This window comes from Anaerococcus sp. AH8042_DFU013_CI05, assembly GCF_047936775.1.
Classification (GTDB): Bacteria; Bacillota; Clostridia; order Tissierellales; family Peptoniphilaceae; genus Anaerococcus.
The window spans coordinates 1,108,015-1,223,357 of sequence record NZ_CP175954.1 but is presented as its reverse complement, the minus strand read 5'-3'; the positions used below and the strand labels follow the sequence as shown (position 1 = coordinate 1,223,357).

Here is a 115,343-nt window from a genome sequence, read left to right as displayed (position 1 = left end):
ACTGTTATTATAGCAACTCATGATATGCAGTTAGTATCCCAATGGGCAGACAGGGTGATTGTCTTACATGATGGTCAAGTAATAGCAGATGAATCAAAGGATAAGATCTTTGATAATGACTATGTCAAAAATACAATTTCTATCAGAGCTCCAGAAATATTTGACCTAGCCCAAGGCATTAATCCCAACACTTATGTTTATACAGTTGAAGACTTTTTAAATAATATAGATGAAAGCACAGGGATGAGTATATGATGAAAACTAGAAAATTAGATAATGTAATTGATAGCTTGCAAGATAAATTTTCTATAGATTATTTTAGAAACCAGGTTCTAAAAAATGCATATGGCAACGATGATACCCCTATAGCAAAATTAGATCCAAGGATTTTAATACTTTGGTATTTGTTTTTGGGTATTGTACCTTGGTTTTCCAACAATCTAATCTTTTTAGCATCTTGTTTTATACTAGTGGCCATCACTACAATGCTTGCCAAAGTAGCAGGCCTAGTATTATTTGTATTTTTACTAGGAGTTTTGGGGCAAACAGGATATATGCTAATTGCTGTATTAATTTTTGGTGGAAACCTATCTTCAGTCGGACCCTTATTAATTTTAACTCTTAAGGTTGCAACTGTGTCATTAGCATCAGTTACAGTTTTTTCAGGTATGGATCCGGATAATCTATCCAATGGCCTAATGTGGTTTGGAATTCCAGAACAGTTCACTTTTTCAATATCCTACGCCTATAGAATTTTGCCAATTTTGATGACAGAATTTCAAAATGTTTTGCTGTCTTTTAGGCTTAGGAGCAAGGCTCCATCCAAAGAAGGGTTTAAAGGAAAGATAAAATATATTTGGTATAGGATAAAAATTATTATGAACTCATTTTATCCACTAATATTAAACACAGCAAAAAAGACAAGAACAACAGTTGAAGCCTTGGAAATTAAGGGCTACAGATACGCAGCGAACAATAAAGAAGTTAAGAAGTTAAAACTAAAATCCTTGAAAGTAACTTATGATGATTTGATTTTCTTGTTAATATCATTCATTTGGATAATGGTTACTGTTTTAATTTCAGCAATGTTGAAAGGAAACTAATATGAATATTGATTTTCATACTCATGGTAAGCTTGCAAAAGGCTTCCCTTTTGATGAAAAATATCCTATTTGGATGTTTGAAGAATGTAAAAATACAGCTTTAGATGCAATTTGTTTGACAGAGCATTTTAATACCACCTCTTTTGAAGAATTCTATAACTTTGTATACGAGAATTCTGAAAAAGACGGAGACTGCCTTATTTTTAATGGACTAAAGATTTTCCCAGGCATGGAAGTAGATATACTGGAAAGAGCACATATACTTGTATTGGGAAAGTTTGCAGATATTATGGAAATAAATCGTAAATTAGAAAAAAATAAGGAAAAAACAACATTTCTTAACTTCGATAATTTGATGAACCTCCTAGATGATTATGATGTAATGATAGGCGCGGCTCATCCATTTAGATCAAATGGGGCCATACCAAAATTAAGTAAAGAACAACTAGTAAATTTTGATTTCATAGACCTAAATGGGAAAGACACTGCTCTTCAAGGTGAAAAAAATATAGAAATTATAAAAGAATTCGCATCTAGTATATCAAAACCAATATTAGCTGGATCTGATACTCATCAGGCTTTACAATACGCAAGTGTCTATAATCAATTTGAAAATGATATAAATACTTTTTCAGCTTTAAAAGAAGAAATTAAAAATAATAGATATCAAATCATAATTTCTGATACAATAGAAGAGAAAGTAAAATCAGCCACACTTCTAAAGAAAGCTTTAAAAAAAATCAATGCTCTAGGTGGAGACTACTTAGAAATACTTATGGCTAGCAAATAGGATCTTATATGAAAATAATAAATCAATCAGATGACTTAAAGTTGACTAAATCAGAAATTAAAATATTAGAATTTATTGAAACAAATCACGATGAGTTTCTATTTATGTCCATAATGGAACTAGCCCAAAAGCTAGGTGTTTCTGAGGCTACAATTTCGAGATTTGTTAGAAAGATTGGCGCAGATGATTTCAAAAGTTTTAAAAGCTTAATTTTAGACAAATCAAACTTCATGGCCGCCGAAAAGGTGAAAACAACATTAGATACATCTGAAGATTTACAATTGGATTCATATTTAAAAAGACAAATTGAAAATATAAACAAAACCCTAGATCATATTGATAAAAACGAGTTTCAAAATGCATGTGAATTGATTGCCAGACAAAGCAAAATATATGTCTATGCAAAGCATGCTAGTAAATCAATAGCATCATTGATTTATACAAGACTCAATCGAATTGGAATAGATGTTGAAATATTGCCTTCAGGTGGAACAGAGCTAGTAGAGTACTTATCAAAAATAAATAAAGATGATATCGTAATAGTGTTTTCTTTCTCAAAATCATCAACAGAATCTAAAATTATATTAGATTATAAAAAAGAAGCTAAATATAAGGTAATCCTATTTACAAGCAGGCTATATCATGATGAGGCAGACTCAGGAGATATCAACCTTTTTGCCTACAGGGGACAAAGAAACGAATATCATTCATTAACAAGCCCAATTGCCTTAGTTGATGCGATGATTGTAAAAGTTACAGAATTAAGGGGCAAAGAATCTTTGGATAGTCTTGAAAAAATTAAAGAATTAAAAACTAGGTATCAGGGTTATAAATAAAATTATTAAAATTTAATACTAAAAGTTAAATTGTATTAAGTTTTTTATTTTTGAAGGATAAGTTTTGGAGTTATTTTTTATTTGAAATTTAATTTTGAGATTTCTGATAAATAAATTCTTTTAATTCTACGAATTAATGGTATAATACAAAATAACGATTGAAACGGAGGTAAATTTACATTGATTTTATAAGCAATATGGAAATTTTGATACTACTTTTTAGCCTATTTAGGCTGTTTTAGTATGCCATATTGTGAATAAGATCTGTATGTTTATCTTAGGAGAGGTCTATTCACTTTTGTGAGTAGGCCTTTTTTATATTTTATTTTTGATATGGCATACATCCTTAAGGAGGATATATGCTTACTATGAAAGATTTAACTATTAATTTAAGAGATGATGATAGAATTGTTTTAAAAGATTTTGACTTTGTTTTAAATGATGGAGACAAGGTGGGGCTAATAGGTGAGGAAGGCAATGGCAAGTCTTTACTTTTGAAGGCCATTGTAAATAGAAAAGAGATTGAGAGTTACTGTGATGTAAGCGGTGATATTTATAAGAATAATGATATAATCGCTTATTTACCCCAATCTTTAGAAGAAAAATATTATAACTATACTACTAATGAGTATTTTTATGAAAGAGTTGATTTAAATTTACTAGACTATAATAACTTGTATAAGTATATAAGTGAGTTTGACTTACCGGAGGATATCTTATCAGATAACATAAAAATGAAAAATCTATCTGGTGGAGAAAAAATAAAGTTTATGCTCCTTATAGAAATTTTAAAAAATCCCACTATATTTCTCTTTGATGAACCTAGTAATGACCTTGATTATGATTCCTTAATCTGGCTTGAAAATTTTATGAAGAAATTGGATATTCCTTTAATATTTGTATCTCACGATAGAAAATTACTTTCAAATGTAGCTAATAGGATAATACATCTGGAGCAGATAAAAAGAAGAACTGAAGCAAAACACACTATTTCTAATAATTCCTATGAGGATTATGTCAAAAAAAGAGAAAATTTTATAGATACGGAGATAAATAAAGCTAATAAAGATAGGGAAGAGTTTGATAAAAAATTAGACAGATACAAGAAAGTTCATGATTCTGTTGAGCATAGCCTAAGATCTACAAAAAACGATGTGGAAGGTAGGTTGCTTAAAGAAAAAATGCACACGGTAAAATCTATAGGAAGGCGTCTGGAAAAAGAAGAAGCAAATCTTACAGAAAATCCTGATTATGAAGAAGCGATTGATATATTTTTTGATGATGATATAAAAGTGGCTAATGGTAAGCAAATATTAGATTTTAAACTCGGTGAATTAAAAGCTGGCGATAAAATATTAGCTAAAAATATAGAGCTTAAGGTAATTGGTCCTGAGAAAATATGTATAGTAGGTAAAAATGGTGCAGGAAAAAGCACTTTATTAAAAAAGATAAAAAGTGAATGTCAAGAATTAAACCTAAAAATAGGCTATATGCCCCAATCTTACTCTGATTTTGAAAAAGGTGATATAAATGCTATAGAATATTTAGCTGATTCTTTTGCGAAAGATGACCAAACCAAAGCTTCCAATCTTTTAGGAAGTCTAAACTTTAAAAGAGAAGAGATGTTTAGAAATATAGCTGATTTATCAGGAGGACAAAAGGCAAAACTATTTTTTGCAAAGATGAATCTGGATAAGGCAGAAGTTTTAATCCTAGATGAACCAACCCGAAACCTATCCCCACTATCTAAACCTGAGATAATATCAGCTCTTAAAAATTACAAAGGAGTATTAATTACAGTTTCTCACGATAGGGAATTTATAGACCAAGTTTTTGATAAGGTGTATGAGTTGGATAATCAAGTCTTAAATATAAAAACTAGAATATAAAAATATATAAAAATTCCCACACCAAAAGGATGTGGGAAAATTTTATATATTTATATAATCAGTAAACACAGGAGTCATGCCTATAGATTCTAAATCTTCTACTACATCATTTGTTGTTCTGATATCATCTATTTCAAATTGACTACCGCCGCTGTGTTGGTTGTTTTTTGATCTATGGCCTATGGATGTGTCTACTGATGCTGAGACTTTTGTTGCTGCGTATTTTACTGCTAGATTTCTAAAGTCTCTTGATTCTCTAGTGGATAGGGTGATGGATGCGTATGGTAAAAATATCCTGATTGCTAGCATGATTTGGAAAAATTCCCTATCTTCTACTAGATTTTTAAAGATTAAACTTTCATCTGCACCATGGGTTGGTCTTATTCTAGGCAGGGATATGGCTATTTCTGCTTCTGGATATTTTTTTTGAACTAGGCTTGCGTGGATTCCTAGTTTAAAAGCTTCTTCTATTGGATCTCCTAGTCCAAATAAGGTTCCGAAACCTACTCCTCGCATGCCTCCCATCATTGCTCTTTCTTGAGTATCTATTCTATAATTAAATGATCTTTTATGTCCTGCTGGGTGGTAAAAATCGTATGTTTCTTTATTGTATGATTCTTGAAAAACTGTTACAAAGTCTGCTCCAGCTTCTCTCAATTTTTCATAATCACTTACATTTGTAGGATATATTTCTATACCTATTACTTTAAAATATTTTTTTGCTATTTCACAAGCCTTTGCTATATAATCGATTGATGAAAATTTTGTGCTTTCTCCAGTAAGGATTAGCACATCTTCTATACCTGTTGCAGCAAGGGCTGCCATTTCTGCTTCTATTTCATCAAAGTCGAGTTTAGCTCTTTTTATATCACTTTGGGCCCTAAAACCACAATATTTGCAAGAGTTTTCGCAGTAGTTTGCTATATAAAGAGGGGAGAAGAGGGTTACATTGTTACCAAAGTATCTCATTCTTTTTTGAAGTGCCTTTTCTCCCATAGTTTCTAAAAATATACCGTCTTTGTCGTTTAATATATTATAGAAATCTTGGTAGGATAGGTTATCTTTGTCTAAAGATGACTTTATATCAGCATTTGTAACTTTAAAATTTTTAACTTCTTCATATATAGTATCGATTTCTTCCTTTATATCTGAATCGATTATATCCATTCCTGGAAAATATTCTTCTACATTTTTTATATTCATATTAATCAAAAAAATCCCTTAATGGACTTGATGGATCTGCTCCAGAGTCTAGTACACGTCCTGGTTTTGAAAGATATGCAAGTCTACCGCCTTGTATGCCTAATTTAAAGGCTTCTGCCATCATTGTTATATCTCCAGCACTTGCTATACCAGTATTTGCCATAATTGCAGCAGCTCCCATTTCCATTGCTTCGGCTGCTTGTGATGGAGTACCTATTCCAGCATCAACAATAATTGGTAGGTCGATTTCATCTATAATTATTTTTATAAAATCTTTTGTAGCAAGTCCCTTATTTGATCCGATAGGACTAGCAAGTGGCATTATTGATGCTGCACCGGCATCCCTTAGGTCACGAGCATAGTTTAAGTCTGGATACATATATGGTAATACTACAAATCCTTCTTTTGCTAAAATTTCAGTAGCTTTTAATGTTTCTTCATTATCTGGCAGTAAATATTTACTATCTCTCATGATTTCAATTTTTACAAAATCACCACAACCCATTTCGCGGGCAAGTCTTGCAATTCTGATAGCTTCGTCTGCATTACGCGCTCCTGATGTATTTGGAATGATTGTAACATCTTTTGGTATGTAATTTAATATATTTGCCACTTCTTTTGTGTTTGCTCTTCTTAATGCTACTGTTATCATTTGAGCTTCTGCACTTTTTATGGCAGCATCGATTAGTTCTGGGGAATATTTCCCGCTTCCTAGTATAAATCTTGATGTAAATTTCTTACCACCAAGCTCTAAGTAGTCTTTATTTTCCATTATAATCTCCTGTTAGAATTTTTATAGCTGTTAAGGCCTCAAGATTTGCTATGATTCCTACATAGGCAAGGTATAATCCTTGATCTGGATTTGAAGTAAAATCACCTATCAAAGTAACATTATCTATTTGCTTTATTTTTATATCGCTAAGCTCACCTAGACCCGATAACCCTGTACCTGTGATAAGATATTTATCTTTTCTGCCTACAAAGTAGTCAAATAGCATAGTTTTTGATTTCTTATTATCAAAGGCTTCTATAAATATATCTGTATTATCAACTATAGTGTTCATATTTTCATTTGTTAGATAGATATTTTGGTTGTGGCACTTTACATAGGGAAGAGTGGACTTAATTTTCTTTTTAGTTAAAAGAGCCTTATCTCCTCCTAGCTCATCAATGGTAAAATTTTGACGATTTAGATTAGAATATTCTATAGTATCAAAATCATAAAGGTAAAGCTCGCCCACACCAGCGCGGGCTAGGGTCATAGCAATATTTGACCCTAAACCACCACATCCTAGAACAGAAACCTTAGCATTTTTTAGCTTTTCGTTTACTTTTGGATCTTGTCTTTTTAAAACTTTTTCTCTAATATCATCCATTTTAACCTCCTCCAACAAATGAAAATACCTCGACTTTTGCTTTATCTTGTAAAAGAAAGTCTTTAAAGTTTTCTCTTTTTACTAACTTTTCGTCAACTTCTACAGCTACAAAGTCTGGGTTAAAGTTAGCACGCTCTAGCAAATCATATAGACTTTCATTTTCTAGAAAATCAAAGCTTTTAGAGTTTACTCTTATCATTTTTCACCTCCTCATCAAAAAAGCGCGAAGGAAATACCATACCCGTGGTGGTATGCCCCTTCGCGCTTAGTGCACTCTCAACTTTAAAAAATATTTAATTGTCTAAGAGACTTAAAAATTTATAAAATAAAAAAGACTCTACTGAGAGAGTCTTAAAACTTAGCTTAATAGTTAGCTTTCTTTCGTCGGTATTAGCCGCATCAAGTTTTAAGGGTTGACCAAAGTCTCTCAGCTATGAAGCACCCCTAGCTTCACCTACATTATAGGACATAGTTATAAAAATTGCAAGGATATTTTATATTTTTATGAAAGAAATATTATAAAATCAATATTTTAAATGTAGTATAATACATTTTAAGATATATAAAGAAGATTTATATGCGATTTTGGCATGAAGATTTAAAGAAAAATTTAACACAAAAGGAAATTGAAAATTGATGGGAAGATTAAAAATTTATAGAAATAAAATGATTTTGATATTTATATCTATATTTTTATTAACTAGCTGTGAAGGAGAAAAGAAAGAAACTCCAGATGTAGTAAATTTAGAAGAGAAAGAAGGCAAAGGACCGAGTTTAGAAGAGTTACAAAAATTCCTTTTTGAAAAGCTAAATGGCCAACAGCTTATAAGAAATTATGGTGAAGATACTGGCTGGACAGATCTAGAATTTACTGAGGATGGAAACTTCACTGGATCATATCTTGGTAAGATAGAAAATGATGGATTTGATGCAGGCTTTAGTGAATATGCTTGGAACTGGTATAGGGCAGAGGAAATCCATACATCTGACTTTAAGGGAAAATTTACTATAGTTGACCAGATAAATGATAATGTTTATAAGATGCATCTTAATGATTTTGAAATCACTTCAGATTATGGTCGCTATGATGATATCTATTTTAATGTAGATTTTGCTCTGGGTATAAAACCTGATGCGGATTACTATTTATATATCCCAGGTACACCAGCTTCTTTACTGCCTAATGAAGATAGTAGGCTTGATAATAATTATAAAAAAGAAGATATGGCAGAAGATAAGACCCAAGGATTTATAATTTGGAATAAGTATGAGGATGAGGTATTTAATCAGTTGGCTCTTTAAAGATAAAAAATAGAATTTAAATAAAAATCTAAAAATATTAATGTTACCCTGCGCAAAGGCATAGACTTTGAGCCGAAGAGGATTGTGATACTGCTAATTTCTAACTGGAGTTAATATTAATTTATGAGATCCTTCGACACGTTCGCTATGCTTACTTGCTCAGGATGACAGTTCGTGGGTTGAATTTTTAGTTGGCTTTTGTGGTTTGTGTAATGGCTGCGATTGGGGATGTTCTATTTAAGATAGATGTCTCAGCTGCGCTCGAGATGACAATGAGTTAATATAGACGCAGGTCTTTTTACTTGATTTAGAATTATTGAGCTTGAACGATTGGTATCTTAATAAATTACTATTACCTTATTGTCATTTCGACTGGAGCGTAGCGGAATGGAGAAATCTTTTTTAAAGGCTTGATTTCATCAAACGGCAGTTTGTTAGTCATTTTTATTATTTTAGTTAATACTAAGCTAGGAGATCCTTCGGCGCGTTCGTTTGTCTCTCTTGCTAAGAATGACAGACTTTGTTTTTTAAAAACTAATAAATAAAAGGCCCGCATATTGCGGACCTTTTTAAATCATATTTTCTTTTTTAAAATTCTCATTGCCCATAGGACTGCTATTATTGTAACTCCAACATCTCCAAATATTGCTGCCCACATACTTGCATATCCTAGTAGTCCTGCTATTAGGATTCCTATTTTGACAGCCATTATGAAAATCACGTTTTGCCTTACTGTCCTGTTGGTAAGGTCTGAGATTTTCATTAGCTTGCTCATCTGGCTAAACTCTCCGTTGACTACGAGTATATCGGATGATTCTATAGCAAGGTCAGATGCTGTTTCTCCCATTGATATACCAACATCTGCATTGGTAAGGACTGGGGCGTCGTTAATACCATCTCCTACAAAGACTGTAGGAATTCCTTTATCTTGGTAGCCTTTCATAATTTCTAGCTTCTGGTCTGGCATTACTTCTGCAAAGTAGTCATCTAGGCCAAGTTCTTTGGCTGTTTCTTCTACTGCTTTTTTGCCATCGCCTGATACTACAGCTATATTTTCAAAATGGTTGTGAAGATCTTCTATAGTTTCAAATGATTGGTCTTTGATTTCATCTTCGATTATTACTTTTGCAGCAAGCTTGTCATCTATAGATACATAGATTGCCCTGTCATTTTCTTCTCCATCATAGCCAATAAATCTAGCAGAACCTATCTTGATTAGGTCGCCATCCTTGCTAGTAGCTCTTACACCAAGGCCCTTTTCATTGATCACTTCTTCAAACAAATCATGTTTTTCATCACGGTCTAGACTTTTTACTATCCCTTTTGCGATAGGATGGGTACTCATTAGCTCGATATTGTATATATAATCGAGGATTTTTTCCCTATCATGGTCAGTAAAATATTCTATATCTTTTACTTTGAAATTCCCTGTAGTGAGGGTTCCGGTTTTGTCGGATAATAGGACTTTGGCATTCTTTAGTCCTTCAAAATACTGGCTTCCTTTTATAAGGATGCCATTTTCACTAGCTAGGCCAAGGCCTGACATAAAGCTTAGTGGGACTGATAGTACTAGGGCACATGGGCATGATATTACTAAAAATGTAGCTGCCAAGAATATAGACTCATACCAATCTCCTCCAAAAAATAGGGGAGGGATGATAGCTACTATAAGCGCAATAGCTACAACAATTGGGGTATAGATTCTGGCAAATCTTGTTACCATTTTTTCACTTTGAGATTTACTTTCTGCGGAATCCTCTATAATCTCCATAATCTTTGCTGCAACAGAATCATCAAATTCTTTCTTAGCTTCCATTTTGATAATCCCTTCAGTAAGAAGAGATGAAGATATAATCTCAGACCCTACTTCGGCTTCTACTGGCATGGATTCTCCAGTAACAGAGGATGTATCAAGTAGACCATGGCCTTCTATAACGACACCATCCACACCAATTTTCTCACCATCACGAACCAGGAGGATATCTCCTACTTCTACATCATCTAGGTCGATTTCTGTAGTAGAACCATCTGGGTTTACCTTATTGGCCACATCAGGCACTAAGTCTAGGAGTCCTTCTATGTTTTGGCGGGACTTATGGCTTGCTATATTTTCAAATAAATCACCAAAATTATAAAAAAGTATTACAGCAATTGCTTCTATATATTGGCCCAAGAGAAAGCCTGCAATTGATGCTATAGACAAAAGGAAGTTCTCATCCATGGCCTGGCCACGGATGATTCCCTTAAATCCTTTTATCAAAACATTCCATGCGGATAGCAAGTAGGCTAATAAAAACCCACCCACAATCCATATATTTTCACCTATAGTATTCCTTAATACTGCTAATATAGCAGTAAAAATACCTATAGCTATAAGTTTACTAAGCTCCTTTTTGTGAGCATCTGTCATAGACTCAAACATATCCTACCTCACTAAGACAGTCCCTGGCTCAAGCTTATCAGCAAGTCTATTAGCTTCATCAAAGATTTGATCTTCATTTGCACCATCTTCTAAATCCATTTTTAGTTTCAAAGTTAGGAATGATAGGTTAGCATCATTCACTCCATCTATTTTTTTAACAGCCTCTTCAATCTTTGCTGCACAATTTGGGCATAGGTCATCGCTTTTTACTTTGTATTTTACTTTCATTATATTCTCCTATTCATTAATATGTTCTAGTCCTGTCTTAAAAATTGTCTTTATATGATCATCGGCAAGTGAATAATATATAGACTTGCCATCTCGTTCTGATTTTACTAAGTTGCTATCCTTTAGATACTTAAGCTGGTGGCTAATAGCTGATTGGCTCATATCAAGAGCCTCTGCTATGACTCCTACACTTATAGGTCCATTAAAAAGCTTATGGAGGATCCTAAGTCTAGTAGAATCTGCAAAAACCTTAAAAAGGTCCGAAAGCTCCATTATATCCTCAAGTCTCGCACTTTTTATCGATTCATCCATGTTACCTCCTTACTAAATTTGAACATGTGTTCATATGAGCATTATATCATATATACACATTAAGTCAACTTAAAAAAGCCTAGCTAAGCTAGGCTATATTTCTTACATTTCAATAATTTGTCCAATATTTTTATTACTTGCTTCTTCTAAGATTTTTTGTCCAACAACTAGGTCTAAAACTGCTGATCCAGTTGTTTCAAAAAAAGTAATTTCATCAGTATTTTCACGGCCAGAAACTTTTCCTAAAAGTTTTTCTCCAAGCTCACCTGTAATATCTTCATCAGCGTTAAAAGTACCATTTTTAATTGGCTTTATAAAGTCTCCAGATTCACTTACTGCACCATCAAAGGTATCCACGTATATTTTATTTGCATGACTTATAATATATTCTGGGATTTCGCTCATATCAGGAGTATAGGAACCAACTCCATTTATATGGCAGCCTTTTTTTACTTTTGTGCCATCAAAAACAGGGTCCTTAGCGGTAGTTACTGTAGTAATTATATCTGCATTTTCTATTGCCTGGTCAGCAGAATCTACAGCCTTTATCTCAAAATCAAAACTATTTTCTAGTTTTTCCTTCATGTGCTTAGCAAAATCTTCTGCACGGTCTTTTGATAAATCAAAAACCCTTACTTCTTTTATATCACGTACGTTTAGTATTGCTTCTAGCTGAGTTTCCGCTTGTCCGCCTGTTCCAAAAAGAGCAAATATTTTGCTATCTTTATTTGCTAGCTCATCAGTAGCTGCTCCCGCTATGGCTCCGGTACGTAAACGAGTTAGATAGGTTCCATCTATTAGAGAATTTACCTCTCCTGTTTCGTTATTTAGGGTAACCATAGTTGCCGGAACAGAAGTTAGATTTTTGGCGATATTATCTGGATAAACTGAAACTATTTTAACACCCAAGGCATTTTCACTTGGCACATAGCCATACATATATAAAGATTGGCCATTGTGATCAGCAACATCTAAATTTGCACGTAGGGGTATATCAGCCCCGCCATTTGAATAAGCTTTTAAAGCATCTTTTGTAGCTTCAATAGCAGCCTTCATATCCATTACTTTTTTTATATCAGTTTCATTTAAAACACGAATTTGCATAAAAACTCCTTTCATAGAATTTGTATTATTTTGCCTTAATTATATAAAAATATTTTGTCAAAAACAATTTATTTTGAAAAATCGGGGTAAAAAAAGAACAAAAGGAGACTTGATATGGCTAATAAATTATTGGAAGTGAATAACTTAGAATCTTGGTATGAAACTGATAAAAATATTTTAGATGGCTGTAGTTTTTCTATCGAAGAAAATGAAATAGTTGCCCTTGTTGGTAGCAATGGTTCTGGAAAAACTACTTTGATAAAAACTATTACCGACATCCATCCTAAATTTGATGCAAATAGAATAAATTTCCGTGGAAATAACATTGATTTTTCAAATGAAGATTTTAAACTAAATCGAATTGCAGTTTTTTCTGAAGACAATAGTTTTAAATATTGGACTTTTCATGAGTACAATGAATTTTTGCATAAGGTTTACAATAGGGAAATTGATAAAGAATATCAAAATTATATGATAGAAAATTTTAATTTTACCCAGTACATAAATAAACCTGTAAAAGAACTTTCCATGGGTAATAAAAAGAAATTTTTTATAATTGCAGCCCTAGGCCTAAAACTGCCTTTGGTAATCTTAGATGAGCCAGTGGATGGCCTAGATTTTGAAGGATCAGTTTTTCTTTATAGAATTATGCATGAATACAAAAAATACGGGTCAATTTTTATGGCGAGTCATATTTTAGAATCCATTACAGAATCTTGCGATACATATGTTTTGTTAGATCACGGCAAATTGTCAGAAAAAACTACCGTTGATAGTGATCTAACATCTGAAAAAATTCTACAAACTTTTAAGGAGTAGGCTATGACAAAAGTTTTTTTAAAGGATATGCTCGATAGAAGAACAATCTTAAAATATTTTGTAGGCTTTGTTTTAATATATACAGGGATGGATTTTTTAATCAACAAAGACCCAAATCTACTAAGTATTAATTTTGACTTAAGATTAGTACTTTTTGTATGTCTTGCCCTGTTTACCACTATATTTTATTTTGCAAAAACCTATACCAGCACTGAAAATACCTTGATGTATTATCAGTTGCCAGTAAAACGCAAAGATGTTAATCTTTCATTTGTACTAAGTTTAATAATAGATTCGATAATTAGAAAATTTTTGCCACTTGCAGTTATAGCTTATGTTTTAAAGGCACCAGCCGAATTTTATCCCATAATTTTACTTATGCTGCCAATTATTTGTATGCTTGGATCCTTACCTAGTAGTAGCAATATTAGAGGGGATAAGAAATTAATTGTATGTTTGCTTTTGCTTGCCTCAATAGCCTTGATTTTGTTTTTATTTTATAAAACTAATTTAAGTATAGGAATTAAAACTTTAATATCAATACTGGCTATTTTTATATTAGTGATAATACTTAGTAAAATTTATTTAAATCAGGCTATATTTTCCCAACAAGAGATGGGATCTAGTAGGAAATTTAAGCTTTCTAATTATTTCTTAAAATTTATCCTAGCTGAGAATGTATATTTGATAAACACGGTGGGTATTATTTTAATGATAATATTTGTTTCGCTAATGATGCCAGGAGCAATTAAAATCCCACTTGCCCTAGCAATCGCAACGGTAAATACCCCTTTGCTTACGATTTTTTCAACGGATCAGGGGATTGCTACATACAAAAAAATGCTACCAAAGTCAAATAAATCCTTGGATAAGGATTATATAAAAATCTTATTTATATACTTTGCCTTGGTTCATTTAATAATTTTATTAGCAAATCTAGGTCAATTGTCAGCAAAACTTGTCATAAGCCTGATTGCTTTTACTATTTTTGATACACTTGTGGCATATTTTATGGAAAATAAATATCCGATAGTAGGCAAAAAAACCACAATGGCGGTCTGGAAGTCGCCTAGAAAATATATATTGGGTGCAGTTGTTTTTGTCTTGGCTTTTATAGTCTTTGTAATGATTTAAGGAGAAAATAATGAATAGAAAAGTTTTAAGAATTATCATAGGATTAATATGGATTGTTGTTGCAATTCTTTCTTACACAAGAAATGAGATACCTTTTACAATTATCAGTGCAATTGTAGGTATTGTATTTTTAGTATTTGCCTTTAAGACGGATGAAACTAACAACACTCGTAATAATTATTAGCTTAAAAAATCTCCCCCTGTGAACTGACCCCTTAAAGTTGGACCTAATCAACTTAAGGAGGTCAGTTTTTTATGGCAAAATATAGAACAGAATTCAAATATAAACTAGTTAAAAGATATTTAGAAGGTGACGAAAGTTATGAATCTTTAGCTAAATCATTCAATATTCCTGATAAATATCAACTAAGAGTATGGGTGAACGCATATCAAACACTAGGTTATGAAGGATTAAAAAGATCTAGAAATAAGAAGGATTACTCTACAGAATATAAATTAAAAGTAGTAAAGTTGTATTTAACAAGTGAAATGTCCTATCTAGACCTAGCCAATAATTTAAATATATCAAATCCATCTATGATATGTACATGGGTTGGCAAATATAGAAAATATGGGATTAAGGGACTGGAAGCTAAAAAACGAGGAAGGCCTTCAAGTATGACTAAAGAAGATAAAAAGGTTAGTAAATCAACAGATAAACAATATACTCAAGAAGAAAAAGATAGAATCAAAGAACTTGAAGATCAAGTATATTGGCTACAAATGGAAGTAGATTTCTTAAAAAAAAAGAGGGAATTCAGACAAAGGGACAAACTCAAAAAGAAGAAATAGCTAGGATAATACACGAACTTAGAGAAACATACAAATTGAAAGATTTACTAAATAAATTAAACTTTCCAAAATCAACATATATGTATTGGCAAAAAAGATTCGGTAGAACTAACAAAGATGCTGATTTAGAAGAAAAAATATTAAATATTAGAGCTAATCATAAAAACTATGGATATCGTAGAATATATGGACATTTAAGAAATCAAGGAATACTAATAAACAAAAAGAAAGTACAAAGATTAGTCCAAAAACTAAAACTACAAGTTACAAGCTTTGGAAGAAAATCTAAGTATTCATCATACAAAGGGCATATAGGAAAGTTATCAGACAACCTAATAAATCGTAATTTTAAATCAGACCTAGCTCATCAAAAGATAACAACAGATACATCAGAATTTAAATATTACGCCACTGATGATAAAGGTAATACTAGAATAGGTAAACTGTACTTAAATGCATTTCTAGATATGTATAATAGTGAGATAATATCATATTCCATAAGTAAAAGGCCAACAATAAAAGCAATCTTAACCCCACTAGAAGAAGCCATCAACATAACAAGTGACTGCAAAGAAAGAAGAATAATTCATTCAGATCAAGGATGGGGATACCAGATAAATCAGTACACAAAAAGACTTAAAGAATATGGAATAACTCAAAGTATGTCAAGGAAAGGTAATTGCTTAGATAATGCTCCAATGGAAAACTTCTTTGGAATACTAAAACAAGAAATGTATTATGGTCAAACTTACAAATCCTATGAACAACTAAAACAATCCATAGAAATGTATATCGAATACTATAATGAAGAAAGAATAAAAGAGAAATTAGGATACTTATCACCGGTAGAATATAGAAGAAGGAATGCTGCTTAAAAAATAGATTTTCCCCTAGGGGAAAGTACAAACAAAAACATCAGACACAGATATAAATCTATGCCTGATGTTAAGTCCAACTTTTTGGGGTCACCTTACTGGGGGGATTTTTTTATTTCGGGTATAATTTTATTAAATAAAATTAAGAAAGGAATTATTATGGAAACAGGAAAAATTGCAAAAATTATAGGAATCATTGCTATGCTATTCTCAGTATATATGTTTTTTGACAGCAGAGGAGGCAAGGGCTTTTTCGTACTATTAATCGGTGTAGCTATTTACGCATTTGGTAAAAAATCAGAAAACGACACAAACTACGTGCCTAGATAATTTTAAAAAATGAAATCTCCCGTAATTGGGAGGTTTTTTGTACATATTTTAATTGGGGAAATTGTTATGAGAAAAAATAAAATAGAAAGTATAATTGGCCTGGCTTTACTAATTTTATCCGTATTTATGTTCTTTAATAAAAGAGGTGGCTTAGGATTTTTTGTATTTCTTATAGGGCTTGGACTTTATATTTATAGTAGACGTGGCACTGATTATAAATCAATGTAATAAATAAAAAAGGACCTTTAAAGGTCCTTAAATTTTTATAATTATTTGTGAATGATGTCTCCAGTTTCAGCATCTAGTTCAACATCATCGCCATCTTCCACATCTATTTCATATACTAATTTTCCATCATCATTGTGGTCAATTTCGTATGATTTTACGTATCCTTTGTTGTTTTCTAAGGCTTTTTCCATTGCTTCTTTTGGAGAGATGATTTTTTCAAAATCGATTGCTACATCATCGTCTGAATCATCATTATCATGGTCATTTTCTTCTTCTTGGGCTAATACTTCTCCACTTTCAGCATCGATACTTGCTTCATATTCTTTGTTTTCTTTGAATCCTTCTATGTCGTAAGTGTATTTTCCGTCATCTTCGTCAAGCTCAACAGAAGAAATTTCTATGCTATCATCATCGAAAGCTTCTTTGAATTTTGCTACTGCATCATCAAGGCTTATTGCAAATTCTTTTTCCTCAATACCTGTTTTTAGGTCATCGATTTTTTCTTCTACATTTTCTTTTGTTTTATCAACCTCTTCTGTTACTGCTGCTTCTGTGTTGTTTGCAGCATCTTTTGCGTCTTCTTTAGCTTGTTGAGCATTCTCTCCACCACAAGCTGTTAGTACAGTTGCTAGTGCGATAGCTGATGCTCCTAATTTTAAGTTTTTAAATTTCATAATACCCTCCTTAATGAAATTGTTTTATTAATATACCCGTTTAATTTATTTAAACAACATCTTTAAAATACGAGCTATATTTATAATTAAATTTTAATATTTTAAAACAGTAGATAAATTAAAGAAAATTGTATTCTAAATACTTAATCCTGGATTCAATTGAATTTCCACCTAAAAATAGTATATTTTATGAGGAAGAGACATTAAAATAAAGGTCAGAGTTAGTCAAAAAAACTGGCCTATCATATATACATTTTTAAAGGCAAAATTAAATTTTAGCCTTTTTATTTAAGAAAGGATAAATCTTTGCAAAAATTTAAAATAAATTCTGATTATAAACCAAGGGGTGATCAGCCAGAGGCTATCAAAACCCTTGCAAATGGTTTAGAACAGGGCAAAAAACATCAAATCCTCCGTGGTGTTACAGGATCTGGTAAGACTTTCACCATGGCAAATATAATAGAAGAAGTCCAAAGGCCAACCTTGGTTTTAGCTCACAATAAAACCTTGGCCTATCAACTTTTTACAGAATTTAAAGAATTTTTCCCAGATAATGCTGTGGAGTATTTCGTTTCTTACTATGATTACTACCAACCAGAAGCATATGTGGCAGCAACTGATACTTATATTGCAAAAGACTCATCAATCAATGATGAGATTGATAAGATGCGCCACTCAGCAACTATGGCACTTTTTGAACGCCGCGATGTAATAATTGTAGCATCAGTTTCTTGTATTTATGGTTTGGGAGATCCGATAGATTATAAGGAACTTGTAGTTTCACTAAGACCTGGTCAAGAAATTGCTCCAGAAGAAGTTATGAGAAAACTTATCGATGTTCAATATGTGAGAAATGATATTGACTTTGATAGGGGTACTTTTAGAAAACGTGGAGACATCCTTGATGTATTTCCAGCAGGTTTTGACCAAAAGGCAATTCGTTTTGAGTTTTTTGGAGATGAAATCGAAGAAATATCTGAATTTGATTCTCTAACTGGTAAAGTAACTGCAAAATTATCCCACGCCTACATTTACCCTGCCAGCCACTATGCAACTACTAGTGAAAAAACAGAACGTGCTATTGTGACTATCGAGCAGGAACTAGAAGAACAGTTAAAATATTTTAACGAAAATAATAAATTATTAGAAGCCCAAAGGCTAGAACAAAGAACCAGATATGATATAGAAATGCTAAAAGAAATTGGTTTTTGTTCAGGCATTGAAAATTACTCTAGACATCTAAGTCAAAGGCCAGCGGGCAGTAGACCATACACATTAATCGATTATTTCCCAAAAGATTTTGTAATAATGGTCGATGAATCCCACGTGTCAATCCCTCAAGTTGGGGGTATGTATGAAGGAGACAGGGCTCGTAAACAAAACCTAGTTGATTATGGTTTTAGGTTGCCATCAGCCCTTGATAATAGACCATTAAAATTTAATGAGTTTGAGTCCTTAGTAAATCAAGCCATTTACGTTTCAGCAACTCCAGGCCCATATGAGATGGATAAGACTGGTGGAGAATTGGTTGAACAAATTATCCGTCCAACAGGACTACTTGATCCAATAGTTGAGGTCAGACCAACAGAAAATCAAATAGATGACTTGATTGAAGAAATCTATAAGACAACAAAAAAAGGCGACAGGGCCTTGGTTACAACCTTGACAAAAAAAATGGCCGAGGACTTAACTACTTATCTTACAGAAAATGGCATCAAGGTAAAATATCTGCACTCAGATATAAAAACGATAGAGCGATCTGAAATTATCCGTGAATTGCGTTTGGGAGAATTTGACGTCTTAGTCGGCATCAACCTTTTAAGAGAAGGTCTTGATATACCAGAGGTAAGTCTAATTGCAATCCTTGATGCTGATAAGGAAGGATTTTTACGTTCAGAAACATCCCTTATCCAAACCATCGGCCGTGCAGCTAGAAATAGCGAGGGTCATGTAATCATGTATGGGGATAATATTACAAAATCGATGAAAAAAGCCATGGATGAAACAGCCCGCCGCCGTGACATACAAATGAAATTTAATGAAGACCATAACATTACCCCACAAACTATTAGAAAAAATATTGGGGAAATGATTCAAGTTACAAAGGCAGCTGAAGAAGCTGAAATAGAAGAATTTAATAGAGAAGATATAGATACAATAATAATTAATCTTGAAAGTCAGATGTATAAGGCCGCAGAAGAGCTTGACTTTGAACGAGCTGCAAACATCCGAGATCAGATTAAACATATGAAAGAAAATTTCGTAGGAGCATAATTTGACTGAACACGACATAGTTATAAAAGGTGCCCGCACCAACAATTTAAAAAATGTCGACATCACCCTGCCACGTGATGAAATGATAGTTTTTACAGGGCTTTCCGGATCAGGAAAGTCCACTTTAGCCTTTGACACTATTTATGCAGAAGGGCAAAGGCGCTATGTAGAAAGTCTATCATCATATGCCAGACAATTTTTGGGCAATGTCGACAAACCAGATGTTGATAGTATAGAGGGACTTTCTCCTTCTATATCAATCGACCAAAAAACCACAAATAGAAATCCAAGATCTACGGTAGCAACAGTCACTGAGATTTACGATTACTATAGACTTTTATATGCAAGAATTGGAGATGCTTATTGTCCAGTCTGTGGCAAAAAAATCGAAGCCCAATCTATCGACCAAATGGTGGATAAAATCCTAGAATTACCTGAAAAAACAAGAATCCAAATCCTTGCCCCAATGATACGCGGCAAAAAAGGTCAACACAAAAAAGCCCTAGAAAACATCCAAAAACAAGGTTTTGTAAGGGTTGTAATAGATGGCGAACGCCACGACTTGGAAGAAGATATAGAGCTTTCAAAAACTAAAAAACACGACATTTCAATCATTGTAGATAGGATTGTCATAAAAGAAGGCATAGAATCAAGATTAACTGATTCCCTAGAAACAGCTCTAGGCCTTGCAGATGGAATAATTTTGATAGATGTAATTGATAGCGAGCCTTTCATGCTAAGTAGTAAACTTGCTTGCCCAGATGGCCACGTTTCACTTCCTGAAATTACACCAAATATGTTTTCATTTAACGCGCCACTTGGTATGTGCCCTGATTGTAATGGGCTTGGTTTTCATTTACAAATTGACCCAGAACTTGTAATTCCAGATTTAAATTTATCCATTAACCAGGATGCGGTAGATGCTTATAGTGGCTCTGCTAAAGATTCTTACTATTATGAAACCATCCGTGCCATAGCAGATCATTATGATTTTTCCTATGATGAACCTATAAAAAATGCACCAAAAGAAATGGTTGATGATATACTTTATGGAACAAATTATGACTTATCTTTTGTATTTGACTCAAGATTTTCTGGGAGAAAAAGATACAAGGGCAAATTTGAAGGAGCAGTTACTAACCTTGCTGACAGGTATGAGAGAACAAATTCTGAAACCCAAAGAAAAAGATTTAGAGAATTTATGGGTGAGGAAGAATGTAAAACCTGCCATGGTGACAGGCTAAAACCAGAAGTTTTATCAATCAAGGTTGATGATACAAATATAGCTGATCTTACAAAATTATCAGTAGAAAATTCTGTAAAATTCTTTAAGGACTTAGAATTATCAGAAATGAAAGCGAATATTGCAGAGCTTATTATAAGAGAAATAGAATCCCGCCTTAAATTTTTATATGATGTAGGTCTTGGATATTTAACACTAAGCCGTTCCGCATCAACCTTATCCGGGGGAGAAAGTCAACGTATCCGTCTTGCAACACAAATAGGTTCAGGACTTGTTGGAGTTTGCTATGTATTAGATGAGCCATCAATAGGTCTTCACCAAAGGGATAATGACAAATTGATAACTTCTCTTAGAAATCTAACAGATATTGGAAATACATTAATAGTTGTAGAACACGATGAAGATACCATCCGTGAAGCAGATTTTATAGTGGATATTGGTCCAAAAGCAGGTGTTAATGGTGGTAAGGTAGTTGCAAAGGGATCTGTTGATGATATTATAAAATCAAAAGAATCCATAACCGGAGATTATCTGTCAGGTAGAAAATATATCCCAATCCCAGCTGAGCGCAGAATTAGCGATAAATTTATCGAAATAAAGGGAGCTAGTGAAAATAACTTAAAAAATGTAGATGTAAAAATCCCGATAGGTGTTCTTACATCAGTAACGGGGGTATCAGGATCTGGTAAATCGTCACTAGTAAATGAGATCTTATACAAATCTGTAACTAAAAAATTAAATAAAACCAAGGTCCGTCCAGGAAAACACGACGAAATCCTAGGCCTAGACCAAATCGATAAGGTAATAGCCATTGATCAATCGCCAATAGGTCGTACACCTCGTTCAAACCCTGCAACTTACACAAAAGTTTTTGATAATATCCGTGATGTTTTTGCAATGACAAATGAAGCAAAGATGAAAGGATATACAAAGGGAAGATTTTCCTTTAACGTAAAGGGTGGTCGTTGTGAAGCTTGTAAGGGTGATGGGACTATAAAAGTTGATATGATGTTCTTACCTGATGTTTATGTCCCATGTGAAGTTTGTCATGGTAAACGCTACAACAGAGAAACTCTGGAGGTAAAATATAAGGGTAAGGATATATCAGAAGTTTTAGATATGACAGTGGAAGAAGGCATAGAATTTTTTGCAAACCACCCTCCAATTGTTAGAAAACTTCAAACCTTATATGATGTAGGACTTGGATATATAAAAATTGGCCAACCATCCACAGAATTATCTGGTGGGGAAGCCCAAAGGGTAAAACTTGCCACAGAGCTTGCAAAAGTAGGAACTGGCCAAACACTTTATATACTAGATGAACCAACAACAGGTCTTCATATGGCAGATGTGCATAAACTAATCGATGTTTTAAACAGACTAGTCGATCAAAACAACACAGTAGTTGTAATTGAGCACAACCTAGATGTGATAAAAGTTTCTGATTACCTAATAGATCTTGGCCCTGAAGGTGGAGATGGCGGTGGTACTCTAGTAGGCTGCGGCACTCCAGAAGAGATAGCAAAAAATAAAAAGTCTTATACAGGTAAGTATTTAAAGAAAATTTTAAGTGAAAATAAAAATTAGGAGCAAAAAATGAGTTTAGAAGAAAAAAGAGATAACAAGGTAGATACAAACAAAAACGGCAGACCAGTTAGTTTTTCAACTGGCGATGGCAATGATTTTGTAATCGACCTACCAGGATCTATTCCTGGGGAGGAAAATACAAATACAAATGATATGAATGATCAAGAAATTGAAGATTTAATTACTGAAATTGATTCCAACAATGCTGAAATCGAAGACCTGCTGCACGATATGGGGGTAAAAGATATCAATAAACTTCTTGAAGGAGATCTTTCTGACTTAGATCTTGAATAAATATTAACTGGTACAAATTAGTGCCAGTTTTTTTATATCTATTTTTTATAGTTTATTATTTTATAAATATATAAAATAATTCTAAAATGTGATATAATCTATTTGACTATAAAAATAGAAAGGAATTCCTATGATTGAGATTAAAAATGTATCAAAATCCTTTGGAAGCCTTAAAGCACTAGATGATGTTTCATTTAAGGTTGATAAAGGCGATGTTTTTGGTGTGATCGGTCAAAACGGTGCAGGAAAGTCGACACTATTTAGATCGATAATGAACTTTTTTGATGATTACGAAGGATCCATTACATATGAGGGAAGACCTATAAAGAGTGTTCCACTTGAAAAAATTGGATTCTTGCCTGAAGAAAGATCACTTTCACCAAAAAAAACTATTGAAGAAGAAATCAGGTACTTTGCAAAATTAAACCAAATGAACCGCATCCCAGATGAGGAGTTAAAAAGATGGTTTGATAGGTTCGAAATAAAGGGAAAACTAACTGACAAAATCAAATCCCTATCAAAGGGTAACCAGCAAAAAGTCCAACTATTGGCAGCTATTATCTATAAACCAGAATTTGTAATCCTAGATGAGCCACTTTCTGGACTTGACCCTTACAATATCAGACTTTTAGAAGACATCATCAAGGAGCTAAATGAGATGGGCATGACAATATTATTTTCATCTCATAACATGGAAAATGTGGAAGCCCTTTGTAATAAACTTGTGATGATTAAAAATGGGAAAATTGTCCTAAATGGTACACCAACAGAGATTAGAAATACCTTCCCAAGAGAGAAAGTTATTGTAGAAACTGATAAAGATTTACTTCCACTAATCGATGGAAAAGTGAAATCTTATACAAAATCTGGAGATCTATGGAATATTTATTTAAATGATCCAGAAGATAGCAGAGCTATTTATGAAGACATAAATAAAAATATTGGCTTTGTATCACAATTTAGCCAAGCTGCTCCAAACCTAAACGAAATCTTTGCAAAGGTGGTGGAAAGTCATGAGTAGAATAAAAATTGTAATGCAGGAAACCCTAAAAAATCACCTGAAATCTGGTACATTTTGGGCTATGATCTTACTGCCAGTTGTATTTGGAGTTATAAGTGGTCTTGCTGGCTACTTTGCTGCAGCACCTGAAGATAGCCATATGGGTATTGTTGCTAGTGAAGATTTAAAAACTTATTTTGATGATGATAAATATAAATTTGTAAACGAAGATGAGCTTGAAACATTGGTTGAAGAAAAGGAAATTTCTTCATATGCCAAAGTCAGGGAAGAAAATGGCCAGATAATTGCTGACTTTAATGAAGCTGATGCCTCTATGATAGAAATCCTAAAATTTCAAGAAATAGTAAATAATATCCAAAATCAATTAAATAGTAAAAATGCTGGCTTAGATCAAAATCAGGCACAAATCCTAGCAAAAACACCTCTAATTAACCAAATAACAGATGAAAAATCTGAAAATAAATTTATAGGCCAAGCCATATACTTTGTATTAATATTCTTAATGTACATGGTCTTAATGAGCTTTGTAAACCTAGTACTCGCTGAGATTGCCACAGAAAAAGGTACAAAGATGATTGAATTTATATTTTCATCTGTAAAACCTGGTGATTATTTTGCAGGCAAGATGCTGGGTAACTTTATTGCAGTATTTGTACAAATTTTCACCTATGTAATATTTGCCATAATAGGATACTTTATTGCAAAATCCAAGGGTCTTTTTGATAACCTAGATTTAAACTTTGCATTGACATCCGAATCATACGCAATGATTGCAGAAATAGTATTACTATTCATATTAGGAATATTTATTTTCCTAGTAATAGCAGGTATGCTAGGTTCCTTTGCTACAAAAGTAGAAGATGCAGGTAAAATGGGAACACCACTTATTTTAGTAACAGTAATACTATTTTTCCTTGCTATCAATCTCCAAAAAAGAGGGGATATTATGCTAACACAAGTCCTAAGCTATATACCACTAGCATCAACATTCTTTATGCCACTAAGGCTTTTAAATGGTTATGCAAGCCTAACAGAAGGGCTGATTTCAATAATTATCCTTATAGTAACTATATTCTTAGTTTATAGATTTGGAGAAAGAGTTTATAAGAGAAATATCCTAAACTATTCTACCGATAACTGGGTAACTAGAAGATTCAAAAAATAAATTTAAATGTAAAAGGGACGAGCGTATGCTCATCCCTTTTTATTATGCCTAGTCAAGTACCATAGCGATTATAACTTGCAAAAAGCTAGCAATTACAAATATTATCCAGCTAGCTTCCCAATTTCCAGTCCAAAAGCTGTATATAAAGAAAACACCAATGGCTGTTATCCAAAGCACACCTGATATCTTACCAATCTTTCCTTCTTTTTTCTGGATTTTTGGATCCCTATATTTTAATATATCCCTATATGATGAATATTTTATCATACTATATCCCATAAGGCTTGCGCCTATAGCAGTAAGTATCAAAAATAAATAGACAGGAATATTGTTTGTTACCCCTGCATTTATCGCTAATACATAAACTGCTGGGGATAGGATAAATATTGCGATTGCTAGGATTATATTTCTTTTAAGAATTGGTTGATATTGATCTAAATTTTTCTTAATAATCCCTTCAACTCCATAAGAAAAATTGTAAGGTTCTTTTTCTATAAACTCAAACTTGCTAGCACCAAAGCCAGAATTTATAAATAGCCCTACTGCTAAAGCAATCAGTGCCAAAAATATAATAACACCTAAACTTTCATTAATATTATCTAGGGTCATATAAGCTATAGGTGAAATTATGACAAGAATGGTTGCAAGGGATATAAGCCTAGCTATTTTTTCATATGCACCGTAATATTGATTGAGTAAATCTAGATCTACGAGCTTAGAAGTATCTTCTACCTTTTCGTCTACTATTATTTGCTCCATACCCAAATTATCATCTAGTAAAAAGTCTGTACTTACAGAAAATATTTGAGATAATTTAACTACCTTATCCAAGTCAGGCATAGCCATAGAGCTTTCCCATTTTGAAACTGATTGTCTACTTACACCAACAAGATTTGCCAAATCTTCTTGAGTCATTCCTTCTTTTTTTCTTAAACTTATAATTTTATCGGCCAGTATCATAGGTCCTCCTTTTATTTTTCTAAGTTCATTTTATAAAAATTTGCCTTAACATACCAGCAATTCGCTTTGGAAATTTGTCAACTGCCGGTTGCATTCGCATAAAATAGCGATTTTCATTTTAAAATAATTACCTTACTTTATTTATATCCCAAAGGTAAATTTTTCAAAAATATTGTATAATAGGTAAAAGGAGGGGTAATGATGAGAAAGTTTTTTTATATTATATTGATGATTTTATTGTCATCTTGTGGTCAAAAAGAATTAGAGCCGGCAAAAAAAATAGAGACTCTAGCCCCTTTAGAGATTAGTGAAAATGATTATGATACATTTTCTATAAATGGCATATCATATAGCTTACCTGCAAACTATACTGACTTTGAAAAAAATGGTATAAGCCTAAATGAAGACGAGTTTTACTATCAAAAAATTAGCAAAAATGGTCAAGCTATGGCAAATCTTAAAGGAAAGGCAAATGACTTGGGTGCCACCTTTAAAAACACTAGTTCCAAAGCCATGGATATTAAAGATTCTACAATAATAGAGCTTTACATAAATAATAATGATAAAAATAAAGATTTTTCTATAAATGGATTAAGATGGGGTGATTCCTACCAAAATGCAGTTAATTCCCTAAAGGATGTTCGTACGGAAGAAGCTAATATGAATAATGAAAAAACTTTAAATTATTATACCGACAAAAACTATGTTTCTTTGTATTTTAAAGAAGATAAACTAAGCTCAGCAGCCATATTTTCCAAAAGTTTTATGAGAGATGAGTCATATAGCAATGGAGAATTTGTAATATTTGGTCAAACAGTAATGTTTCCCCTTACTGTAAGAGATTTAGAAGATTTGCTAAATTCAAATATAAATATAGATCAAAATTATGATACGATAGGTCCAGGTGAGGTTATATCCCTTAGGATATATTCTCCATTATTTGAAAATAATGAACAAAATCCTAACGCTTATGGTGTAGATTTTGATATAAAAAATACAAGTCATAAGCCAATTTCTATAAAAGATGCTCAAATAATAAGCTTAACGTCGGAGAATAGTTCTGACCTATCAGTAGGAAATATTTATGTAGGCGCAAGCATTGATGAGCTAAAGAAAATGGATAAGAAAAATCAAAATCCGCGCAGATTAAATATTGAAGGCAAGATTGAGGATAATCTTATGAAATTTGTATTTAATGCAAAAAATGATACAGATTATATATTTCACACAGATGAAGAAGCTATAAAGCACATTAAAATTGTAAACAAAAAGGAGCAATAATGAATTTTACACAGGTAGAGTTATCAGATAAAAAATACTTAAATTTCATTTTCTTAAAAGCATCAGTAGGTGGAGAGCCTGTAACTCTTATGTTTGACACAAAAGGTAATAGTCTTTTGAAAAAATCAATTGCTGATAAAATTGACATTACTTATATAGATAGCAAGCCAATTGATGAAAAACGAGGCTGGAGAAGGGCTAGGGTAAATCTTAGACTCGGAGGTCTTGAAATAGGATCAGCTCCAATTATTGTAGCAAATGATGATTCCTTTGACCTGCCAAAAGACCCATCAGGTAATGAATATCCAGCTGACTTTATCCTAGGTTGGAATATTATTTCTCAATTGTGCTTTAGGGGAGATTTAAAAACCAATGATTTTCAGGTCCAAGTGGATGATTTTAGGGAAAATTCTAGTAAGGAATCTGATAATTTACCGATAATATATGTAGAATTTGAAGGAGAAAAAATCCTTGCGGGTCTAGATACCTCAAAGCCAATCACAACAGTTAGCCAAGATGTTTTTGATAAGATAATGAAAAATAAAGATGCAGCAAGCACAATAGAAATACTAGGCCTAGGCAATGAAAATTTGACCTATGAAACAAAGTTAACTTTTAAGATTGATGAAGATACTATAAGTCTGCCAAGTGCTAGCCTTAACCCAAATTTAGACGAGGGGGATGTAAAAATAGTATTTGGTGCAGATTTACTTCAAAACACAACATGGGCTATGTATTGTCCTATGAGATATATGAGAGCAAAGCAACTTTAGATTAGGGAGATTTATTCTCTCTATTTTTATTGGTCTAAATTTGATATTTTAAAACTATTAAGTCCGCAAATTTGAAGAGTCGAGTAGGCGAGGCTCCTAGCCCTAACCCCATCTCCGATTACTTATATAAAAAAATCGGGAAAGTCCTCCATATTTTTCTATATATAAGTAGAGCTTAGATAAAATTTGTCTTGTGGAAAATAATTAATTAGAAGTTATAATATACATATAAAAGCAAAGGAGTATTTATGAGAAAATTATTAGTTATCCAATCCGACTTTGGTTTGGGTGATGGGGCGGTTTCTGCTATGCATGGGGTGGCAAACATTGTCGATCCTACTATAAAAGTAGATGATCTTACTCATGACATCAAGCCATATAATATTTTTGAAGCATCCTATAGACTCATCCAAACTATTAGATATTGGCCAGAAAATACTGTTTTTGTATCAGTTGTGGATCCTGGCGTAGGATCTGATAGAAAAAGTATTGCTGTAAAAACTTCCACTGGCCATTTTGTTGTAACACCTGATAATGGAACGATTTCTCATATAAAAAAATATATTGGTATAGAGTCTGCAAAAATAATTGATGAAAATAATAATCGTCTGCCTTTCTCTGAAAAAAGTCACACTTTTCACGGAAGAGATGTATATTCATACAATGGGGCAAAGATTGCATCTGATATTTCATATTATGAAACACTAAAAGATTATGATGTAAATAAGATAGAAACTTTAGAAATCCAAGAGGCCTATGTAGAAAATGGTACAATCCATGGAACAGTTGATATTCTAGACATACGTTTTGGTTCCCTATGGACAAATATCCCCCAAGAAATGCTTGAGGAAAATGGATTTAATACTGGGGATACTATAAAAATTAAAATTTATTATAAAGATACAAAAAAATATGAAAACCAAATCATTTACGGACACAGCTTCTCAGATGTAAAACAAGGTGAAGTTATAGCTTATATAAATTCCCTTATAAATCTTGGAATTGCAATCAATCAAAGCAATTTTTCAGAAACTTATCAAATCGGTACTGGGTCATCATGGACTATTGAAGTAGAAAAGATTAATTAGGAGTAATAATGAATAAAAATCAATCAACCACAACTAAAATTGTAGCAGTAGGTATTGGCGCTGCAGTATTTTTTATCCTAGGCCGTTTTCTATCCATACCTATTGGAATACCAAACACTTCCCTTGAAACAACCTATCCATTTTTAGCATTAATGAGCGCTCTTTTTGGGCCAGTAGTTGGTGGACTAATAGGACTAATTGGACATGGAGTAAAAGATTTATTAACTTATGGCCTTTGGATTAGCTGGGTTATATCATCAGGTATCACAGGATTTGGATATGGATTAGCTGCAAAAAGAATAAATATTAGCAACGGCGTTTTTGAAAAAACTGATATTATCAAATTTAACATCGGACAATTTTTAACAAATATAGTTGCTTGGGCAGTAGTAGCTCCAGTTCTAGATATCCTTATTTATTCAGAACCAGCAAATAAAGTTTTTGTACAAGGAATTGTAGCAGCTCTTACAAACTCATTATCTGTGGCAATCCTAGGTACACTTTTAATCATTGCCTACACAAAAACACAAACAGCAGAAAATTCTTTAAGAAGAGATTAAATTGGAAAATAATAAACAAATCAAATTTGAAAACTTTACATTTAAATACAAATCCCAGCAAGAACCAACTTTAAAAAATATTAATTTTGAAGCTAAAAAAGGCGAAAAAATTGTTATCATTGGCCCAAGCGGGTCTGGCAAATCAACTCTAGCCAAGGCCATAAATAGCGAAATCCCAAATACTTTTGATGGAGACATTACTGGGAAAGTGAGCATACTAGATAAAGATATCAGAAATTCTTCGATTTTTGATATCTCTCTTTTAGTTGGAACAGTTTTGCAGGATACAGACGGGCAATTCGTGGGTCTGACTGTCGCAGAGGATATAGCATTTTCTCTAGAAAATGATAATGTAGACCAATACTTGATGAAAGATACAGTTTCAAAATGGGCTGACAGACTTGAAATTTCAAATCTTTTGGCACATAAACCAAATCAAATCTCAGGTGGTCAAAAACAACGTGTGTCACTAGCTGGAGTGCTAGTATCAGATACGCCAATTTTGTTACTTGATGAACCACTTGCAAACCTAGATCCTGCAAGTGGCTTGGCTACGATGAAGTTAATCGATGAGCTAAATCAAAAGTATAATTATACGATTATCGTCATAGAGCATAGACTAGAAGAAGCCCTAAACCTAAATCCAGACCGTATATTGGTAGTAGATGAGGGTCAAGTTTTGATAGATAGCAGTCCATCTGAAATTTTAAAATCTGATATTTTAGAAAAAATAGGGGTCAGAAAGCCTCTTTATATTAATGCCTTAGAATATGCTGGTATTGGATTATCAAATATCGAACACTTAGGATCCTTTGAAAATACGTACTTAAAACAAAATGAACTGTCCTTAGTAAAAGATTGGGTTGATAATATTGAAATTACAAATGAAGATAGAAAAAATAATCCGATCCTTACAGCAAAAGAATTGTCATTTGCCTATGATAAAAATAATCAAATTCTCCATGACGTCAATTTTTCAATCAATAAGGGAGAAGTAGTTAGCATAGTCGGCCCAAACGGGGCTGGCAAATCAACTTTAGCCAAGCTTCTTTGTGGATTTTTAAGATCGACTAGTGGACAAATTATTTTAAATAACAGAGATACAGCAAACTTATCAATAAAAGAAATTGCAGAAAAAATCGGCTACGTTTTGCAAAATCCAAATGCCATGATTTCAAAAACAAATATTAAAGAAGAAGTAGGATTTGGTTTAAAATTACGCGGTGCAAGTGATGAGGAAATAGAGAAAAAAACCGAGAAAGTTCTCAAAATATGTGGTCTATACCCCTTTAGAAATTGGCCAATAAATGCCCTTTCCTATGGGCAAAAACGTAGGGTAACTATTGCATCTATCTTAATCTTAAATCCAGAAATAATTATCCTAGATGAACCAACGGCAGGCCAAGATTATAGGCATTATACAGAAATTATGGAATTTATTCAAAAACTAAACCAGGAATATAAGCTTACAATCTTAATGATTTCCCATGATATGCACTTAATCCAAGAATATACACAAAGGACAATGGTTTTTGCCGATGGTACACTTTTGGCGGATACGAGTCCAAAGGAGCTATTTTCTAATGTTGAACTTTTAAAACATTCTTCACTAGCAGAAACTTCACTTTCAAAACTTGCAAGAAGCATTGATTATGACCCAGAAGAATTTATAGAGAAATTTATTAGCTATGAAAGGGGTAAACTATGAGTGAGAAAATCTTAGGTTACATAGAAAATGATACCATCATTCATAGGCTATCTGGAACTACAAAACTGATTTGTTTTCTCATGCTTTCTATCATTGTGATGACAAGCTATGATACAAGATTTTTACTTTTTGTGACAATCTTTTCTCTAATTTTATTTAAGTTAGCAGAAATTCCGTGGGATGCGGTTAGTTTTGTGGTCAAGTTTGTTCTGGTTTTTGCAATCCTAAATTTGCTTGCAATCTACATTTTTGAGCCAGAATATGGTGTAAATCTATACAATAGCAGAACTATCATTAGAGACGGATGGGGCAGGTATTCTCTAACAAAAGAACAGCTTTTTTATGAACTAAATGTAGCTATAAAATATTTTTCAACCATACCACTTGCATTAATATTCATTTTCACCACTAGTCCAAGCGAATTTGCATCAAGTCTAAATAAAATTGGTGTGTCTTATAAGATAAGCTATGCAGTTGCCTTGGCTCTTAGATATATACCAGACATACAAGAGTCATACAATGACATAAAACTAGCAAGCCAAGCTAGGGGGATAGAGATGAGTAAAAAAGCAAGCTTGATAGATAGGATAAAATCATCGTCAAATATTGTATGGCCTTTAATCTTTGATAGCCTAAACCGTATAGAAACCATTAGCCAAGCCATGGAACTTAGACGTTTTGGCAAAGAAAATTCAAGAACATGGTACTCATATAGGCCCTTTAGAAAAATAGATATATTTGCTATTGTGGTTTGTGCTTTGATTACAATGCTTGGCATATGCTTATTCTTTGTTAATGGAGGTAGGTTTTACAATCCCTTTGTCCATTAATGGTGAATTGATAAAACATTTACCAGAAATTAAAGGATTTTGAAACTCTGCAAAATATCTCTGGTCAAGTTTACAAACAAATAAATTTACTTTTATGCGGCGGTTTACGTCGCATTTTTTATAAATCATAAATTTCTCTTAAATTTTTGTTAAAAATATGTAAAATTCCTTAATTTTGTCGATTAAAAGTTCAGATATTAGGTATAATTGTAATAGAAAGACTTAAGGAGAACTTCTATGAAAAAAATATTCACTATTCTCTTATCGCTTATTATTTTGACCTCTTGTGGGGCAAATTCTGAGACTCCTAGCAATGCTGATTTTCAAAGCTCTTATAAAAGTGGAGAGCCTCTTCGTATAGTAGCAGGTTCAGAAAATAAGGAACTTGAGCCTATTATAGAGGAATATGCAAAGGCAAATAAGCAAAATATTGAGATTGACTATCTGGGATCTCTTGATATTATGAGGCTGATTGGCACAGAAGATATTACATATGATGCAGTTTGGCCAGCTTCCTCTATTTGGCTAAATTTGGGAGATACTAATCACATATTAAAATATGCAGAAACTACTTCCCAGTCTCCAGTTGTTTTTGGTATCAAAAAATCTTTAGCCCAAGACCTTGGTTTTATGGATAGAGATGTCGAAACTTCTGAGATTATAGACGCTATAAAATCTGGTAAACTCAAATTTACTATGACTTCAGCCACCCAATCAAACTCTGGGGCTAGTGCCTATCTAGGATTTCTAAATTCTCTAGCAAAAGAAAAAGAGGGCCTAACTAGCGAGGACCTAGCAGATGAAAACCTCAAAGAGCAAATCACCTCACTTTTATCAGGTGTGGAGCGTTCATCAGGGTCATCAAACTGGCTTGTGGACTTGTTTTTAAATGGTGATTATGATGCCATGGTCAACTACGAGCAACTAATTATTGCAACCAACCAAAAGCTAGAAGAAGAAGGCAAGGAGCCTTTGTACCTAGTTTATCCAACTGACGGCCTATCTATTTCTGATTCGCCATTAGCCTATGTTGACAAGGGTGATAGCCAAAAAGAAGAGGCCTTTAAAAAATTCCAAAATTATTTACTTAGCGATGAGGCCCAAATCAAGATTGAACAAACAGGCAAAAGATCAGCCTTTGGTACAGTACGCGAGACCAATAGAGCTGTCTATAAATCAGACTGGGGTATTGATTTGGATAAGACTTTAAGTCCTGTTAGACTTCCAAAAGCAGATGTTATTATGGAAGCCCTAAATATGTACCAAACTGAGTTTAAAAAACCAGCTTTTACAATCTATGTCCTAGATTATTCAGGATCTATGCATGATAATAACGGCTACACTCAAATGCTTGAAGCTATGAATCAAGTTTTGGTCCCTGAAAATGCAAAAGCCAACCTACTTTTAGGAACTGACAAAGACTACACAGTACTCATACCGTTTTCTGAAGAAATATTAGGCACAATTACAGCTGATGGCAATGGCGAGGATCTTAACAAAGTATATGAAGACCTTAAGGATAATTATGCGCCGGAGACATCAACTTATATGTATGAGGCTATAATAAAAGCAGTTAACATATTAAATGATAACAAAGCAAAACTTGATAATTACAGCCCAGCCATAGTTGTTTTATCGGATGGTAGACCAAATGGAGCCGCAACTTTCGATGACCTAGAAGCAGCCTACTCAGATTTAGATTACGATGTGCCAATATTTTCAATAATGTTTGGAGATGCTGAACAAAGCGATTTGGAAGAAATTGCAAATATGTCAAGGGCAAGAGTCTTTGACGGGAGGACAGATATGATTAAGGCCTTCCAAAATGTTAAAGGATACAATTAATGAATGACAGTAGAAGGGACTTTAGGGCACTTCTTGCAGCGCTAATAACTTTTTTTGGCCTACTAATTGGCGCAAAATGGCACTTTCTTATATCAGCCATTTTGGCCCTGGGGGTATATGCTGGAGTATATTTGATTAGCAAACCAAAGCTAATGATAGGCAATACCGATATCGAGGCCTTAGAAAATGCCGAAGAAATTAAAGCAATCTACCAAAAGCTACAAATAGACCAGAAAAAATTAAAAGAATCTGCAGCAAGCATTAAAGATACCAATATTAAAACAAAGGCAAACGAGCTTGCAAAAATAACCAATGATATAGAGTTTTACCTAGAAAACAATCCTAGAGAAATTAGCAAATCACGCCATTTTCTTGACTATTATCTAGGTACAGCGTGTGAAATAGTGGATAATTATAACGACTTAGATAGGGCAAATGTTAGTGCTGATAAATTTAATGATATCAAGGAAAAAACTAGCGAATCGCTAGACTTACTTATAAAAATATTTGTCAGCCAGAGGGATGCCTATCACAAGGATAAAATCAACAAACTTGAGGTAGAAACAGACTTATTAGAGCAAACTATCAAACTTGGAGGAGACATCAGATGAAAGAGAAAAAATGGGGATTATTAATACTTATTTTAGTAATAGTTGGTGCAGGCGGCTATATGTACTATCAAAGTCAGACTCCAAATGAAGTTGCTATAACGGGATTTATAGGTGGTGAGAAAATCCCAATGGTTGAAAATGAACAATTTAAGCAAAAGGCCAAAAAATCTTATGGCCTAAATATGGACTACAGAAAAGAAGGATCACTTGCCATGGCAAGTGTTGATACTAGTGATAAGGACTATTTGTGGCCATCTAGCCAATTAGCCTTAGAGCTTTTTAGGAAAAATGGCGGCAAGGACTTGCAAAATGAGATAGTATTTAACACCCCAATAGTCCTATATTCTAGAAAAATAGTAGTAGATGCCCTCATAGATCAAGGAGTAGTCCATGAAGAAAATGGCGTACACTTTGTCGATATGACAAAACTTGCAGGCCTTATGAAAGATAAAAAAACTTGGTCAGATATTGGCCTATACCAACTTTATGGGCCAATACTAGTAGATACCACAGATCCAAATGAGTCAAACTCAGGAAATATGTTCCTAGGACTTTTAGCAAATGCCCTAAATGATAACCAACCTGTTACAAGATCAAGTATTGATAATGTAAAAGAGGACATAAAACGCATTTACAATCAAATTGGCTATATGCAAACATCATCCATAGATATGTTTAACCAATTTCTCCGCCAAGGAGTGGGATCATTTCCAATCATAGCAGGCTACGAATCTCAATTATTAGAATTTTCTAAACAAGAGCCTGATATGTATGAGCAAATCAGAGATGACATCATAATCCTTTACCCAGAGCCAACAGTATGGTCATCCCATGTATATATTGCTCTCACTGAGACGGGAAAAGTAGGACTAAATGCCCTAATGGACAAAGATATCCAAGCACTCGCCTGGAAAGATCACGGATTTAGGACAATAGTATCAGGAACAGAAAACCCAGACGAATTTAATGTAAACGGAATGGCAGACCAAGTAACCAAAATAATGCAAATGCCAAATATAGATGTGATGTTAGAATTAATGGACGCAATAAAATAATTATTAAATTCCTTTATGTTTAAAAAAAGAATTCGCAAAGCGAACTTCTACTAATCTAATGCTCCACGCAGTGGCGGTGGGAGATAAAAGTCCATTGATTTTGGACTTTTATCCCGAAAACTTAACGTGGGAGCGTGAAGAAGTTTCGTAGAAACGTGTTTTCGTAGAAATGGGTTTAGGGGGTTTGGGGGAAAGGGAATAAGGGGTCTCCGCTACCCCTATGCCCTATCCTCCGAGTTCAATGAAAACATATATTGAAAGAAAATAGAGTTTAAAAATACGACAATACAATAATAAGGAGATATTACTATGCCAGATTATTCGCTAGACAACCTTATGGACAGCAAAGGGGCTGCCACAGATATAAGCCTTGATAAAAAGGAAATTGCAGAAGTAACTGAAAAAAGAGTTGAAAAAATCAGCCCAGAAGATAGGGCGAAGATTGACCAGATTAAAAATCAAATCGACCTTAGAAACTCACAACTATCATCAGTTTATGGGACAAATGCCCAAAAAGGTATAGCTCAATTCTCTGACCAAATCCTATCAGAAGTTAGAAGCAAGGACACTGGAGAGGTTGGAGAGCTGATGACTGACTTACTTGTAAAGGTAAATGATGTAGATATCCAAAATTTTGGAGAAAAATCATTATTTGATAAATTTTTTGGTGGACCAAAAAAACAAGTAGAAAGATATCTTGCAAAATACCAAAATATGGAAGCGCAAATAGATAAAATCTCTGCAAAACTTGAAAGTGCCCGCATGGAACTTTTAAAAGATATTGGTATATTTGATAAGCTTTACGAAGAAAATATCGACTATTTTAAGGAGCTAGAAAGATATATCATTGCTGGCGAAGAAGCAGTAGAGGAAATGAGAAAGGAAACCCTGCCAGCCCTATATAAGGATGCTGAAAGTTCTGATGAACCAATGGCAATGCAAGTAGTACGTGACTTTGAAGAAAATGTAAACCGTTTTGAAAAACGTATTTTTGATCTAAAAACTTCAAAGGCTGTTGCCCTACAAACTGCCCCACAAATTAAGCTTATCCAAAACAACGACCAACTATTGGTTGATAAAATCACAGACTCAATCAACAACACCATCCCACTTTGGAAATCTCAAGTAGTCATAGCTCTTGGCCTAAATCGTCAACAAGAGATAGTAAATATGCAAAAACAAGTCTCTAATACTACAAATGAATTGCTCCGCAGAAACTCAGAAAACCTTAGAAACTCGACAGTAGAAATTCAAAAAGAAGCTCAAAGATCAACTATAGATGTAGATACAATTAAGGAAGTAAATCAAAATCTTATTGCAACCATCAATGAATCAGTCCAAATCCAACGTGACGCTGCCAACCAAAGAAAGATAGCTGAAAAAGAACTTATAGACATTCAAAACGAATTAAGAGATGAGCTAGCAAAAACCTTGGATCCAGGCACAAGAGGCGAATGATTTTAGTTATATTGAGTTAATATACTAAATTATTGAAATTTATGATTATTTTTAATATAATAGTATGGATTTGGGGGACTCATGAAATATACTAATATCACAAAATATGCATACATGGCTCTATCTCTAGCAATAATTTTGCCAACTACAGCACAAGCAGCTGAGCCTACTGATAAAAATCAACTACCCTTAATAACAGAAGAACAAATAATGAATGATGTGACAGGTAAAGTTTCATCAGATATAACAACAAAGCTTGATGGGACAGGTAAAATAGCCTACTATACAATTAACATTGCAAATGCAAATGAAGATTTAAAAGGAGTTTTTTACCTACTAGATAGATCAAATCTTGAAAATCTAGAAATACCTCCAGATGAAAACATCTCAGTTGATTCAGTAAAAACAGAAGATATTACAGGTGGTAAAAAAATCACAGTTGACCTAAAAAATGCAAAAACTATAAATCTAAGAGCGAATATCAAAGAAGGCAAGGAAAATAATTTTGTTTTCGATTACATATTAGCAAATAATAGTGAAAGTAAAATTGCTAGCAAAAGAGTAGTTTCAGCTATAGAAACAGATGCACAGGGCAATAAAAACTTAAAAACTCAAGATATCTCAGGATTAGGCTCACTTATAAATGGTAAGTTTATAGATGAATCAAATATTGAGTGGTCTGATTTTCTAGTAAATCAATCTGATAAAAATATTTCAATAAATTATCCTATTAATCTTAGTGAAAACCAAAAGAATCCAGGTAAAATTAAAATCGAAACTCTTAGAGCAAGCAAAGATGGCTTTGTAAGTGAACAAACTTTCGATTTAGACTTTGGAGATATTCAAAACCTAGTAATTCCAGCAAATGGTGCTGCAAAAATCACATTCAATTCTCTAGTTGATAGTAAAGAAAGTACTTTTTCAGCAAATCAAGTTGAGTTAAAAAGAGACTTAGATGTGTCAGAGAGTGAAGACGTTGCTCAATTAACCAATACAATTGCAGCAAATGATTTAAAAATAAAAGAGCAGCTAAAAGCAATTGATAAGGATGTTGCTACACAAACAAAAGAGGCTCCAAAAATAGACACACAAGCAAACAATGATGTAGATGCCTTAACAAATGAAATAAAAGAAAGAAATGAACAAATCCTTTCACAAATGAAAGAAATAGATAAGGATCAAGCAGTAGCTTCAAGCGAAAATAAAAACACTACTAATGAAAGTCAGGATGTTAATATCGTTGTTCTAAAAGATGAGACTTCTGATAAAGTAACAAGAAATCTATTAACTAGCAATAGCCAAGAAGATATAGATAATGTAGATATCGAAGCATTAAGATTAGATATTGAAAATAGAAATACAGAAATCCTCAACACTCTTCAAGAAATTGATAAGGAATATCCAAGCCTTGTTACATTAGCAAACAACACAAATACATCTTATGAAAAGAGCTCAGATATTACTAGTCTTATAAAAGAAATCGAAGATAGAAACCAAACTATACAAGATGAACTAGTAAATATTTATGGTAAATACGCTGCAAACACAGTAATGGACCTAAGCAAATCAATCGATGATGAGACTTATAAATTGCTAACTCATATTGATAAAAATAACGAAAAGACCAGTAAAATCATTGACCAAATAAACTTATCAATAGAATCAAACAAAGCTTTAGATAATAAAGAGGAACTAGCAAATATAAAAGCTTTACTAGATAATATCGACAAATTAGAGAAAAACAACGAAAAAGCTCTACAAAAAGTTGATGATGCAAAAGTAATCAGAGAAACAAGTGAAAGCTTCAAAAATTTAGTACCAGGTTATTCAGAAAATGTCTACAATGATTTAGAAAAAGTAGTTACAATAACCCTAGATCCACTAAACAAAACAGCAAATACAGTTACTAATGAACAAGCACACAAAAATTATCCAACTATAGCAAAATACCTAGAAGATTTAAAACTATTACAAGAATTCCAAAAATAAGGAAATCTAAACTACGTAAAAACGCCAAGGCGAATAGCTGTGGCGTTTTTATATTTTATAGTAATATTTCTTCAAAATCTACTTTAAACTAGTAAAGTATTCATTTATATAGTGGAGTTTTAAACTGAACAAAATCTTTTAAAATTTAACAAATCTAATGTTTTAGTGTAATTGAAAAATATTTTTTCTAGTAATTTATTTTAAAGTACTCTATAACTCTATTAGTAGCACTAATATAGTAGTGTGATAAAATTATATATATATATAATATATATATTTAAGTATATTGAGAAAGATTTATCCACTCGCATCATAGATGCGCGGTCTAAACGGTAAGTTTTGGAGTTCAAAATAATTAGAGCATCTAAGCTTTACATCTCGACCAAACAAGCGTAAGCGTAGTGCGTGGAGAGTTCTGTTTCTAATCTTAATCCTGAGTAAAATACTAAAATATATTAGACAAGCACTCCTATTCATTGATATAATATTACTATGAAAAACTTTAAAAATACTACATATTACACAGACGAAGAGCTAAAAAATTGGATAGAAGATGAGTCTATGAATGAATGGTTGGCGGATACTGCCGATCGTATTCGTAGAGAGATTTACGGTGATGCCGTATATATCCGTGGACTTATTGAGTTTTCCAACTTTTGCAAAAACGACTGTTTATATTGCGGCATTCGCAAATCAAATAAAAATGTTGATCGTTACAGATTGACCCCAGAGGAAATAGTTCAATGCGCAGATGCTGGCTATATGCTTGGCTTTAGGACTTATGTTTTGCAAGGTGGGGAGGATACATATTATACAGACGATATGATTGTAGATATCATAAAGGAAATAAAAGCAAAACATCCGGACACAGCTATTACTCTTTCACTAGGTATAAAACCTTATGAGTCTTTCAAAAGATTTTATGAGGCCGGGGCAGATAGATATTTGTTACGCCAAGAAACATCCGACAGCGAACACTTTAAAAAACTTCACCCAGCTGGCATGACAATGGAAGAGCGTCACGAGGCCTTGTGGCAATTAAAAGAGATTGGATACCAAGTAGGCGGCGGATTTATGGTGGATAGTCCATATCAGACAACTGAGGATTTGATAAAAGACTTAAGATTTTTAGAAAAACTAGAACCAGACATGATAGGCATAGGCCCATTCTTAACCAGCCATGACACTCCGTTTAAAGATTTTCCAAACGGATCATATACAAAAACATTAAGATTGGTCTCAATTTTAAGAATCCTATTCCCATATGCACTGATACCAGCAACAACAGCCCTAGGAACAATCAACCCACTAGGACGAGAAATGGGACTAAAAGCAGGAGCAAACGTACTAATGCCAAACCTATCGCCAACTATGTATAGAAAACAATACCAACTTTACGACAATAAAATATGCACAGGAGATGAAGCAGCCGAATGCAAGGCTTGTCTAACAATGAGAGTAGATAGGGCGGGCTACGAGATTGTAACTGATAGGGGAGATGTGATTACTAGGAAGGCTGAGTTGGTTTATTAGTTTAGATAATTTTATAATTAGTTATTTTGTATCAAAAGTTAATCTTAATCTAGAAGATCCTTCGGCGACGGATTTGCACGTGCAAATCCTGCTCAGGATGACAATGGGATTCTTGGAGATAACATGTCTTTCACATTCTTTTCATACATAAAACCTAATTTGCACTCTGTCACCCTGAGCGTAGTCGAAGGGTTTTCTAGTATAACATTTTTCTAATTGCGGAGAACTTTATGTCTAAAGCATATTACGTTTACATTTTAGAAAGTAAATATGGTAGATCACCTTATATTTGTATCACAGGAAATATTATTAATCGTATGTTCCAGCATAAAAATCATTTGATTAATGGTTACACTGATAAATGCAACGCAACAAAATTAATCTACTTAGAAGAATTTGTGGATTCAAAAGAGGCGATAAAAAGAGAAAAGCAACTAAAGGGTTGGACGCGTTCGAAAAAATATGGATTGGTCGATAAGGTAAATCCTGATAGAAAGGACTTGTCGGAAAGTTGGGGGATTTCTATTTTAAGTCCAACAGAACGTAGGCTTTGGGTTGAGAATTATAGAAAGTTGAATGAAGAGAAGAAGAAAAATAATAATAAATATTAGCAATTACTGTCATCCATATTGTTACTCTCTTTGTCACCCTGAGCGGAGCAAAGCGCAGCCGAAGGGTCTCCTGGAAAATAATTATCTCCGTTTTCAAATAATACCAACCAAGGAGATCCTTCGATTCGTTCATTACATTCACTCACTCAGGATGACAGGCGAGGTTCTGGGGATAACATATCCTTATAATATTTTATGACAATAGACCCAATTTATTACACTTGTCACTATGAGCGCAGCAAAGCGTAGTCGATTGGTCTCCTTGACAGTAATTTTCCTATTTCCCTACAAAAAAACCACCAAGCTCACACCTGGTAGTCTATTTTGTCTATTATCCCTTGCAAATACGCGATTGTCATTCCGTAGTTTGTCATTGGGATATTTTTTTCTTTGAATTTTTTTACCCTATTCATAACACTTGTGCGGTTAAACATACATGATCCGCATTCTATGATTAGGTCGTATTTTTCAATATCGTGGAAGTCTTCGCCTCTGGCAAAGTCTATATTTAGATTAGGATATTTTTTTCTAAGCATTTTTGGTATTTTTACTGTGCCTATGTCTTCCTCGATAGGTGGATGGGTGCAGATTTCTGCTATTAGGATGTGTTTTACTTCATTGTCCAGTACTTTTACTGACTGTCTAAAGTATTCTACATCTCCCTTAAATCCACTCATTAGCACTGAAAAGCTTGTCAATTTGCTTTCTTTTGGACTTTTTTCGTAGACATCTTTAAAAACTTTTGAGTCTGTAATTATCAAATCTGGTGGATTTTTTAAAACATTTAGGGTATTTTCGAAATTTTCCAAACTTGTGCTGATACATACTGCATCTTTATCGATTAATTCTCTAATGGTCATCACTTGTGGTTTTATCAGCCTATCTTTTGGGGCAGCTTCATCTTGGGGCATTACCAAAACTACTGTGTCAGCTTTTTTTACCAATTTGCCGGTCAAAGTCAATGGGCCATCATTATTAACAACTTTTTTTATTTCTTCAAATAAATTGTACCTATCGTCTTTATTTACATTTATAGAAATAGGTTTTAGGTCCTTGAATTTTTCTACAATTTCTTGTCCAATTTCTAAATCTTGTTTTGGTGCGATAAATATAATTGGCTTATCTTTTGCCTTTAATTGGTCGATAAATTTTAAATCATCTTCTAAACTTAAGACATAAAGGAAAATATCTGCTTTTTCTAAAACGCCTAGAGATTTTGAGATTCTCTTATCAGATAGGTCTGTTGCGTCGTTTATTCCTGCTGTATCTATAAAAATTACCGGCCCAAGCCCGTGGATTTCCATGGGCTTATTTATTGGGTCGGTTGTTGTGCCGTGAGTTTCTGAAACTATGGCGGTTTCTTGGCCTGTAATGTAGTTTAAAAGAGTGGACTTGCCGGCATTTGTGTTACCAAATATGGCAATGTGCAATCTTTCTCCGCTAGAAGTTCTCATATATATAGGTCTCTTTTGCCATTTTCTACTGATGCTAGATTTTCTATGGTTTCTTTTCTGACTTCTTCATTTGGAATGGTGTTGATTTCGTGGCCTATTAGGGCATCGATGTCTGCTTTTGTTTTTGGGCTTGCGTAATCTTCGCCGTATTCTTTTAGAGTTACCAAAGCGTTTGGTTGGCAAATATTACCGATTCCAACATTTTTAACCATTTCCATAAATACTTCACCAGTTCTGCCTTTTCTGTAGCAAGCTGTGCAGAATGATGGAATGTGTTTTTTTTCTATTAGCCAGTCTACAACTTCATCAAGAGTTCTGTTGTCTGATAGTTCAAATTGGTCTGATCCTTCTGTGACATTTTCAGTGTATCCGCCTACAGATGTTTTTGATGCACCTGAGATTTGGCTGATACCAAGTTCTAGTAATCTGCCACGCATCTCTTCACTTTCACGAGTTGATACTATCATACCTGTGTATGGTGCTGCGATTCTGATACATGCTACTACTTTTTCAAATACATCGTCTGCCAATGCATTTTCAAAGTCTGCTACATCTACATCATCTCCTGGTTGGATACGTGGTACAGAAATTGTGTGTGGACCGACATTATATTTTGCTTCCAAGTGCTCAGCATGCATTAATTGGCCGATAAATTCGTATTCGTAAGAATCAAGTCCATATAAAACTCCAAGACCCACATCATCTATACCTGCATCCATAGCGCGGTCGTGAGCTGTGGTGTGGTAATCATAGTTTGATTTTGGACCGTAAGCGTGAAGATTTTCGTAATTTTCTTTATTATATGTTTCTTGGAATAGGATATATGTTCCTATTTCTGCATTGTGAAGTTTTTTGTAGTTTTCTGTGGTTGTTGCAGCAATATTTACATTTACCCTACGAATTGCACCGTTTTTGTGGTGAATATTGTAAATTGTGTCAATAGATTCTAGTATATAATCAATAGGGTTATTTCTAGGGTCTTCTCCTGCCTCTAGGGCAAGTCTTTTGTGTCCCATATCTTGAAGGGCAATTACTTGCTCGCGGATTTCCTCTTGGGTTAATTTTTTGCGAGGGATATGTTTGTTATGTCCGTGGTATGGGCAATATGTACATCCGTTGATACAGTAGTTTGATAAGTATAATGGGGCAAATAAAACTATACGGTTTGCATAAAACTTAAGTTTTAATTCTTTAGCAACCTTAAATATTTCCTCGTTTAGGTCATCTTCGTCACAAGATAAAAGCACAAAAGCTTCTTTGTGATCAAGGCCTTTAGCCTTTCTAGCCTTTTCTAATATATCTATGATAAGCGGTCTATTGTGTGCATTTTTGCGACCGTAGTCAATTGTTTCTAATATTTCTTCATGGTTTATAAACTCAGCTGGATCTGAGCTTTTTGGGTTATATTGTGCCATAAAATCTCCTTTCACATTTAATTATAATACTAATTTGATAGGATTTACAAGCCTAAAATCATATTTGTAAGCTTTTTAGTCGGGACACAGAATTCCTTATCAAGAAGCTGTAGATGATGGGGTTGCAAATGTCAAAAGACTAGCTCCAGACTTTTTACAATTATTCTTAATTCTTTTGCCAATTATGGCACTTTTATTAATAATTGTAATTAGAGAGCTCAGAAGAAAAAAAACACTAAGTACGGAGGTAAAAACAATTGAAGAATCGATTAAGACTTACAAAAAGTAGTACTATAGGTTACTTGCTAATCCTTTTAGGTTTGCTTTTTGTAACCATCCCGCTAATAAGAAGAACTTACAATGATTACTCAGCAATTGCCTCCAAGAAAAAATTTGAACAAGTGCAGGCAAAAAGATCTGATGATGAAGTTAATCAAGAAACAGAAAATGCAGAAGAATATAACGAAGTTGTAAAAAACTCTGATGTTACTGTTTCTGATCCATTTACAGCTGAAGATTATCAAATAAAGTATGAGAAATTTACCAAAACAAACACACCGTTTGCTTATCTATCAATACCAAAACTAGATAAACAATTGCCACTTTATCTTGATGCGACTCTAGATCACATTTCAAGGGGTGTTGCTCAAGTGGATGGAACAGCAATTCCTATTGGTGGTGCTGGCATGAGATCAGTCATTGCCGGCCACAGGGGCTGGTGGACAGACACTATGTTTTTATACGTAGACCAACTCCAAGCAGGAGACTATGTTTATGTAGAAAGGGATGAGCAAACCATGCGCTATGTTGTACATGATAAAGAAGTTATTGGACCATATGATTGGGAAAAACTTGCTCCACGAGGAGATGAAGACATATTAACACTGATGACTTGTAGTCCTTTTATGCCACCAAGACCAAATAGACTTTTGATAAACTGCTACCGCGATGAAAGTGCTATTGCAGAGAAATTCCAAATGCCAGGCAAGGAATTGCCTGCAAGTCAAAACGAACAAGCAGATAGTAAAACTGATAATATGGTAAAAATAACAAGAATAATAACCCTAGTATTTGCAATTCTAGGAACTATATTATTTATTTTGACCCTAATCAGATTTATAAGAAGATTAAAAGTAAATATCGACTACGCAAATAATTAGCACCCTTTGCATAAAAAGCAAAGGTTTTTTTATTTGAGGGGGGGTAAATATAAAATAAAGAAAGAGTGACAAAATAAATTTTTACAGTACAATTATAAAATATTATTTGAAAACCTACTAAAATACTAGGGTAAATGATTTCCTTTAATGTCATTGAAATTCCAACATTCTATATACTAAAAATCTCATAAAAATTTTGAAATTTGTTTGAAATATGTACAAAAAAACAGTACAATAATAACATTAAAATCAAAACAAGTTAAAAATAGTTTAAATATATTAAAATATATCACAGAAAAATTAAAGAAAGGGGGACTGTTAAGTTTGAAATATAAGTTAATGTCCGCAATAATGGCTTTTTCAATGCTAGTATCATCAACTATTGCTCCGCTTGCAGCAAGCAAATCCTATGCAAGTGCAGAAATAGAAGAAAATCCTACAGTAATGAACGAAAAAACCGATGAAGTAGGAAATGATGAGAAGTCAGCAGAAACTAGCGACACAAAACTTGATATTCCTGAAAAAGCTGAGGAAGTTAAAGAACAAACTCCAACAGAGCCAAAAGCTGAAGCGCAAGAATCAGAAATACAAGTAGAAAAAGAAGAAGATACAACAAAAGAAGAAACAGAAAAAATAATTGATAAATCTGTTGATGTGGAATTATACGAAGACAGTTCCTACGATACATTCTCCAATGAAGACATCGATATCAAAATCACAGGCAAAATGCCAGAGAATGGCACAATAAAAGCTTACGAAATCCAAAATGCAGTTACAGATATGGAAAAAGAAAATGTCCTAGCATTTGGATTTGAAATATTTGATAAAGACGACAATCTATACGATAAAAATCCTACAGATCAATATAAAATCGAAATCAAGTCAAGTAAAATTAGAGATTTAGATAAAATCTACCTTTACGAAAAAAATGAAAACGACATAAGATTTGCACAAACTACAGATTTTTCAAAGCTTTCTGACCAAGTAAAACTTGAAAGTAAAGCAGAAGAATTTTCTATTACAAAAGACTTAGAAAAAGAAGAGGAAGCGACTCCAAAAGAACAAACAAAGGATGAAGAAGTAAAATCTCCATTCTTAAGGAATGAATACAAAAAAGAAGATGCAGAAAAAAACTCAGCTCAAAAAGAAATTGTAAAACCAAAAGAGGTTCTAGATAGCTTAACAAATTCATTAGAAGAAAAACAAACTACAGAAGCTAACAATGAGAAAGCGACTGAAGAAAAAAATACAGAAACTGGAAAAGAAGATGAAAGACCATCTGCTGATACAGAACTAGTAGACTGGAAAAAAGATTTATTAGATGCTCTTGCTGGTAATTTAGAATATAAACAAGCAGAAGAAGAAAAAAATAGTGACGAAACATCTGATAATGAAGAAACATTAAAAGAAGACAAAGAAGCTGAAGAAATATCAGAAAAAGAGACAAAAGAAGAATCTACTAAAGAATCAGAAGATATTACTCCTGACTCACAAATATCTGATGAAAAAGAAGAAAACTCAGAAGATAAAACAGATACTACTACTGAAGATGCTGTCAAAAATGAAGACTTAGATAAACAAGCAAGTGAAGAAAATATCGAAAAGTCTGAAACTAATGAAGAAACCGAAGATTCTAAAGAGACAGAAGAAAAACTAACTTATCAACAAGTATTAGCAGATATCTACACAGATAGCTCTTATAGCCAAAAATCAAACGATCAGACAAGGATAAAACTTTCAGGCCGTCTACCAGGATTTACAAAAGTAAAAGCCTATCCAGTAGAAATCAAAATCGAAGGTAAAGAAATCCTTGCAGCTTACGATATAACAATCTTTGATGAAAATGATGAAGAATATAAAGTCACAGAAAAAAATGATATCAACGTTCAAATCACAAATCAAAAGATAAAAGAAGCTAAAGAGGTAGAAGTATACCACAAAAAAAGTGAGTTTACTCCAGAAGAAAAAGTTGATATAGAAAATAAAAATAGAGACACAGTATCATTTAAGGCAGAAAGCTTTTCTATTTATGCTGTTACAGAAGATGATAAGAATACGGTTACCGTTGTGTTTGTAAACAAAAATTATGAAAATGAAAAAGAACCGATTAGAGAAATATGGGATATACAAACACTACGTAACGGAGAATATGTGAAACAACCCGAGCTACCAATATTTTCTTACAAAGGTAAGTTTACCGGATGGTACTACTATAAATACGAAGATAGTATTGCAGCGGGTAAAGATATTTTTGGTGAAAAGTTTGACTTTAATCAACCTATTAAAGTTGATGAATTACGTAATAAATTTAAGGACGGGATTATATATCTTAAAGGACAGTATAAGGACGTAATTTATGTAGACTTCATTGATAAAAAAGAATACAAAGATAATGATGGTACTATAAAATATCAAGATGAGGTAGTAACAACTAGTGAAGTTTCAGTAGGTAATAAAATTCCAGCAGATGAAATATCAAGAGAATTAGGTGAACCAGGGTTTGTATTTTCTCACTGGTCACTTACACCAAATGGCGCTCCATATCCAATTAATGATCCAATTAGTAAAACTTCAGATGGAGTTAATAAAAAGGGTTACTACACAGAGCTAAAGCTTTATGCTGTTTATAAAAAAGCTTACACAGTGACTTTTGATTCCGATGGTGGTACCCCTGTTACTAAATTAGTGGTAAATGAGGGTGAAACCGCAAAATTTGGTGATCATACAAAACCTACTAAAGTAGGATATAAGTTTGATTATTGGTTAGATGAAAGTGGAAATAAATTTGATGAGAATACTGCCATCACTAAAAATAGAAGGCTAAAGGCCAAGTATACACCTCTAGCCAGTGAGTTTACTATAAACCATTGGGTACAAAATGCTAATGATGATGGTTATACATTGGAGTTAGATAAGATTGTGCCAGGACAAACAGGTACTCAAACTGGCATACCATCTTCTTATAAATTATCAGAACAAGAGATGGCAAATCGAGATATTATGTATGTCAAAAGTGACATAGAGAGTGAAAATCTTCCAAAAATCATTAGGGGAGATAAAAGTACAACTATAAATTTATATTACAACAGAAAAACATATACTTATAGAGTATATAGGGATCCGACTGATGCTGAAAAAAGTAGAGGCATTAGAAGTTCAATTGATGTAGTAAATAAGACGTTAAAACACGGGCAAGACACATCAAAATATTATGATGAGGCTAAGAAAAAGCTCGCTGAATTAAATCAAGGAGAATATAACTTGAAAATAGGTGGTTTGACTGGAGAAACAGTACCTAGAGATAAACCAATGCCTAAGGGTGATTTAACAATATATGCATATAATGTATCTACTGTAAAACCAACCTGGTATCTAAAAATCTATGATATAGACACAGGTAAGTTATTGAAAACTATTCCGAAATATACTGACACAGTTATTACCCAAACGTATAGTCAGAAAAATGACTATCCTGGTTATGAATTTCAGTACTTTGAAAAACCTGGAATAAATTCTGCTAGACCAAGTAAAAATTCACATGGAATAAACAATGAAACTACAGCAAATTATGAAGTATGGGCATATTACAAGAAGGGCAAGTATACTCTAAGTTATTTTATTGGAAACAGTCAAAGTTCGGCTTACTATTATGATATTGAATATGGAAAGCCATTATTGAATTATCCACCACCTAATTATATTGCTGGGAAAACAGTAATTAACAACAAGACGTTTCGAGGTTGGTATGACAATATGTCTGGAGCTGGTAGATCAATCGACATAAGTACAGATACTATGCCCGATAAGGACCTTACATTATATGCTAAATGGGATTCTCAAACTCATACAGTTGTTGCATATAAAGAAAGAAATAATCCAGCTGCCGGTATAATAAAAAAAGAAATTGATCATGGCGAGATATTAAACAGAGATGATTTTAAAATCGAAAAGCCACCTGCTTTGCAGGGTAGAGATGATGTGTTTTTAAAGTGGTATGCATTTATTAATGGCCAATTTGCAGAATATACATTCTCTTCTCCTGTTACCAGTGAGGTATACTTATATCCTGTATGGGTAGCCAGAGACCCAGAAAATCCTAATGAGTTTAGACAATTATCTACAATTCATAAAGTAACATATACAGCTTGGTTATCAGACGGCACACCACATTCCTATACTGATAAAAATGATTATGTAGATAATTCTGAAGCTATAGTATTAGCACCGTATACAGATAGAAAATATCAATTTCCTGATGGTAAAGAAATCCAAATGGGAAAAGATCAAGTATTTCAAGGTTGGCAAATTGATCCTGAAAGATCAGGCCCTAAGATAACTGAGGATATGCTAAATAAAATCTATCAGCCAGGAGACATTATAACTGTAATAGATGATATTGTATTTGAACCAGTAGTAAGTAAATTTCCACCTACTCATTTAAAATTAGTAGAAAAACGTCCTGTTAAGCTATCTGGAAATGACGGTGAAAGAATAATTGAAGGGCGTAAGTTTGCTACAAAACCTCCAATTCCTATAAATGCAGAAGATTATGGGTTTAGAGATCATAGAGATTTAGAGAACCAACATTTAAGAGACAATGATATAGTAGAACTCCCTGGTCCTGAGGTAGACGAAAACAAAAAGCTTATGATAGCTAATGAAGGATACACTTTTAAAGGATGGTATCGTGAATCTGATTTAAATAAACCTGATGCCATGCCATTTCAACCTGGTGATAATATCATGCTTACAAGTGATGGTGAGGAAAATATACTATATGGTATTTGGGAAGAAAAAACATTTAATCTAAATGTGAGAAATATTATAAATGGTAACCTTCTATATGGTGACGAAACAGTCAAACTGACAATTGAGTACACAGACACACTTGGAGAAATTCAATCTAAGGAATACGAATTAAAAAATGCTGACTCTATTGACAATATAACAGTCCCATATAGTGGATTTAAAATAACTACTGAATCATCATCGCCAATGAGTAAGACTACTTATCAAGCGCAAGTGTTAGATGAAAATGGAGATAAGATTGGAACTGATAACGGTAATGATATATATGACAAAGTGCCTGTGAACACTAATATAGATGTTACATTTACAACAACCATTACCATTCCTCCGCCAACAGGCTTAATTGATAACTTCACCCCAATGGCAATTATGCTTGGACTAGCCAGCATGGCCTTTGCATATAGATTATATAAAAGAAATAAACTGGCAGGGGGTATTGATGAATGAATTAGACAATATTGAAAAGTTTTTGAAAGATTTAAAATTTAAAAAGCAAACTATTGGCGGAGTGTCTGAGGCTGATGTGCTGGCGAAAGTTCAAAAACTTTCAGACCTCTATGCCGAGGCTTTTAAAAATCAACAAATCAAATATCAAAGTCTACTAGATGATAAGAATATAGAAATAAAAGCATTAAGAGAGAATAGCAATGAGTGAAAAAATAAAAGTAGCTCATGCGGATAGTAAAACCTCGCTAGACTTTGTCGATTTTACCAATATAAATAAAATCATCAGACAAAAGCGAGTTGATGTCTCAAATAAAAATGCAATTATAAGTTTTTTTAAAAAACTATTTCTAATCATCTTAGTATTATGGTTGTTGTTCACTTTCATTTTTGGATTCTTTGTAGTCTATAACGACGACATGTTTCCAAAGATGGTACCAAGTGATTTGTTGATGTACTACAGGCTTGATAGAAATTTCTATGTAGGCGATGTAGTAGTGGTAGGTAAGAATGATGCAGACTATGCGCTACGCTTAGTAGCAAGTGGTGGAGATGAAGTAGACATCTCCAAAGAAGGTCAGTTGATAGTAAACGGATCATATCAGGCAGAAACAAATATCTTTTATCCAACAGGAGAATATGACGAAACAGCAGAAGAAATCAAATTCCCACTAAAACTTAAAGAAAATGAAGTTTTTGCTCTAGGAGATATGAGAAGAGGAGCCAAAGATAGTAGATATTTTGGCCCAGTTGATAGAGATGAAATAAAGGGAAAAGTATTTGCCCTTTATAGAAGAAGTAAATTTTAATTGAAATTATCAATTACATGGAGAACTATCATCTGAGAATTTCGGTATATAACAAAGATTTTCAAAAAAAGATTTCTCCACTACGCTTCGCTCCGGTCGAAATGACAAACTAGTGAGCATGAGAAAGTTTTAAAGCATGTAAAAACGTATAATCCCACGCTGTCACCCTGAGCGCAGCGATAGCGGAGTAGAAGGGTCTCATAAATGAGATACCAATTAAGCTTAGGAAAAATAAAAATAGGAGAAAAAAATTAATGAATTTAAACAATATTTTTAAAAAAGTAACAGGCGTTGCACTAGCAGCAACATTATCATTTGGCGCATTTGCTGGTAATGCCTTTGCAGCAGAAACAGATCCAATAAACGGAGAAAACAGCACAAAAGCGTCAACTGAAGCACCAACTCTTAAGAAAACTGTTACAGGTGGTAACTACTTTGGTGGTGGTACTTTTAACTTTACAGTTACACCTGATAAAGCTCCGGATGGCACATATAAAGGTTACACATCTAGACCAGCTGCTAACTTCTTATCACTTCAAAATTCAGGTGCATTAACTTTACAACCTGGTGTTAAAGAGGGAGAACTTACAGTTAATATTGACCAAGCTGCTGTAAATAATGTACTGCCTGGTGTTTATAGATTTAACATAACAGAAAATGATACAACAATTGCTGGTATTACAAAAGATCCTAGTACAATGACTGTTGATGCATTTGTAACAACAACAAATGGTACTGATAGAAAAGTTGAATATTTCATAGTTTCTGAAAACGGTCAAAAAGCTAATTTGAATTTTGAGAACAAATTAGAAACTCAAGATATTACACTTACAAAAACAATCAGTGGTAACCAAGCCAACCTATCTGATAAGTTTACATTTAATATTGTAGTTAGTTCAGCTACAGACAAGACAGTATCTTATACAATAACAGATGCCTCTGGTACTGCAAAAACAGGCCAAGTAACCACAGGAAAAGGTATATCATCTACACAAATGACAAATGGTAGCACAATTAAAATTGAAGGTCTAGCTGCTGGAGATAAACTAGCGGTATCAGAAACTGATTCGAATAACTATGGCGGCTATGAAGCTACTGCAACTTACAATGGAGCCGATGTAATAAAAAATCAATCATTACCTGTAACTGATGCATCTTTTACTGTTGCAGCAGGTGGAGATACTATTCAATGGACAAACAGCAGAAAAGCTGAAATTCCAACAGGTCTTATCGAAAACATCGCACCATTTGTACTAGCAATTGCAGCAGCAGGAGTTATCTTCTTTGTATACTTCAATAGAGATAAAAACGAAGAAGAACAATACGCTTAAAACAAGCCTGGTCGGCTGAAGAAGGCCCCTCCATGGAATGGTCGGCACAGCCGAAACAATCTCGCCAGATTAAAAACGGCCCCTAGTCCCGGGAAGGGACTACCATACGATTAACTTTATATATAAAAACCAATAGCAAAGGATTAACAAATAAATCAATTCCAAAGAAAGGAGCAAGCAATTTGCAAACAGTAGCAAATATATCGCGCATTGGCGAGAAAATATTAGACCGTATAGTGGCAATAATTTTAATATTGGTCATGCTTTTTGCAGGCTACTCCCTTTGGAATTCATATATGCTTTTTAGGGGTGGATTTGCTGGGGATGATCTTTTAAAATATAAACCTCAAATCACAGAAGACGGCGAAAACCCTACTCTGTGGGATTTGATGAAGATTAATGAAGATGTAGTAGCTTGGGTTACTATCGATGATACAAATATCGATCATCCCGTAGTCCAAGGTGAAGACAATATGGAATATGTTAACAAGGATGTTTACAAAAACTTTGCCTTAAGCGGTTCCATATTTTTAGATTACAGAAATAATAAGGAATTCAAAGATCCATACTCCCTTTTATACGGTCACCATATGGACCAGGGTGGGATGTTTGGAGATGTGGTGCTTTTTGAAGATCAAAAGTATTTTGATAAGCACAAAACTGGCACTCTTTTCTTACCAAAAGAAACTTATAATATAGAGATATTTATGGTAAGCAAAATTGATGCCTATGATTCTGTTATATTTAACCCATCGTCAATCAGCACTATGGAGGGTAGGCAAAATCTTATTGAACACGCCCGAAAAACAAAACTTCACGAACGAGATATAAATATAGGAAATGACAGAATAATAGCCCTATCTACATGTGAAAAGGCAACGACAAATGGTAGAACGGTTATACTTGGTGTAATTAGACCAATGAATGGAGATAAATAATGAAAGCAATTAAAAAAATTAGAAATTTAATATTAATAGCAATGGTTATTATATTTCCATTTCTAAATACCAAAGCTGCAGGCGAAATTAAGATACCTATTTCTGTAGAGTGGTTTTATGAAGGGCAAAAGTGGGCGAGTAGTCCTCATTTTGCAAATGTAGTTATTGAGCCACAAGATGGTGCACCAGCGCCTAGCGTATCTTCTTTTAACTATCCGGGAGATTACAAAATAGAATTTACTGCACCAGAATTTAGCAAACCGGGCAAGTATAAATATCTTATTTATCAAAATAATAAGGATTTTGAGGAAGAGGGAAGGTCAGTTACTTACGGCAAGAACAAATACATTGTGATGTTCTTTGTTCAAAACGGAACTGATGGACTTAGCACATCTGTTTATTCCTTTGATGCTGATAAAGTAGATGAGAATGATAAAAATGCTAAAGAAACTGAAATTAAGTTTACAAATGATGATCCCCATATTCACAAAAACAATGGAGATATTGTAGATCCTAAGGATCCTTACCATCCTTTTCATCCGCAAAATCCATGGTATCCATATGATCCTATGGATCCTAAAAACCCATACCACCCAACAGAACCAAATAGACCAATTGATCCCACAAATCCAAATAGGAACGAAGAAAATACTCCAATATATCCAACAGAACCAGAGGATAAAACTAATCCAAACAAACCAATCAATCCTATAGATCCTCCAGTGCCAGGAAGAAATGAAGATTATTGGCCAGAGTACCCAAACCCTAAACCAACTGACCCAAATAATCCATCAAAGCCTGGAGATTCCGAAAATGAAAATGGCGGATGGCCCTGGTGGTGGCCAGAATGGCCTTGGAGTCCAGTAGATCCAAATGAACCTACTAATCCAAGCGATCCAGAAAATCCAATCACACCAAGCAATCCTCCAAAAGTTAAGGAAGGTGAAAAACCTTGGTGGTGGGATAAGATAAATCCTGATAAGTATTACAAACCAGAAAATCCACCAATAGATCCAACAGATCCACAAAATCCAACTAAACCGGTTGATACAACAAGGCCAGAACAACCTTGGTGGTGGGATATCTATTATCCAGAAAAAACATTTGACCCAGAAAATCCAGATAAGCCAGTAGAAAAACCACCGGCTGAGAAACCATGGTGGTGGGACAAACTATTCCCAGAAGTTCCTTATAATCCAGAAGATCCATATCATCCAAATGGTAAAAATCCATCAAAAACCGAAGATGACTCTACAAGTCCAGATAAAGGAAATAAAGAAGATGGAGAAATTGATAAGGGAGACGGTCAAAACAAGGACCACGAAAATGATTATGCATCAAGAAAAAATAGAAAAGATAATGAATCTGACTTATCAGAAAGCACAGTAAAATCTCCATCCTCAAATATCCAAGATGATAAACAAAATCAAGGTATCTTTGGCTGGGGAAGAAAGGGCAGCGATAGGTCATCAACTGGCCGTGTTAAAACTGGTATAGAAAGTGTTGGTATGTGGTTAATTATATTGTTAATTGCAGCATATGCACTTTATAAACTAGAAAAGCAAAAAAGAAAAAATCCACATAAAGACTAAACTCAAAGCTTTAGGGACATATCCCTAGAGCTTTTTTTGTAGAAAATTATATGGAGATCACTCAAAGTGAAAAATGTTGAAATTTAAACGTTTTATTTGAAATTATCAAGCTTATGATTTTGACAATATTTTCTAAAAATTGTATAATTTAAATAGCTATAATTAAGCAATAAGCTTAAATGGTAAGAGAAATTAGGAGCTAGAAATGAAAAATAAAAAACTATATGTAGGAACTATTGCTCTAGCACTATCTATCGGGGCAATCGCTCCAGTAGGAAACAATGTAATTAGTTCTGTAGCATATGCGACTGGAGCTGAAAACACTGATCCAAACAGTGAAGCAGCTTCGGAAGATAAAACTACAAAATTATATAAACTAAAAGATTTAACAAGTGAGAAATCAAGTGTTCAAAATTCAGCTCGTTACAAATTTGCTTCTGACTCTGAAAAGAAAGCATATGATGATGCTATCAGTGAAGGAGAAAAAGCAAACGATACAACTGAAGATAAAAAATTAGATGAACTAATTTCGAATATTCAACAAGCTAAAGAAGAATTAGGAACAGACTATTTGCCGACAAACGAACAACGCCAAGGCCTTAGTTCTACAATCGCTATTGCAGAAAAGTTATCAAAAACAATAGTAAATGATAGCAAGGTGACAAAAGCCGATAAGGATAAATTAACAAATGCAATAAATTCCGCTAAGTCTGACGAAGAAAATATAGCAAAAAGTGGAGCTGAAATCAATACAGCTAATAAAACATTAGCTCAAACTATCAATGATATCATTAGTAATAACAATCTAGATGCTAATAATGCAGCATTAACAAATGAAGAAATTGATAAAATCACTCCATCTGATAGTACATCTTATGGTAGAGCGTACAAAAATTTAATAGATCTAGATAAGAAAGCTTATGGTTATACAGAGTTAGACGAATTTAAAAATATTACAGATGCAAATATTAAAACTAATTTAAGTAATAGCCTAGATAAAGCAGAAGAAGTGTATAAAAATGTTTCATCAACAACAGATGAATTAAATACGGCATACAATAACTTAAATAAGGCCTATAATGATGCACTTACTGCAGCAAATTCAAAAAATACTGAAGCTAGTAGATTAAAGTCTCAAATTCAAAATGAAATTAATGCAAGTCCAGCTGGATTTGAAAATGCAGGTCAAACAGCAAGATTAACTTATAATATTGCAAAAGCGAATGCAAATGCAGTATTAAAAAAGGAAAATGCGACAGCTGATGAACTTAAAAAAGCTCTAAATAACCTAAACCTTGCAAAGCTTGCCTTAGCACCAATAAAAACAAAAGTTATTGACAGCACAGAAATCGAAAAGGCACCTAAGGATGTGCTTAAAGATTTAGTTGAAGCTGCACCAACTTATAAGACACAAGATCCATACAAATCAGCAAGTGATGCAGATAAAAAATCATATGATGATGCTATCACTGCTGCAAATGGAGTTCTTCAAAATAATAAAGCAAGTGTCGATGATTTAAATGCAGCTATACAAACTATAAAAGATGCTCAAAACAAAATAGCAAGTTCAAAAGAGACAGGCGACCAAAACTCCTATAACCAAGCAAAAGTATTATTGGATAGATTGGTAAGAAATAAAGAAGAAGTTACAAAAAGCACAGCTTATACAAGTGCCAATTCAGACAAAAAATCAGCTTATGATAAAGCTATATCTGATGCTAGCTTAGTATTAAAAGATATTGCAGATGGAAAAGTTATAAGTACTGAAAAAATTAATGAAAACATCAGTAAAATTGTAAATGCACTTACCGACCTAGGCTACAAAGATGTAGTAAAATATCCAAACACTTTAAAAGAACTAGTAGATGAGGCTCCTACATTTAGACAAACTTATGGCTATTATGTAAAAAATAATAGTAGCAAAGACTCTGATAAGTCATTGATAAAAACATACAATGATTTGATAAAATTAGTAAGCGAAAATTTAGATACTCTAAGTCAAGACACAGAACTATCACAAAAATATGTAGATCGTATTAATGAAATTAAAAGAAAAATTGTAGGCCAATCTAGCAATCCTGTAGCAGATGAAAATAAGGAGAGCCTACAAAATTTAATAGACTTAGCTACAAAAGTTCAAGCTCATCCAGATTATGTAAATGTAAAAGCTACTCAAAGCAAAAATTTAAATAAGGCAATTATAGCTGCTAGAAGAGCGCTAAATAGTGATAATGCATCTGATATTGAAGATGCTAGAACTTATCTAACAAATCAATTAAATCAAAGCGAAATAAAACCAATTGTTGCTAAAATAAATAACCAAAATGAATCAGAAGATCTAAAAGAACTTAGAAAATTAGCTGAATTAGCAACAAAAGTTACAAAACACAAAGAATACGCGAATGTTGATAAAGATTTAAAAGACAAACTGGAAGATGCGCTTGAAAAAGCAAATCTAACAATCCAAAGTAAGGATAAGACAAAGATAAAAGAAGCTAAGGATACCTTAAGCAATGTATTAGCTGATGATAAATTCAAAAAAATTATTGAAGATATTAATAAAAACGAAAAATCATCAAGACAAAATATTGAAGACTTTATCAAAGGTGACAAAAATTTAAGAGATTCAGTTAATTATAAAAAAGCTCAGAAAATATTAAGAGATGCTTATGATAAAGCTATCGAAGAAGGTAAAGCAATTCTTGAAAATAAAGATGCAAGCGAAGAGGATTTATCAGCAGTATCAGAAAAAATAATGCAAGCAGTAAATGCTCTAGATGGTAACCAATTTGCAGCAAGAGTAGAAAAGCTTAAAGAAAAATACAAAAAAGATGGATCTCAAATCACCAATGCAAATAAAAAAGCAGCGGTTGAAGCAAAACTAAAAGCTCTTGAAGATAAAAATGCAACTATGGATGATCTATTAGCAGCAGAAACAGAGCTTACAAATGCTTTAAAACTAAATGGTAGCAGCACTCCAGTAACAACTACGACAAATACAACAACAGTACCTCGTACAAGAGCAACAACTACACCAGTAACTACTACTAGACAAGTACCTTCTACAATTAATCCAGGATCTATTGTAAGAACGGGTATAAAATCTCTTGTAGGGGTAGGAGTACTATTAGTAGCAGCCATTGGAGCATATATTCTTACTGGCAAAAATAAAGAAAAAGATAAAAATAAAAATGTAAAAGCAAAAAGGAGAAAAGACAATGAAATTAAATAAAACACTAGCATCAGCACTACTATTAACAGTAACACTAACAGGATGCGACAACATGGTAAAAAATGAAAACAAAGATGCAAACGCACCAGTTGTAGAAGAAAACAAAGCAGATACTGCAAAGGAAAATCAAAACACAGCTGATGAAGCTAAAGCTCCAGAACAAACAGCTGAAAATAAAGCAGAAAATACAGAGGATACACAAAATTCAGCAGATACTAACGAAAATGCAGATGAAACTACTGACCAATCTCAAGATACATCAACAGCAGATATGTCAGCAGATCAAAAAATCGAAGCTTTAGAACAAGCAATCTTTGATAACAGATCAAGTGCACGTGCAGTAGAAATCCTATTTGAACTTTCACCAGAAACTGTAAGCGGACATGAAGATGAGCTAAACGAGTTACTAGAAACATCAAACTCACTACTAGAAAAAGCTCAAACAGCCCTTGACCAATTAAAAGCACAATAATTAAAGACCCTCCGGGGTCTTTTTTTAGTATAATTTTAAAAATACTTCATTAGGGTATAATGAAAACAAGAAATAATTCTAATAACTAAAGGAGTTATATATGAAAAATAAAATATTAAAAACAAGTGCCGTTCTTGCTCTAGGAACATTATTACTAGTACCAAGCACAAATAATGTTTACGCGGCAAGCACAGATACAACTGTTAGTACGGAAATGTCTGAAGTAGAAAAAGAATTTAGACAAAAATTAGAAGAAGTAAATCAAAAGATTGTCCAATACGATTCTGTATTGATGGGATATGAATTTAAAAATGCTGATGAAAAACCTCAATTACAATATACCAATGCCTTAAAAGGCCTAAAAGAGGGATATGAAAGTTTGATAAACTATAAAACAGAAAACGACGATTTTTATAGATTATACATCAATCAACTAAATAGTAGGGTAGAGTTAGTTGAAAACGCAAAAGCAAATCTAAACGGTAGAGAAGTTGACAAAAGTGAACTTATCAAACTAACTACAGAACAATCAAACTTCCAAGCAAGTGATGCATATAAAAATGCACCAAAAGAATTAAAAGAAAAATATGATGCTGCGGTACAAAATGCTTGGAAAACTGTAGGTGACAATGGACTTAACCTTACAAACCTACAAAACGAACTTGCAATAAATGCTGTTCAATCAGCAAAAAATGAAATAATTGCAAATGATGAGAGAAAAAAAGCTTTAGACAGCCTTAGAGAAGAAATTGCAAAAACAGCAGATATCAGAGCAGAAAAAGATATCTATACAGATAGCTCATATAATACTTATAACAATGCTGCAATCCTTGCAAAATCTACAATCGAAAATCCAAATTCAAGCTTAGATGAAATAAAATCAGCAAGAGACTTAGTTCAATCAGCAAGAAATAATCTAGCTAAAAAACAAACTCAAGGTGACATTGATAGACAAAAACAAATTGAAAGATTAGAAGAAGCTATAAGACAAAATAAGGAAACTAGAGAGTCAGTTTTATTAATCAAAAAAATTGCTCCAAATATTGCAACAAAAAATGCCAAATACTTAGACCAACTAATCAAAAGATCTGAAGATATAGTAGCTAGATCAACAAAAGTTTTAAACCAACTAAAGGGAATTAGAGGCTAAAACCAAACCTTAAGGAGGTATGATGAAATTTAAATCAAAAATATTAAAATCACTCTTATTAGTAAATATAGCATTTTTAAGTTTAGGTAGCCAAAGTGCTTTTGCAAACACAAATGATAGACAAGCAAATGTTGCTCAAAACTCAGAAGCACTTACCCGTAATCAAAATTTCACTGACCAAGCAAGACAATTACAATTGGCAGTAGATGACGAGGTTAATGTAGTAAATTCAAATGCATATTTCAATTATGCTAGTCAAGATGTAAAAGCAGAATATGAATCAGCAATCGCTGAAGCAAAATCTGTTTTGGCAAGACTTGATACAGCAAGCTATGATGAGCTTAGAAATGCCATGAATAGGATAAATCTTGCAAAGAGAAATATAAAAGCAGAGGTAAACAACAAGGCTCAAAATGAAAATAAAAAAAATCAGCTAAGAGCAGCTATACAAAGAAATCAAACTACTCTAGCGGCTGCAAAACAGCTTAAGCAAATAATGCCAAACTATGTTAAAAAGTTCGATAAACAACTAAATGCATTAATAGCAAGATCAGAAAATCTAATTGCAAGAGCAAATAAAATATTATCAACCCTCTAAAAATAAGCCTACAAGTACAGCTTGTAGGTCTTTTTTTGTGTCTAAAAGCCTTTAAAATGTGTCAAAAAAATGTATATTATATAGTGATACAATTTTAATTTAGAGAGGGTTTGCACTTTGAAAAAGAAATTATTTGGGTTTTCTTTGGCGATGATTTTGGCCATAAACCCGCTTATAAATACAAATATTAGACCAAACATTGCCTATGCTGCAGCTGATCAGGCAAAGTTAGATAAGCTTGATACAAGTTCACTCGAAAGTCAAATAAGGGCTGCAAAATATCTTATAGAAAATATGCCAAATATTATTAGCGGTGAAAATAGAAAAAAATTAGACGATTTGATAGTAAAAAGTGAAAATCTTATCGTTAGAATAAATAATTATAAGGCTAGTCTAGAGGTAAATGATAATTTAAATATCAGAGCAAAAAATATAGTTAGAGCAAATTTAGATAAGAGAAATACAAATTTCACTGTAAATATCAATGCTTACACTACAAACCAACAAATCCAATCATGGTTTTTAGAAACAGCTAAGGAAGACTGGTATTTCTTCTATAGTATGTATGGAAAAACCAATGTAAAAACAAAATACGATCCTAATAAAACAAAGGGAGATAAGGTATATGTGCAGTCTGCAACATTTACAGTAACTTTTAGAGAAGATCCAACTGTGGATGATCAAATAGATCTTTTTGCTAATGAATGGGTAAATCAAAATATAAATGCTTATGATAACGATCTAGAGAAAACTCAAAAAATCCACGATTTTATCGTTACTAAAAATCAATATAATAGGGGAGATGGCAACGATAGGAGCGGCGGATTTTCAATTTACCATCCTTCATCAATTATTTATGGAGAAGGTGGAGTGTGTAACGCCTATGCAACACTTTTTGACAAACTAGCAACAAAAGCAGGACTAGATGTTAGATATGCCACAGGACATTCTAAAAAAACAGGTGAGCCCCATATCTGGAATATGGTTAGGGTAAATGGAGTTTGGTATAACATAGACACAACATGGGATGATCCAACTATTAACTTTAATGAAGGATATGTAGAAAATATTGGAGATTTTGTAATATACGACTATTTCCTAAAAAGTGATGAAGAAATTAGCAAATCAAGAACAATAGATGATAATCCAGATAGTCCTGAAAGTAATTCTACTTTAAGGACTGGTTTAAAAAATACTACTATTCAACGAATTGATGGTGAATATAGGGTAGTAAATTAGAAAAAAAGAAAGACCTTTAAAAAAGGTCTTTTTATATTGTTTACTTATTGTATTTTATATATCACTTATGATAAAAGAACAAAGCCAATGACGTTATGATTATTCTACTGATTTCTCCTTAGGCTTTTTTATTTTTCTTCCTTTTTAAAAAAGCATTCTTTATATCATCAAATTCATCTACCTTTAACAAATAAATGATTCCTACATATATCACTCCAGCAAATGCAATTGTGACTAGCAACCATAGGTTTGATGGTCTTAATTGATAGAAATATTTTGCAAATATACCTAATACAGCTCCTGCTATTAGAATTTTGCCTATATTTTTTAGAATATATTTATTATCCAAACTGCCAAAAGTTCGTTTATACATTACAAAAGCCATTAATACTGATGAAAATTGGCTGATTGTTGTTGCCATTGCTAGTCCTACTAATCCGTATTTTACTGATAGGGCATAGTCTAGTAAGATATTTATTCCTAGCTGGATAAATGAAATTACCGTTGGTATTTTTGTATTTTGATTTGAGAAAAATGATAGATAAAGCAAATCTACTATGGCAGGACCTAGTAAATATAGGGTGTAGGTAAATAAAACCTTGCTTGTTGCAATCATATCATTGTAGGTAAATTCTCCACGGTAGTAGACAAATGAAATTATTGGCTCTGATAAAACCATCATCCCAATTATAGAAGGGATAAATAAAATCATTATTTTTACCAAGGTCTGGCTAGTTAATTTTTTCATACCATTTAAGTTATTATCAGCTACTAATTTTCCAATTATTGGATAGGCTGTAACTTGGAATGGGACGATAAATGTTGAACTAACTATCCTAAGGATTTTTAAGGCATAGTTTATAATAGAAACTCCACCGTCAGTTGCTACTAGAGAAGCAAATGATTGGTCGACTATGGTTGATATATAAACTGCAGCCATAGAAAAAGTTGTTGGTAGTGATAGGATTATAATTTTTTTGACATTTTCATCAAAGGAAAATTTAATCTTACCACGTTTAAAATCTGTTTTTCTAATGGCTCTTGGAAAAATTATAAATTGGACAAAGTAGGCCAAAAATATACCAATAGTCATTATGGTCACATTACCCTTTGATATTGCAACCGTGATTGCCAAAATTATATTTAATATAATTAATGGCAAAGCAGGAGTTATAAAATCTCCTTTAATTTGTAAGTATGCAGAAAAAATTGCTGCATAGATATTTGGATAAATGGTTAAAATTATTGCACGCATAAAACTTGATGCAATTTTTAATTTTTCTCCACTATAACCTGCTGCAAAAAGTTTTACAATAGCTGGTGCAAAAGCAAAACCTAATATCATAATTGTAGAGGTCAAAAATAGGGAGAAATTTAGAAGATTATTTGTAAATTTATCTCCTGATTCTTCTCCACCCTTTTTTAAAACTTCATTGTATGTTGGTATGTAAGTTTTGCTTAGGGCATAGGTGATTACAGAAAAAATCAGGGTAGCTGCGGTTGTCGATGTGTTAAAGGCATCGGTTATCGGACCGGTTCCATAAAAGAAAGAAAAAATCATCTCACGAAAAAATGAGAAGATTTTTCCTACTAAATTTAATATTATAAGTATCAGTGTATTGTTCATGATTTTTTGTTGGCATAACCCAATAGGAAATTGTCAATTGATTCAATTTCTAGGGTTATTAGCTCGTCTATTTTTATTTCAAATTGGTCAAATACTTGAGCATTTGCCTTATTTATTGCATCTATAATTACGACTTCATCATTGAAATCTCTAACTAAACCTGTTGATACATCATAGAAATTAAAACTTGTTGCAAGAGTTATGATTTTGTTGTGGTCTTTGGCATATTTTATCAAATCCCTAAAGTCAGGTTTTGATTGGTAGATTGCATTGTCGCTATCTCCAATGGAAATATTGCCCCAAAATCCCATGTATTTTTCAATTTTTTTCAGATATTCAGTATTTCTTTCTATGCCATCTATACTTGATTTATCAAACAAAAGATATCCGTCAAATTTGCCCTGGTCATCTACCAAGTGGGTAAATAATCTCTCTGTGTTTTGGTAAATGATGTATCCAACAGCAAAGGAATCTTCGTCTGATGAATAAATTTCTACTAAATCTTTCATTTATTCTCCTAGTTATTTAAAAATCTTGATAAGAATGTTCTAGTCCTGTTATGGGTAGGATTTTCAAAAATTTCTTTTGGAGATCCATCCTCTAAAATTATACCTTTATCCATAAATAAAACTCTAGTAGAAACATCACGGGCAAAATCCATTTCGTGAGTTACCACGATCATTGTAATTCCAGTTTTAGCAAGTTTGGTCATTACTTCCAAAACTTCACCAACCATTTCTGGGTCAAGGGCACTTGTTGGTTCATCAAAAAGCAGTACTTTTGGATTCATGCAAAGGGCACGAGCTATTGCTACTCTTTGTTTTTGTCCACCAGATAATTGGGAAGTTCTTGCGTGGATGAAATTTTGCATGCCTACATCTGACAAAAAGCTCATGGCAAGTTCTTCTGCCTCTTTTTTATTTTTATTAAGCACTAGTTCTTGGCCCAGAGTACAGTTTTCTAGAACATTTTTATTTTCAAAGAGGTTAAAGTTTTGGAAAACCATTCCTACTTGTGAACGATAGTGTCTTTCATCAAATTCATTTTCCAAGATATTCTTACCTTCATATAAGATTTCCCCACTTGTTGGTGTTTCAAGTAGATTTAGACATCTTAAGAGGGTAGATTTTCCAGATCCTGAGGAACCAATTATGGAGACAACTTCATTTTTTTCTACACTAAAATTCATATCTTTTAGGACCTTTAGGTCGCCAAAGCTTTTTTCTAGATTATTTACTTTAATTATTGACATTTTTTGCTCCTGTACTTGATTCTTTTATATATTCTCTGCCCATTAATCTGCGTTCAACTACTAAAAGGATTCTTGTAATTACAAATGTTAGGATGAAATATATTAGGGCTGTTATTAGGTAGGTTGGGAAATATTGGTAGGTAGATCCTGCTACTGACTTACTCATAAAGAATAATTCTGTCACTGATATTACGTTAAGTACTGATGTATCCTTAATGTTTATAACAAATTCGTTACCTAATGATGGCAATATTGTTCTTACAGTTTGTGGAATTATTACATTTTTCATAGTTTGCCAGTGGGTCATTCCTAAGGCCTTGCAGGCTTCAAATTGTCCCTTGTTAATTGAATTTATTCCACCGCGGACAACTTCAGATAAATACGCACCTGTATTAATTGATACGATTAAGATTGCCGCAAACATTGTTGATAGGTCGATACCAAAATATTGTTTTAATCCATAAAAAATAATTACTGATTGAACCATCATTGGTGTACCACGGAAAATTTCTACATAGGCACCCAGTAAAAAGTTCACTATTTTATAAATACCATAGCCAATTGGGTTTTTGATTTTGTTTACTTCAGTTTTTCTGATTATTGCTACAAGTAAACCAAGTAAAAATCCTAAAATTGTAGATACAATTGCAATAAATAAAGTATTTACAATCCCTTTTAAGAATAGGGAAGAATATCTAGACCAAATGGATTGCATTTCTTGAAAAAATGTTAAATTATCCTTGCTTTGATCTTCGCCAAAGCTTGCGATTTTTATCATATGATCCATAATATCGTCTTGTTCATCTTGAGAAATATTTTTCAAAGCATTATTTATATTATTTTTTAGAGGAGATCCTTTTTTTACACCTACGGCTATAGTTGTAAGCATAGGATCGATATCAAATCCTTCTTCAGGATTAAAATCTCTATAAGATAAATCTGTATTTGCATAAATGGCTATCATTGCACCGGACTTATCAGAAACATAGCCATCAATGGTGCCAGAAACTGTCGCAGTTATCATTGTTGGGAATGAATCAAGGGCCTGCTGTTTGCTTACTTCATCCATTTGATCTATTAGATCATAATGGAAAGTGCCAAGTTGGCCGGTAATTTTTGCATCCTTATAATCATTTATATCGTGAGCGTTAGAGTATTCGGAGTCCTTGCGAGTAACAATCCCGATTGTTGCATTATAATAACTATCTGTAAAATCGATTTGTTTTAATCTTTCTTCTGTTGGGCTCATGCCGGCAACAATTGCATCGATTTTTCCAGATGTAAGAGCAGGAATAAGTCCATCCCAATCAATTTTATAAATCTCAAGCTCCATACCAAGCTCATCTGCAATTCTTTTTGCAACAGCCACATCATAACCATTTGCATACTCACCAGGAGAATTTGAAACTGGAATGCCGCCATTTTGATCTTCTACTTCAGAAAAGTTAAATGGAGCATAATTTACTTCCATTCCAACTCTTAAAACTTTGCCATCCTCACTAGCAAAACTTACATTTGTAAAAGTCATTAATACTAGAAATAGGCTTAATAAAATCCTTCTTATTCTTTTCATCTCTTTTCCTTCCTTGGGTAAAATTTTACAAAAAAAATACACGCACACTTTCGCATTCTTGGGACGAAAGGCCGTGTTACCACCCAAATTCATGCACTTTTCACAAAGTACATCTCATTAAGTACCATCATACTCGTTTGCTGTAACGTGCAATCACGTCTTTGAATCAAATATCCTCAAAGAAACTCAAAGGCTTTTTTCACTAATCTTCCAAATATCCCTTTCCACCAACTGGGACTCTCTAGATTTTTCCAAATAGTTACTCTTCTTCTCATCGTTGTTGAAGATATAATACAAGATTTTGATAAAAAAGTCAAGAACAAAATGGTATAGTTAACAAAAGAGGTAAAGTATGAAACTTAGTGAAAGACAAAAAGAAATAATAAATGTTTTACAATCAAGTAATAATCCCATTTCAGGTGAAGTTTTGGGGGAAAAGTTTGGAGTATCCAGGCAAATAATTGTAAAAGATATAGGTGTATTAAAAGCATTTGGCATAGAAATAATTTCTACAAATAAAGGATACAAAATAGATAACAGCGAAAAGTTAACCCGCATTATAGAATCAAAACATGAGGATGTAGATATAAAAGATGAGCTAAATACAATTGTTGATAATGGTGGGATAATAATCGATGTTTTTATAAACCACTCAGTATATGGAGTTATAAAAAAAGATTTAGATATTCACTCCCGCAACGGGGTCAATAATTTCGTAAAGAATATGACGATTTCAACCCCTCTAAAAAATCTTACAGAAAATGTTCACTATCACACTATAAGTGCAAAGAATATAAAAACTCTAGATAATATTGAAAAGGCTCTAAAAGAAAAAGGATATTTAAACTAACTTCCCCACTGTATATACAATAAATATTTTTTGTGTTATACTTTAGTTAATAAAAACTAAGGAGTTATAATGAAAAAATATTTAGATCAACAGGGGATAAATATATCAGCCAGGGTTTATTTTATAGATGCTTTGGGAGCTATGGCCTTTGGGCTTTTTGCTTCATTGCTTGTAGGGACGATTTTAAATTCAATTGGTAATACATTTAATATTCCATTTTTAACAGAACGAATCTGGCCTTTGGTAGGTCAAGCAACAGGAGCTGCAATTGCAGTTTCAATAGCCTATGCGTTAAAAGCTCCAAATCTAGTTTTGTTTGCATCCACTATTGTAGGTCTAGGTGCCTATGAACTAGGAGGACCAGTCGGAGTATATATTGCAACAATATTTGGAGTGGAATTTGGAAAACTAGTATCAAAACGCACCAAACTAGATATAATCATAACTCCTGCTCTTACAATTTTAGTAGGTGTTTTAGTGGGAGATGTAATAGGACCAGGGGTATCTGCCTTTATGACAGGTCTTGGAAATATTATTATGAGGGCAACAGAACTACAACCATTTTTAATGGGTATAGTTGTTTCTGTTTTAGTTGGCATGGCCTTAACTCTACCAATTTCATCAGCTGCAATTTGCATGATGCTCTCTCTTTCAGGTCTTGCAGGTGGGGCCGCAACAGTTGGTTGTGCCGCACAAATGATTGGATTTGCAGTAATTTCCTATAAGGATAATGGTCTGGAGGGTTTGCTTGCCCAAGGACTAGGTACATCAATGTTTCAAGTACCAAACATTATCAAAAATCCATGGATATGGATCCCATCAACGCTTGCTGGAGCAATTTTAGGACCTATTTCAACTTTGGTTTTTAAAATGAAAAATACTCCCCTAGGTTCTGGCATGGGAACAAGTGGCCTAGTAGGGCAAATTTCAACCTTAAACACCATGGCCGATGGCAGAAGTATTTCGATTTTACTCATCCAAATTTTATTTTTACACTTTATCCTGCCAGCAATCCTTTCATATATAATTTATAATATAATGTATAAAAAAGGATTAATTAAAGATAATGATATGAAAATCAATTTTTAATGCCTAGAAATTAAGCTTTTTTAAGTCCTTTATGGCAATTTAATGAAAAATAGATATAATTATGGAAGAAGCATTAAATAAATAATGCTTTTTTCTTTTATAAAGGAGAGACCAATGGAAAAACAAAGAAATTTTGACCAATTTAAAGTTAACCTAAATGAAGGTTCTTCAGTTGGTAAAGTTATAGCAGTAATGAGTGGTAAGGGTGGAGTAGGTAAATCATCTGTAACCAGCATGCTAGCTAATAAATTAAATAAAAAAGGATACAAGGTAGCAGTTTTTGATGCCGACATCACAGGACCATCAATTCCGCAAGCTTTTGGTATAGATGAAAGCGTTACAGGTACCAAAGAAGGTATAATGTATCCAGGGGTAACACGCGATGGGATCAAAATCATTTCAGTAAATATGATCTTACCTAATAAAACTGACCCAGTAGTGTGGAGATCATCAATTGTAACAGGCGTTATTAAACAATTTTATACAGACGTAGACTGGGGCGAAATAGACTACATGCTTATAGATATGCCACCAGGAACAAGTGATGTGCCTTTAACAGTATTTCAATCACTACCAATAGATGGAATAGTTGCAGTAGCAACACCACAAGATTTAGTAGGTATGGTTGTAGAAAAATCATTAAAAATGGCAAAAATGATGGGCAAAAAAGTAATTGGTATTGTAGAAAATATGTCATACTTTAAATGCCCAGATTGTGGAACAGACCACAAAATTTTTGGAGATAGTCATGTAGAGGAAGTAGCTGGAAAATACGATATTGACACAATTGCCAAACTTCCTATAAATCCAGAAATAGCAAGTAAAATCGATGCAGGTCTTGTAGAAGACGTAAACTTAGAAGAATTAAATCCAATAATCGAGAAAATCGAATCATTATAGGAGGGTTTATGAAAAAGAGACTCTTAGCACTATTATGTGCCTTAAGTATTTTTGTACCATCGATAGCTTTTGCAGCAAATGATGCAAATAAAGATGCTGTAGTCTATGGTGCAGCTTTAAATAATGAACAAATTAGCCAAATGAACCAAGCCTTTGGTGTTAAAGAAAATGACCCAAATTTAAATTACAAAACAGCTACTGGAGAAGACCTACAAAAATATTTAGGCTATTATACTGATAATTCTAATATGATTTCATCAGTATATATCAAAAAACTTCCAGAAAATTCTGGTATTAAGGTAAATATAGTAACACCTGCAAATATTACATCTATTACCCAAGGTCAATACACGAATGCGGCCATTACAGCAGGAATTACAGATGCAGATATTTATGTAGCTAGTCCAAAACCAGTAACAGGTGAGTCAGCCCTAGTTGGTGTTTATGCAGCCCTTGCTAATTCTGGTAAAGACATATCCAGAAAGAGCAAAAGTTGCCCAAGAAGAGCTAGAAACTGTAAATGAAATTGCAGTAGAAAACAAAGATAAGGCAGAATTTGATCCAGCAGAATTAGATAAGGTCGTAATCGAGGTTAAGCAAAAACTTGCAGAACATAAGGAAGAAACAGGCCAAGCAGCTGATGCTAATCAAATAGGAATTTATATTCAAGACGCACTTAAAAATGTAAATCTTGAAAATGTGCTAAGTGATAATAACATAAATATCTTGATAAATTTCTTTGATAAATATCAAAATTCTTCAGCTATTGATAGTAAAGAAGTAAGAGATAATCTTATCAAATTTGGAAATGAATTAGCAGATAATGCTGGCAAATTTTACAATGAAAACAAAGAATCAATTGACAATATAGCAAAAGAAGCTCAAGATAGCGGGCTTTTGGATTCTATATTTAACTTCTTTAAATCAATTGTAAATTCATTTTTAAATATATTTGGTAATTCATCAAATAGTGAAAACAATAATTAAATTAAAAAAAGGAGCAGTTTTGCTCCTTTTTTTAATTTACAATTCTTCTAATTGATATAGGATTTCTAATAGGTCCTATAATTATTCCATAACGTGGGCTTGATGCGTGGATCATATTTCCGTTTCCATCCGCCATTCCTACGTGGGTTATATTATTTAAACTCGTTCCAAAAAATACTAAATCTCCAGCCTTTTCTTGGCCAAATGGAATTTCTACCCCGTATCTTTGCTGACTTTGGGCAAAGTGTGGGAGATTGATACCTAATTGACGGTAAGCTTGCATAGTAAATCCTGAACAATCTATACCACGAACTGGATCGATTCCACCCCAAACATATGGATTTCCAAGATATTGGGTGGCCCATTTATAAATCTCGTTACCAGTTTGACTTCCCGTAACTGGAACCATAACTGTGTCTGATTTTTGTGACTGACTGGTATTTGAGACTTGATTTTCTGATGTAGTTGTAGTCACATATGAAACTTCTGTAATTTCTCTGACAGCATTTTTAGCCGCCTCTTCACGGGCTTTTTGATCCTTAATGAAGTTATTCATTTCATTATAAGACTTGGTCATTTTTTCCAAATCACTAGGATCTTTTTTTGAAATTGCAAGATCTTCTAGTTTGACATAACCTTCTTTAATCTCTGAACTGTTATCATCATCTGAAGCTTCATCACTTGGAGTATTTGTATCAAGAGCCACAGTTTCAGGGCTTTCCTTTAAGGTCACTACACTAGGGATTTCTGTATTTTCTTTACCTAGAGTTACGGTTTGAACATCGTTTGTTTCATTTGTATCTGCTAGGTCATAGAGCAGCGAGCTATTTTCGAGTTCTTTTATGTCAACGGTATTTATTTTTTTGTTGTCTTTAAAGTCTTCATCATAGGATACTTTTACAAAATCACTGTCAGGGATAAACTCTAATATTGTGACTTTTGTTTTTTCTTTTAGTTTTTGATCAGTAAGATTATTTGAATCGCTATTAGCTTTTTCTTTTAGGTTTGTTTCTGCTAAAAGGCTAGTGTGATTTAATTTATAAAACCATTTTTTGGCCACATAACCCTTTTTGCCTTCAAATTCTATTTGGTACCAATCATTAGATTCATTTTTTATTTCATAAGCTGTAAAGTCTTCTATCCCACCAAGGATTTCGCTATTTACATCTTCTTTTACGCGCACATTTACCCCGTCAGTTGTGTTTTTGTTTAAAACTATAGAATCTGCGTGAGAAATTGCTGGATTTATAAAAAATTGAGAAAATATCAATGAAGTAATAAAGGCTTTTTGAAATATTTTTGCCACATTAATCTCCCTTGTAAAGTACTATAGTATAATTTTAAAAGAAATTGCATAGGTTGTCAATTTTAAGGGGGTAAGAGAATATTTTTGGAAAATCAAAGCAAAAATCTGGGTATATCTTTATATGAGGTGTAAATATGTTATATAACAGAGAATTTATTGATGAAAAAATAAAAAGTGTAATAAAAACTAGTGAGTCATGTATTGGTCAAGGTGAGCTTGCAAGTTATATACCTGAGCTTGCTAATGTTGATCCTGATAATTTTGCCTTAAGCATAACATCTGTAACTGGGGAGACATTCAATTATGGATCCTCTGATTATGAATTTTCCCTCCAATCTATATCAAAGGTCTTACTTTTAATAATGGCTCTTCATGATAATGATCCAGAAGCTGTTTTTAGCAAGGTTGGTAGTGAACCGACTAGTTATGAATTTAATTCTTTAGTTCCGATAACTGATAAGGCCGCAAATCCTTTTATAAATGCAGGGGCCATTACGACAGCTTCTATGATTTTAGGAACTAGTGTTGATGACAAATTTGAAAGGATCCTAGACTTTTATAAAAAACTATCCAAAAAAGAAAAAGCTTATCTAATGGATGAGGTCTATAAGTCAGAAATGGAGACTACTGACAGGAATAAGGCTATTTCTTACTATCTAAAAAGTAAGGAAATATTTGAAGATGATCCAGAAAAAGTCTTGGATTTATACATAAGAGCATGCTCAATTTCTACAAATGTGACAGATCTTTCTAAAATGGGTGCAGCCCTTGCAAATAGGGGATGTGATTTAGAAACCCATTACAATCTTTTATCAAAGTCGGAAGTACAAATTGTCCTAAGCCAAATGGCAACTTGTGGCATGTATGAAAATTCTGGAAGATATTTAATGAATGTGGGTATTCCGTCAAAATCTGGAGTTTCTGGAGGTATTTTAGGAGTAGTTCCGGGAGTGTGCGGCATAGGAGTTTATTCACCAAGGCTTGATGAAACTGGAAATAGCATTAGGGGCAAAGAAATTTTTAATATGTTAGGCCAAGAACTAGACTTATCAATATTTATAAATTAAAAATAGAGCAGAAATCCTGCTCTATTTTTATGACCTAATTTTGCTGGTTTCATATATATTTAAGATTAGCATTAGCCCGTAAATTACGCTAAAGGCAGCAAATGCAAGGGTTAGGGAATTAGTTTTTAAAAGCTCATTTACACCCTTTAGGAAAAATGGTGCAAGAAATCCGCCTACATTACAACCTATAAAAATAAGGTTGTTTGCAATTCTAGCATGGGATCCTTTTACAAATCTTGATACTTCTGTAAAAAGATAGGGGATACATAGGGATTGAGAAAATGCAATGAAAACCATACAAATTAAAAATATATACATATCATTTCCAAAAAAAGCTAGAACTAGATTTACTACTATATATACAAAAAGACCCAGCAAGATAGTTTTATGACGCAAAATACGATTTATAATACCAAATAAAAATCCAAAAATCATACCCGACATAGGCAGTATTATCATATATAAATTGGCATCAACTCCTAGACCTTTTTGATTGGTAGCAATGGTTGGAAAACGCACGCTTAAGGCTGATACATTCATAATCATTACCGCGGCAAAAAATATGTAGAAAAATATTTGTTTATTAATAGTAAATTTTCCAAGATCTGTATTATCATTTATATCTATTTCTGGAATGATTTTGTTAAAGTATACCATAGTGAAAAAAGCAAAAGAATAAACTAAAAATGCATACTTCCAGTGAATCTTAATAAAAAGTCCTGCTATAAATAAAAATACCATTTGTGAAATAAATTCTGTTGAGTTTCTTATACCATGGAGCCTATAGGCCTTATCACCCTCGTAAAATATATTTATATAATTTGCACTGTGACCATTAAACAAACCTACACCAGCTCCCATTATTAGTCGACTGATGAAAACGGAGGTATAAGTAGTTTTTATAATTGGCAAAATGGAAGATATACCTACTAAAAAAAGACCGATTAAAACACACTTTTTCATCCCTACTTTTTTAGTAAGTTTTTCACTTAGAAAAATGGTAATAATCGAGGTTATAGATGATAAAGTTATTAGTGATTCTGCATTGGTAATAGAAATCCCAAAGTCTTTTTGCATAAAAACAAGGGCACCGGATATGATACTATTGCTAGCAACATATAGGGCGATACTTAGGATTGCTATTTGTCTTTTTAAATCTTTTTTCAAAATTTTTCCTCATTATCTTTGGTTTTAAATATAATATCAAATGTAGAGGTTTTGGTAAAGATTTATTTTCCTTTTAAGCAGTAAAATAAGCACAAAAAAACTGAGGAGAATCCTCAGTTAACTTTATGCTCTTGCGTCAATATCACCGTATTTTTCTGGCTCTTCCTCAAACTTTTTAACTGCATATGAGCAAATTGGAAGAATTTTTTTGTAGTTGCCACGTGCTTGTTCACAAACTTTATCTACTAAGTCTTCAGCAACCCCTTTGCCCCTATATTCTTCATCTACAACTGTATGTGTAATTGCCCATGTACTATCAATTTTTTCTTCTACTTCGCAATAGCCTACTTGCTCATCTCCATCAAAGGCAAGTGCTTTTAGTTGGTCTTCATCAAATCTAATAATCATATTTATCACCTCTTAGTATACAATTACCCATCTTTGGGTAAGTTAATAACAATCAGATACATATGAGGGGGTGACTATGAATAGAGATTACAAGATAGGTCCTATTATTGGTGTTGTGATGTTGTCACTTATTATCCAAATTGTTTTACTTTTGATATATGAATCGGTCCTTGATAGCTCAGTGGTAGATTTAGGATATATATTTTTATCGACAATTATAATAATTGTAACAAGATACATAATTTCCTATGGTCTTATCCATAATAGGATGGGTAATTTTAAAGATTACTTACATAATATTAAACACCTAACTTTTAATTCTATAGGAGTTTTATTTTTCCTAGAACTTATTAAAGCTATATTTGAATTGATCAATGATAGTGATAATGCAATAGAATTTATATATTTACTATTTTCTGACTCACTCTTTTTAACAGGGATGGGGCTTATCATACATATTGTTTTATTAATAGTTTATTTAATTTTCTTGATATATATAAACTATAGATATTTTGTTGTAGCGGATAGGGACGATTTGCCATTCACATTTTTAATTAGACATATATTTAAAGTTGGTAAAGACTTAACTGGTCACACCATAAAAATATTTTTGAAGTATGTCCTATTACCAGGATTTGTTTTAGTACTCATTATTTTATCAGGATATCAAGGTTTTATAGATATTGGTGGCATTCCATTTTTAGCATTAATAATAGTTATATTAGGAGAGATTTGGGATATATTTATCACAATAAAATACTCAAATGTGTATCTAGATTACATAGGCAATGAGTCTATGGATGTAAAAAAGGAAGTATTTCCTAAAAAGGAAGAAACGGAAAAGGAGTAGATTTTGAAAAGAGATTATAAATTTTCTTCAGTATTTATTATCAATCTTATCATGATAGTAATTATTGCAATAATTAGCGTGATTTTGTCTCAAGCAAGTGCTGATTTAGAGGCAATGACTATATCGTTATCAGGTATTGTTTCCAATATATTAAGAACAGCAGTTTATGTTATATTTAATTTTATTATAGCTAGAGGACTGATTTCTAATAGGATGGGTACTGTTGGAGAATATTTTGATAATATAAACCATTTCAATTTTAAATCATTTTTCTTAGCATTTTTGATTTCAATAATTCTAACACTTGCAATTATTATTTTTGCTACTGGAATAGTAGCATCAATTGTGCTTAGTTTAGCCACTGGAAATGACCCCTCAGGTTTAGGGGCTGGTATAGGCGTATTTTTACTTTTGATACTTGCTTTGATTATTTATGGAGTTTTTATAAGCTATCAATTTTTTGTGATAGCGGATAATCCAAATTTAACTTTTGGAGAAATGTTTAAAAAAGTATTTAAAGTTGGTAAAGACTTGTTTGGTAAAACTATTATTACATTTTTAAAATGGATAATAGTACCAGTGTTTTTATTTATAGTTATATTATCAGCTATTTTTAATGGATTAGATGGTACGATTGCCATAGGACTTATATTAATAATTTTACTAGCTGCTTTAGTTTATGTTCTGATTGCACTTACCCTAGTAGTGGGAGAGCTTTCCGATCACTATTTAGATTATAAATCAAAAACTATCGATAATAATGAGAAAAAAGTTTATGAATCAAAGGGTATGAATAATATATAAGGGAGATGAATTATGATAAATGAAAAATTAAAAGAACTTATATATAATGATGAAGAAAAAATAATAGAACAAAGACGTAAGCTTCACCAAAATCCAGAATTATCCATGGAAGAAAAAGAAACCAATGACTTTATAAAAAAAGAATTGGAATCCTATGGACTAGAAGTAAAACAACTTGATCCAACCGGACTAATTGCGGAAATAAACCCAGAAAGTGAAGGAAAAACTGTTTTACTACGTGCAGATTTTGATGCTTTGCCAATCCAAGAGACAAATGATTTTGACTTTAAATCTAAAAATGCCGGCAAATCCCATGCTTGTGGCCACGATACCCATACAGCAATGTTACTTGCAGCAACTCGTGCACTTTTAGAAATAAAAGATGAATTACCAGGAACAGTTAGACTTTTATTCCAACCAGGAGAAGAAACTGGTGATGGTGGAAAAGCAGTTGTAAAGCAAGGCGTTACAAAAGGTGTTGATAGTGGATTTGCAATCCATATTTTCACAAACATTCCGCTTGGATATGCAGCTACTGGATATGACCAAGTAATGGCAGGAAATTATTTTTTTGAAGTAAACTTCAAGGGAAAATCTGCTCACGGCTCAACTCCATTTGAAGGACATGATGCAATTATGATGCTAAATACTTTTATAAATGGAGCAAATGGTGCAGTTGCTAGAAAAGTGGATGCCCTAAATGAACCAATAGTTTTAAATTATGGAACGATTTCTGGTGGATCAGTTGCAAATGCAGTGGCTAGTGAAGCTAAATTAGTCGGAAGTTTTAGATTTTTCTCAAATGAATCAGCGGATAAATTTTTAAATGAACTAAAAGAAATAGCTGACTTATCAGCAAAACTTTATGGGGGATCTTGCGAATTCACCTACAACCAAGGTGCAGGTCCAGTTATAAATGAAAAAACTTCTACAGACACAGCTGTAAAAGTTGCTAGAGATTTATTTGGTGAAGATAAAGTAATGACTGATATGAAAGTTGCTGGATCAGAAGATTTTGGATTTTTACTTGCAGGCTATGATGAATTTGAAGGAATGCCAGGAGCTTATATGTGTATTGGAGCAATGAATCCAGAGGATCCATCAACTTTTCCAATCAACCATGCTCAAGACTTTAACCCAGATGAAAAAGCATTTAAAGATGGAGCCTTATTACTAGCCCAATATGCTTATGAATTTTTAAAGCAAGACAATAAATAAAATTATAAAAAATTGAGGCCCTAGGCCTCTTTTTTTATTTCAATTATCCAATATTTGTTATAAAAACATAATTATATTAGAATGGACATATGATGAGAATAGTCATAATAGTGATAGGATCTGTCGAATCTTATATAGTTTTGATTCTAGCGGAAGAAGGCCATGATGTATTGATAATAGAAAAAGATCCAGATGTACTAGAATATGTTTTAGCAGATACATATTAATTGATAAAATAAATGTTAAAAAAACTTTTAATATCAAGGATGCCTTGACTCTAGTAGCTATATGTTGGATTTTTTATTCGCTATTTATAGCTATTCCATTATCATATATTAATATCTTTTGCAATGCTTTTAGGTAGACTAGAAATTTATCCTCTATTACTATTGTTAAGCCCTCCAACTTACAAAAAAATAAGTATTAAAATTACTAGCAAATAGAGTATAGTTTTTTCATATTTGATTTTAAATATAAAAGTGCTATACTGATTAGGCTTAGGAGGATTGTATGAATATTATAATTTTGGGAGCAGGAAAGGTGGGTTCCCATTTAACAAACGAATTATCCTTACAAGATCATAACATTTTATTAATTGACCATAATAAGGATGTATTAAACAGATTGCTTGAACAAAATGATGTAATGGCTTTGGTTGGTGATGGAACTGACCTTAATATTTTAAAAGAGGCAAATGTAGGTAATTGTGATTTATTTATAGCCCTTACTCGAGATGATGATACAAACTTAATATCAGCAGCTCTGGCAAGGTCTTTAGGTGCAAAAGAAATTATAACAAGACTTCGTGACCCAAAGTATATAAGCCACTTAGATCAAATCCGAGAAATATCTGGATCAAAGTTGATTATAAATCCAGAATATCTTGCAGCTAAAGAAATCCAAAGATCAATAAAATACTCCCATGCAAGAAATGTACAAAGCTTCCTCGAAGAAAGAGCATTGATTATTGAAATTACCATAAACTCAAATTCAAGATTAAACGGACTAAGACTAAAAGATGCTGATTCTTATTTGAATCAATTTGACGTTTTAATTGGTATGGTTATTGAAAATGAACAAGTTTATATACCTAATGGTGATTTTATCCTAGAAGCTGGGCAAAAGATTTATGTAATGGGTAGTAAAGATGATGTAGATTTATTCTATAAGGCTGAAATTCCTGAAAATATTAGGATGAAAGATATCCTAATTATTGGAGCAAGCAATATTACCCATCATTTAACTCATCTACTGCTTGAAAGACACTTTAATGTTACAATCATTGAAATTAATAGAGAAAAAGCCATTGATATCCAAGAAAAATACAGTGAAGCTATAGTAATAAATGCTGATGGTTCTGACCCAGACATCCTTGAAGAAGCAAGAATTGATAGTTTTGATGCAGTTATTTCACTAACAGGTATCGATGAAGAAAATATACTAATAGCTCTAATTGCCCAAAGATATGGTATTGATAAGATAATTTCAAAAGTAAATAGGACAAATTTACTAAAACTAACAGGAATATTAGATATTGATGCTACCTTTACTCCAAAGTCTGCAGCTAGTAATTATATTAACAGGATAATTAGATCTAGATATGATGCAAGAGGTCTTTCTTATTTAAACAATCTTTATAAACTTGAGGGAGACCAAGTTGAAGTCTTAGAATTTGAAGTTGGTGAAAATTCTAGAATATTTAATCAAAGACTAAAAGATGTAAATATAAGACCTGATACCTTAGTAGCTGTAATAGAACATAGCGAATTAAATGGTCAGATAGAAGTAGCAACTGGTAATTCGATAATCGATAGGGGAGATAGGGTAATGATTATTACAAAAAGTAAAAATATTACTCAAATCGATGATATATTGGAGTAAGTATGAATTTAAAAATAATAAATAATGCCATAGGTAGACTTTTACAAGTTTTAGCAGTACTGATGGTCTTACCTTTGATAGTAGCATTTATTTATAAAGAACCCACAAATGAAAAAATTAATTTTATAATTCCTATGATCATATCAGGCCTAGCTGGCACTATTTTAGTAAAATTAGGAAGTGAACAAGGCCACATTTTTACAAAAGAGGCTATGTTTACAACAGCCTTTTGCTGGGTGTTGTATTCTTTAATTGGAGCTATTCCCTTATATTTGACTCCATCAAATTATCCTTCTTTCATTGATGCATTTTTTGAAATGGCAAGTGGTTTTACTACTTGTGGAGCTTCGGTTGCATTAGATGTAGAACTTTTGCCACATTCTATAATTTTTTGGAGATCATTTTCCCATCTTATAGGCGGAATGGGTATTTTGGTATTTACTCTTGCAGTTTTGCCAATGGCAAATAAAGAATCAACCAATCTAATGCAAGCAGAAGTACCAGGGCCAACTTTTGGAAAAGTTACACCAAAACTTTCACACACTGCAAGAGTTTTGTATATTATATATTTGGTAATGACAGCAATTACAGTAATATTTTTACTTTTTGGCGGCATGAATTTGTTTGATAGCATAATTTATGCCTTTGGTGCAGCAGGAACTGGTGGTTTTGCAAATAGTGGTATTTCTGTTGGTTATTATGATTCTAGATATATTGAAATAGTCCTTGGTATAGCAATATTTTTATTTGGAGTAAACTTTAATCTTTATTATTATGCTATATTTAGATCTGTAAAAGATAGCTTTAAGTCAGAAGAATTAAAATGGTATGCTATAATAGTTGCCATCTCATCAATCCTAATTTTTATAAATATTTCAGGAATGTATGATGATAAGTTCTATGCTGGGGTAAACTCATTTTTTACAGTTAGCTCTATTATTACTACAACAGGATATGTATCCGCCCACTATGGAAAATGGCCAATGTTTTCTAGAAATATTTTAATTTTATTAATGTTTATAGGTGGGTCTGCAGGATCTACAGCTGGTGGTCTAAAAGTTTCAAGAATAACTATGTTATGTAAATCTGCAATAAATCAAGTCAAACAAACCATAAATCCAATGAGAGTTACTGTAAACAAACTAGACGGCAAAAAAGTAGATGATGAAGTTGAAAATTCTGTAAATAAATATTTACTAGTTTATTTATTAGTGTTTATAATATTTATGCTAATAGTGACATTAGAAACAAATGACCTAGAAACATCATTTACAGCAGTTGCAACCACATATAACAATGTTGGTCCAGGACTTGGGGAGTTTGGTCCTATAAATAGTTTTGTAAATTTAGGATACCTATCAAAATTTACTTTAACCCTTGCAATGCTATTTGGAAGACTAGAACTTTACCCAATGATATTATTATTTTCACCAGCAACCTATAAGAATATGAAAAATAAATAAATTGACAAAGAAAACTGAATTTTATACAATGAAAATATCAATGAAATATTTTAGTAAATATGGGGAGTTCTAAAATAGAACTATACCATCGGCCTTAGCTTATTTAGTTAATGGCAAAGTATAAATTTTAAATTTTGTAGTTTTAGAATACCCTAAGTGGTATTCTTTTTTTTATAAATTTAGGAGGAAAATAATGAAAACAGCTTTAACAATTGCAGGTTCAGATTCATCAGGTGGAGCAGGAATCCAAGCCGATCTTAAGGCCATGACTTTAAATGGGGTTTTTGCTATGTCTGCCATTACAGCTTTGACTGCCCAAAATACAACAGGTGTTACGGACATAATGGATGTAAGCCCAGAATTTTTAAAATCACAAATTGATGCAATTTTTACTGATATTTATCCAGATGCAGTAAAAATTGGTATGGTCTCTGATAAAGAATTAATTACTGCTATTGCAGAAAAATTAGAAGAATATCAAGCAAAAAACATAGTCCTAGATCCAGTAATGGTAGCAACAAGTGGGGCAAAGCTTTTAAAAGATGATGCAATTGATACTTTAAAAGAAAAATTAATTCCTCTAGCTGACCTTATTACACCAAATATCCCAGAGGCAGAAATATTAGCGAATATGCAAATAAAAAATGAAATAGATATGGAAGTAGCTGCTGAAAAAATGGCTAATGAACTGGGAGTAAGTGTGCTTGTAAAGGGTGGTCACTCAATAAATGATGCAAATGATGTATTATTTGAAATTGATTCACTAAATATTACATGGATTGAGGGGAAACGCATAAAAAACGAAAATACTCATGGAACTGGATGTACACTTTCATCAGCAATTGCTGCAAATCTTGCAAAAGATAAATCTCTAGAAGAATCTGTAAGAAATGCAAAAAAGTATCTAGAAGGCGCCTTAAAAGATGGACTAGATTTAGGTAAAGGCAGTGGACCTATGAACCATGCCTTTGATATAAAAGAAGCTTATAAAATTTAATTTTAAAATCAACTCTAAATATTTAAATTGCAATGATTATCACTATCAATTCCGTGTGTTAAACTAGTAAAATTTAGTTTGACATTTGAAATATTTAACCTTATAATTGGGGTAGTTACAATCTAATAAATTTAAAAATACATTAAGAACACCTGTGGGGTAAGAACTGGTGGGGCAACTCACATTTAGCCATACTTTAGACTCATTTATATGGTTAAAACTCACAACCACAGGGGGCAAATTGCCAAATCCTGATAATAAACTTCATACCTAGAGGGTTTAAATAATGAGTAAGTAGGTATGATTATAAAATCCTTGTTCAAAATAATGTGCAAGGACTTTTTTTGTCTAATTTTAAAAAAGGAGGAATTATGAAAAAGAAAATTTTTTTGATGGGATTTATCTTACTAATTTTAACATCATGCTCCAGCAAAGATAAAAATCAAGTTGTAGTTTTTAATGCTGGGGAGTATCTAGACATGGATTTGATACCAGAGTTTGAAAAAGAAACTGGCATTGATGTTGTCTATGAAACCTTTACATCTGATGAGGAAATGTTTATAAAGCTTTCCCAATCATCAAATAATTATGATGTAATAGTTCCAAGTGATTATATGGTAGAAAGACTATTAAAAAATGATATGTTGGAAAAAATTGATTTTTCAAATGTTCCTAACTTTAAATATATAAACGAAAAATATAAGGGGCTAGATTATGATCCAAAAAACGAGTACACAGTTCCGTATTTTGCCTCCCATTTTGGCATAGTTTACAATACCGATATTATAAAAGAACCTATCACAAAATGGGCCGACCTTTGGAATCCAAAATATAAGGGCGAAATAATAATGTATGATTTGCCAAGACTTTCCATGTCAGTTGCCTTGCAAAAATTAGGATATTCTATAAATACACAAGATATGGATCAACTAAATGAAGCAAAAAATGAATTGATCAAGCAAAAACCTTTGGTATATGCATATCTTACAGATGAGGCTCGTGATTTGGTGGTACAAGGTGATGCTGCAATTACTGTCATGTACTCTGGTGATGCACTCTTAATGAGAACTCAAAATGAAAACTTAAAATATGTTACTCCTGAAGAAGGGATGAATATGCAGGTTGATAATCTTGCCATACCAAAGGGCGCAAAAAACAAAAAAAATGCTGAAATATTTATAAATTATTTTACAGATCCAAAAGTGGCTACAGCAAATGCTGAGTGGATGGAAGGTTTTACTAGTGTTGTAGATGGAGTAAGGGAAAATCTCCCAGAATACATAGCAGAATCAGAAGAAGCATATCCAGACTTTTCAAAACATCCACAACCAGAAATGTTTAAAGACTTAGAAGATTATATGCAAGTGTACAACGACTTGTGGGTGGAAGTTCTTGCATCATATTAGGAGGATATAATGAGCGAAGTTTTACAATTAAGGAATATAGATAAATTTTATGATGAAAAACAAATACTAAAATCTATTGATTTAGATGTAGAAAGAGGCGAGTTTTTAACTCTAATTGGTCCATCAGGTTGTGGAAAAACAACTACTTTAAGAATTATCGGGGGATTTGAAAAACCAGACAGTGGAGAAGTAATTTTTGAGGGCAAGGATATATCAAAAATACCTCCGAATGAAAGAAATATAAATACAGTTTTTCAAAACTATGCACTTTTTCCTCATCTAAATGTATTTGACAATGTTGCATTTGGACTAAGAATCAAAAAAACAAATGAAAGTGAAATCAAAAAAAAGGTAGAAAAAGCTTTAGAATTAGTAGATTTAGCAAATTATGGCAATAGGGATATTTCAAGATTATCTGGTGGACAAAAACAAAGGGTTGCCATTGCTCGCGCCTTAGTAAATGAGCCAGAAATAATATTATTTGATGAGCCGTTAGGAGCCCTTGATTTAAAGCTTAGAAAAAGAATGCAAATAGAGCTAAAAAATATTCAAAAAGAAGTAGGAATTACCTTTATTTACGTAACCCACGATCAAGAAGAAGCATTGTCTATGTCAGATAAGATTGCAGTTATGAATAAGGGAGTTATAGAACAATTTGGAACTCCTCAATACATTTACGAAGAACCAGTTAATGCATTTGTAGCAAATTTCTTGGGAGATTCAAATATTTTTCGAGGCAAAATGGTCGACCGTTCCAAGGTAAATTTCTTAGGTCATGATTATCCTTGCGTTGATAAGGTAAAGCCTGGCAAAAATGTTAGCGTTATGCTTCGTCCAGAATATTTGTATCTAGCGGAAGATGCTAATTTAAAAGGAGTTGTTCAAAACTCAATGTTTAAAGGAACCTATTATGACATTCGTGTATGTGGGGATGATTTTGGGATAAATGTTCATCATCCAGAAGATGTTGCAATTGGCACAAATGTAGGTGTTGCAATTGATCCTGACGCCATCCATGTAATGGAAGAAAGATCAAGCACAGATGAGAGCGTATCAGCTTATGAGCCTGGAGGAAATCTTATATGAAAAAATATCTAAATATTTACCTAGTTTGGGCTGGAGTTTTTATAATTTTACCCCTGGTTTTGATTCTTCTTTACTCATTTAATGGGTCTGAATCCATAGCTTTTGATAATTTTTCCTTTAGTCTAAGAAACTACGCTAGATTTTTTGAACCTAGGTATTTAAAAATGCTTGGAATTACTCTACTTATATCTTTTTTAGCAACTCTTGGTTGTTTACTTATCGGTTATCCCGTTGCCTACATCATTTCAAGAATGGATGAGGCAGTAGCATCATCGTTAATTTTCGTTTTTATAATGCCGATGTGGATAAATCTTTTGCTTAGAACTTATGGATGGATTACTCTTTTAGGTAGAAATGGAGTTTTAAATAGATTTTTAGTTTCCATTGGCTATGAGCCACTTGGCATTATGTACACACCAACCGCTGTAATCCTAGGTATGATTTATGAATTTTTGCCATTTATGGTTATACAAATATATAATGCTCTAAAAAAAGTTGATAAAAACCTAATAGATGCTGCCCTAGATCTCGGGGCTGATATGAAAACTGTATTTAGAAAAGTAATATTTCCATTATCATTGCCCGGAGTTTATACTGGAATAATAATGGTATTTATCCCGGCGATCTCTACCTTTGTTGTTTCTAACCTATTAGGTGGTCAAAAAGTATATATGATAGGAAACTTAATTGATCAACAATTTACCTTTACTGGTGATTGGGGATTTGGTTCGGCAACTGCAATTATACTAATGCTGATATTATTTTTAGCCCTATTTATTCAAAGAAGATTTGGTCGTGATTTGGAAGGGGATATTGTATGAGAAAATTTTTAGAACGCCTTTATACAATAATTGTATTTTTGTTTTTGTATGCTCCAATTGTGGTGATGATAGTTTTTTCATTTAATGATAGTAAACTTCGTGGCCGTTGGGTAGGTTTTACAACTGATTGGTATACAGAACTTTTTTCAAATCCTGAGATAATTTCTGCAGTAAAAACAACTTTGATAGTGGCCGTTGTAGCGACTATTGTTGCGACAATTATCGGTACACTTTCAGCAATCGGTATTTCAGAACTACGTGGCAGAAAGAAAAATGCAATTTTAAATATAAATTATTTGCCAGTCTTAAATCCAGATATAATTACAGCCATTTCATTGATGGGTCTATATGGTTTTTTGAAGTTAAATTTGGGATATTTAACTATGATTTTATCCCATGTTATGTTTTGCATTCCCTATGTAGTTTTGACAGTGCTTCCAGCTGTAGAAGCCATGGATAAGAATATTATAGAAGCTGCCCTAGATCTTGGTGCAACACCTTCATATGCTGTCAGAAAAGTATTGATACCAAATATCAAAAATGGAATTTTTGCGGGAGCATTGATTTCTTTTACTCTTTCCTTAGATGATTTTGCAATTTCATACTTTACATCGGGAAATGGGGTTTCAAACCTTTCAATGACTATTTATTCCATGGCCCGCAGGGGGATAAATCCATCCATAAATGCACTTTCTGCAATAATATTTGTAGTGGTATTTATTTTCTTATTGATTCAAAATAGAAAAGTAATCTTTGGTAAGGAGAAAAATCCAACAACTTTTATGCATTAAATCCTTGACAAGGTCAAGAATTTATAGTAATATATAGCAGTCGACTATGAAGTTTCTTTTATGAAACTTTTCGATCAAATCGCGCTTCCTGTAAGCGATTTTAAAAATAAATGTCAGGACGAGTACAGCCGCCACCTATCAGCTGCGGTGTCTAAATATGATAGGCGAAAATTTTTATAGGAGGAATATTGATGAAATATCAAAAAACTTACACTCCAAGTGCAAACGACATCGAAAGAAAATGGTATGTTGTTGATGCAGAAGGAGCTGTATTAGGACGTCTTGCTACAGAAGTAGCAGCAATTTTAAGAGGTAAACACAAAGCTACATTTACTCCAAATATGGATATGGGAGATTATGTAATTGTTGTTAATGCTGATAAAGTTAGACTTACAGGTAACAAAGAAAACCAAAAAGAATACAAAAGATATTCAGGTTATACAGGTGGTTTAAAAATTACATCTTACAAAGATATGATGAATAAACACCCAGAAAGAATCGTTGAACATGCAGTTATCGGTATGCTTCCACACAACAAACTAGGTCGCCAAATGGCTAAAAAACTTAGAGTTGTAGCAGGCCCTGATCACAATCACGAAGCGCAAATGCCTGAAAAATTGGAATTAAAGTAAGGAGACTTAAATGGCAGATACAATTATTCAATCAACAGGACGTAGAAAATCCGCAGTTGCCAGAGTTACAATGAGACCAGGCAGCGGAAATATTGTAGTAAATGGTAGAAATATTGAAGAATATTTTGATTTCGAAACTTTAAGAATCGTTGCAAAAGCACCACTTGCTCTAACAGAAAATGAAAATAGCTTTGATATCAAAGTTAATGTAAACGGTGGTGGATACAACGGACAAGCGGGAGCTATCAGACACGCTATTGCTAGAGCCCTTCTTGAAGTAAACCCTGATTACAGACAAGCTCTAAAAAGAGCAGGATTTCTTACACGTGACCCACGTAAAAAAGAAAGATATAAACCAGGTCAAAAGAAAGCAAGAAAATCTTCACAATTCTCAAAAAGATAATATTACAGAAACTACAAGCACATATATCATATGTGCTTTTTTTATTTGAAATTTTAAAGGTATAATCATTTTTATGAATAATATAAACTACAATCTAGAAATGGAAAAAATAATAGATAAGAATAGAAAAGAAGGATTAAAACCAAAACTTCTTATGCAAGTATGCTGTGCTCCATGTTCGACAACAGTAATGCATAGGATAAAAGATGATTTTGATATAGATATGTATTTTTATAATCCTATGATATATCCAAGAACAGAATTAGAAAAAAGAAGTGATTATGTTGGTGTCTTGGCCAAAAGAATTGGCATAGATGGCAAAGTTATTGTCCCAGAAAATGATGTAAGAGACTTTTATGATGTAGCAAAAAAAAGAAAAGACTCAGCTGAAGGCGGAGAAGCTTGTTATGATTGCTATAAGCTAAGGCTAAGAGAAACTGCAAAATATGCCAAAGATCACGGCTATGATTATTTTTGCACAACACTCTCAATCTCTCCATACAAAAATTCTAAATGGATAAATGAAATAGGCAAGAAGCTAGAAGAAGAATATGGAGTAAAATATCTATATTCAGATTTTAAAAAACGCAATGGTTATCAAATGTCCATTGAGCTATCAAAAAAATATCAATTATATAGGCAGTCATATTGTGGATGTGTATTTTCATATAAGGAAATGAAAGAACATAGCGAAAAAATGGCAAAGGAGAACACAGGAGTATAATCCTGTGTTTTTTTTCTTTAATTGGGTATTTCTATAATATAAGAGTTATGAGGCTTGTTTATGAAAAATGTATCTTTAATCAAAAAAATTGAATATGAGGAGGATTTATCAAAAACTTATCCAGTAACCTTTGTCTTGGATTTTGATTTTGATAGGTCAATGGCAAAAGAAATTTTTAATGAAATTAAAGATCAATCATTACTTGCCCACAATAAAATAAATGTGGGCAATAATTCGTTTACAGTCGAGATTCCACTAAAAAGCATAGGCCAGATAACTAAAATCTTACTCAAAAATGACTTGGGTTTTTATGGGGTTTATGTTTTATATGACAATTTTTTAGAAATGAAAGAGGTATAAAAATGAGCAATGTATTGGATTTATTAAATGAACAAATGAACTTTGAATATGAGTCAGCTTATATATACAAAGCAATGAGCGCATACACAGATGACCTAGACTTAGATGGTTTTACTACATGGTTAGATATCCAAGTAGATGAAGAAATCATGCATGGAGAAGGTATGAGAAAATTCCTTCAATCTGTTGGATATAGACCACACTACAAAGCAATTTCTGAACCAAAAAGTGATTACGGTAGTATTTTAGAAGTATTAAAAACTGCCCTAGAACATGAAAAAGAAGTAACAAAAAGAATTATTGAAATCTCAGATAAAGCTCGTGAAGAAGATGCACGTGTATTTTCATTTATCCAATGGTATATAGATGAACAAGTAGAAGAAGAAGAGAACTTCACAAAAATGATTACCAGAATGGAAAGAGTAGGGGATGACTGGCACTCAATATATATGCTTGACCAAGATTTAGGCAAAAGACAACCTGCACAAGAGCCAGACATACAAAATATATGAAAATTAGCTTAAAAAATTCATTAGCAAGTTTAGAAGTGAATACAAATGGTGCATATATAGATAATTTTGAAGTTAAAGATATTCCAATATTTTTTTCCGAAAGTAATGGTTAAAATTGGGGATATTCTTAAAATTCGAGGTGGCATGCACGTTTGTGCTCCTAATTTTGGTGTAGATGATACATTAAACTCCCTTCCATCCCATGGATTTGGAAGGGATTTATTGTGGGAAGTTCTAGAACAAAGAGAAAGTTTTATAAAGTTAAGCCTAGAGGGTGTAGAATCCTACAAAGATGTTAAATTTACTGTAGTTTATGAGCTAGACGGGCCAAACTTACTTTTAAATCTTATGATAGAAAATGTTTCGGATGAAGAAAAACTAGTAGCACCCGGCTTTCATCCGTACTTTTATGCTCATGATCATTCAGTAGTAATAAATGATAGAAGCATCGATAAAAAAGAATTGCCAAATAGCATTTATGAAGATTCTTCAAATGAAAAATTTAAATTAAATGACAAACAAATTGAAATTATAGGCATAAAAAACATTAACAAATATGTCTTCTGGTCCGATTTTAAGGGGGACTACATTTGTATAGAGCCAACATATAATGGTAATGCCTTTGAAGATAAAGAGAAAGATATCTATCATTTGAAGCCTAATGAAATTTTTGAAATATCTTGTGAAATAAGAGTTAAACTTTAATATATTTAAAATTTAAATTAAAATATTTAATAATATGTTGAATTTGTTAAAATTGTGGTATAATATTATTAGAATAAATTAAAAGAAATTTGATGTCTTTCAGAAAGGAAAAGATTATGTTGACTACAATTTTTACATTTGCACTGGGAGCTTTTATATTTTCCCTAGTGTTTAAAATTATATTTGGTGTTTTAGGTTTAGTACTAAAATTAGTTGGAAAAGCCTTATTATTGCCATTTTTACTTATTGGTGGCATACTTTTCCTACCTTTAATTATTTTCGGTTTAGGAATTGGACTTATAGTTCAATTTTTGCCAGTCATCTTAGCTGGTGGAGCAATATATTTTGTTTATAAAAAATTTATTGATGATTCCGGAAAATATTGGTACAAATAAAAAGAGCTGACTTTCATTAGTCAGTTCTTTTTTATTTGTTATCAAATGCATATTTTTTAATTGCTTCTGCAACTGCGCCTTCTTCGTTGTCCGCATCAGTTACAAAATCTGCTACTTCTTTTACCTGCAAGTGGGCATTTGCTACAGCTACACCGATACCTGCAGCTTCAATCATTGCTACATCATTATAGTTATCACCGATTACCAAAGTATTTTCCATACCAAATCCATAATATTCGCAAACTTTTTTTAGGGCGGTTGCCTTATTTACATTTTTTGCATTTATTTCCATATATAAATCAGAAGAATAAGCTATTTCACAACTATAGTCAGTTATTTTAGCTACATCTACTTCTAATGAATGCAAGAAATCTATGTCATTATTTTTTATCAAGGCTTTTAGTAAAATTTCGTCTTTTAGAAAATCAATATTATCGCCTTGGATCTCCTCAACTCTGGTCTCGTTTGTATATTCGTTTGACTCTTCGATTGGGTCAAGGTTTATTGCGTATTTACGATCCAGAGTATAGACGAAAAACTGTAAATTGTTTTTGTATGCGAATTCAAAAACGTTCTTGGCATATTCAAATTCTAGTGGCATTGAGTCTACTATTTCACGGGTATCTGCCTTAAGAGTTATGGCACCGTTACAACAAATTATAAATCTGTCTTTGCCAGTAACTCCAGCTTGACTTGGGATTTGCCTTAATTCATATGGTCCACGGCCTGTAGCAAGCATTACTTTTATACCATTGTCTTCTGCTTTGGCTATTGCTCTGGTATTTACCTCTGGTACGTTTTTTAAATTGTCTACCAGGGTTTCGTCAATATCAGATGTTATTAATTTTATCATATTTGCTCCTTCTAAATATTATTCCCATTTGAGCAAAATTTATGACAGTTATTTATTTTCCCTTAAAAATTCTATGATATCATCTGATTCGTATAGGTATTCGCCATCGTGGTATAGGCATGGAACTTGTCTTTTACCACCATTTTCGATTAGATCACGCATAGCATCACGATTTTCTTCTATATTTACTACTTCAATTTTGATATCATTTTCTTTCATAAAGTTTTCTACTTTTTGGCAATATGGGCAAATTGTTCCTACAAATAATTTATAATCATTCATTGTTATATCTCCTTAAAATTTATTTTCATATTATCTTCATTATGGTATATTATACTAATAGTAACTAAATTTTAAAGGTGGTACGATGAAATCTAAAGTAATGAGTGTCGTTAGGTTTTTCCTAATTCTTATAATCCTTGCTTGTATTGCAATTTTAGGAAAAAGGCTACTAGATTACCGAACAAATTCAAATAATAATAAAGAGCTAGCAAATGTGGTTAAAGAAGTTGAGACAGAAATGCAGCATGAAAGTGATGAAAATTCTGATCAAAACTCAAGTGCTGACCCATGGGAGCAAAAACACCAACATTATTTAAAAGTAATGGACGCCCTAGCTAAAAAATACAATAACGAAGATATAGTAGGATTTATAGAAATTCCTGAAGTTGGAATAGCTTATCCTGTTTTACAAGGGTCGGATAATGATTTTTACCTTCGTCGAGGAATAAATAAAGAATACGACATAGCTGGATCTATATTTATAGATATGAATAATAAACCAGATTTTAATGATGATAATACAGTAATTTATGGTCACCACTTGGAAATAAACTCCATGTTTACACCGCTTGACCAATACAGAAAACAAGAATTTGCTGAAAAACATACAACTATCTATTTAGCAACAAAAACTGAACTTCGCGAATATCAAATATTCTCAGCATATGGTATACCAGCAGATTATGCTTATAGAACTCTTTATTTTACAAATAGAGATGACGTTGTTCCTTATTTTAACCAACTAAGAGGCAACTCTGAAGTTAGTCTACCAAATGTTACATTTAAACCTGATGATCAAATCATCACACTTTCAACATGCCAATACGACTATGCTGACCAAAGACTAGCAATTCATGCAGTTAGGGTTAAATAATGAGATATATCTTTAAAGAAAAAAATCAAATTAATATAAAAGAAACTAGTGATGGATTAGTTTTAAAACACGAATCATTCAATCCAACTCATATTTTTGAATGTGGACAATGTTTTAATTTTAATATCGAAGAAGATGGTTCATACACAGCAGTTCACCTGGGAAAAATCATAAATGTCCTAAAAAGAGAAGGTGATGTTTTGATTAGAAATATTTCTCTAGATGACTTTTATGAAATATTTTATGATTATTTTGATCTAGGTATTGATTATAGCGCAATTAAAAAACAATTATCAGAAAATGAGATTTTAAAAACAGCATCAGACTATGGTTATGGAATTAGAATTTTAAATCAAGAGATGTTTGAAACAGTAATTTCCTTTATAATTTCTGCAAATAATGGTATTACTAGGATAAAAAATTCTATAAGAATCATTAGTGAAAGATATGGAGATTATATAGGCGAATATATGGGACGCAAATATTATGGATTTCCAAGACCAGAAGTTTTAGCAAAGGTAGATCCATTAGAGCTTCGCGAATTTGCCAGAGTTGGTTTTCGTGATGTAAGAATAGTTCAAGCTAGCAAGATGGTTGCTGATGGATATTTAGATTTTGATAGCGATCAGACATTATCAACTGAAGAACTAAAAGAAAAATTAATGGAAATGCCAGGAATTGGTCCAAAAGTTGCGGATTGTATTTTACTTTTCACCTATCATAGGCGTGAAACATTCCCAGTGGATGTTTGGATAAAACGAGTTATGGAAACACTTTTTATAGGCCACGAGGTTCCGAAAAGATTAGTAGATGACTATGTTAGAGAGTATTTTGGTGAACTTGCAGGATATGCCCAACAATATTTATTTTATTATGGTAGGGAAGAAAAAATCGGAAAATAACCTTAAGTAAAGCTTAGGGTTATTTTTTTGGAAAAATTTAAAGTCGTATAATATACTTAAGGAGATTTGCATATGGAAAATTTAAAAAATATTAAAAATCAAACTAGAAATGCGATTGTTGAATTGATAGAAGAAGCAGATTTAAAAGAAAATGATATCTTAGTTTTAGGAGGTTCAACTAGTGAGATAAAAGGCGGGATGATTGGAAAAGATTCTAACTTAGAAATTGGAAACGCAGTAATAGAAACGGTATTAGAAATCCTTGATGAAAAAAATATAAAACTAGCTGTACAATGCTGTGAGCATTTAAATCGTGCAATTGTAATAGAAAAAGAAGTGGCCGATAAAAATAATTTTGATATCGTATCAGTAGTTCCCGCCCTACACGCAGGTGGTGCTATGAGTGTGGCAGCATTTAGCCAAATGAAAAATCCAGTAGTTATTGAACACGTGATAGCAAAAGCTGGCATTGACATTGGCGATACAGAAATAGCAATGCATGTAAAATTTGTCCAAGTACCACTTAGATTAAAAGAAAAATATATTGGAGATGCAAGGGTAACTGCTCTTAAATCACGTCCAAAACTTATTGGCGGAGTCCGAGCTATATATGAATAATAGCCTTGTCATTTATAATTAATATTGTATAGTACTCTAGGCAAATTTAGAGAAACGAGGCTTTTTATGGAAAATTATGACGTTATAGTAGTTGGCGCTGGGGCTGCTGGAGCCTTTATGGCCTACGAATTTAAAAGGCTAAATACTGATAAAAAAGTTTTAGTAATAGATGGTGGTAGGCAAGTAGCAAATAGATCTTGTCCAATTACAGATGGAAAAGTTGATCACTGTATTCACTGTAAACCTTGCAATATTATGTATGGATTTGGAGGAGCTGGTACACTTTCAGATGGTAAATACAATATTACGACAAGTTTTGGTGGAGACTTACATGAGTACATAGGTGAAGAAAAAGCCATGGAACTAATGGAATATGTGGATTCAGTTTTAATGGAATTTGATGGTGGAGACTTAGAATTATATTCTACTGATAAAAATGACCTAAAAACAAAATGTCTTCGACATGATTTGCACCTTTTGGATGCAAAAGTACGACATTTTGGTACAGAAAGAAACAAGATTATTCTACAAAAAATCTATGATTATGTAAAAGATCAAATAGATTTTAAATTTAGAACAATGGTAACAGATGTTTCTTATGAAAATAATACATATACTATAAAAACAAATGGTGGGGAGACTTTCACATGCAAGGATCTAGTTTTAGCTGCAGGCCGTTCTGGATCAAAATGGATATCAGAAGTTTGCGATAAATTTCAGGTAAATACTCACAAAAACCGTGTAGACATTGGTGTGCGTGTAGAAGTGCCAGCAGAAGTTTTTAAACACATTACAGATGATGTTTATGAAGCAAAAATTATGTATCAAACCAAGCAATATAATGATGTAGTTCGTACATTCTGTATGAATCCATACGGTCAAGTTGTAGTTGAAAATACAAATGGAATCCAAACAGTAAATGGCCACTCATTTACAGATCCTAATCTTCAATCACCAAACACAAACTTTGCTTTACTTGTAACAAATAAATTTACTGAGCCATTTGAAGATTCAAATGAATATGGTGAATCCATTGCAAAACTTTCAAATATGTTAGGTGGGGGTGTTTTGATGCAAAGATTTGGAGACTTAGTAAAAGGACGTCGTTCATCAGAAAGACGTATGACAAAATCATTTACAAAACCAACCTTAAATGCAACTGCCGGGGACCTATCACTAGTAATGCCTAAAAGACAGCTTGATGATATTATCGAAATGATTTATCAATTAGATAAGATTGCCCCAGGTATGGCAAATGATGATACACTTTTATATGGGATAGAAGTAAAATTCTATAATTCTGTAGTAGAGGTTGATAAAAACTTTGAAACCACTCAAAAAGGTCTATATTGCCTAGGCGATGGCTCAGGGGTGACCCACTCACTTTCTCAAGCATCAGCATCTGGTGTTGAAATGGCAAGAATATTAAATTCAAGAGCTTAATATGAAATATTTTTACGAACAAATATCAAAAAAAGACGGAATAATTTTAAGAGGTGTTATAAACACCCCTGATGACTTTGATGCGAGCAAAAAATATCCGGCTGTGATTTTCTACCATGGTTTTGGTGGAGATCGTAATGGTAGTGCATGGTTTCGAGGACAAAACTCACAATTTTTAACAGATAGGGGATATATCACAATGCGTTTTGATTTTTCTGGAACAAATGAGTCTGATGGCGATTTTTACGATATGACAGTAAGTCGTGAACAAGAAGAAGCCGTTATGATTTATGATTTTACAAGGCTTCGTAAATTTGTTGATAGAAATAGAATTTACCTTGTGGGACATTCCTTAGGTGGGGTAATATCGACCCTTATTGCACCAAAAATTAATCCAAAAGCCATGGTTCTTTTAGCCCCAGCAAGTGATATGAATAATCCTGATTATTTAAAAATAGCTGGAATGACCTATTTTGATCCAAAAACTGATAGGGAAAATCTTGAAAAGCTAGAAATAGCAAAAAAAGTAAGAGAAATAGAAGATGTGGATATAGGTGGAGTAAAACTTCACAAAAAATTCTTGATTGATTTTCTGCCAAAAGATATTTATGGACAAGCTCGCAAATATAGGGGTAATGTATTGATCTTGCGAGGAACTCAGGATGATTTGGTGTATAATGATGCCAACCAAAAGCTTGAAAAAGCTTATCCACATGCAAAATATGAGCAGATAATAGAAGCTGATCATTCATTTAAAAACTTTGATCATAGACAAATAGTTTTTGAAAAAATGTACAATTTCTTAGAAGAGAACAAATAATTAACCACCTACGGGTGGTTTTTATTGTTAATGACCAAAATACCTTAAAAATCAAGATGAAATATTAGTTTTTAAAGTTATAATAAAAGTATGACTAAATTTTTGATTACCACTAGTTTCGGTCTTGAAGCTCTTGTCAAAAGACAACTTTTGGATATGGGATTTGAAGATTTTGAAGTTAGTGATGGGATGATTAGTTTAAATACTGATTTATCTAATATTTCAAAACTAAATATAAATTTACATGAGGCCGATAGGGTCTATCTTGTTATTGATGAATTTAAGGCGCATGATTTCGATCAGCTTTTTGAAAAGGTTAAGCAAATTTCATGGCCAGATTTTTTGGCAAAAGATAGCAATTTTATAGTTTCTGCAAGGAGTCATAAGTCAAAATTATTTTCTATCCGCACTATTCAATCTGTCAGCGAAAAAGCTATTATCGAATCAATGAGAAAAAGATATAATATCAATCATTTTGAAAAAAATGGTCATAAAGTACAGGTAGAAGTAATGTTAAAAAATGATCTTGCAACAGTTGCTATCGATACTTCTGGAGAGGGACTTCATAAACGCGGATATCGCGAGGATACCGTAAAGGCACCACTTCGTGAAAATTTAGCAGCAGCTTTAGTTGACTTATCTTTTTATAATCCTGATAGATTTTTATTTGATGGATTTTGTGGGTCTGGCACTATTTTGATTGAGGCCGCCAGAAAAGCTCGTAATATTGCTCCTGGCATAGACCGAGATTTTGATTTTGAAAACTTTATTTTTATAGACAAAGACCATCATAAATTGGCAAAAAAAGAAGCACTAGAAGTAATTGACTATGACAAGAAACTAAATTTACTTGGCTCAGATATTTCTGGTAGAGCCATTTCTCTAGCTAAAAATAATGCGATTAATGCAGGGGTGGGCGAAGACATTTCATTTATAACTCGCGATATTACAAATGTAGCTATAAAAGATGATTTTGGAATTATGATTACAAACCCTCCCTATGGACAGCGACTATCACATGTTGATACAGATGAAATATACAAAAAAATAAATCAAAAGTTTAAAAATATGGAGACTTGGTCTTTTTATTTTATAACTAGTGATGAGAAATTTGATCAAAAATTTAAAAGAAAACTTTCAAAAAAAAGAAAGTTATATAACGGTGGTGAAAAAGTTGATTTTTACCAATATTTTGGAAAAAAGCCTGATAAAAATGGAGGAAATAATTGACGGAGACAAATAATAACAAAAATGGTAAAAGAATTGGACTTATAATTCTTTCAATTGTTGTTGCTATTTACTTGATAGGAACAATAATTTTTTCAAATATAGCCTTGCCAGGCACATATCTTAATGGCAAAGATATATCCTATGCATCAAAAAAGGAAGCCATAGCATCAGCACCAGAGGATTTTAGCTTAAATGTAAGCGGTCGATCTGATAAAAGCTTTAAAATTAATCCAGCAGACATAGACTACAAAGCAGAAGTGCCTAAGGATGCAAAAATAGATCAAAATCCGTTTACTTGGCCATCTGCCTTACTTAGTAATAAAAAACAAAAATTTGATGTTAACTACAAGGTATTTTATGACAAAGATAAGCTTGATAAAGTAATTGATAGCTCAAGTGTGATGAGCAATTTTACCGAGCCAGAAAATGCAAAAGTTGCGATGAAGGACGGAGACTTTTATATAGAAAAAGAAGTTTCCGGAGATAAAATTGATAAGGAAAAATTAAAAAAAGCAATAATAGATAACATAAATACTAAAAGCAATGATTTAGTTTTAGATGATAGTTATTATGTAAATCCAGAACTTACAAGTGATTCAAAACAAATTCAAGATGCCTTGGCTGATGCTCAAAGCTTAAAAGATATGTCAATTAAATTTAATTTTAATGGTTTTGACCTAAAACTTGAGGGAGATTCATTACTTGATTTATTTGATATGAATGATGAAGGCCCAGAACTAAATTATGATAAAGTATATGAGTATGCAAAATATCTTGCAAGCGAAACAGATACTTATGGAAAAAATCGTAAATTTAATGCTACAGGTATTGGAGAAATTGTGGTAGGTCCAGGAGTATATGGATTTAGACTAGATGTTGATGGCATGGTTGATAAAATCTATGAGCAAATAAACTCTAGACAAAGTGGAGATATTGAGCCAGTTTATGATAACATAGCTTTTGTTAGAACTGAAACTGGGGAAGATATTGGTGATACTTATGTAGAAGTAGACATTTCTCGTCAGCATTTATGGTTTTATAAAAATGGTAGCCTAATTTTAGAGTCTGACTTGGTTTCAGGAAGACCAGTTGATGGATGGGCTAGTAATGTCGGTGTTGGTCAAATCTTAAATAAAGCTGCTAATACAAAATTAAGAGGCTTAAATTTTGATGGACAAACATCATACGAAACACCAGTAGATTATTGGATGCCAATTGGATGGGACGGCGAAGGATTCCATGATGCGCCATGGAGATCTGCTTTTGGTGGACAATTATATTTACAAAGGGGATCACATGGTTGCTACAATCTGCCACCATCAGTTGCCAAAACTTTATTTGAAAATGTAGATTACCTAACACCAGTTGTGGTTTACGAATCAAGTACAAATAACTCGCCAGCAATGGCTTATTAAGAGAGAATATGATAAAAATTGAAAATCTAAGTTATGCTTATCCATCAAATGATGATGAAGAGTTACACTTTGCCCTAAATGGACTAAATCTTGATATTAATAAGGGAGATTTTGTTGCAGTTTTAGGGCATAATGGTTCTGGAAAATCAACCCTAGGGAAACTAATGAATGCACAGATTTTTCCGACAGAGGGCAATATTTGGATAGATGACTTAAATACTAAAGATGAAAATTTAATATGGGATGTGAGGGGCAAATGCTCCATGGTTTTTCAAAATCCAGATAATCAAATGGTTGCAACAACTGTCGAAGAAGAAGTAGCCTTTGGTGTAGAAAACTTACAAATCCCAAACCCAGAGCTGCGTGAAAGAGTAGATAATGCTATAGAATTAGTTGGTATGAATGATTTTAAAACAAGAAATCCAGCTAATCTATCAGGTGGACAAAAACAAAGAGTTTCCATAGCTGGTGTAATTGCAATGATGAGCGATTATATCATTTTTGATGAGCCGACAGCTATGCTTGACCCACAAGGTCGAAAAGATGTCATAAGGCTTGTAGAAGATTTAAACAAAAATTATGGTAAGACAATTATATATATAACACATTATATGGAAGAGGCTATAATTGCTGATAAAATAGTAGTTTTAGATAAAGGACAAAAGGCCCTGGAGGGATCTGCTCGTGAAGTTTTTTCTAAGGTTGATCAAATGAAGGACCTAGGTCTTTCTGTACCTCAAGTAACCGAGGTAGCTTATGAACTTAAACAAAAAGGTGTAAAATTTGATAGGTTACCATTGAGTATTGATGAATTTTTGGAGAGCATATGAATTTAGATATAAAAAATGTTGATTATATTTACAATCAGGGACTACCTTCTGAAGTATATGCTCTAAAAGATATCAATCTACACATAGGAAGCCACGAGATCATAGGTCTTATTGGTCAAACAGGATCAGGAAAGTCTACCCTAGTCCAATTACTTAATGGACTTTTAATTCCAAGTAATGGTGATGTTATAGTAGATGACGTAAATACAAAAGATAAGGAAAAACGCAGAGATATCAGATTTAAAGTGGGTTTGGTATTTCAATATCCAGAACACCAACTTTTTGAAGAATCCATTTCAAAAGACATTGCCTTTGGCCCTACAAATATGAAACTATCAGAAGATGAGATAGATTTAAGAGTTAAAGAAGCTATGGCAAAAGTAGGCCTTGATTATGAGAAATACAAGGATGTATCCCCATTTGAAGTTTCTGGTGGCCAGCAAAGAAGAGTCGCTGTTGCAGGAATCATTTCAATGAATCCAAAGGTTTTAGTTTTAGATGAGCTAACAGCAGGTCTAGACCCGGTAGGACGTGAAGAAATATTTAGAGAAATTATAAATATTTACGAAAACGACCCAGAACTTACTATTGTCCTAGTCAGCCATTCTATGGAAGATGTTGCAGAGTATGTAGATAGGGTCATTGTAATGAATAAGGGACAAATTTATAGCGACGTATCCACATATGATACATTTACGAAAGTAGATTTAGAAAAAATAGGCTTAGATGTGCCTCAAATTTCAAAATTTATGACAGCTTACAAAGAAAAGGGACATGATGTTCGCGATGATATTTACACAATAGAGGATGCAGTTAAAGAACTTAGTAGATATTTAGGAGTAGCCAATGAATAAAGTAACAATAGGCCAATATTTACCCTTTGATACCTTTATCCACAGGCTAGATCCTAGGGTAAAACTTATCGGAGTTTTTGCTTATATCATCACTATATTTTTTGTAGATGATATTATTAGCTTTATTCCATTTGCAATTTTGCTTTTTGCTATGCTTTTTGTAGCAAAGATTCCTATAAAAAATGTATTTAAATCTCTTAGACCCTTATTATTTATTATCATTGTAACTGCGCTTATAAATTTATTTACAGCCCCAGGAAATGTAATATTAAATGTAGGACCCCTAACAATTACCGATGAAGGGGTATATAGAACTGTTTTTACAGTCATAAGATTGATTTTAATTATTCTTACTACTTCAATATTAACGTATACAACAAGTCCTATGGAGTTAACTGATGGGTTAGAAAAGTTATTTTCTCCTCTAAAGAGATTTGGTTTTCCAGCAGGAGAGCTTGCAATGATGATAAGTATTTCCCTAAGATTTATCCCAACATTATTTGATGAAGCAAATAAAATAAGAATGGCACAAATGGCAAGAGGTGCAGACTTTGAGTCTGGAAACATTATAAATCGTGCCACAGCTATGATTCCGCTTTTGGTACCACTTTTTATAAATTCATTTAAAAGATCTGATGAGCTTGCAACTGCTATGGAAGCCAGAATGTACCGCATTGGGGAAGAACGTACTAAACTTAACGAAATCTTTATGGATAAAACAGATTATCTGACTCTCTTTTTATTCTTAGGATTTTGCGTATTTATGATAGTTAAAAAATATATATGGTAAAAAATATATTACTTAAAATCGGCTATGACGGAACTAATTTTCACGGTTTTCAGTACCAAGAAAATCTTAGAAATATTGAAAGTGAAGTAAAAAAAGCCATTCATAAGGTAACAAATGAAAATAATCGCATAATTGCAGCAGGCAGGACTGATGCAGGAGTCCATGCCTATGCTCAATATGTAAATTTTTTGACAGCTACAAATATCAATCCTAGGGCCTTTAAATTTCACATTGAGCCTTATCTACCAGATGATATTATTTCTTTAGAGTCAAAAGAAGTAGATTTGGGCTTTCATGCCCGATTTTCTGCAAAAAGTAAAACCTACCAGTATGTTATTTTTAGGGATAAAATAATGCATCCCATACATAGAAATTATATGGAACAAATTACATACCCTTTGGATTTGGATAAACTCCAAAAAGGACTTGATATACTAAAAGGTGAACACGATTTTAAAGCTTTTATGCGTATAGATAAGGATTTAGAAATAAACACTATCCGTAGTATTGAAGATGCATACTTTATTGAAAATGAAAGTAGATTAGAAATATATTTTAAAGCAAATAGTTTTTTGCACAATCAGGTAAGGATAATGTCTGGAGCCTTGATAGAGCTAGCTCGTGGCAAATTATCTTTAGATGATTTTAGAAATTTTTTTGATTCTAAAAATACAAAAAAAGCAAACCCAGCCCTTTCTGCAAGTGGGCTATATCTATGGAGTATTGATTATGAGTGATACAGAAACAAAAAAATCAAATTTTTTAAATGAATTTAAGGCCTTTGTCCTAATATTTATGACCATATTTGGTTTTTTTAATGTAGAAAATAAAAAAATGTTATATTTTATGATTCTAGCAAGTGTTTTGCTTATTGCTGTAGTAATATATATAAAAGAAAATGATTTAAAATTTACCAAACATTTTCTAAATATAATTATAGTATTTTATAATATAACTACACTCATATTTATGGTACAATATTTTATAGGCGGCATTGAAGAAAATAAGCTATTTGAAGTATTGCTTAAACCATTTTATGATGGAGAAATTTTTAATATTTCAGCAATAATTTGGATTTTTGTCCTAACTTTATTTTTGCAAATGCTACAAGTTAATTCAAATAGACCTAGTGGAGAAAACTATGGAAGATAATAACCAAAAAATAAAAGATGAAGAGCTTTACGATCCTGAGCTTGAAGAAATACTAAATGAAGAAGACCAAAGACCAGGCAAAAGAAAAAATAGATATAAAAATTTAAATCGCAGAAATTTACTTATCGGCCTACTTTTAATTATTTTAATAGCAGCTGCTCTTTACTTTGTAAATAAAAAACAAAATTCAACCAGTAAAGATATTCAAACATCTGAGTCCATCGATCAAAATTCTTACAATGAATCTACAATCATGAGGGTAGACTTAAATCAAATCAATAAAATCAATATTGATTTAAAAACAGCTGATGTCCGTATCCAACGTTCAAATACCAACCCTTACATCGAATACACCAATCTTAAAAGAGGAGATGAAGATGAATACACCATAGATGTTTCTTATGAAAATGGGGTATTGAATCTAAAATCAAACATTAAGGGTAAGGAATTAAATATGAAAAATAAGGTGCAAATCCTTAGAATTTTCTTGCCTATGGATAAAAATCTTGAAGAAATTAAAGCAAATATTAATGCAGGTGATGTAAAAGTAAGTGATTTAGAAGTTAGAAATCTAGACTTAAATGTAAAATCTGGTCATATTAGCTTTGAAAATTCATTTTTTGGTGGAAGTGTGACAAATGAAGCTGGTGACATTAAACTAGATAAATCTGAACTATTAAATACAAAACTTACAACAAATGCTGGAGATATCTTAATAAACGAAAGCAAACTGGGTACCAGATCAGATTTTACAACCCAAACTGGAGATATTATTATAAGCTCCCAAGATGGTTTAGATAATTACAATGTAAAAGCAAATCTTGAAGTAGGAAATTTCATACTTGGAAATATTTCTTATAGAAATATAAAAGATGGATTTAGCAAAAATAATAAAGCTCAAAAAGATATCAGCTTAAAAACTAAAGTTGGGGATATAACCTTTAATAAGGGTGAAGGAGCTATCCTAGAAGAGGAAGAATATATTACAAATAAAACTCCAACTGAAGATGACCAAGAAGATACAACATCAGAAGATGAAAATGAAGAAGAGCCTACCGACAATCCTGATTCAGATCTTCCTAAAGAAGAAGTAGATGAGGAAGCGGAAAGCCAAGACCAAGAAAATAATAATTAAGTTCTTAGGAGCTTAATTATTTTTTTTAGGATTTATTATGACAGAAAATTTACTGATTAAAAATTTAAAAAAATATTTTGGCTATGAAAGCTTTAGACCAGGCCAAGAAGAAATAATAAATAATATTTTAGACGGCAAAGATGTTTTAGGAGTCTTACCAACTGGGGGAGGTAAATCTATTTGCTATCAATTGCCCGCACTTATTATGGATGGCATTACCCTTGTGATTTCTCCCTTGATCTCACTGATGAAAGATCAAGTAGATGCTTTAAATGAAAATGGTATTAGTGCAAGCTTTATCAATTCATCTATGACAAGTGATGAATACAAAAATGCATTAAGTCAAATAAGTAGAGGCAGGATAAAACTTTTATATATATCCCCAGAAAGGTTAGAAAATAACTTTTTTATGGACTTTATAAAAACATTAGATATAAATTTTCTAGCAATAGATGAAGCTCACTGTATCAGTCAGTGGGGGCATGATTTTAGACCAGCCTATAAATTAATACCAAACATATATGAAGCACTAGGAGACATACCCGTTGCAGCATTTACTGCTACCGCTACCAAAGAAGTACGAGACGACATAATAAAAAATCTTGATTTAAAAGATCCATTTGTAAAAGTAACAGGATTTGATAGGGAAAATCTAAGCTATATCGTGGAAAAACCAAATGATAAACTCAAATTTCTAAAAAATTTTTTAAAAGATCATAACAATGAATCTGGTATAATCTATGCTTCAACTCGCAAAAAAGTAGACGAAGTTTACAAGTCACTTAAGAAGATAGGAATAGACGTAGCAAAATACCATGCAGGTCTTGCTGAAAAAACTAGAATTAAAAACCAAGATGACTTTATTTATGATAGAAAAAAAGTAATAGTTGCGACCAATGCCTTTGGCATGGGGATAGATAAAAGCAATGTCCGATTTGTAATTCATTATAATATGCCAAAAGATATGGAATCCTATTACCAAGAAGCTGGACGTGCAGGACGTGATGGGGAAAATGCGGAATGTATATTGCTTTACAATGCTCAAGATATTATTATTAACAAGTTTTTAATAAATCAAAGCAATAACCCTGCCTTCAAAAGGTATCAGCTAGAAAAACTTCAAATAATAATAAATTATGTAAATACCAGCAATTGTTTAAGGGGGTTTATACTAGATTATTTTGGTAGCCAGTCAATGGATTTTTGTGATAATTGTTCAAATTGCTTGTCAGATACAAAAAAAACTGATGCAACAATTGACAGTCAAAAAATCCTATCATGCATTTATAGATTAGATCAGAGATATGGATCAAAAACAATTGTCGATTGCTTAAAGGGCTCACAAAATAAAAATGCTCGTGAAAAAAAATTATCAGAAATTTCAACCTATGGTATTATGAAATCTAATGATGAAAAGTATATCAAAGACTTGATAGGCTCTCTTATTGCAGATGGATATATCAGAGTAAGCGGGGGCCAATATCCAATTTTAAAATTAACTGAAAAATCTAAGGACGTACTTTTTGAAGATGAAAAAGTATTTATAATCGAAAATAAAAAAGATCCTGTCAAAGAAAAAGAAAGAATTTCTAGGTCAATCGACCCTCGTGACTATGATGATAAACTATTTAATCATCTAAAAAAAGTAAGACTTGACTTATCAAAAGACAGAAACATTCCCCCATTTATAATCTTTTCTGATGCTTCACTAAAAGAAATGGCAACTATAAAACCTCAAAGTGAGGAAGTATTCTTAGAAGTTAAGGGTGTGGGAGATAAAAAATTAATCCAATATGGCGATATATTTATAGCTGAAATTTCAGAATTTCTATAATAATGTTACACCTTTATTTTCAAGGGTTTTTCTATAATCATCTGGCCAGTAAGAAACTTGCACTTCACCAATGTGAGCTTTTTGCAAGAAGAACATACAAATTCTTGATTGACCGATACCACCGCCAATAGTTTGAGGAAGTTTCCCATCTATTAGTAGTTTATGATATTCGTATTTTAATCTGTAAAGATTATCTGATTGTTTTAATTGCTCATTTAATCTATCTGGATTTACACGGATGCCCATGGAAGATAACTCTAATTGGTCATCCAAAACTGGATTATAAACTATAAGATCTCCATTTAATAACCAGTCATCATAATCAGGAGCCCTATTATCGTGTTTTTCACCATTTGAAAGAGTAGTTCCAATTTGCATTAAAAATATTGCACCGTATTCTTTTACTGCAAGTCTTTCGCGTTCTGTACTATCTTCTACATCTGGATATTTGTCAAGTAGCTCTTGACTAGTAATAAAGGTAATTTGATCTTTTAAAAGCTTGTGTCTTTGAGGAATAAGATTGCATAGATATTCATCTAAAGATTTTAAAGTGCGATAAATTACATTTACAACTCTTTTTAAGTATTCAACACTTCTCTCATCATCTTGCATAATAAACTCCCAGTCCCATTGATCGACATAAAATGAGTGGGTATTATCTGGTACTTCACAACGACGGATAGCATTCATGTCTGTGTATAGGCCCTCATGCATTTTAAAATTGTAGTTTTTTAGGGCATAGCGTTTCCATTTTGCAAGAGAATGTACTATTTCTAGCTCTTCATTGTTTGCTTCTGGCACGTCAAATACAACTGGTCCCTCAAAACCGTTTAGATTATCATTTAGACCTGAGTCTGTTGATACAAAAAGTGGAGCAGAAACTCTTTTTAAATTTAAGTTATTTGCTAAATTGATTTGAAAATAATCTTTTATTTCTTTTATTAATAGTTGTGTAGCGTATAAATCTGGATCTGATGTGTACCCTTCTGGTACTAAAATATTGCTCATGTAAAACCTCTTCTTTATATATAATTCTTTATAATTATAATTTTTTAACATTTCTTGTCAAGGATAACGTTTTTAGCTAAAGTATTTTATGTAAATTTATAATTTTACCAATTAATTTAAAATATTTACTGCTAAATTGTTATAAAATAAAATCATTATTCATTTAGGATGTTATTTAGTCAGTTGTTTCATTTTTTATGTTAAGGAGAGATAATGGATAAAAATTATTCTAATTTATTTACTGTAGAGGGTTCAGTTAGTTTAAAGCAATCATTGCCTTTAGCCTTTGAGCATCTTATTGCTATGATTGCAGGATGTATTGCACCAACATTAATTTTTGCAGGTGCTGCTGGACTAGACTATGCAGATTCTATACTTTTAGTGCAAATGTCATTAATTGGATCTGCGCTTACTACCCTTTTGATTATTTTAGCACCTATGCATCTTATAGGTAATAAGCTGCCTATGATTTATGGAGTAAGTTTTTCTTATGTACCTACTATGATAGCTTTGGCTAATCAATTTGAAAGTCTGGGTGCAAAAAATATTGTAGCAATTGTTTTAGGAGCACAATTAATTGCAGCTATTTTTTCATTTATATTTGGATATGCTCTTAAATATGTACTGCCATATTTCCCACCACTTGTAGCTGGTACTGTTGTATTGTCAATTGGACTTTCTTTATATCCAGTTGCTTTAAACTACATGGGTGGCGGTGGAGACTTAGCTATGGCTGGTTGGGGCTCTTGGCAATATTGGTTTATTGCAGCTGTAACCCTTCTTGCAAATATAATATTTACACATTTTGGCAAGGGGATGTTTTCTCTAGCTTCAGTTTTACTTTCTATGATTGTTGGTTATATATTAGCGTATTTTATGGGTTATGTAGATTTAAGCCCGGTTTCAGAAGCTGGATGGTTTTCTGTAGCAACTCCAATGTATTTTGGTATCAGATTTGAACCATCAGCAATTGCCGCATTTATAATTATTTTCATAGTCACCTGTATTGAGGGAATAGGTGATATGAGCTCGACTACCATTGGAGGAATGGATAGACCTGCAAGTGATGATGAGCTACGAGGTGGCATAATGGGCTTTTCTTTAGCAAATATTATAGGTTCATTTATAGGGACCTTACCAACAGCAACATTTTCACAAAATGCAGGAATTGTTTCTATTAATAAAGTAATAAATAAAAAAGTATTTATCACATCTTCAGTTATGATTTTAATAGCAGGGCTCGTTCCTAAGTTCTCTTCATTGTTGCTTACAATTCCATTTCCAGTTATAGGCGGAGCAACAATTTCAGTTTTTGCTGCCATAACTATGAATGGTATAAGAATGATAACTAGCCAACCACTATCTATGAGAAATACTTATATAGTAGGTGTTTCTGTAGCAATTGGTTTTGGATTTACTCAAGTAGTTACTGCAGCTCATAATGCTGGAGTAGTATTTATGCCACAAAGCCTTGAAGTAGCAATAGGTTCTTCACCTGTAGTCCTAACGACATTATTTGCATTTTTAATGAATATATTTATTCCTGAGAAAGATGAGGATAAGGCAAAATCAAATGTTTAAAATTTGTGTACTGGGTATATAGATAATGTAGGAGAGGCAGATTTTACATAAACTTTACAAATCTTTAAAATATTCTAAATAAAGTTTATGTAGAATGTACAAGAAAACAAATATATGAAAACTATAAGGAGATTTTTCATGACACTTAAAAATTCAAAAATTATTGCTGCAGCACTATCACTTGGATTAGTTCTAACAGCATGCGGTAATGATAACGCAAAAACAACTGAAGAAAAACCAGCTGATACAGCTCAAACTGAAACAGCTGATACAGCTGAAAAAACTGATGATGCAGCAAAAGATGATGCTGCAAAAGAAACAGAAACAGCTGACGATACAAAAGAAGAAAAAACAGAAGAAGCTGACACAGCTAACGCTGAAGACTATGACTTTACAGTAGTATCAAGAGAAGATGGTTCAGGTACAAGAGGAGCATTCATCGAACTTGTAGGACTTGAAGAAGAAAATGATGCTGGTGAAAAAGAAGATAAAACCACAGTTGACGCTGTAGTTCAAAACTCAACAAACGGAGTTATGACATCAGTAGCTCAAGATCCATCAGCTATCGGATACATCTCACTAGGTTCTCTAAATGATACAGTTAAACCTGTAAAAGTAGAAGGCGTAGAAGCAACAGAAGAAAACATCGAATCAGGAGATTACAAAATCTCAAGACCATTCAACCTTGCATATAAAGAAGAGGGTTTAGATGATATTTCTAAAGACTTCTTAAAATTCGCTCTTTCAAAACAAGCTCAAGACATCGTTAAAGAAGAAGGATATGTACCTTTAAAAGATACAGAAGAATATACAGCTGCTGAAGGACTAAGCGGTTCAATCACAGTTGCAGGTTCTACATCTGTTACTCCATTAATGGAAAAATTCATCGAAGCTTACCAAGAATTAAACCCAGAAGTAACAATTGAACTTCAATCTAACGGTTCATCAGCTGGTATCGAAGCTGCAATCGATGGAGCAGCACAAATCGCTATGGCTTCAAGAGAACTTAAAGATGAAGAAAAAGATCAACTTAAACCAGAAGTTATCGCTACAGACGGAATCGCTGTTATCGTAAACAAAGACAGCAAAGTTGAAGACTTAACTGTAGATCAATTAAAACAAATATTCGCTGGTAAAATCAAAAACACTGGAGAACTAAACTAGAAAAATGAAGAATACTAAGGAAAGATTTGGAGAAATCTTATTCCTTATATCAGCAGCAATGTCCGTAGTACTTATTTTATTAATTATATTCTTTATCTTTAGATCGGGAATAAATTTCGTAAGTAAATACGGACTTGTTCCGTTTATAACGGGAGATAAATGGGCGCCTACAGCAAAACCAGCAAGTTTCGGAATCTTGCCTATGATTGTAGGCTCTCTTATTGTAACTGCAGTATCTACACTGATAGCCCTACCTTTTGGGCTAGCAGTGTCTATATTTATGGCTTACTATGCTGATAAAAGTTATAACTTTCTTAAATCATTAATAAATTTATTGGCAGCTATCCCTTCAGTTGTATATGGTTTCTTTGCCATGGTAGTTCTTGCGCCAAGAATTGGTAAAATTTTCCATACTCAACAATACAATATGCTTACAGCATCTATATTACTTAGTATCATGATATTACCTACAATGGTTAATATCTCAGAAAACTCTCTTCGCCAAGTACCAAAAGTATTTTATACTGGATCTTTAGCACTTGGAGCTACAAAAGAAGAAACTATTCATCACGTTATGCTTCCTTACGCTAAAAGCGGTATCTTTTCTTCTATTATCCTTGCTATTGGTCGTGCTATTGGTGAAACTATGGCAGTTTACCTAGTAGTAGGTAACCAACCTAGAATGCCTCATAGTATTCTTAAAGGTGCGCGTACACTTACTACAAACATCGTTCTTGAAATGGGTTATGCATCAGGTATGCATAGAGAGTCACTTATAGCAACAGGAATGGTTTTATTCTTCTTTATTTTGATTATTAATATAATTTTCAATATTATAAGAGATAAAAGTGAATCGAAATATTAATTATTGACTAGGAGTATATATGACTACAGCTTATAAAATATTTGTATGGCTATTTACAGTGTTGGCATATGCTTTTGGTGGAATAATTATTCTTTACATCCTATTTCAAGGTATACCAAATATATCACCATCACTTTTTGAATGGAAATACACATCAACAAACGTTTCAATAATGCCGGCACTTATATCGACATTATTTACAATAATTTTAACCTTATTAATTACATTACCAATCGGAATTTTTACAGCAGTTTATTTGTCAAATTATGCTGAGAACAAATACTTTATAAAAGCAGTTAGGTTTGCAACAGAAATCCTATCATCAATCCCATCTATTGTATATGGTCTGTTTGGTTACTTATTTTTTGTAACAAATACAAACCTAGGTTTGGGTATGGGATACTCACTTATTGCAGGTTGTTTAACTGTGGCTATAATGATATTGCCAACTATTATTAGAACTACTGAAGAAGCAATTCTTACAGTAAATCCACTCCAAGCCCATGCGTCACTAGCACTTGGAGCAACAAAAATACAAACTATATTTAAAGTTGTAATTCCAGAGGCTATGGATGGTATTCTTGGTGGTATATTCCTAGCAACAGGAAGAATTGTTGGTGAATCAGCAGCTTTAATTTATACAATGGGAACCCAACCTTCTATTCCTAAAAACTTAGGAAACTCAGCAAGAACTTTAGCTGTACACATGTATATGCTTTCATCAGAAGGTTTCCATGTAGAAGAAGCTTATGCGACAGCTGTTTTACTATTGATATTTGTTATACTTATTAACTGGATATCAGCAAAAATTACTAAAACCTTAGTTAACTAAGAGGAGAAATAAATGGATAAAAAAACATTTGAGTCTGCTGATAACAGCACGACAAATACAAATGAAAATCTATCTACTAATAAAAAAGTTGTAAGCGAAGATGAAAAAACAACTGAAGTATCAAATGCTAAAGAAACTATTGATACTATTGAAAGTGAACAGGTAGATTTTGACAATAGAGATGGCTCTAGACAAGTTCATACTCTAGATCGTAAAAATAAATACTCAGATCTTGATACATCAATTTTAGTAAAAGACCTTGATTTATACTATGGAGATTTCCAAGCTCTTAAGGGAGTTAATATGGATATAAAAAAAGGTCAAGTAACTGCATTTATCGGACCATCAGGTTGTGGTAAATCAACTACACTAAAATGCTTTAATAGAATGAATGACCTAGTAAAATCTTGTAAGATTGATGGTCTTATAGAAATAAATGGAAAAGATATTTATCAACCAGGTGTAGATGTAGTAAATTTACGTCGTAATGTAGGTATGGTTTTCCAAACACCAAACCCATTTTCAAAATCTGTTTATGATAACTTAACTTATGGACCAAAACTAGATGGCATCAAAGATAAAGATACATTAGATGAAATTGTTGAAACATCTTTAAAGCAAGCTGCTATTTGGGATGAAGTTAAAGATAAGCTTGATCAAAATGCACTATCATTTTCTGGTGGACAACAACAAAGAATTTGTATTGCAAGAACACTTTCTGTAAAACCAGAAATTATATTAATGGATGAGCCTACATCAGCGCTAGACCCTATTTCTACATCATCCATAGAAGATTTGATGGAAGATTTAAAAGAACAATACACAATCGTAATTGTAACTCACAACATGCAACAAGCTGCACGTATCTCAGATCAAACTGCATTCTTCCTAACAGGAGAAGTTATTGAAATGGATGATACAACTAAAATCTTTGAAGATCCTAGAGATAAAAGAACAGAAGATTACATTACAGGAAGGTTTGGTTAGATTATGAGAACTAGGTATAGACAAGATCTTGATTCTGTAAGAAATATGAGTAATGAGCTTATGGAACTTGTCATACTATGTTACGATAAGCTCGACTTATACTTAGAAAATCATAATAACAAAAATCTTGAAGAAGTCATAGAACTAAATGATGACATTAGACGTAATGCTGCAGATGTAGAAAGATTTTGCTTTGAGCTTTTAGCTTTACAACAACCAGTTGCAAAAGACTTAAGATTTTTACAAATGAGCATAAAACTTGCTTCAACTTACAAAAGAATAGCTAGCCATTTAGCTCAAGCATCAATGATTATGATTGAGTATTCACTAAATGATGAAGAAGTTGACTTCATAAAAAGATTCATATCAAATCAAAAACAAATGTCAACAGATAGTATAGAAGCTTTCATCCATAATGACAATGATTTGGGTCTAAAAACTATAGAAGATGATGAAGTAAATAATAAGTTATTTGAAGAAGCGGTAAACTATATTGCAGATTTAAACAAAAACAATAGCATAGGTGCTATTGAGCTTTCTGAAAAAGTTCTACTTTATAAATATTTTGAAAGACTAGGAGATCGTCTAGCAAGAGTTGGCGATCTAGCTACGAGGCTTTAAGAATGATATATGTAGTTGAAGATGATAAGTCTATAAGAAATCTAGTAGACTATGCTTTAACTGAAAAAGGATATGAAGTAGCCACCTTTGAAGATGGCTTAGATATTGTAGAGCTTATTAAAAATAGAGGCGGCCAGCTTTTAATACTAGACATAATGTTGCCTGAAAAAGACGGTATAGAAATACTTGAAGAAATAAGAGAGTTTTCTGATATCCCTGTAATATTACTTACAGCTAGAACTGATGAATTTGATAAGGTTTTAGGCCTAGAATCAGGAGCAGATGACTACATTACAAAACCATTTTCTATCCTTGAACTAATATCCAGGGTAAAAGCAGTTTTGAGAAGATCAGTTAAAAAAGATAGTGATCATATAAATTATGAAGACATCTCTATAAATACTAGAAAAAGAACTGTAAAAGTTTCAGGCCATCTCATCGATTTAACTTTTAAAGAATTTGAAATGCTATTATTATTTATGAATAATATCGGCAATGTAATAACTAGAGAAGATTTTCTTTTAAAAATTTGGGGTTATGATTACGAAGGAGAAACTAGGACAGTTGATGTTCATATAGCATCCTTGCGTAACAAACTTCTTAACGAAGGAAAGCACATAAAAACCGTAAGAAACTTAGGATATAAGTTTGGAGAAATATGAAACAACTTGCAAGATACTCTATGAAAAGATTGGCAATGATACTTTTAATCCTATCTTTTCTAATCAGCAATGGTATTTCTTATAAAACAAGAGAAAAAGCTCAAAGTAATTTTGCTAAAAATGCTTTGAGCTTTCTTTTAATGGAAGAAAATAATGCTGATTTTTATAAAACTTTAGAAAAATTTAATAACAGTCATAGGGATTTGTCAGTAGTTTATATAGGAAAAGATAGCCAAACTTTATTTAATCCCGATAGGATAGAGATTAAAAACTATAGTAAATTTAATTTTGCCAATGAAAAATATGATTTTCATACAAGTTTATATGAATCTTTAACTAATCAAACAGTGTATGATCAAAAAGGAGAAAATGTTTTATTAATTTCATATATTCATAATATTGGTTTTTATATCAATGTTTTTCTATTGCTATTGCATATCTTATTAGCAATTTTAATAAAATATTTTATAGATAAATATGTATCAGATAAGCTGGATGATTATATCAAAGATATGTCATATAACAATTACGATATGATAATAAAAGATAGTCGTTATGAAGATATTAAATGGCCTCTAAAAACTTACGTAGATCAGATAAATACTTTAAGTTTAGAATCAGAAAATTTAAAGTCAAAATTATCAGAGTTTACAAACATAACCAGTAATATGAAAGAAGGATTTATCCTTTTTGACGGAGATGGAAATGTAGAGCTTATTAATAATTCGGCTAAAAAATATTTAGCAGCGGATGAAAAATCGCATATCACAAATCTTATCGACGATAGAGAATACAATTTGGCTCTAAGAGAAGCGTCAATCTTAAAACGTAGCAAGATTTTAGATATAAAACTAAATGGATATTATCTAAGAATATTTATCGATCCATTATCAACTAGCACACAAAAAGCTTATGCTATGATAATCATCGATAATTCTGAAGATATGAAGTCAGAAAAGATGCGCCGCGAGTTTTCTGCAAATGTCACCCATGAGTTAAAAAGTCCGCTTACATCTATAAATGGATATGCAGAATTAATTGCAACGGGCATAGCAAAGGAAGATGATGTTAACAAATTTGCAGAAATAATTTATAAAGAGGGTAACAGGCTCTTAGATATAATAGATGATATCCTAAAAATATCTAGACTAGATGAAAATAACTTTGATAAGGACTTTATAGAAGTTGATATATCTGAAGTTGTAAACGCAACTATAGAAAAATATCTAAGACTTACTGATAATAAAAATATAAAAGTCATTAGTAATATAAAACCATATAAAATCAAGACTTCAAAATCCCTATTTTATGATCTAGTTTCAAATATTTATGAAAATGCTATTAAATATAATAAAGTTGGTGGAGATATTACAGTTTCTTATGAGTTAGGAGAAAATTCTTATTTCTTATCAATAAGTGATAGTGGGATAGGAATTGCTCCAGCTGATACAAAAAGAATTTTTGAAAGATTTTATGTAGTTGATAAATCAAGAAAAAGAAATCAAAAATCAACGGGACTTGGATTATCTATTGTAAAACACATCATTAGCTATCTAGGATATGATATAAAAGTAGAGTCACAACTTAACGAAGGAACTACATTTATTATTGAAATCCCACTGGGATTAGACAGAAAAGATAGTTTATAATTAGTGATAAATTTTTATCATTGCTTATAAACTATTTCTTTGTTATAATTTAAATATAACTACTAAGGAGGTAACATGAAAGTTGTTATTTGTTCGTGTGCAAGATGCACCGCAGCAGGCAATGAGTTTCTACTAGACTCAGTTGAAGAAGTAAAAGCTGATTTACTTAAAGCTTATTCTTTTGATAAAATTGACAGAAAACCAGAAATAGAAGTAGAGTTTACAAACATAATGGATGATATAGAAGATCCAGACAATAGCGCTCCACTAGCAAAAGTAGATGATACATATTTAGAAAAAGTTAGGCCAGAAGAATTAATGGAGCATATCTTTAACGCACATACACCAAAAGAAGGGGCCAATTAATGAAAGAAACATACATAGACATATTAAACATAAGAAGAATGGCCTTTGAACATATAGCAAAAATTGCTTATGAAAATAGGCCAATCACGGATATAGGCCTTGAAGTATATGATATATTACCAGGCGAAGAAGCTCAATATAGAGAAAGTATCTTCTTAGATAGAGCAGTAATGGGTGAAAGACTAAGGATGGGAATAGGTCTTGATGCTAGAACTGCTGATAAAACTGATGCTATTACTGAGGGACTTGATAAGATGGATGTAAGCCACAGAATTTACAATCCACCACTAGTAAGTGTTATTAAAATTGCTTGCCAATCCTGTCCAGAAAATAAAGTTACAGTTACAGACCAATGTATGGCATGTATTGGCCATCCATGTGTAAATGTATGTCCTAAAAATGCAGTTACATATACAAGAGAAGGTTCTGTAATAGACCAAGATAAATGTATTAAATGTGGTAAGTGTGTTGAGGCTTGCCCTTACAATGCAATTACTCATCAAAAAAGACCATGTGCAGCTAGCTGTGGTGTAAATGCTATCCACTCTGATGAGCTAGGCCGTGCAGAAATTGATGCTGAAACTTGCGTAGCTTGTGGTAGATGTATTAGTACTTGTCCATTTGGGGCTATTTCTGATAAATCTGAGATTTACCAATTAGTAAAATCTATCCAATCAGAAAAGAAAACATATGCCATAGTAGCTCCATCATTTGTCGGACAATTTGGTCCAGATGTAAGCCCAGAGCAAACTAGAGAAGCTATTAAGCAATTAGGATTTGATGAGGTTATCGAAGTTGGTCTCGGTGCAGACCTTACAACTATGAATGAGGCTCACGAGTATCTAGAAAAAGTTCCTACTGGAGAATTTCCATTTATGGGTACATCTTGCTGCTTCTCATGGAAGATGATGGTAAGAAAAAAATTCCCAGAAATTAATGATTATATCTCAGAATCATCTACACCAATGATTTATACAGGTTTGCAACTTAAGAAAAGAGATCCAAACTGTGAAATTACATTCATAGGACCATGCATATCTAAAAAACTAGAAGCATTAGAACCAGAAGTTGCAGAAGTAATTGATTTTGTAATTACTTATGAAGAACTACTTGGTATGTTCCTTGCAAAAGGCATCGAGCCATCAGAAATAGAAGTAGATGGTGTAATGATGGATGCTTCAGAAACAGGTAGAAACTATGCAAACGGCGGTGGAGTTGCAGAAGCAGTTGTAAGACGTGCAAAAGAAATAAAACCAGGTATAGAAGTTGACGTAGAAGCTGCAGAAGGACTTGCAAACTGCGTAAAACTTGCACAAATGGCAAAATTAGGCCGTATGGATGGTAAACTTATCGAGG

The 115,343-nt window shown here is 32.7% G+C and carries 110 protein-coding genes, 1 pseudogene, 1 riboswitch and 1 other annotated feature (2 of these 113 only partly in view); of the genes and pseudogenes, 89 read left to right on the top strand and 22 right to left on the bottom strand.

The features are described from left to right. The 5 genes from ACKRLN_RS06295 to ACKRLN_RS06275 all read left to right on the top strand — a co-directional run. Nucleotides 1-255: the 3' end of an energy-coupling factor ABC transporter ATP-binding protein gene (locus tag ACKRLN_RS06295; protein ID WP_367270005.1), read on the top strand. It extends 585 nt beyond the left edge of the window; only the last 255 of its 840 coding nucleotides appear in the window; its start codon lies off the left edge, out of view; it ends in the stop codon at nt 253-255. Next, the gene (locus ACKRLN_RS06290; RefSeq protein WP_296140513.1) at nt 252-1,103 is read left to right on the top strand and encodes an energy-coupling factor transporter transmembrane component T family protein; all 852 of its coding nucleotides are present in this window, start codon (nt 252-254) and stop codon (nt 1,101-1,103) included. The genes ACKRLN_RS06295 and ACKRLN_RS06290 overlap by 4 nt, the downstream gene beginning before the upstream one ends. Nucleotide 1,104: 1 nt before the next feature. After that, complete coding sequence (locus ACKRLN_RS06285; protein ID WP_296140510.1) at nt 1,105-1,893, top strand: PHP domain-containing protein; 789 nt, start codon at nt 1,105-1,107, stop codon at nt 1,891-1,893. An 8-nt stretch (nt 1,894-1,901) separates the two neighbouring features. After that, nucleotides 1,902-2,729: a MurR/RpiR family transcriptional regulator gene (locus tag ACKRLN_RS06280; protein WP_296140508.1), complete on the top strand. Its 828-nt coding sequence runs from the start codon at nt 1,902-1,904 to the stop codon at nt 2,727-2,729. 368 nt (nt 2,730-3,097) lie between these two features. Further along, nucleotides 3,098-4,618: an ATP-binding cassette domain-containing protein gene (locus tag ACKRLN_RS06275; protein ID WP_416334635.1), complete on the top strand. Its 1,521-nt coding sequence runs from the start codon at nt 3,098-3,100 to the stop codon at nt 4,616-4,618. Nucleotides 4,619-4,660: 42 nt separating this feature from the next. Here the strand turns inward: ACKRLN_RS06275 and thiH are convergent, their stop codons facing one another. From thiH to thiS, 4 genes are read right to left on the bottom strand one after another with little or no spacing between them, the layout of a single operon-like run. Beyond that, nucleotides 4,661-5,821 carry a 2-iminoacetate synthase ThiH gene (gene thiH, locus ACKRLN_RS06270; RefSeq protein ID WP_416334634.1) on the bottom strand — a complete coding sequence of 387 codons (1,161 nt, stop codon included), beginning with the start codon at nt 5,819-5,821 and terminating at the stop codon, nt 4,661-4,663. A 1-nt stretch (nt 5,822) separates the two neighbouring features. Continuing rightward, complete coding sequence (locus tag ACKRLN_RS06265; RefSeq protein ID WP_416334633.1) at nt 5,823-6,593, bottom strand: thiazole synthase; 771 nt, start codon at nt 6,591-6,593, stop codon at nt 5,823-5,825. After that, complete coding sequence (thiF, locus tag ACKRLN_RS06260; protein WP_416334632.1) at nt 6,583-7,197, bottom strand: sulfur carrier protein ThiS adenylyltransferase ThiF; 615 nt, start codon at nt 7,195-7,197, stop codon at nt 6,583-6,585. Before thiF ends, ACKRLN_RS06265 begins: the two co-directional genes overlap by 11 nt. 1 nt (nt 7,198) lies before the next feature. After that, entirely contained in the window at nt 7,199-7,396 is a 198-nt protein-coding gene (gene thiS, locus ACKRLN_RS06255; protein WP_416334631.1) for a sulfur carrier protein ThiS, read from the bottom strand. A 160-nt stretch (nt 7,397-7,556) separates the two neighbouring features. Continuing rightward, nucleotides 7,557-7,653, bottom strand: a riboswitch (TPP riboswitch). 180 nt (nt 7,654-7,833) lie between these two features. Between thiS and ACKRLN_RS06250 the strand changes: the two genes are divergently transcribed. After that, on the top strand, nt 7,834-8,499 hold the full coding sequence (locus ACKRLN_RS06250) for a hypothetical protein (protein WP_416334630.1): 666 nt from the start codon (nt 7,834-7,836) through the stop codon (nt 8,497-8,499). Between the two features lie 574 nt (nt 8,500-9,073). Here ACKRLN_RS06250 and ACKRLN_RS06245 read toward each other — a convergent pair. The 4 genes from ACKRLN_RS06245 to ACKRLN_RS06230 form a co-directional block, all read right to left on the bottom strand. Further along, complete coding sequence (locus ACKRLN_RS06245; RefSeq protein WP_416334629.1) at nt 9,074-10,921, bottom strand: heavy metal translocating P-type ATPase; 1,848 nt, start codon at nt 10,919-10,921, stop codon at nt 9,074-9,076. 3 nt (nt 10,922-10,924) lie between these two features. Further along, nucleotides 10,925-11,149: a cation transporter gene (locus ACKRLN_RS06240; RefSeq protein WP_416334628.1), complete on the bottom strand. Its 225-nt coding sequence runs from the start codon at nt 11,147-11,149 to the stop codon at nt 10,925-10,927. Between the two features lie 9 nt (nt 11,150-11,158). Next, the gene (locus ACKRLN_RS06235; protein ID WP_416334627.1) at nt 11,159-11,461 is read right to left on the bottom strand and encodes an ArsR/SmtB family transcription factor; all 303 of its coding nucleotides are present in this window, start codon (nt 11,459-11,461) and stop codon (nt 11,159-11,161) included. 102 nt (nt 11,462-11,563) lie between these two features. After that, the gene (locus tag ACKRLN_RS06230; protein ID WP_416334626.1) at nt 11,564-12,580 is read right to left on the bottom strand and encodes an ornithine cyclodeaminase family protein; all 1,017 of its coding nucleotides are present in this window, start codon (nt 12,578-12,580) and stop codon (nt 11,564-11,566) included. A gap of 99 nt (nt 12,581-12,679) precedes the next feature. Between ACKRLN_RS06230 and ACKRLN_RS06225 the strand changes: the two genes are divergently transcribed. From ACKRLN_RS06225 to ACKRLN_RS06200, 6 genes are all read left to right on the top strand, one after another. After that, complete coding sequence (locus tag ACKRLN_RS06225; RefSeq protein ID WP_416334625.1) at nt 12,680-13,384, top strand: ATP-binding cassette domain-containing protein; 705 nt, start codon at nt 12,680-12,682, stop codon at nt 13,382-13,384. A gap of 3 nt (nt 13,385-13,387) precedes the next feature. Continuing rightward, complete coding sequence (locus ACKRLN_RS06220; RefSeq protein WP_416334624.1) at nt 13,388-14,518, top strand: hypothetical protein; 1,131 nt, start codon at nt 13,388-13,390, stop codon at nt 14,516-14,518. A 10-nt stretch (nt 14,519-14,528) separates the two neighbouring features. Continuing rightward, a complete protein-coding gene (locus ACKRLN_RS06215) occupies nt 14,529-14,702 on the top strand; it encodes a hypothetical protein (RefSeq protein WP_203126279.1) in 174 nt (57 codons plus the stop codon). A 71-nt stretch (nt 14,703-14,773) separates the two neighbouring features. Continuing rightward, a protein-coding gene (locus ACKRLN_RS06210) for an IS3 family transposase (protein ID WP_416334623.1) occupies nt 14,774-16,185 on the top strand; the annotation gives its coding sequence in 2 pieces (ribosomal slippage) (nt 14,774-15,280 and nt 15,283-16,185; 1,410 coding nt in all). Nucleotides 16,186-16,344: 159 nt separating this feature from the next. Continuing rightward, entirely contained in the window at nt 16,345-16,515 is a 171-nt protein-coding gene (locus ACKRLN_RS06205; RefSeq protein ID WP_296140461.1) for a hypothetical protein, read from the top strand. Nucleotides 16,516-16,581: 66 nt separating this feature from the next. Next, entirely contained in the window at nt 16,582-16,743 is a 162-nt protein-coding gene (locus tag ACKRLN_RS06200) for a hypothetical protein (protein WP_203126284.1), read from the top strand. Nucleotides 16,744-16,784: 41 nt separating this feature from the next. Here the strand turns inward: ACKRLN_RS06200 and ACKRLN_RS06195 are convergent, their stop codons facing one another. Next, nucleotides 16,785-17,417, bottom strand: a complete 633-nt coding sequence (locus ACKRLN_RS06195; RefSeq protein WP_416334622.1) for a PepSY domain-containing protein — start codon at nt 17,415-17,417, stop codon at nt 16,785-16,787. A gap of 306 nt (nt 17,418-17,723) precedes the next feature. On the opposite strand from ACKRLN_RS06195, the gene uvrB reads away from it, so the two are divergent. From uvrB to ACKRLN_RS06170, 5 genes are all read left to right on the top strand, one after another. Next, nucleotides 17,724-19,691: an excinuclease ABC subunit UvrB gene (gene uvrB / locus ACKRLN_RS06190; protein WP_416334621.1), complete on the top strand. Its 1,968-nt coding sequence runs from the start codon at nt 17,724-17,726 to the stop codon at nt 19,689-19,691. Between the two features lies 1 nt (nt 19,692). Beyond that, nucleotides 19,693-22,521 (top strand): excinuclease ABC subunit UvrA, encoded by a 2,829-nt coding sequence (gene uvrA / locus ACKRLN_RS06185; RefSeq protein WP_416334620.1) that lies wholly within the window; start codon nt 19,693-19,695, stop codon nt 22,519-22,521. Between the two features lie 9 nt (nt 22,522-22,530). Further along, the gene (locus ACKRLN_RS06180; protein WP_416334619.1) at nt 22,531-22,815 is read left to right on the top strand and encodes a hypothetical protein; all 285 of its coding nucleotides are present in this window, start codon (nt 22,531-22,533) and stop codon (nt 22,813-22,815) included. A gap of 130 nt (nt 22,816-22,945) precedes the next feature. Continuing rightward, complete coding sequence (locus ACKRLN_RS06175; RefSeq protein WP_416334618.1) at nt 22,946-23,836, top strand: ABC transporter ATP-binding protein; 891 nt, start codon at nt 22,946-22,948, stop codon at nt 23,834-23,836. Continuing rightward, nucleotides 23,829-25,001, top strand: a complete 1,173-nt coding sequence (locus tag ACKRLN_RS06170; protein WP_416334617.1) for an ABC transporter permease — start codon at nt 23,829-23,831, stop codon at nt 24,999-25,001. The genes ACKRLN_RS06175 and ACKRLN_RS06170 overlap by 8 nt, the downstream gene beginning before the upstream one ends. A gap of 48 nt (nt 25,002-25,049) precedes the next feature. On the opposite strand, the gene ACKRLN_RS06165 is transcribed toward ACKRLN_RS06170, so the two are convergent. Next, complete coding sequence (locus ACKRLN_RS06165) at nt 25,050-25,961, bottom strand: helix-turn-helix domain-containing protein (RefSeq protein WP_416334616.1); 912 nt, start codon at nt 25,959-25,961, stop codon at nt 25,050-25,052. Nucleotides 25,962-26,159: 198 nt separating this feature from the next. On the opposite strand from ACKRLN_RS06165, the gene ACKRLN_RS06160 reads away from it, so the two are divergent. From ACKRLN_RS06160 to ACKRLN_RS06100, 13 genes are all read left to right on the top strand, one after another. After that, nucleotides 26,160-27,242, top strand: a complete 1,083-nt coding sequence (locus tag ACKRLN_RS06160; RefSeq protein ID WP_416334615.1) for a hypothetical protein — start codon at nt 26,160-26,162, stop codon at nt 27,240-27,242. Next, nucleotides 27,242-28,015: a hypothetical protein gene (locus tag ACKRLN_RS06155; RefSeq protein ID WP_416334614.1), complete on the top strand. Its 774-nt coding sequence runs from the start codon at nt 27,242-27,244 to the stop codon at nt 28,013-28,015. Before ACKRLN_RS06160 ends, ACKRLN_RS06155 begins: the two co-directional genes overlap by 1 nt. A 248-nt stretch (nt 28,016-28,263) precedes the next feature. Next, nucleotides 28,264-29,103, top strand: a complete 840-nt coding sequence (locus tag ACKRLN_RS06150) for an SAM hydrolase/SAM-dependent halogenase family protein (RefSeq protein ID WP_416334613.1) — start codon at nt 28,264-28,266, stop codon at nt 29,101-29,103. Between the two features lie 8 nt (nt 29,104-29,111). Then, nucleotides 29,112-29,663 carry an ECF-type riboflavin transporter substrate-binding protein gene (locus ACKRLN_RS06145; RefSeq protein WP_416334612.1) on the top strand — a complete coding sequence of 184 codons (552 nt, stop codon included), beginning with the start codon at nt 29,112-29,114 and terminating at the stop codon, nt 29,661-29,663. Nucleotide 29,664: 1 nt separating this feature from the next. Then, a complete protein-coding gene (locus ACKRLN_RS06140) occupies nt 29,665-31,371 on the top strand; it encodes an ABC transporter ATP-binding protein (protein ID WP_416334611.1) in 1,707 nt (568 codons plus the stop codon). Beyond that, nucleotides 31,368-32,201, top strand: coding sequence for an energy-coupling factor transporter transmembrane component T family protein (locus ACKRLN_RS06135; RefSeq protein ID WP_416334610.1), 834 nt, complete (start codon nt 31,368-31,370; stop codon nt 32,199-32,201). The genes ACKRLN_RS06140 and ACKRLN_RS06135 overlap by 4 nt, the downstream gene beginning before the upstream one ends. Nucleotides 32,202-32,438: 237 nt before the next feature. Next, complete coding sequence (locus ACKRLN_RS06130; RefSeq protein ID WP_416334609.1) at nt 32,439-34,046, top strand: substrate-binding and vWA domain-containing protein; 1,608 nt, start codon at nt 32,439-32,441, stop codon at nt 34,044-34,046. Beyond that, the gene (locus tag ACKRLN_RS06125; protein ID WP_416334608.1) at nt 34,046-34,657 is read left to right on the top strand and encodes a 5-bromo-4-chloroindolyl phosphate hydrolysis family protein; all 612 of its coding nucleotides are present in this window, start codon (nt 34,046-34,048) and stop codon (nt 34,655-34,657) included. The genes ACKRLN_RS06130 and ACKRLN_RS06125 overlap by 1 nt, the downstream gene beginning before the upstream one ends. Beyond that, on the top strand, nt 34,654-35,712 hold the full coding sequence (locus ACKRLN_RS06120; RefSeq protein WP_416334607.1) for a hypothetical protein: 1,059 nt from the start codon (nt 34,654-34,656) through the stop codon (nt 35,710-35,712). Before ACKRLN_RS06125 ends, ACKRLN_RS06120 begins: the two co-directional genes overlap by 4 nt. A gap of 309 nt (nt 35,713-36,021) precedes the next feature. Further along, nucleotides 36,022-37,170, top strand: coding sequence for a toxic anion resistance protein (locus ACKRLN_RS06115; RefSeq protein WP_416334606.1), 1,149 nt, complete (start codon nt 36,022-36,024; stop codon nt 37,168-37,170). A gap of 81 nt (nt 37,171-37,251) precedes the next feature. Beyond that, nucleotides 37,252-39,159 (top strand): hypothetical protein, encoded by a 1,908-nt coding sequence (locus ACKRLN_RS06110; protein ID WP_416334605.1) that lies wholly within the window; start codon nt 37,252-37,254, stop codon nt 39,157-39,159. A 492-nt stretch (nt 39,160-39,651) separates the two neighbouring features. Further along, entirely contained in the window at nt 39,652-40,692 is a 1,041-nt protein-coding gene (gene hydE, locus ACKRLN_RS06105; protein WP_416334604.1) for a [FeFe] hydrogenase H-cluster radical SAM maturase HydE, read from the top strand. 230 nt (nt 40,693-40,922) lie between these two features. Further along, nucleotides 40,923-41,303, top strand: a complete 381-nt coding sequence (locus tag ACKRLN_RS06100) for a GIY-YIG nuclease family protein (RefSeq protein ID WP_416334603.1) — start codon at nt 40,923-40,925, stop codon at nt 41,301-41,303. Nucleotides 41,304-41,608: 305 nt separating this feature from the next. Here ACKRLN_RS06100 and hydF read toward each other — a convergent pair whose 3' ends face one another. Together hydF and hydG are read right to left on the bottom strand one after the other, a co-directional pair. Beyond that, nucleotides 41,609-42,757 (bottom strand): [FeFe] hydrogenase H-cluster maturation GTPase HydF, encoded by a 1,149-nt coding sequence (gene hydF, locus ACKRLN_RS06095; RefSeq protein ID WP_416334602.1) that lies wholly within the window; start codon nt 42,755-42,757, stop codon nt 41,609-41,611. Next, entirely contained in the window at nt 42,754-44,172 is a 1,419-nt protein-coding gene (gene hydG, locus ACKRLN_RS06090; RefSeq protein WP_416334601.1) for a [FeFe] hydrogenase H-cluster radical SAM maturase HydG, read from the bottom strand. Before hydG ends, hydF begins: the two co-directional genes overlap by 4 nt. 257 nt (nt 44,173-44,429) lie before the next feature. Here hydG and ACKRLN_RS06085 point away from each other — a divergent pair, with 257 nt between their 5' ends. The 12 genes from ACKRLN_RS06085 to ACKRLN_RS06030 all read left to right on the top strand — a co-directional run bounded on the left by ACKRLN_RS06085 (nt 44,430) and on the right by ACKRLN_RS06030 (nt 61,946). Continuing rightward, a complete protein-coding gene (locus tag ACKRLN_RS06085) occupies nt 44,430-45,332 on the top strand; it encodes a class C sortase (protein WP_416334600.1) in 903 nt (300 codons plus the stop codon). Nucleotides 45,333-45,656: 324 nt separating this feature from the next. Beyond that, entirely contained in the window at nt 45,657-50,588 is a 4,932-nt protein-coding gene (locus tag ACKRLN_RS06080; protein WP_416334599.1) for an InlB B-repeat-containing protein, read from the top strand. Beyond that, nucleotides 50,581-50,796: a hypothetical protein gene (locus tag ACKRLN_RS06075; protein WP_416334598.1), complete on the top strand. Its 216-nt coding sequence runs from the start codon at nt 50,581-50,583 to the stop codon at nt 50,794-50,796. The genes ACKRLN_RS06080 and ACKRLN_RS06075 overlap by 8 nt, the downstream gene beginning before the upstream one ends. Beyond that, complete coding sequence (lepB, locus tag ACKRLN_RS06070) at nt 50,789-51,394, top strand: signal peptidase I (RefSeq protein WP_416334597.1); 606 nt, start codon at nt 50,789-50,791, stop codon at nt 51,392-51,394. The genes ACKRLN_RS06075 and lepB overlap by 8 nt, the downstream gene beginning before the upstream one ends. A gap of 254 nt (nt 51,395-51,648) precedes the next feature. After that, nucleotides 51,649-52,725 carry a Spy0128 family protein gene (locus tag ACKRLN_RS06065; protein ID WP_416334596.1) on the top strand — a complete coding sequence of 359 codons (1,077 nt, stop codon included), beginning with the start codon at nt 51,649-51,651 and terminating at the stop codon, nt 52,723-52,725. Nucleotides 52,726-52,907: 182 nt separating this feature from the next. Continuing rightward, entirely contained in the window at nt 52,908-53,663 is a 756-nt protein-coding gene (gene srtB, locus ACKRLN_RS06060; RefSeq protein ID WP_416334595.1) for a class B sortase, read from the top strand. After that, nucleotides 53,663-55,255 carry a hypothetical protein gene (locus tag ACKRLN_RS06055; protein ID WP_416334594.1) on the top strand — a complete coding sequence of 531 codons (1,593 nt, stop codon included), beginning with the start codon at nt 53,663-53,665 and terminating at the stop codon, nt 55,253-55,255. The genes srtB (ACKRLN_RS06060) and ACKRLN_RS06055 overlap by 1 nt, the downstream gene beginning before the upstream one ends. A gap of 205 nt (nt 55,256-55,460) precedes the next feature. Then, nucleotides 55,461-58,487, top strand: coding sequence for a hypothetical protein (locus tag ACKRLN_RS06050; RefSeq protein WP_416334593.1), 3,027 nt, complete (start codon nt 55,461-55,463; stop codon nt 58,485-58,487). Beyond that, nucleotides 58,474-58,959, top strand: coding sequence for a hypothetical protein (locus ACKRLN_RS06045; protein WP_203126337.1), 486 nt, complete (start codon nt 58,474-58,476; stop codon nt 58,957-58,959). Before ACKRLN_RS06050 ends, ACKRLN_RS06045 begins: the two co-directional genes overlap by 14 nt. A 100-nt stretch (nt 58,960-59,059) precedes the next feature. After that, nucleotides 59,060-60,109, top strand: a complete 1,050-nt coding sequence (locus ACKRLN_RS06040) for a hypothetical protein (RefSeq protein WP_416334592.1) — start codon at nt 59,060-59,062, stop codon at nt 60,107-60,109. Between the two features lie 22 nt (nt 60,110-60,131). Beyond that, nucleotides 60,132-60,707, top strand: coding sequence for a hypothetical protein (locus ACKRLN_RS06035; protein WP_203126343.1), 576 nt, complete (start codon nt 60,132-60,134; stop codon nt 60,705-60,707). Between the two features lie 117 nt (nt 60,708-60,824). Then, the gene (locus tag ACKRLN_RS06030) at nt 60,825-61,946 is read left to right on the top strand and encodes a transglutaminase domain-containing protein (protein ID WP_416334591.1); all 1,122 of its coding nucleotides are present in this window, start codon (nt 60,825-60,827) and stop codon (nt 61,944-61,946) included. Between the two features lie 118 nt (nt 61,947-62,064). Here the strand turns inward: ACKRLN_RS06030 and murJ are convergent, their stop codons facing one another. The 4 genes from murJ to ACKRLN_RS06010 are packed head-to-tail and all read right to left on the bottom strand — an operon-like array spanning nt 62,065 to nt 66,398. Continuing rightward, nucleotides 62,065-63,573 (bottom strand): murein biosynthesis integral membrane protein MurJ, encoded by a 1,509-nt coding sequence (gene murJ / locus ACKRLN_RS06025; RefSeq protein ID WP_416334590.1) that lies wholly within the window; start codon nt 63,571-63,573, stop codon nt 62,065-62,067. Beyond that, nucleotides 63,570-64,082 carry a hypothetical protein gene (locus ACKRLN_RS06020; protein WP_416334589.1) on the bottom strand — a complete coding sequence of 171 codons (513 nt, stop codon included), beginning with the start codon at nt 64,080-64,082 and terminating at the stop codon, nt 63,570-63,572. Before ACKRLN_RS06020 ends, murJ begins: the two co-directional genes overlap by 4 nt. A gap of 8 nt (nt 64,083-64,090) precedes the next feature. After that, nucleotides 64,091-64,825, bottom strand: coding sequence for an amino acid ABC transporter ATP-binding protein (locus ACKRLN_RS06015; RefSeq protein ID WP_416334588.1), 735 nt, complete (start codon nt 64,823-64,825; stop codon nt 64,091-64,093). Beyond that, nucleotides 64,812-66,398: an ABC transporter substrate-binding protein/permease gene (locus ACKRLN_RS06010; protein ID WP_416334587.1), complete on the bottom strand. Its 1,587-nt coding sequence runs from the start codon at nt 66,396-66,398 to the stop codon at nt 64,812-64,814. Before ACKRLN_RS06010 ends, ACKRLN_RS06015 begins: the two co-directional genes overlap by 14 nt. Before the next feature lie 56 nt (nt 66,399-66,454). Next, nucleotides 66,455-66,682: a binding site (T-box leader), on the bottom strand. A 68-nt stretch (nt 66,683-66,750) separates the two neighbouring features. On the opposite strand from ACKRLN_RS06010, the gene ACKRLN_RS06005 reads away from it, so the two are divergent. The 4 genes and pseudogenes from ACKRLN_RS06005 to ACKRLN_RS05990 all read left to right on the top strand — a co-directional run bounded on the left by ACKRLN_RS06005 (nt 66,751) and on the right by ACKRLN_RS05990 (nt 70,224). Further along, nucleotides 66,751-67,248: a transcription repressor NadR gene (locus ACKRLN_RS06005; RefSeq protein ID WP_416334586.1), complete on the top strand. Its 498-nt coding sequence runs from the start codon at nt 66,751-66,753 to the stop codon at nt 67,246-67,248. Nucleotides 67,249-67,317: 69 nt separating this feature from the next. After that, complete coding sequence (locus ACKRLN_RS06000; protein WP_416334585.1) at nt 67,318-68,337, top strand: PTS transporter subunit IIC; 1,020 nt, start codon at nt 67,318-67,320, stop codon at nt 68,335-68,337. A 114-nt stretch (nt 68,338-68,451) separates the two neighbouring features. Then, nucleotides 68,452-69,237, top strand: a complete 786-nt coding sequence (locus ACKRLN_RS05995; protein ID WP_203126357.1) for an Mrp/NBP35 family ATP-binding protein — start codon at nt 68,452-68,454, stop codon at nt 69,235-69,237. A gap of 8 nt (nt 69,238-69,245) precedes the next feature. Then, nucleotides 69,246-70,224: pseudogene (locus ACKRLN_RS05990) on the top strand (DUF1002 domain-containing protein). Nucleotides 70,225-70,255: 31 nt separating this feature from the next. Here ACKRLN_RS05990 and ACKRLN_RS05985 read toward each other — a convergent pair. Continuing rightward, entirely contained in the window at nt 70,256-71,530 is a 1,275-nt protein-coding gene (locus tag ACKRLN_RS05985; RefSeq protein WP_416334584.1) for an NlpC/P60 family protein, read from the bottom strand. Between the two features lie 134 nt (nt 71,531-71,664). Between ACKRLN_RS05985 and glsA the strand changes: the two genes are divergently transcribed. Then, nucleotides 71,665-72,597: a glutaminase A gene (gene glsA / locus ACKRLN_RS05980; RefSeq protein WP_203126363.1), complete on the top strand. Its 933-nt coding sequence runs from the start codon at nt 71,665-71,667 to the stop codon at nt 72,595-72,597. A gap of 27 nt (nt 72,598-72,624) precedes the next feature. Here glsA and ACKRLN_RS05975 read toward each other — a convergent pair whose 3' ends face one another. Further along, nucleotides 72,625-73,764, bottom strand: a complete 1,140-nt coding sequence (locus tag ACKRLN_RS05975) for an MFS transporter (protein ID WP_416334583.1) — start codon at nt 73,762-73,764, stop codon at nt 72,625-72,627. A gap of 123 nt (nt 73,765-73,887) precedes the next feature. After that, on the bottom strand, nt 73,888-74,172 hold the full coding sequence (locus ACKRLN_RS05970) for a GNAT family N-acetyltransferase (protein WP_416334582.1): 285 nt from the start codon (nt 74,170-74,172) through the stop codon (nt 73,888-73,890). A 76-nt stretch (nt 74,173-74,248) separates the two neighbouring features. Between ACKRLN_RS05970 and ACKRLN_RS05965 the strand changes: the two genes are divergently transcribed. From ACKRLN_RS05965 to ACKRLN_RS05880, 18 genes are all read left to right on the top strand, one after another. Beyond that, a complete protein-coding gene (locus tag ACKRLN_RS05965; protein WP_203126367.1) occupies nt 74,249-75,022 on the top strand; it encodes a hypothetical protein in 774 nt (257 codons plus the stop codon). 3 nt (nt 75,023-75,025) lie between these two features. Next, nucleotides 75,026-75,826, top strand: a complete 801-nt coding sequence (locus tag ACKRLN_RS05960) for a hypothetical protein (RefSeq protein WP_416334581.1) — start codon at nt 75,026-75,028, stop codon at nt 75,824-75,826. 12 nt (nt 75,827-75,838) lie between these two features. Next, nucleotides 75,839-77,044: a M20 metallopeptidase family protein gene (locus ACKRLN_RS05955; protein ID WP_416334580.1), complete on the top strand. Its 1,206-nt coding sequence runs from the start codon at nt 75,839-75,841 to the stop codon at nt 77,042-77,044. Nucleotides 77,045-77,133: 89 nt separating this feature from the next. Continuing rightward, complete coding sequence (locus ACKRLN_RS05950; protein ID WP_416334579.1) at nt 77,134-77,271, top strand: hypothetical protein; 138 nt, start codon at nt 77,134-77,136, stop codon at nt 77,269-77,271. A 283-nt stretch (nt 77,272-77,554) separates the two neighbouring features. Continuing rightward, nucleotides 77,555-78,925, top strand: coding sequence for a Trk system potassium transporter TrkA (gene trkA, locus ACKRLN_RS05945; protein WP_416334578.1), 1,371 nt, complete (start codon nt 77,555-77,557; stop codon nt 78,923-78,925). Nucleotides 78,926-78,927: 2 nt separating this feature from the next. Beyond that, on the top strand, nt 78,928-80,388 hold the full coding sequence (locus ACKRLN_RS05940; protein ID WP_416334577.1) for a TrkH family potassium uptake protein: 1,461 nt from the start codon (nt 78,928-78,930) through the stop codon (nt 80,386-80,388). 193 nt (nt 80,389-80,581) lie between these two features. Beyond that, complete coding sequence (gene thiD / locus ACKRLN_RS05935) at nt 80,582-81,385, top strand: bifunctional hydroxymethylpyrimidine kinase/phosphomethylpyrimidine kinase (protein ID WP_416334576.1); 804 nt, start codon at nt 80,582-80,584, stop codon at nt 81,383-81,385. 371 nt (nt 81,386-81,756) lie between these two features. Next, nucleotides 81,757-82,791 (top strand): ABC transporter substrate-binding protein, encoded by a 1,035-nt coding sequence (locus ACKRLN_RS05930; RefSeq protein WP_203126381.1) that lies wholly within the window; start codon nt 81,757-81,759, stop codon nt 82,789-82,791. 9 nt (nt 82,792-82,800) lie between these two features. After that, nucleotides 82,801-83,877 carry an ABC transporter ATP-binding protein gene (locus ACKRLN_RS05925; RefSeq protein ID WP_416334575.1) on the top strand — a complete coding sequence of 359 codons (1,077 nt, stop codon included), beginning with the start codon at nt 82,801-82,803 and terminating at the stop codon, nt 83,875-83,877. Then, nucleotides 83,874-84,698 (top strand): ABC transporter permease, encoded by an 825-nt coding sequence (locus tag ACKRLN_RS05920; protein ID WP_416334574.1) that lies wholly within the window; start codon nt 83,874-83,876, stop codon nt 84,696-84,698. The genes ACKRLN_RS05925 and ACKRLN_RS05920 overlap by 4 nt, the downstream gene beginning before the upstream one ends. Beyond that, on the top strand, nt 84,695-85,489 hold the full coding sequence (locus tag ACKRLN_RS05915; protein WP_262121810.1) for an ABC transporter permease: 795 nt from the start codon (nt 84,695-84,697) through the stop codon (nt 85,487-85,489). The genes ACKRLN_RS05920 and ACKRLN_RS05915 overlap by 4 nt, the downstream gene beginning before the upstream one ends. A gap of 191 nt (nt 85,490-85,680) precedes the next feature. Continuing rightward, entirely contained in the window at nt 85,681-86,121 is a 441-nt protein-coding gene (rplM, locus tag ACKRLN_RS05910) for a 50S ribosomal protein L13 (protein ID WP_416334573.1), read from the top strand. A gap of 10 nt (nt 86,122-86,131) precedes the next feature. Then, nucleotides 86,132-86,524: a 30S ribosomal protein S9 gene (rpsI, locus tag ACKRLN_RS05905; protein WP_203126392.1), complete on the top strand. Its 393-nt coding sequence runs from the start codon at nt 86,132-86,134 to the stop codon at nt 86,522-86,524. Between the two features lie 73 nt (nt 86,525-86,597). Then, a complete protein-coding gene (locus ACKRLN_RS05900) occupies nt 86,598-87,248 on the top strand; it encodes an epoxyqueuosine reductase QueH (RefSeq protein WP_416334572.1) in 651 nt (216 codons plus the stop codon). A 60-nt stretch (nt 87,249-87,308) separates the two neighbouring features. Continuing rightward, nucleotides 87,309-87,608 carry a hypothetical protein gene (locus ACKRLN_RS05895; protein ID WP_203126396.1) on the top strand — a complete coding sequence of 100 codons (300 nt, stop codon included), beginning with the start codon at nt 87,309-87,311 and terminating at the stop codon, nt 87,606-87,608. A 2-nt stretch (nt 87,609-87,610) separates the two neighbouring features. Next, nucleotides 87,611-88,120, top strand: coding sequence for a ferritin (locus tag ACKRLN_RS05890; RefSeq protein ID WP_203126398.1), 510 nt, complete (start codon nt 87,611-87,613; stop codon nt 88,118-88,120). Between the two features lie 105 nt (nt 88,121-88,225). Beyond that, on the top strand, nt 88,226-88,825 hold the full coding sequence (locus ACKRLN_RS05885; RefSeq protein WP_416334571.1) for an aldose epimerase: 600 nt from the start codon (nt 88,226-88,228) through the stop codon (nt 88,823-88,825). 92 nt (nt 88,826-88,917) lie between these two features. After that, the gene (locus ACKRLN_RS05880; protein ID WP_416334570.1) at nt 88,918-89,220 is read left to right on the top strand and encodes a hypothetical protein; all 303 of its coding nucleotides are present in this window, start codon (nt 88,918-88,920) and stop codon (nt 89,218-89,220) included. Between the two features lie 31 nt (nt 89,221-89,251). Here the strand turns inward: ACKRLN_RS05880 and ACKRLN_RS05875 are convergent, their stop codons facing one another. Further along, a complete protein-coding gene (locus ACKRLN_RS05875; protein WP_203126404.1) occupies nt 89,252-90,073 on the bottom strand; it encodes an HAD family hydrolase in 822 nt (273 codons plus the stop codon). A gap of 48 nt (nt 90,074-90,121) precedes the next feature. After that, nucleotides 90,122-90,355: a glutaredoxin family protein gene (locus ACKRLN_RS05870; protein ID WP_296140351.1), complete on the bottom strand. Its 234-nt coding sequence runs from the start codon at nt 90,353-90,355 to the stop codon at nt 90,122-90,124. 85 nt (nt 90,356-90,440) lie between these two features. On the opposite strand from ACKRLN_RS05870, the gene srtB (ACKRLN_RS05865) reads away from it, so the two are divergent. The 14 genes from srtB (ACKRLN_RS05865) (at nt 90,441) to recQ (ending at nt 104,252) form a co-directional block, all read left to right on the top strand. Beyond that, complete coding sequence (gene srtB, locus ACKRLN_RS05865; protein WP_203126406.1) at nt 90,441-91,229, top strand: class B sortase; 789 nt, start codon at nt 90,441-90,443, stop codon at nt 91,227-91,229. Beyond that, nucleotides 91,226-92,131, top strand: coding sequence for a DNA-3-methyladenine glycosylase family protein (locus tag ACKRLN_RS05860; RefSeq protein WP_416335386.1), 906 nt, complete (start codon nt 91,226-91,228; stop codon nt 92,129-92,131). The genes srtB (ACKRLN_RS05865) and ACKRLN_RS05860 overlap by 4 nt, the downstream gene beginning before the upstream one ends. Before the next feature lie 72 nt (nt 92,132-92,203). Next, nucleotides 92,204-92,749: a TIGR01440 family protein gene (locus ACKRLN_RS05855; RefSeq protein ID WP_296140348.1), complete on the top strand. Its 546-nt coding sequence runs from the start codon at nt 92,204-92,206 to the stop codon at nt 92,747-92,749. 66 nt (nt 92,750-92,815) lie between these two features. Continuing rightward, a complete protein-coding gene (locus tag ACKRLN_RS05850; protein ID WP_296140345.1) occupies nt 92,816-94,192 on the top strand; it encodes an NAD(P)/FAD-dependent oxidoreductase in 1,377 nt (458 codons plus the stop codon). A 1-nt stretch (nt 94,193) separates the two neighbouring features. Further along, on the top strand, nt 94,194-95,012 hold the full coding sequence (locus ACKRLN_RS05845; protein WP_416334569.1) for an alpha/beta hydrolase family protein: 819 nt from the start codon (nt 94,194-94,196) through the stop codon (nt 95,010-95,012). A gap of 90 nt (nt 95,013-95,102) precedes the next feature. After that, the gene (locus ACKRLN_RS05840) at nt 95,103-96,242 is read left to right on the top strand and encodes a THUMP domain-containing class I SAM-dependent RNA methyltransferase (RefSeq protein WP_416334568.1); all 1,140 of its coding nucleotides are present in this window, start codon (nt 95,103-95,105) and stop codon (nt 96,240-96,242) included. Then, a complete protein-coding gene (locus ACKRLN_RS05835; RefSeq protein WP_416334567.1) occupies nt 96,239-97,657 on the top strand; it encodes a peptidoglycan binding domain-containing protein in 1,419 nt (472 codons plus the stop codon). Before ACKRLN_RS05840 ends, ACKRLN_RS05835 begins: the two co-directional genes overlap by 4 nt. Before the next feature lie 8 nt (nt 97,658-97,665). Beyond that, entirely contained in the window at nt 97,666-98,487 is an 822-nt protein-coding gene (locus tag ACKRLN_RS05830; protein WP_416334566.1) for an energy-coupling factor transporter ATPase, read from the top strand. Further along, nucleotides 98,484-99,341, top strand: a complete 858-nt coding sequence (locus tag ACKRLN_RS05825) for an energy-coupling factor transporter ATPase (protein ID WP_416334565.1) — start codon at nt 98,484-98,486, stop codon at nt 99,339-99,341. The genes ACKRLN_RS05830 and ACKRLN_RS05825 overlap by 4 nt, the downstream gene beginning before the upstream one ends. Further along, on the top strand, nt 99,334-100,131 hold the full coding sequence (locus ACKRLN_RS05820; RefSeq protein ID WP_416334564.1) for an energy-coupling factor transporter transmembrane component T family protein: 798 nt from the start codon (nt 99,334-99,336) through the stop codon (nt 100,129-100,131). The genes ACKRLN_RS05825 and ACKRLN_RS05820 overlap by 8 nt, the downstream gene beginning before the upstream one ends. Next, complete coding sequence (gene truA / locus ACKRLN_RS05815; protein ID WP_416334563.1) at nt 100,125-100,868, top strand: tRNA pseudouridine(38-40) synthase TruA; 744 nt, start codon at nt 100,125-100,127, stop codon at nt 100,866-100,868. Before ACKRLN_RS05820 ends, truA begins: the two co-directional genes overlap by 7 nt. Further along, complete coding sequence (locus ACKRLN_RS05810) at nt 100,861-101,283, top strand: hypothetical protein (RefSeq protein WP_416334562.1); 423 nt, start codon at nt 100,861-100,863, stop codon at nt 101,281-101,283. Before truA ends, ACKRLN_RS05810 begins: the two co-directional genes overlap by 8 nt. After that, nucleotides 101,273-102,418: a DUF4097 family beta strand repeat-containing protein gene (locus ACKRLN_RS05805; RefSeq protein ID WP_416334561.1), complete on the top strand. Its 1,146-nt coding sequence runs from the start codon at nt 101,273-101,275 to the stop codon at nt 102,416-102,418. The genes ACKRLN_RS05810 and ACKRLN_RS05805 overlap by 11 nt, the downstream gene beginning before the upstream one ends. A 37-nt stretch (nt 102,419-102,455) precedes the next feature. After that, complete coding sequence (gene recQ / locus ACKRLN_RS05800) at nt 102,456-104,252, top strand: DNA helicase RecQ (RefSeq protein WP_416334560.1); 1,797 nt, start codon at nt 102,456-102,458, stop codon at nt 104,250-104,252. Here the strand turns inward: recQ and asnA are convergent. Next, the gene (asnA, locus tag ACKRLN_RS05795; protein WP_416334559.1) at nt 104,247-105,260 is read right to left on the bottom strand and encodes an aspartate--ammonia ligase; all 1,014 of its coding nucleotides are present in this window, start codon (nt 105,258-105,260) and stop codon (nt 104,247-104,249) included. The two genes, recQ and asnA, sit on opposite strands and share 6 nt — an antisense overlap. 213 nt (nt 105,261-105,473) lie before the next feature. Between asnA and ACKRLN_RS05790 the strand changes: the two genes are divergently transcribed. The 10 genes from ACKRLN_RS05790 to ACKRLN_RS05745 form a co-directional block, all read left to right on the top strand. Further along, complete coding sequence (locus ACKRLN_RS05790; protein ID WP_416334558.1) at nt 105,474-106,841, top strand: uracil-xanthine permease family protein; 1,368 nt, start codon at nt 105,474-105,476, stop codon at nt 106,839-106,841. A gap of 138 nt (nt 106,842-106,979) precedes the next feature. Continuing rightward, nucleotides 106,980-108,005: a substrate-binding domain-containing protein gene (locus ACKRLN_RS05785; RefSeq protein ID WP_416334557.1), complete on the top strand. Its 1,026-nt coding sequence runs from the start codon at nt 106,980-106,982 to the stop codon at nt 108,003-108,005. A gap of 4 nt (nt 108,006-108,009) precedes the next feature. After that, on the top strand, nt 108,010-108,870 hold the full coding sequence (gene pstC, locus ACKRLN_RS05780; RefSeq protein ID WP_203128455.1) for a phosphate ABC transporter permease subunit PstC: 861 nt from the start codon (nt 108,010-108,012) through the stop codon (nt 108,868-108,870). Between the two features lie 19 nt (nt 108,871-108,889). Then, nucleotides 108,890-109,702 (top strand): phosphate ABC transporter permease PstA, encoded by an 813-nt coding sequence (pstA, locus tag ACKRLN_RS05775; protein ID WP_203128453.1) that lies wholly within the window; start codon nt 108,890-108,892, stop codon nt 109,700-109,702. Nucleotides 109,703-109,945: 243 nt separating this feature from the next. Continuing rightward, a complete protein-coding gene (gene pstB, locus ACKRLN_RS05770; RefSeq protein WP_416335385.1) occupies nt 109,946-110,689 on the top strand; it encodes a phosphate ABC transporter ATP-binding protein PstB in 744 nt (247 codons plus the stop codon). A 3-nt stretch (nt 110,690-110,692) separates the two neighbouring features. Beyond that, the gene (locus ACKRLN_RS05765) at nt 110,693-111,310 is read left to right on the top strand and encodes a phosphate signaling complex PhoU family protein (RefSeq protein ID WP_203128451.1); all 618 of its coding nucleotides are present in this window, start codon (nt 110,693-110,695) and stop codon (nt 111,308-111,310) included. Between the two features lie 2 nt (nt 111,311-111,312). Further along, on the top strand, nt 111,313-111,972 hold the full coding sequence (locus tag ACKRLN_RS05760; protein ID WP_203128449.1) for a response regulator transcription factor: 660 nt from the start codon (nt 111,313-111,315) through the stop codon (nt 111,970-111,972). Next, nucleotides 111,969-113,621 (top strand): ATP-binding protein, encoded by a 1,653-nt coding sequence (locus ACKRLN_RS05755; protein WP_416334556.1) that lies wholly within the window; start codon nt 111,969-111,971, stop codon nt 113,619-113,621. The genes ACKRLN_RS05760 and ACKRLN_RS05755 overlap by 4 nt, the downstream gene beginning before the upstream one ends. A gap of 75 nt (nt 113,622-113,696) precedes the next feature. Next, complete coding sequence (locus ACKRLN_RS05750; protein ID WP_416334555.1) at nt 113,697-113,987, top strand: hypothetical protein; 291 nt, start codon at nt 113,697-113,699, stop codon at nt 113,985-113,987. Beyond that, nucleotides 113,987-115,343, top strand: the 5' portion of a protein-coding gene (locus tag ACKRLN_RS05745) for a 4Fe-4S dicluster domain-containing protein (protein ID WP_203128445.1). 167 nt of this gene lie beyond the right edge of the window; only the first 1,357 of its 1,524 coding nucleotides appear in the window; the start codon lies at nt 113,987-113,989; the stop codon falls past the right edge of the window. Before ACKRLN_RS05750 ends, ACKRLN_RS05745 begins: the two co-directional genes overlap by 1 nt.

What these genes read in the sequence shown, in the direction of transcription:
- ACKRLN_RS06290 (WP_296140513.1), top strand. Translation starts at nt 252, where the DNA reads ATGATGAAAACTAGAAAATTAGATAATGTAATTGATAGCTTGCAAGAT.
- ACKRLN_RS06285 (WP_296140510.1), top strand. Translation starts at nt 1,105, where the DNA reads ATGAATATTGATTTTCATACTCATGGTAAGCTTGCAAAAGGCTTCCCT.
- ACKRLN_RS06280 (WP_296140508.1), top strand. Translation starts at nt 1,902, where the DNA reads ATGAAAATAATAAATCAATCAGATGACTTAAAGTTGACTAAATCAGAA.
- ACKRLN_RS06275 (WP_416334635.1), top strand. Translation starts at nt 3,098, where the DNA reads ATGAAAGATTTAACTATTAATTTAAGAGATGATGATAGAATTGTTTTA.
- thiH (WP_416334634.1), bottom strand. Translation starts at nt 5,821, where the DNA reads ATGAATATAAAAAATGTAGAAGAATATTTTCCAGGAATGGATATAATC.
- ACKRLN_RS06265 (WP_416334633.1), bottom strand. Translation starts at nt 6,593, where the DNA reads ATGGAAAATAAAGACTACTTAGAGCTTGGTGGTAAGAAATTTACATCA.
- thiF (WP_416334632.1), bottom strand. Translation starts at nt 7,197, where the DNA reads ATGGATGATATTAGAGAAAAAGTTTTAAAAAGACAAGATCCAAAAGTA.
- thiS (WP_416334631.1), bottom strand. Translation starts at nt 7,396, where the DNA reads ATGATAAGAGTAAACTCTAAAAGCTTTGATTTTCTAGAAAATGAAAGT.
- ACKRLN_RS06250 (WP_416334630.1), top strand. Translation starts at nt 7,834, where the DNA reads ATGGGAAGATTAAAAATTTATAGAAATAAAATGATTTTGATATTTATA.
- ACKRLN_RS06245 (WP_416334629.1), bottom strand. Translation starts at nt 10,921, where the DNA reads ATGTTTGAGTCTATGACAGATGCTCACAAAAAGGAGCTTAGTAAACTT.
- ACKRLN_RS06240 (WP_416334628.1), bottom strand. Translation starts at nt 11,149, where the DNA reads ATGAAAGTAAAATACAAAGTAAAAAGCGATGACCTATGCCCAAATTGT.
- ACKRLN_RS06235 (WP_416334627.1), bottom strand. Translation starts at nt 11,461, where the DNA reads ATGGATGAATCGATAAAAAGTGCGAGACTTGAGGATATAATGGAGCTT.
- ACKRLN_RS06230 (WP_416334626.1), bottom strand. Translation starts at nt 12,580, where the DNA reads ATGAAAGGAGTTTTTATGCAAATTCGTGTTTTAAATGAAACTGATATA.
- ACKRLN_RS06225 (WP_416334625.1), top strand. Translation starts at nt 12,680, where the DNA reads ATGGCTAATAAATTATTGGAAGTGAATAACTTAGAATCTTGGTATGAA.
- ACKRLN_RS06220 (WP_416334624.1), top strand. Translation starts at nt 13,388, where the DNA reads ATGACAAAAGTTTTTTTAAAGGATATGCTCGATAGAAGAACAATCTTA.
- ACKRLN_RS06215 (WP_203126279.1), top strand. Translation starts at nt 14,529, where the DNA reads ATGAATAGAAAAGTTTTAAGAATTATCATAGGATTAATATGGATTGTT.
- ACKRLN_RS06205 (WP_296140461.1), top strand. Translation starts at nt 16,345, where the DNA reads ATGGAAACAGGAAAAATTGCAAAAATTATAGGAATCATTGCTATGCTA.
- ACKRLN_RS06200 (WP_203126284.1), top strand. Translation starts at nt 16,582, where the DNA reads ATGAGAAAAAATAAAATAGAAAGTATAATTGGCCTGGCTTTACTAATT.
- ACKRLN_RS06195 (WP_416334622.1), bottom strand. Translation starts at nt 17,417, where the DNA reads ATGAAATTTAAAAACTTAAAATTAGGAGCATCAGCTATCGCACTAGCA.
- ACKRLN_RS06180 (WP_416334619.1), top strand. Translation starts at nt 22,531, where the DNA reads ATGAGTTTAGAAGAAAAAAGAGATAACAAGGTAGATACAAACAAAAAC.
- ACKRLN_RS06175 (WP_416334618.1), top strand. Translation starts at nt 22,946, where the DNA reads ATGATTGAGATTAAAAATGTATCAAAATCCTTTGGAAGCCTTAAAGCA.
- ACKRLN_RS06170 (WP_416334617.1), top strand. Translation starts at nt 23,829, where the DNA reads ATGAGTAGAATAAAAATTGTAATGCAGGAAACCCTAAAAAATCACCTG.
- ACKRLN_RS06165 (WP_416334616.1), bottom strand. Translation starts at nt 25,961, where the DNA reads ATGATACTGGCCGATAAAATTATAAGTTTAAGAAAAAAAGAAGGAATG.
- ACKRLN_RS06160 (WP_416334615.1), top strand. Translation starts at nt 26,160, where the DNA reads ATGATGAGAAAGTTTTTTTATATTATATTGATGATTTTATTGTCATCT.
- ACKRLN_RS06155 (WP_416334614.1), top strand. Translation starts at nt 27,242, where the DNA reads ATGAATTTTACACAGGTAGAGTTATCAGATAAAAAATACTTAAATTTC.
- ACKRLN_RS06150 (WP_416334613.1), top strand. Translation starts at nt 28,264, where the DNA reads ATGAGAAAATTATTAGTTATCCAATCCGACTTTGGTTTGGGTGATGGG.
- ACKRLN_RS06145 (WP_416334612.1), top strand. Translation starts at nt 29,112, where the DNA reads ATGAATAAAAATCAATCAACCACAACTAAAATTGTAGCAGTAGGTATT.
- ACKRLN_RS06135 (WP_416334610.1), top strand. Translation starts at nt 31,368, where the DNA reads ATGAGTGAGAAAATCTTAGGTTACATAGAAAATGATACCATCATTCAT.
- ACKRLN_RS06130 (WP_416334609.1), top strand. Translation starts at nt 32,439, where the DNA reads ATGAAAAAAATATTCACTATTCTCTTATCGCTTATTATTTTGACCTCT.
- ACKRLN_RS06125 (WP_416334608.1), top strand. Translation starts at nt 34,046, where the DNA reads ATGAATGACAGTAGAAGGGACTTTAGGGCACTTCTTGCAGCGCTAATA.
- ACKRLN_RS06120 (WP_416334607.1), top strand. Translation starts at nt 34,654, where the DNA reads ATGAAAGAGAAAAAATGGGGATTATTAATACTTATTTTAGTAATAGTT.
- ACKRLN_RS06115 (WP_416334606.1), top strand. Translation starts at nt 36,022, where the DNA reads ATGCCAGATTATTCGCTAGACAACCTTATGGACAGCAAAGGGGCTGCC.
- ACKRLN_RS06110 (WP_416334605.1), top strand. Translation starts at nt 37,252, where the DNA reads ATGAAATATACTAATATCACAAAATATGCATACATGGCTCTATCTCTA.
- hydE (WP_416334604.1), top strand. Translation starts at nt 39,652, where the DNA reads ATGAAAAACTTTAAAAATACTACATATTACACAGACGAAGAGCTAAAA.
- ACKRLN_RS06100 (WP_416334603.1), top strand. Translation starts at nt 40,923, where the DNA reads ATGTCTAAAGCATATTACGTTTACATTTTAGAAAGTAAATATGGTAGA.
- hydF (WP_416334602.1), bottom strand. Translation starts at nt 42,757, where the DNA reads ATGAGAACTTCTAGCGGAGAAAGATTGCACATTGCCATATTTGGTAAC.
- hydG (WP_416334601.1), bottom strand. Translation starts at nt 44,172, where the DNA reads ATGGCACAATATAACCCAAAAAGCTCAGATCCAGCTGAGTTTATAAAC.
- ACKRLN_RS06075 (WP_416334598.1), top strand. Translation starts at nt 50,581, where the DNA reads ATGAATGAATTAGACAATATTGAAAAGTTTTTGAAAGATTTAAAATTT.
- lepB (WP_416334597.1), top strand. Translation starts at nt 50,789, where the DNA reads ATGAGTGAAAAAATAAAAGTAGCTCATGCGGATAGTAAAACCTCGCTA.
- ACKRLN_RS06065 (WP_416334596.1), top strand. Translation starts at nt 51,649, where the DNA reads ATGAATTTAAACAATATTTTTAAAAAAGTAACAGGCGTTGCACTAGCA.
- ACKRLN_RS06055 (WP_416334594.1), top strand. Translation starts at nt 53,663, where the DNA reads ATGAAAGCAATTAAAAAAATTAGAAATTTAATATTAATAGCAATGGTT.
- ACKRLN_RS06050 (WP_416334593.1), top strand. Translation starts at nt 55,461, where the DNA reads ATGAAAAATAAAAAACTATATGTAGGAACTATTGCTCTAGCACTATCT.
- ACKRLN_RS06045 (WP_203126337.1), top strand. Translation starts at nt 58,474, where the DNA reads ATGAAATTAAATAAAACACTAGCATCAGCACTACTATTAACAGTAACA.
- ACKRLN_RS06040 (WP_416334592.1), top strand. Translation starts at nt 59,060, where the DNA reads ATGAAAAATAAAATATTAAAAACAAGTGCCGTTCTTGCTCTAGGAACA.
- ACKRLN_RS06035 (WP_203126343.1), top strand. Translation starts at nt 60,132, where the DNA reads ATGAAATTTAAATCAAAAATATTAAAATCACTCTTATTAGTAAATATA.
- murJ (WP_416334590.1), bottom strand. Translation starts at nt 63,573, where the DNA reads ATGAACAATACACTGATACTTATAATATTAAATTTAGTAGGAAAAATC.
- ACKRLN_RS06020 (WP_416334589.1), bottom strand. Translation starts at nt 64,082, where the DNA reads ATGAAAGATTTAGTAGAAATTTATTCATCAGACGAAGATTCCTTTGCT.
- ACKRLN_RS06015 (WP_416334588.1), bottom strand. Translation starts at nt 64,825, where the DNA reads ATGTCAATAATTAAAGTAAATAATCTAGAAAAAAGCTTTGGCGACCTA.
- ACKRLN_RS06010 (WP_416334587.1), bottom strand. Translation starts at nt 66,398, where the DNA reads ATGAAAAGAATAAGAAGGATTTTATTAAGCCTATTTCTAGTATTAATG.
- ACKRLN_RS06005 (WP_416334586.1), top strand. Translation starts at nt 66,751, where the DNA reads ATGAAACTTAGTGAAAGACAAAAAGAAATAATAAATGTTTTACAATCA.
- ACKRLN_RS06000 (WP_416334585.1), top strand. Translation starts at nt 67,318, where the DNA reads ATGAAAAAATATTTAGATCAACAGGGGATAAATATATCAGCCAGGGTT.
- ACKRLN_RS05995 (WP_203126357.1), top strand. Translation starts at nt 68,452, where the DNA reads ATGGAAAAACAAAGAAATTTTGACCAATTTAAAGTTAACCTAAATGAA.
- glsA (WP_203126363.1), top strand. Translation starts at nt 71,665, where the DNA reads ATGTTATATAACAGAGAATTTATTGATGAAAAAATAAAAAGTGTAATA.
- ACKRLN_RS05970 (WP_416334582.1), bottom strand. Translation starts at nt 74,172, where the DNA reads ATGATTATTAGATTTGATGAAGACCAACTAAAAGCACTTGCCTTTGAT.
- ACKRLN_RS05965 (WP_203126367.1), top strand. Translation starts at nt 74,249, where the DNA reads ATGAATAGAGATTACAAGATAGGTCCTATTATTGGTGTTGTGATGTTG.
- ACKRLN_RS05955 (WP_416334580.1), top strand. Translation starts at nt 75,839, where the DNA reads ATGATAAATGAAAAATTAAAAGAACTTATATATAATGATGAAGAAAAA.
- ACKRLN_RS05950 (WP_416334579.1), top strand. Translation starts at nt 77,134, where the DNA reads ATGATGAGAATAGTCATAATAGTGATAGGATCTGTCGAATCTTATATA.
- trkA (WP_416334578.1), top strand. Translation starts at nt 77,555, where the DNA reads ATGAATATTATAATTTTGGGAGCAGGAAAGGTGGGTTCCCATTTAACA.
- ACKRLN_RS05940 (WP_416334577.1), top strand. Translation starts at nt 78,928, where the DNA reads ATGAATTTAAAAATAATAAATAATGCCATAGGTAGACTTTTACAAGTT.
- thiD (WP_416334576.1), top strand. Translation starts at nt 80,582, where the DNA reads ATGAAAACAGCTTTAACAATTGCAGGTTCAGATTCATCAGGTGGAGCA.
- ACKRLN_RS05930 (WP_203126381.1), top strand. Translation starts at nt 81,757, where the DNA reads ATGAAAAAGAAAATTTTTTTGATGGGATTTATCTTACTAATTTTAACA.
- ACKRLN_RS05925 (WP_416334575.1), top strand. Translation starts at nt 82,801, where the DNA reads ATGAGCGAAGTTTTACAATTAAGGAATATAGATAAATTTTATGATGAA.
- ACKRLN_RS05920 (WP_416334574.1), top strand. Translation starts at nt 83,874, where the DNA reads ATGAAAAAATATCTAAATATTTACCTAGTTTGGGCTGGAGTTTTTATA.
- ACKRLN_RS05915 (WP_262121810.1), top strand. Translation starts at nt 84,695, where the DNA reads ATGAGAAAATTTTTAGAACGCCTTTATACAATAATTGTATTTTTGTTT.
- rplM (WP_416334573.1), top strand. Translation starts at nt 85,681, where the DNA reads ATGAAATATCAAAAAACTTACACTCCAAGTGCAAACGACATCGAAAGA.
- rpsI (WP_203126392.1), top strand. Translation starts at nt 86,132, where the DNA reads ATGGCAGATACAATTATTCAATCAACAGGACGTAGAAAATCCGCAGTT.
- ACKRLN_RS05900 (WP_416334572.1), top strand. Translation starts at nt 86,598, where the DNA reads ATGAATAATATAAACTACAATCTAGAAATGGAAAAAATAATAGATAAG.
- ACKRLN_RS05895 (WP_203126396.1), top strand. Translation starts at nt 87,309, where the DNA reads ATGAAAAATGTATCTTTAATCAAAAAAATTGAATATGAGGAGGATTTA.
- ACKRLN_RS05890 (WP_203126398.1), top strand. Translation starts at nt 87,611, where the DNA reads ATGAGCAATGTATTGGATTTATTAAATGAACAAATGAACTTTGAATAT.
- ACKRLN_RS05885 (WP_416334571.1), top strand. Translation starts at nt 88,226, where the DNA reads ATGGTTAAAATTGGGGATATTCTTAAAATTCGAGGTGGCATGCACGTT.
- ACKRLN_RS05880 (WP_416334570.1), top strand. Translation starts at nt 88,918, where the DNA reads ATGTCTTTCAGAAAGGAAAAGATTATGTTGACTACAATTTTTACATTT.
- ACKRLN_RS05875 (WP_203126404.1), bottom strand. Translation starts at nt 90,073, where the DNA reads ATGATAAAATTAATAACATCTGATATTGACGAAACCCTGGTAGACAAT.
- ACKRLN_RS05870 (WP_296140351.1), bottom strand. Translation starts at nt 90,355, where the DNA reads ATGAATGATTATAAATTATTTGTAGGAACAATTTGCCCATATTGCCAA.
- srtB (WP_203126406.1), top strand. Translation starts at nt 90,441, where the DNA reads ATGAAATCTAAAGTAATGAGTGTCGTTAGGTTTTTCCTAATTCTTATA.
- ACKRLN_RS05855 (WP_296140348.1), top strand. Translation starts at nt 92,204, where the DNA reads ATGGAAAATTTAAAAAATATTAAAAATCAAACTAGAAATGCGATTGTT.
- ACKRLN_RS05850 (WP_296140345.1), top strand. Translation starts at nt 92,816, where the DNA reads ATGGAAAATTATGACGTTATAGTAGTTGGCGCTGGGGCTGCTGGAGCC.
- ACKRLN_RS05845 (WP_416334569.1), top strand. Translation starts at nt 94,194, where the DNA reads ATGAAATATTTTTACGAACAAATATCAAAAAAAGACGGAATAATTTTA.
- ACKRLN_RS05840 (WP_416334568.1), top strand. Translation starts at nt 95,103, where the DNA reads ATGACTAAATTTTTGATTACCACTAGTTTCGGTCTTGAAGCTCTTGTC.
- ACKRLN_RS05830 (WP_416334566.1), top strand. Translation starts at nt 97,666, where the DNA reads ATGATAAAAATTGAAAATCTAAGTTATGCTTATCCATCAAATGATGAT.
- ACKRLN_RS05825 (WP_416334565.1), top strand. Translation starts at nt 98,484, where the DNA reads ATGAATTTAGATATAAAAAATGTTGATTATATTTACAATCAGGGACTA.
- ACKRLN_RS05820 (WP_416334564.1), top strand. Translation starts at nt 99,334, where the DNA reads ATGAATAAAGTAACAATAGGCCAATATTTACCCTTTGATACCTTTATC.
- truA (WP_416334563.1), top strand. Translation starts at nt 100,125, where the DNA reads ATGGTAAAAAATATATTACTTAAAATCGGCTATGACGGAACTAATTTT.
- ACKRLN_RS05810 (WP_416334562.1), top strand. Translation starts at nt 100,861, where the DNA reads ATGAGTGATACAGAAACAAAAAAATCAAATTTTTTAAATGAATTTAAG.
- ACKRLN_RS05805 (WP_416334561.1), top strand. Translation starts at nt 101,273, where the DNA reads ATGGAAGATAATAACCAAAAAATAAAAGATGAAGAGCTTTACGATCCT.
- recQ (WP_416334560.1), top strand. Translation starts at nt 102,456, where the DNA reads ATGACAGAAAATTTACTGATTAAAAATTTAAAAAAATATTTTGGCTAT.
- asnA (WP_416334559.1), bottom strand. Translation starts at nt 105,260, where the DNA reads ATGAGCAATATTTTAGTACCAGAAGGGTACACATCAGATCCAGATTTA.
- ACKRLN_RS05790 (WP_416334558.1), top strand. Translation starts at nt 105,474, where the DNA reads ATGGATAAAAATTATTCTAATTTATTTACTGTAGAGGGTTCAGTTAGT.
- ACKRLN_RS05785 (WP_416334557.1), top strand. Translation starts at nt 106,980, where the DNA reads ATGACACTTAAAAATTCAAAAATTATTGCTGCAGCACTATCACTTGGA.
- pstC (WP_203128455.1), top strand. Translation starts at nt 108,010, where the DNA reads ATGAAGAATACTAAGGAAAGATTTGGAGAAATCTTATTCCTTATATCA.
- pstA (WP_203128453.1), top strand. Translation starts at nt 108,890, where the DNA reads ATGACTACAGCTTATAAAATATTTGTATGGCTATTTACAGTGTTGGCA.
- ACKRLN_RS05765 (WP_203128451.1), top strand. Translation starts at nt 110,693, where the DNA reads ATGAGAACTAGGTATAGACAAGATCTTGATTCTGTAAGAAATATGAGT.
- ACKRLN_RS05760 (WP_203128449.1), top strand. Translation starts at nt 111,313, where the DNA reads ATGATATATGTAGTTGAAGATGATAAGTCTATAAGAAATCTAGTAGAC.
- ACKRLN_RS05755 (WP_416334556.1), top strand. Translation starts at nt 111,969, where the DNA reads ATGAAACAACTTGCAAGATACTCTATGAAAAGATTGGCAATGATACTT.
- ACKRLN_RS05750 (WP_416334555.1), top strand. Translation starts at nt 113,697, where the DNA reads ATGAAAGTTGTTATTTGTTCGTGTGCAAGATGCACCGCAGCAGGCAAT.